This is a genomic window from Streptomyces sp. AA1529 (genome assembly GCF_000280905.1).
Taxonomy (GTDB): Bacteria; Actinomycetota; Actinomycetes; order Streptomycetales; family Streptomycetaceae; genus Streptomyces.
The window spans coordinates 115,343-212,128 of record NZ_ALAP01000018.1 but is presented as its reverse complement, the minus strand read 5'-3'; the positions used below and the strand labels follow the sequence as shown (position 1 = coordinate 212,128).

Annotated in this window: 102 protein-coding genes and 2 pseudogenes; 76 read left to right on the top strand and 28 right to left on the bottom strand. The window is 70.4% G+C overall.

What is annotated here, in order from left to right:
- Positions 1–216 precede the first annotated feature (216 nt).
- The 9 genes from rplJ (at position 217) to tuf (ending at position 14,918) form a co-directional block, all read left to right on the top strand.
- Complete coding sequence (gene rplJ / locus A949_RS0105390) at positions 217–789, top strand: 50S ribosomal protein L10 (protein WP_019354985.1); 573 nt, start codon at positions 217–219, stop codon at positions 787–789.
- Positions 790–939: 150 nt separating this feature from the next.
- The gene (gene rplL, locus A949_RS0105385) at positions 940–1,323 is read left to right on the top strand and encodes a 50S ribosomal protein L7/L12 (protein ID WP_019354984.1); all 384 of its coding nucleotides are present in this window, start codon (positions 940–942) and stop codon (positions 1,321–1,323) included.
- 529 nt (positions 1,324–1,852) lie between these two features.
- Positions 1,853–5,335 carry a DNA-directed RNA polymerase subunit beta gene (gene rpoB / locus A949_RS0105380; RefSeq protein ID WP_019354983.1) on the top strand — a complete coding sequence of 1,161 codons (3,483 nt, stop codon included), beginning with the start codon at positions 1,853–1,855 and terminating at the stop codon, positions 5,333–5,335.
- Positions 5,336–5,427: 92 nt separating this feature from the next.
- Positions 5,428–9,327 carry a DNA-directed RNA polymerase subunit beta' gene (locus tag A949_RS0105375; protein ID WP_019354982.1) on the top strand — a complete coding sequence of 1,300 codons (3,900 nt, stop codon included), beginning with the start codon at positions 5,428–5,430 and terminating at the stop codon, positions 9,325–9,327.
- Positions 9,328–9,640: 313 nt separating this feature from the next.
- The gene (locus tag A949_RS0105370) at positions 9,641–10,102 is read left to right on the top strand and encodes a DUF1707 and DUF4190 domain-containing protein (protein ID WP_019354981.1); all 462 of its coding nucleotides are present in this window, start codon (positions 9,641–9,643) and stop codon (positions 10,100–10,102) included.
- 366 nt (positions 10,103–10,468) lie between these two features.
- Positions 10,469–10,840 (top strand): 30S ribosomal protein S12, encoded by a 372-nt coding sequence (rpsL, locus tag A949_RS0105365; protein ID WP_003948652.1) that lies wholly within the window; start codon positions 10,469–10,471, stop codon positions 10,838–10,840.
- Positions 10,841–10,842: 2 nt separating this feature from the next.
- Positions 10,843–11,313 (top strand): 30S ribosomal protein S7, encoded by a 471-nt coding sequence (gene rpsG / locus A949_RS0105360; RefSeq protein ID WP_019354980.1) that lies wholly within the window; start codon positions 10,843–10,845, stop codon positions 11,311–11,313.
- A 39-nt stretch (positions 11,314–11,352) separates the two neighbouring features.
- Positions 11,353–13,476 (top strand): elongation factor G, encoded by a 2,124-nt coding sequence (gene fusA, locus A949_RS0105355; RefSeq protein WP_026004364.1) that lies wholly within the window; start codon positions 11,353–11,355, stop codon positions 13,474–13,476.
- Between the two features lie 248 nt (positions 13,477–13,724).
- The gene (gene tuf / locus A949_RS0105350; RefSeq protein ID WP_019354978.1) at positions 13,725–14,918 is read left to right on the top strand and encodes an elongation factor Tu; all 1,194 of its coding nucleotides are present in this window, start codon (positions 13,725–13,727) and stop codon (positions 14,916–14,918) included.
- Between the two features lie 195 nt (positions 14,919–15,113).
- On the opposite strand, the gene A949_RS0105345 is transcribed toward tuf, so the two are convergent.
- Positions 15,114–16,964 carry a hypothetical protein gene (locus tag A949_RS0105345; protein ID WP_019354977.1) on the bottom strand — a complete coding sequence of 617 codons (1,851 nt, stop codon included), beginning with the start codon at positions 16,962–16,964 and terminating at the stop codon, positions 15,114–15,116.
- A gap of 367 nt (positions 16,965–17,331) precedes the next feature.
- Between A949_RS0105345 and A949_RS0105340 the strand changes: the two genes are divergently transcribed.
- The 6 genes from A949_RS0105340 to A949_RS0105315 all read left to right on the top strand — a co-directional run bounded on the left by A949_RS0105340 (position 17,332) and on the right by A949_RS0105315 (position 23,936).
- Complete coding sequence (locus A949_RS0105340) at positions 17,332–18,339, top strand: DUF1996 domain-containing protein (RefSeq protein WP_019354976.1); 1,008 nt, start codon at positions 17,332–17,334, stop codon at positions 18,337–18,339.
- A complete protein-coding gene (locus A949_RS0105335; RefSeq protein WP_019354975.1) occupies positions 18,336–20,135 on the top strand; it encodes a discoidin domain-containing protein in 1,800 nt (599 codons plus the stop codon). Before A949_RS0105340 ends, A949_RS0105335 begins: the two co-directional genes overlap by 4 nt.
- Positions 20,136–20,331: 196 nt before the next feature.
- Positions 20,332–21,372 carry a LacI family DNA-binding transcriptional regulator gene (locus tag A949_RS0105330; RefSeq protein WP_026004363.1) on the top strand — a complete coding sequence of 347 codons (1,041 nt, stop codon included), beginning with the start codon at positions 20,332–20,334 and terminating at the stop codon, positions 21,370–21,372.
- A gap of 237 nt (positions 21,373–21,609) precedes the next feature.
- Entirely contained in the window at positions 21,610–22,032 is a 423-nt protein-coding gene (gene panD, locus A949_RS0105325; RefSeq protein ID WP_019354973.1) for an aspartate 1-decarboxylase, read from the top strand.
- Between the two features lie 174 nt (positions 22,033–22,206).
- Complete coding sequence (locus A949_RS0105320) at positions 22,207–22,902, top strand: hypothetical protein (RefSeq protein ID WP_019354972.1); 696 nt, start codon at positions 22,207–22,209, stop codon at positions 22,900–22,902.
- A gap of 257 nt (positions 22,903–23,159) precedes the next feature.
- The gene (locus tag A949_RS0105315; RefSeq protein WP_158687548.1) at positions 23,160–23,936 is read left to right on the top strand and encodes a hypothetical protein; all 777 of its coding nucleotides are present in this window, start codon (positions 23,160–23,162) and stop codon (positions 23,934–23,936) included.
- Positions 23,937–23,999: 63 nt separating this feature from the next.
- Here A949_RS0105315 and A949_RS0105310 read toward each other — a convergent pair whose 3' ends face one another.
- Complete coding sequence (locus A949_RS0105310) at positions 24,000–24,434, bottom strand: glutaredoxin domain-containing protein (RefSeq protein ID WP_019354970.1); 435 nt, start codon at positions 24,432–24,434, stop codon at positions 24,000–24,002.
- A gap of 79 nt (positions 24,435–24,513) precedes the next feature.
- Complete coding sequence (locus tag A949_RS0105300; RefSeq protein WP_019354968.1) at positions 24,514–25,143, bottom strand: helix-turn-helix domain-containing protein; 630 nt, start codon at positions 25,141–25,143, stop codon at positions 24,514–24,516.
- Positions 25,144–25,356: 213 nt separating this feature from the next.
- Between A949_RS0105300 and A949_RS0105295 the strand changes: the two genes are divergently transcribed.
- Complete coding sequence (locus A949_RS0105295; RefSeq protein ID WP_019354967.1) at positions 25,357–26,343, top strand: alpha/beta fold hydrolase; 987 nt, start codon at positions 25,357–25,359, stop codon at positions 26,341–26,343.
- 116 nt (positions 26,344–26,459) lie between these two features.
- Here the strand turns inward: A949_RS0105295 and A949_RS32565 are convergent, their stop codons facing one another.
- Positions 26,460–26,978 (bottom strand): VOC family protein, encoded by a 519-nt coding sequence (locus A949_RS32565; RefSeq protein WP_037705883.1) that lies wholly within the window; start codon positions 26,976–26,978, stop codon positions 26,460–26,462.
- A gap of 7 nt (positions 26,979–26,985) precedes the next feature.
- Positions 26,986–27,351: a hypothetical protein gene (locus tag A949_RS32560; RefSeq protein ID WP_019354965.1), complete on the bottom strand. Its 366-nt coding sequence runs from the start codon at positions 27,349–27,351 to the stop codon at positions 26,986–26,988.
- A gap of 409 nt (positions 27,352–27,760) precedes the next feature.
- Between A949_RS32560 and A949_RS38870 the strand changes: the two are divergent.
- Positions 27,761–27,951: pseudogene (locus A949_RS38870) on the top strand (MerR family transcriptional regulator); the annotation flags it as partial.
- Positions 27,952–28,004: 53 nt separating this feature from the next.
- Positions 28,005–28,571 (top strand): GNAT family N-acetyltransferase, encoded by a 567-nt coding sequence (locus A949_RS36180; RefSeq protein WP_078565342.1) that lies wholly within the window; start codon positions 28,005–28,007, stop codon positions 28,569–28,571.
- 521 nt (positions 28,572–29,092) lie between these two features.
- On the opposite strand, the gene A949_RS0105275 is transcribed toward A949_RS36180, so the two are convergent.
- Positions 29,093–29,548, bottom strand: a complete 456-nt coding sequence (locus tag A949_RS0105275) for a GNAT family N-acetyltransferase (protein ID WP_019354963.1) — start codon at positions 29,546–29,548, stop codon at positions 29,093–29,095.
- A 292-nt stretch (positions 29,549–29,840) separates the two neighbouring features.
- Here A949_RS0105275 and A949_RS37985 point away from each other — a divergent pair, with 292 nt between their 5' ends.
- Both A949_RS37985 and A949_RS37500 read left to right on the top strand, forming a co-directional pair.
- Complete coding sequence (locus A949_RS37985) at positions 29,841–30,302, top strand: hypothetical protein (protein ID WP_019354962.1); 462 nt, start codon at positions 29,841–29,843, stop codon at positions 30,300–30,302.
- 196 nt (positions 30,303–30,498) lie between these two features.
- Positions 30,499–30,666 (top strand): hypothetical protein, encoded by a 168-nt coding sequence (locus tag A949_RS37500; protein WP_019354961.1) that lies wholly within the window; start codon positions 30,499–30,501, stop codon positions 30,664–30,666.
- Positions 30,667–30,781: 115 nt separating this feature from the next.
- Here the strand turns inward: A949_RS37500 and A949_RS0105260 are convergent, their stop codons facing one another.
- Complete coding sequence (locus A949_RS0105260) at positions 30,782–31,105, bottom strand: DMT family transporter (RefSeq protein WP_019354960.1); 324 nt, start codon at positions 31,103–31,105, stop codon at positions 30,782–30,784.
- Positions 31,102–31,794, bottom strand: coding sequence for an FMN-dependent NADH-azoreductase (locus tag A949_RS0105255; protein ID WP_019354959.1), 693 nt, complete (start codon positions 31,792–31,794; stop codon positions 31,102–31,104). Before A949_RS0105255 ends, A949_RS0105260 begins: the two co-directional genes overlap by 4 nt.
- 112 nt (positions 31,795–31,906) lie before the next feature.
- Between A949_RS0105255 and A949_RS0105250 the strand changes: the two genes are divergently transcribed.
- Complete coding sequence (locus A949_RS0105250) at positions 31,907–32,536, top strand: TetR/AcrR family transcriptional regulator (RefSeq protein WP_019354958.1); 630 nt, start codon at positions 31,907–31,909, stop codon at positions 32,534–32,536.
- Positions 32,537–32,662: 126 nt separating this feature from the next.
- Here A949_RS0105250 and A949_RS38865 read toward each other — a convergent pair whose 3' ends face one another.
- From A949_RS38865 to A949_RS0105220, 8 genes and pseudogenes are all read right to left on the bottom strand, one after another.
- Entirely contained in the window at positions 32,663–32,884 is a 222-nt protein-coding gene (locus A949_RS38865) for an NADAR domain-containing protein (protein ID WP_237735752.1), read from the bottom strand.
- A 1,001-nt stretch (positions 32,885–33,885) separates the two neighbouring features.
- Positions 33,886–34,239: pseudogene (locus A949_RS37495) on the bottom strand (RHS repeat-associated core domain-containing protein); the annotation flags it as partial.
- A gap of 513 nt (positions 34,240–34,752) precedes the next feature.
- The gene (locus tag A949_RS36165) at positions 34,753–35,280 is read right to left on the bottom strand and encodes an NADAR family protein (protein ID WP_037705881.1); all 528 of its coding nucleotides are present in this window, start codon (positions 35,278–35,280) and stop codon (positions 34,753–34,755) included.
- A 95-nt stretch (positions 35,281–35,375) separates the two neighbouring features.
- Entirely contained in the window at positions 35,376–35,774 is a 399-nt protein-coding gene (locus A949_RS37980; RefSeq protein WP_158687547.1) for a hypothetical protein, read from the bottom strand.
- An 8-nt stretch (positions 35,775–35,782) separates the two neighbouring features.
- On the bottom strand, positions 35,783–40,309 hold the full coding sequence (locus A949_RS0105235; RefSeq protein WP_019354956.1) for a putative T7SS-secreted protein: 4,527 nt from the start codon (positions 40,307–40,309) through the stop codon (positions 35,783–35,785).
- Complete coding sequence (locus A949_RS0105230; RefSeq protein WP_019354955.1) at positions 40,309–40,989, bottom strand: hypothetical protein; 681 nt, start codon at positions 40,987–40,989, stop codon at positions 40,309–40,311. Before A949_RS0105230 ends, A949_RS0105235 begins: the two co-directional genes overlap by 1 nt.
- Complete coding sequence (locus A949_RS0105225) at positions 40,989–41,390, bottom strand: SseB family protein (RefSeq protein ID WP_019354954.1); 402 nt, start codon at positions 41,388–41,390, stop codon at positions 40,989–40,991. Before A949_RS0105225 ends, A949_RS0105230 begins: the two co-directional genes overlap by 1 nt.
- 274 nt (positions 41,391–41,664) lie before the next feature.
- Positions 41,665–42,174 carry an SRPBCC family protein gene (locus tag A949_RS0105220; protein WP_019354953.1) on the bottom strand — a complete coding sequence of 170 codons (510 nt, stop codon included), beginning with the start codon at positions 42,172–42,174 and terminating at the stop codon, positions 41,665–41,667.
- Between the two features lie 852 nt (positions 42,175–43,026).
- On the opposite strand from A949_RS0105220, the gene rpsJ reads away from it, so the two are divergent.
- From rpsJ to truA, 32 genes are all read left to right on the top strand, one after another.
- Positions 43,027–43,335, top strand: a complete 309-nt coding sequence (gene rpsJ / locus A949_RS0105215) for a 30S ribosomal protein S10 (RefSeq protein ID WP_016909683.1) — start codon at positions 43,027–43,029, stop codon at positions 43,333–43,335.
- Positions 43,336–43,349: 14 nt separating this feature from the next.
- The gene (gene rplC / locus A949_RS0105210; protein WP_019354952.1) at positions 43,350–43,994 is read left to right on the top strand and encodes a 50S ribosomal protein L3; all 645 of its coding nucleotides are present in this window, start codon (positions 43,350–43,352) and stop codon (positions 43,992–43,994) included.
- 7 nt (positions 43,995–44,001) lie between these two features.
- Positions 44,002–44,649: a 50S ribosomal protein L4 gene (gene rplD, locus A949_RS0105205; RefSeq protein ID WP_019354951.1), complete on the top strand. Its 648-nt coding sequence runs from the start codon at positions 44,002–44,004 to the stop codon at positions 44,647–44,649.
- A complete protein-coding gene (rplW, locus tag A949_RS0105200; protein WP_019354950.1) occupies positions 44,649–45,071 on the top strand; it encodes a 50S ribosomal protein L23 in 423 nt (140 codons plus the stop codon). Before rplD ends, rplW begins: the two co-directional genes overlap by 1 nt.
- 47 nt (positions 45,072–45,118) lie before the next feature.
- Positions 45,119–45,955: a 50S ribosomal protein L2 gene (gene rplB / locus A949_RS0105195; RefSeq protein ID WP_019354949.1), complete on the top strand. Its 837-nt coding sequence runs from the start codon at positions 45,119–45,121 to the stop codon at positions 45,953–45,955.
- Between the two features lie 13 nt (positions 45,956–45,968).
- On the top strand, positions 45,969–46,250 hold the full coding sequence (gene rpsS, locus A949_RS0105190; RefSeq protein WP_019354948.1) for a 30S ribosomal protein S19: 282 nt from the start codon (positions 45,969–45,971) through the stop codon (positions 46,248–46,250).
- Between the two features lie 43 nt (positions 46,251–46,293).
- Complete coding sequence (rplV, locus tag A949_RS0105185) at positions 46,294–46,641, top strand: 50S ribosomal protein L22 (RefSeq protein WP_026004360.1); 348 nt, start codon at positions 46,294–46,296, stop codon at positions 46,639–46,641.
- Positions 46,641–47,468: a 30S ribosomal protein S3 gene (gene rpsC, locus A949_RS0105180; RefSeq protein WP_019354946.1), complete on the top strand. Its 828-nt coding sequence runs from the start codon at positions 46,641–46,643 to the stop codon at positions 47,466–47,468. The genes rplV and rpsC overlap by 1 nt, the downstream gene beginning before the upstream one ends.
- A 3-nt stretch (positions 47,469–47,471) precedes the next feature.
- Positions 47,472–47,891, top strand: a complete 420-nt coding sequence (rplP, locus tag A949_RS0105175) for a 50S ribosomal protein L16 (RefSeq protein ID WP_019354945.1) — start codon at positions 47,472–47,474, stop codon at positions 47,889–47,891.
- Complete coding sequence (rpmC, locus tag A949_RS0105170) at positions 47,891–48,115, top strand: 50S ribosomal protein L29 (protein ID WP_019354944.1); 225 nt, start codon at positions 47,891–47,893, stop codon at positions 48,113–48,115. The genes rplP and rpmC overlap by 1 nt, the downstream gene beginning before the upstream one ends.
- A complete protein-coding gene (rpsQ, locus tag A949_RS0105165) occupies positions 48,115–48,399 on the top strand; it encodes a 30S ribosomal protein S17 (protein WP_019354943.1) in 285 nt (94 codons plus the stop codon). The genes rpmC and rpsQ overlap by 1 nt, the downstream gene beginning before the upstream one ends.
- A gap of 124 nt (positions 48,400–48,523) precedes the next feature.
- A complete protein-coding gene (gene rplN, locus A949_RS0105160; RefSeq protein WP_019354942.1) occupies positions 48,524–48,892 on the top strand; it encodes a 50S ribosomal protein L14 in 369 nt (122 codons plus the stop codon).
- A gap of 2 nt (positions 48,893–48,894) precedes the next feature.
- A complete protein-coding gene (rplX, locus tag A949_RS0105155; protein ID WP_026004359.1) occupies positions 48,895–49,218 on the top strand; it encodes a 50S ribosomal protein L24 in 324 nt (107 codons plus the stop codon).
- On the top strand, positions 49,218–49,781 hold the full coding sequence (gene rplE / locus A949_RS0105150) for a 50S ribosomal protein L5 (protein ID WP_019354940.1): 564 nt from the start codon (positions 49,218–49,220) through the stop codon (positions 49,779–49,781). The genes rplX and rplE overlap by 1 nt, the downstream gene beginning before the upstream one ends.
- A gap of 2 nt (positions 49,782–49,783) precedes the next feature.
- On the top strand, positions 49,784–49,969 hold the full coding sequence (locus A949_RS0105145; RefSeq protein WP_019354939.1) for a type Z 30S ribosomal protein S14: 186 nt from the start codon (positions 49,784–49,786) through the stop codon (positions 49,967–49,969).
- Between the two features lie 213 nt (positions 49,970–50,182).
- The gene (gene rpsH / locus A949_RS0105140; RefSeq protein WP_019354938.1) at positions 50,183–50,581 is read left to right on the top strand and encodes a 30S ribosomal protein S8; all 399 of its coding nucleotides are present in this window, start codon (positions 50,183–50,185) and stop codon (positions 50,579–50,581) included.
- A 23-nt stretch (positions 50,582–50,604) separates the two neighbouring features.
- Positions 50,605–51,144, top strand: coding sequence for a 50S ribosomal protein L6 (rplF, locus tag A949_RS0105135; protein ID WP_019354937.1), 540 nt, complete (start codon positions 50,605–50,607; stop codon positions 51,142–51,144).
- A 3-nt stretch (positions 51,145–51,147) separates the two neighbouring features.
- Positions 51,148–51,531: a 50S ribosomal protein L18 gene (gene rplR, locus A949_RS0105130; RefSeq protein WP_019354936.1), complete on the top strand. Its 384-nt coding sequence runs from the start codon at positions 51,148–51,150 to the stop codon at positions 51,529–51,531.
- 43 nt (positions 51,532–51,574) lie between these two features.
- Entirely contained in the window at positions 51,575–52,177 is a 603-nt protein-coding gene (gene rpsE, locus A949_RS0105125) for a 30S ribosomal protein S5 (protein ID WP_019354935.1), read from the top strand.
- Positions 52,177–52,359 carry a 50S ribosomal protein L30 gene (gene rpmD, locus A949_RS0105120; RefSeq protein WP_019354934.1) on the top strand — a complete coding sequence of 61 codons (183 nt, stop codon included), beginning with the start codon at positions 52,177–52,179 and terminating at the stop codon, positions 52,357–52,359. The genes rpsE and rpmD overlap by 1 nt, the downstream gene beginning before the upstream one ends.
- 1 nt (position 52,360) lies before the next feature.
- Positions 52,361–52,819, top strand: coding sequence for a 50S ribosomal protein L15 (rplO, locus tag A949_RS0105115; protein WP_019354933.1), 459 nt, complete (start codon positions 52,361–52,363; stop codon positions 52,817–52,819).
- A gap of 184 nt (positions 52,820–53,003) precedes the next feature.
- Entirely contained in the window at positions 53,004–54,317 is a 1,314-nt protein-coding gene (gene secY / locus A949_RS0105110) for a preprotein translocase subunit SecY (RefSeq protein WP_019354932.1), read from the top strand.
- Complete coding sequence (locus A949_RS0105105) at positions 54,317–54,967, top strand: adenylate kinase (protein ID WP_019354931.1); 651 nt, start codon at positions 54,317–54,319, stop codon at positions 54,965–54,967. Before secY ends, A949_RS0105105 begins: the two co-directional genes overlap by 1 nt.
- Before the next feature lie 399 nt (positions 54,968–55,366).
- A complete protein-coding gene (gene map, locus A949_RS0105100) occupies positions 55,367–56,203 on the top strand; it encodes a type I methionyl aminopeptidase (protein ID WP_019354930.1) in 837 nt (278 codons plus the stop codon).
- 287 nt (positions 56,204–56,490) lie between these two features.
- Entirely contained in the window at positions 56,491–56,712 is a 222-nt protein-coding gene (gene infA, locus A949_RS0105095) for a translation initiation factor IF-1 (protein ID WP_003948620.1), read from the top strand.
- Positions 56,713–56,778: 66 nt separating this feature from the next.
- Complete coding sequence (gene rpmJ / locus A949_RS36155) at positions 56,779–56,892, top strand: 50S ribosomal protein L36 (RefSeq protein ID WP_003956441.1); 114 nt, start codon at positions 56,779–56,781, stop codon at positions 56,890–56,892.
- A gap of 174 nt (positions 56,893–57,066) precedes the next feature.
- On the top strand, positions 57,067–57,447 hold the full coding sequence (gene rpsM / locus A949_RS0105085; RefSeq protein ID WP_019354929.1) for a 30S ribosomal protein S13: 381 nt from the start codon (positions 57,067–57,069) through the stop codon (positions 57,445–57,447).
- A 67-nt stretch (positions 57,448–57,514) separates the two neighbouring features.
- Positions 57,515–57,919: a 30S ribosomal protein S11 gene (gene rpsK / locus A949_RS0105080; RefSeq protein ID WP_016473404.1), complete on the top strand. Its 405-nt coding sequence runs from the start codon at positions 57,515–57,517 to the stop codon at positions 57,917–57,919.
- 25 nt (positions 57,920–57,944) lie between these two features.
- Positions 57,945–58,571, top strand: a complete 627-nt coding sequence (gene rpsD / locus A949_RS0105075; RefSeq protein WP_019354928.1) for a 30S ribosomal protein S4 — start codon at positions 57,945–57,947, stop codon at positions 58,569–58,571.
- A 149-nt stretch (positions 58,572–58,720) separates the two neighbouring features.
- Positions 58,721–59,743 (top strand): DNA-directed RNA polymerase subunit alpha, encoded by a 1,023-nt coding sequence (locus tag A949_RS0105070; RefSeq protein ID WP_019354927.1) that lies wholly within the window; start codon positions 58,721–58,723, stop codon positions 59,741–59,743.
- A gap of 124 nt (positions 59,744–59,867) precedes the next feature.
- Positions 59,868–60,359, top strand: coding sequence for a 50S ribosomal protein L17 (gene rplQ, locus A949_RS0105065; RefSeq protein WP_019354926.1), 492 nt, complete (start codon positions 59,868–59,870; stop codon positions 60,357–60,359).
- Between the two features lie 95 nt (positions 60,360–60,454).
- Entirely contained in the window at positions 60,455–61,315 is an 861-nt protein-coding gene (gene truA / locus A949_RS0105060; RefSeq protein WP_019354925.1) for a tRNA pseudouridine(38-40) synthase TruA, read from the top strand.
- Positions 61,316–61,499: 184 nt separating this feature from the next.
- On the opposite strand, the gene A949_RS0105055 is transcribed toward truA, so the two are convergent.
- On the bottom strand, positions 61,500–62,420 hold the full coding sequence (locus A949_RS0105055; RefSeq protein WP_019354924.1) for a hypothetical protein: 921 nt from the start codon (positions 62,418–62,420) through the stop codon (positions 61,500–61,502).
- 66 nt (positions 62,421–62,486) lie between these two features.
- Here A949_RS0105055 and A949_RS0105050 point away from each other — a divergent pair, with 66 nt between their 5' ends.
- The 4 genes from A949_RS0105050 (at position 62,487) to glmM (ending at position 67,093) form a co-directional block, all read left to right on the top strand.
- The gene (locus A949_RS0105050; RefSeq protein ID WP_026004357.1) at positions 62,487–64,106 is read left to right on the top strand and encodes an ABC-F family ATP-binding cassette domain-containing protein; all 1,620 of its coding nucleotides are present in this window, start codon (positions 62,487–62,489) and stop codon (positions 64,104–64,106) included.
- A gap of 347 nt (positions 64,107–64,453) precedes the next feature.
- Entirely contained in the window at positions 64,454–64,897 is a 444-nt protein-coding gene (gene rplM, locus A949_RS0105045) for a 50S ribosomal protein L13 (protein ID WP_019354922.1), read from the top strand.
- A gap of 42 nt (positions 64,898–64,939) precedes the next feature.
- Positions 64,940–65,443, top strand: a complete 504-nt coding sequence (gene rpsI / locus A949_RS0105040; protein ID WP_019354921.1) for a 30S ribosomal protein S9 — start codon at positions 64,940–64,942, stop codon at positions 65,441–65,443.
- A gap of 276 nt (positions 65,444–65,719) precedes the next feature.
- Entirely contained in the window at positions 65,720–67,093 is a 1,374-nt protein-coding gene (gene glmM / locus A949_RS0105035; RefSeq protein ID WP_019354920.1) for a phosphoglucosamine mutase, read from the top strand.
- A 131-nt stretch (positions 67,094–67,224) separates the two neighbouring features.
- On the opposite strand, the gene coaA is transcribed toward glmM, so the two are convergent.
- A complete protein-coding gene (gene coaA / locus A949_RS0105030; RefSeq protein WP_019354919.1) occupies positions 67,225–68,211 on the bottom strand; it encodes a type I pantothenate kinase in 987 nt (328 codons plus the stop codon).
- A 263-nt stretch (positions 68,212–68,474) separates the two neighbouring features.
- On the opposite strand from coaA, the gene A949_RS0105025 reads away from it, so the two are divergent.
- The 3 genes from A949_RS0105025 to A949_RS0105015 all read left to right on the top strand — a co-directional run bounded on the left by A949_RS0105025 (position 68,475) and on the right by A949_RS0105015 (position 70,775).
- Positions 68,475–68,717 carry a hypothetical protein gene (locus A949_RS0105025; RefSeq protein WP_019354918.1) on the top strand — a complete coding sequence of 81 codons (243 nt, stop codon included), beginning with the start codon at positions 68,475–68,477 and terminating at the stop codon, positions 68,715–68,717.
- A gap of 148 nt (positions 68,718–68,865) precedes the next feature.
- Positions 68,866–69,234, top strand: coding sequence for a holo-ACP synthase (locus A949_RS0105020; protein ID WP_019354917.1), 369 nt, complete (start codon positions 68,866–68,868; stop codon positions 69,232–69,234).
- Positions 69,235–69,284: 50 nt separating this feature from the next.
- On the top strand, positions 69,285–70,775 hold the full coding sequence (locus A949_RS0105015) for a bifunctional ADP-dependent NAD(P)H-hydrate dehydratase/NAD(P)H-hydrate epimerase (protein ID WP_026004355.1): 1,491 nt from the start codon (positions 69,285–69,287) through the stop codon (positions 70,773–70,775).
- Positions 70,776–70,854: 79 nt separating this feature from the next.
- Here A949_RS0105015 and A949_RS32550 read toward each other — a convergent pair whose 3' ends face one another.
- Complete coding sequence (locus tag A949_RS32550) at positions 70,855–71,382, bottom strand: GNAT family N-acetyltransferase (protein ID WP_037705880.1); 528 nt, start codon at positions 71,380–71,382, stop codon at positions 70,855–70,857.
- 158 nt (positions 71,383–71,540) lie between these two features.
- Here A949_RS32550 and A949_RS0105005 point away from each other — a divergent pair, with 158 nt between their 5' ends.
- The 5 genes from A949_RS0105005 to A949_RS0104985 all read left to right on the top strand — a co-directional run bounded on the left by A949_RS0105005 (position 71,541) and on the right by A949_RS0104985 (position 75,887).
- The gene (locus tag A949_RS0105005) at positions 71,541–72,098 is read left to right on the top strand and encodes a DinB family protein (protein ID WP_019354914.1); all 558 of its coding nucleotides are present in this window, start codon (positions 71,541–71,543) and stop codon (positions 72,096–72,098) included.
- 229 nt (positions 72,099–72,327) lie between these two features.
- On the top strand, positions 72,328–73,443 hold the full coding sequence (gene alr / locus A949_RS0105000) for an alanine racemase (protein WP_037705908.1): 1,116 nt from the start codon (positions 72,328–72,330) through the stop codon (positions 73,441–73,443).
- Between the two features lie 82 nt (positions 73,444–73,525).
- On the top strand, positions 73,526–74,923 hold the full coding sequence (locus tag A949_RS0104995; RefSeq protein ID WP_019354912.1) for an alpha/beta fold hydrolase: 1,398 nt from the start codon (positions 73,526–73,528) through the stop codon (positions 74,921–74,923).
- Positions 74,853–75,515, top strand: a complete 663-nt coding sequence (tsaE, locus tag A949_RS0104990; protein ID WP_019354911.1) for a tRNA (adenosine(37)-N6)-threonylcarbamoyltransferase complex ATPase subunit type 1 TsaE — start codon at positions 74,853–74,855, stop codon at positions 75,513–75,515. The genes A949_RS0104995 and tsaE overlap by 71 nt, the downstream gene beginning before the upstream one ends.
- Before the next feature lie 159 nt (positions 75,516–75,674).
- Positions 75,675–75,887, top strand: coding sequence for a hypothetical protein (locus A949_RS0104985; RefSeq protein WP_019354910.1), 213 nt, complete (start codon positions 75,675–75,677; stop codon positions 75,885–75,887).
- 134 nt (positions 75,888–76,021) lie between these two features.
- Here A949_RS0104985 and A949_RS0104980 read toward each other — a convergent pair whose 3' ends face one another.
- Positions 76,022–76,597: a hypothetical protein gene (locus A949_RS0104980; protein WP_019354909.1), complete on the bottom strand. Its 576-nt coding sequence runs from the start codon at positions 76,595–76,597 to the stop codon at positions 76,022–76,024.
- Between the two features lie 351 nt (positions 76,598–76,948).
- On the opposite strand from A949_RS0104980, the gene A949_RS0104975 reads away from it, so the two are divergent.
- The 6 genes from A949_RS0104975 to A949_RS37975 all read left to right on the top strand — a co-directional run bounded on the left by A949_RS0104975 (position 76,949) and on the right by A949_RS37975 (position 82,346).
- Complete coding sequence (locus A949_RS0104975; protein ID WP_237735748.1) at positions 76,949–78,490, top strand: LmeA family phospholipid-binding protein; 1,542 nt, start codon at positions 76,949–76,951, stop codon at positions 78,488–78,490.
- Positions 78,491–78,619: 129 nt separating this feature from the next.
- The gene (gene tsaB / locus A949_RS0104970; RefSeq protein ID WP_026004352.1) at positions 78,620–79,294 is read left to right on the top strand and encodes a tRNA (adenosine(37)-N6)-threonylcarbamoyltransferase complex dimerization subunit type 1 TsaB; all 675 of its coding nucleotides are present in this window, start codon (positions 78,620–78,622) and stop codon (positions 79,292–79,294) included.
- Between the two features lie 125 nt (positions 79,295–79,419).
- A complete protein-coding gene (rimI, locus tag A949_RS0104965; protein ID WP_051019390.1) occupies positions 79,420–79,986 on the top strand; it encodes a ribosomal protein S18-alanine N-acetyltransferase in 567 nt (188 codons plus the stop codon).
- Positions 79,979–81,094, top strand: coding sequence for a tRNA (adenosine(37)-N6)-threonylcarbamoyltransferase complex transferase subunit TsaD (gene tsaD, locus A949_RS0104960; protein WP_019354905.1), 1,116 nt, complete (start codon positions 79,979–79,981; stop codon positions 81,092–81,094). The genes rimI and tsaD overlap by 8 nt, the downstream gene beginning before the upstream one ends.
- Positions 81,094–81,351: a hypothetical protein gene (locus tag A949_RS0104955; protein WP_019354904.1), complete on the top strand. Its 258-nt coding sequence runs from the start codon at positions 81,094–81,096 to the stop codon at positions 81,349–81,351. The genes tsaD and A949_RS0104955 overlap by 1 nt, the downstream gene beginning before the upstream one ends.
- A 281-nt stretch (positions 81,352–81,632) precedes the next feature.
- Positions 81,633–82,346: a hypothetical protein gene (locus tag A949_RS37975; RefSeq protein ID WP_158687546.1), complete on the top strand. Its 714-nt coding sequence runs from the start codon at positions 81,633–81,635 to the stop codon at positions 82,344–82,346.
- Here the strand turns inward: A949_RS37975 and A949_RS0104945 are convergent.
- The 5 genes from A949_RS0104945 to A949_RS37970 form a co-directional block, all read right to left on the bottom strand.
- Complete coding sequence (locus A949_RS0104945) at positions 82,331–83,056, bottom strand: contact-dependent growth inhibition system immunity protein (protein WP_019354902.1); 726 nt, start codon at positions 83,054–83,056, stop codon at positions 82,331–82,333. The two genes, A949_RS37975 and A949_RS0104945, sit on opposite strands and share 16 nt — an antisense overlap.
- 12 nt (positions 83,057–83,068) lie before the next feature.
- Positions 83,069–83,374, bottom strand: coding sequence for an RNase A-like domain-containing protein (locus A949_RS0104940; protein WP_026004351.1), 306 nt, complete (start codon positions 83,372–83,374; stop codon positions 83,069–83,071).
- A 49-nt stretch (positions 83,375–83,423) separates the two neighbouring features.
- On the bottom strand, positions 83,424–85,355 hold the full coding sequence (locus tag A949_RS0104935) for an RNase A-like domain-containing protein (RefSeq protein WP_019354900.1): 1,932 nt from the start codon (positions 85,353–85,355) through the stop codon (positions 83,424–83,426).
- Positions 85,355–85,666 carry a WXG100 family type VII secretion target gene (locus tag A949_RS0104930; protein WP_019354899.1) on the bottom strand — a complete coding sequence of 104 codons (312 nt, stop codon included), beginning with the start codon at positions 85,664–85,666 and terminating at the stop codon, positions 85,355–85,357. The genes A949_RS0104935 and A949_RS0104930 overlap by 1 nt, the downstream gene beginning before the upstream one ends.
- Before the next feature lie 132 nt (positions 85,667–85,798).
- Positions 85,799–86,182 carry a WXG100 family type VII secretion target gene (locus tag A949_RS37970; RefSeq protein WP_019354898.1) on the bottom strand — a complete coding sequence of 128 codons (384 nt, stop codon included), beginning with the start codon at positions 86,180–86,182 and terminating at the stop codon, positions 85,799–85,801.
- A gap of 256 nt (positions 86,183–86,438) precedes the next feature.
- Here A949_RS37970 and A949_RS32540 point away from each other — a divergent pair, with 256 nt between their 5' ends.
- Both A949_RS32540 and A949_RS0104915 read left to right on the top strand, forming a co-directional pair.
- Positions 86,439–88,550 (top strand): hypothetical protein, encoded by a 2,112-nt coding sequence (locus A949_RS32540; RefSeq protein WP_158687545.1) that lies wholly within the window; start codon positions 86,439–86,441, stop codon positions 88,548–88,550.
- Positions 88,540–90,018: a hypothetical protein gene (locus A949_RS0104915; RefSeq protein WP_019354896.1), complete on the top strand. Its 1,479-nt coding sequence runs from the start codon at positions 88,540–88,542 to the stop codon at positions 90,016–90,018. Before A949_RS32540 ends, A949_RS0104915 begins: the two co-directional genes overlap by 11 nt.
- A gap of 12 nt (positions 90,019–90,030) precedes the next feature.
- On the opposite strand, the gene A949_RS0104910 is transcribed toward A949_RS0104915, so the two are convergent.
- A complete protein-coding gene (locus tag A949_RS0104910) occupies positions 90,031–91,218 on the bottom strand; it encodes a class I SAM-dependent methyltransferase (RefSeq protein ID WP_037705879.1) in 1,188 nt (395 codons plus the stop codon).
- Positions 91,219–91,609: 391 nt separating this feature from the next.
- Between A949_RS0104910 and groES the strand changes: the two genes are divergently transcribed.
- Both groES and groL read left to right on the top strand, forming a co-directional pair.
- Entirely contained in the window at positions 91,610–91,918 is a 309-nt protein-coding gene (gene groES / locus A949_RS0104905) for a co-chaperone GroES (protein ID WP_019354894.1), read from the top strand.
- Positions 91,919–92,098: 180 nt separating this feature from the next.
- Positions 92,099–93,727 (top strand): chaperonin GroEL, encoded by a 1,629-nt coding sequence (groL, locus tag A949_RS0104900; RefSeq protein WP_019354893.1) that lies wholly within the window; start codon positions 92,099–92,101, stop codon positions 93,725–93,727.
- Between the two features lie 164 nt (positions 93,728–93,891).
- Here the strand turns inward: groL and A949_RS0104895 are convergent, their stop codons facing one another.
- On the bottom strand, positions 93,892–94,665 hold the full coding sequence (locus A949_RS0104895) for an SDR family NAD(P)-dependent oxidoreductase (protein WP_019354892.1): 774 nt from the start codon (positions 94,663–94,665) through the stop codon (positions 93,892–93,894).
- 217 nt (positions 94,666–94,882) lie between these two features.
- Positions 94,883–95,551: an MOSC domain-containing protein gene (locus A949_RS0104890; protein ID WP_019354891.1), complete on the bottom strand. Its 669-nt coding sequence runs from the start codon at positions 95,549–95,551 to the stop codon at positions 94,883–94,885.
- Between the two features lie 90 nt (positions 95,552–95,641).
- Between A949_RS0104890 and A949_RS0104885 the strand changes: the two genes are divergently transcribed.
- Complete coding sequence (locus A949_RS0104885; RefSeq protein WP_026004350.1) at positions 95,642–96,553, top strand: LysR family transcriptional regulator; 912 nt, start codon at positions 95,642–95,644, stop codon at positions 96,551–96,553.
- Positions 96,554–96,786 lie beyond the last annotated feature (233 nt).

Here is a 96,786-nt window from a genome sequence, read left to right as displayed (position 1 = left end):
AAGCCAAAGACCGCTGGTCGTCGTCGTGCGCGCTCAGAGCGCCGTCGGCCGAAGGATCCGCTCGCTGCGGACGACCCGCGCAGGTGATTGAGGAAGAACTCCCGGTGCGCCGTGCGTGCTCCGGTCGAGGTGACGCCCCATGCGCCTGCGCTGGGGCGTTTGTCGTGTTCAGCCCCTTCCGAGCGGTCCTCATCACCCGGAAGGAGGCCGAGGCTCATGGCGAGGGAACAGGTCGCTCCCGACAAGATCGCAGCCGTCGACGAGATCACGAACAAGTTCCGTGACTCCAACGCCGCTGTGGTCACCGCGTACACCGGACTCTCCGTGGCCCAGCTCAGGCAGCTGCGCCGTGCACTCGGTGAAAACGCTCAGTACCGTGTGGTGAAGAACACGCTGACCAAGATCGCGGCCAACGAGGCCGGGATCAACGAGCTCGACGAGTTCCTGACGGGCTCCTCGGCCGTGGCCTTCGTGACCGGTGACCCGGTCACGGCGGCGAAGGGTCTTCGTGACTTCGCCAAGGAGAACCCCGCCCTCGTGATCAAGGGCGGAATCGTCGACGGCACGCTGTACGGTGCCGACGACCTCAAGAAGCTTGCGGACGTCGAGTCCCGCGAGGTGCTGCTCGCCAAGCTGGCCGGTGGCATGAAGGCGTCCATGGCCAAGGCCGCGGCGACCTTCCAGGCCCCGCTCTCGAAGTTCGTCCGCACCGCGGACGCGCTTCGCAGCAAGGTCGAAGAGCAGGGCGGTGCCGACACCACGGCTCCCGCCGAGACCGAGTCCGAGTAGTTCCGGGGCGCGGCGCACCCGGTGGTCCGCTCCGGCGGGGTACCGCGCACCGGTCGCCTCAGCTCACTCACCGTATTCGGTCACAGCGGGCCGTAAGCCCGCCGACATATTGATCCGGCACCAGCCGACTGAAGTGGAAGGACCACAACCATGGCGAAGCTCAGCCAGGACGAACTGCTTGCCCAGTTCGAAGAGATGACCCTCATCGAGCTGTCGGACTTCGTGAAGAAGTTCGAGGAGAAGTTCGACGTCGAGGCCGCCGCCCCGGCCGCCGCCGTCGTCGCGGCCCCGGGCGCCCCGGTTGCCGAGGCCGAGCCCGAGCAGGACGAGTTCGACGTCGTCCTGACCGGCGCCGGCGACAAGAAGATCCAGGTCATCAAGGTCGTGCGCGAGCTGACCTCGCTGGGTCTGAAGGAGGCCAAGGAGCTCGTGGACGGCACCCCGAAGCCGGTCCTCGAGAAGGTCGCCAAGGACGCCGCCGACAAGGCCAAGGAGTCCCTCGAGGGCGCCGGCGCGTCGGTCGAGGTCAAGTGACCCGTACTCGCTGAGCCGTCGGCTCACCGAGTCAGCACTGCGGACCGCGGGCTACTCCGCACGGGGTAGCCGTGCAGCGAAGGGCGATCACCCAGACGGGTGGTCGCCCTTCGCCTTTGCTCGACGGTCGCGTGCCGCGCGGGCCTCGGCGGGTATGGTGATCTTCGTTGTCCCTGAGGCCCTTGACGAACGGCACGCAGCGCGTAATTCTCGGGGCGCGTCGTCACATCGATCCGAACTCCGAGGCATGGATCGGCGGCGAAGCGGGAAGTGTTGCGGCAGGCACGACGAGCCGTGGCAGGCGCGTCCACCCTGGCGAATCGAGGCCGCCGGGGACCGGGCGGGACGGAGCAGAACAATCGCAGGAGGTGGAGACCGGGGCGTGAGCCGGTTTCCCGTCATCCTTACTGGACATCAGTGGGCCTTGTGGCTACACTGACCCTTTGCGCTGCCTATTAGCTGCCCCCTGCCCGTCACCAGGGGCACCGGTATGCGTGTAGAGAGTCCGAGCCCTCGGAAGGACCCCCTCTTGGCCGCCTCGCGCACTGCCTCGACTGCCAATTCGAACAACGGCGCCAGCACTGCCCCGCTGCGTATCTCTTTTGCGAAGATCAGGGAGCCCCTCGAGGTTCCGAACCTCCTCGCGCTCCAGACCGAGAGCTTTGACTGGCTGCTCGGCAACGACGCCTGGAAGGCTCGCGTCGAGGCCGCGCTGGACAGCGGACAGAACGTCCCCACCAAGTCCGGTCTGGAGGAGATCTTCGAGGAGATCTCGCCGATCGAGGACTTCTCCGGGTCGATGTCGCTGACCTTCCGCGACCACCGCTTCGAGCCCCCCAAGAACTCGATCGACGAGTGCAAGGAGCGCGACTTCACGTACGCGGCTCCGCTCTTCGTCACCGCGGAGTTCACCAACAACGAGACCGGCGAGATCAAGTCGCAGACGGTCTTCATGGGCGACTTCCCGCTCATGACCAACAAGGGCACCTTCGTGATCAACGGCACCGAGCGTGTCGTCGTCACCCAGCTCGTCCGGTCCCCGGGTGTCTACTTCGACTCCTCGATCGACAAGACCTCCGACAAGGACATCTACTCCGCCAAGGTCATCCCCTCCCGCGGTGCCTGGCTGGAGATGGAGGTCGACAAGCGCGACATGGTCGGTGTCCGCATCGACCGCAAGCGCAAGCAGTCCGTCACCGTCCTGCTCAAGGCGCTCGGCTGGACCACCGAGCAGATCCTGGAGGAGTTCGGCCAGTACGAGTCCATGCGCGCCACCCTGGAGAAGGACCACACCCAGGGCCAGGACGACGCGCTGCTCGACATCTACCGCAAGCTGCGCCCGGGTGAGCCGCCGACCCGCGAGGCCGCGCAGACGCTGCTGGAGAACCTCTACTTCAACCCGAAGCGCTACGACCTGGCCAAGGTCGGCCGGTACAAGATCAACAAGAAGCTCGGCGGTGACGAGCCGCTGGACTCCGGCGTGCTGACCACCGCCGACATCATCGCCACGATCAAGTACCTGGTGAAGCTGCACGCGGGCGAGACCGAGTCGCAGTCCGCCGAGGGCGACACGATCGTCATCGAGACCGACGACATCGACCACTTCGGCAACCGCCGGCTGCGCAACGTCGGCGAGCTGATCCAGAACCAGGTCCGTACGGGGCTCGCCCGTATGGAGCGCGTGGTGCGCGAGCGGATGACCACGCAGGACGTCGAGGCGATCACGCCGCAGACCCTGATCAACATCCGGCCGGTCGTCGCCTCCATCAAGGAGTTCTTCGGCACCAGCCAGCTCTCCCAGTTCATGGACCAGACGAACCCGATCTCCGGGCTCACCCACAAGCGGCGCCTCAACTCGCTGGGCCCGGGTGGTCTCAGCCGGGAGCGGGCCGGCTTCGAGGTCCGTGACGTGCACCCCTCGCACTACGGCCGGATGTGCCCGATCGAGACGCCGGAAGGCCCGAACATCGGCCTGATCGGCTCGCTCGCCTCCTACGGCCGGCTGAACCCCTTCGGTTTCGTCGAGACCCCGTACCGCCAGGTGGTCGAGGGCGTCGTCAGCGACGAGGTGCACTACCTCACCGCCGACGAGGAGGACCGCTTCGTGATCGCCCAGGCGAACGCGCCCCTCACCGAGGAGATGCGGTTCGCCGAGGACCGGGTGCTGGTCCGCCGCCGTGGCGGCGAGGTCGACCTGATCCCGGGCGACGACGTGGACTACATGGACGTCTCGCCGCGCCAGATGGTGTCGGTCGCGACCGCCATGATCCCGTTCCTGGAGCACGACGACGCCAACCGCGCTCTGATGGGGTCGAACATGATGCGGCAGGCCGTGCCGCTCATCAAGGCCGAGTCCCCGCTGGTCGGCACCGGCATGGAGTACCGCTGCGCGGTCGACGCCGGCGACGTCATCAAGGCCGAGAAGGACGGTGTCGTCCAGGAGGTCTCCGCCGACTACGTCACGGTGGCCAACGACGACGGCACGTACAACACCTACCGGGTCGCCAAGTTCACCCGCTCCAACCAGGGCACCTCCTTCAACCAGAAGGTGCTCGTGGACGAGGGCGCCCGCGTCATCGAGGGCCAGGTGCTGGCCGACGGCCCGTCCACCGACGAAGGTGAGATGGCGCTCGGCAAGAACCTGCTCGTGGCCTTCATGCCGTGGGAGGGCTACAACTACGAGGACGCGATCATCCTCAGCCAGCGGCTGGTGCAGGACGACGTCCTCTCCTCGATCCACATCGAGGAGCACGAGGTCGACGCCCGCGACACCAAGCTCGGCCCCGAGGAGATCACCCGGGACATCCCGAACGTCTCCGAGGAGGTCCTGGCCGACCTCGACGAGCGCGGCATCATCCGCATCGGCGCCGAGGTCGAGGCGGGCGACATCCTCGTCGGCAAGGTCACCCCCAAGGGCGAGACCGAGCTGACCCCCGAGGAGCGGCTGCTGCGCGCGATCTTCGGTGAGAAGGCGCGCGAGGTCCGCGACACCTCGCTGAAGGTGCCGCACGGCGAGACCGGCAAGGTCATCGGCGTCCGGGTCTTCGACCGCGAGGAGGGCGACGAGCTGCCGCCCGGCGTCAACCAGCTCGTGCGGGTCTACGTCGCCCAGAAGCGCAAGATCACCGATGGTGACAAGCTCGCCGGCCGACACGGCAACAAGGGCGTCATCTCGAAGATCCTGCCGGTCGAGGACATGCCGTTCCTGGAGGACGGCACCCCGGTCGACGTGATCCTCAACCCGCTGGGTGTCCCCTCCCGGATGAACCCGGGCCAGGTCCTGGAGATCCACCTGGGCTGGCTGGCCTCCCAGGGCTGGAAGGTCGAGGGCTCCGAGGAGTGGATGCAGCGCCTGCAGACCATCGGTGCCGACGAGGTCGCCCCGAAGACCAACGTGGCGACGCCGGTCTTCGACGGCGCCCGCGAGGACGAGATCGCCGGTCTGTTCCAGGCCACGCTGCCCAACCGGGACGGCGACCGGATGGTCCAGCCCTCCGGCAAGGCGCACCTCTTCGACGGCCGCTCCGGCGAGCCGTTCCCGGACCCGATCTCGGTCGGGTACATGTACATCCTCAAGCTGCACCACCTGGTCGACGACAAGCTGCACGCCCGCTCGACCGGTCCGTACTCCATGATCACCCAGCAGCCGCTGGGTGGTAAGGCCCAGTTCGGTGGCCAGCGCTTCGGTGAGATGGAGGTGTGGGCCCTGGAGGCGTACGGCGCCGCGTACGCGCTGCAGGAGCTGCTGACCATCAAGTCCGACGACGTCACCGGCCGCGTGAAGGTCTACGAGGCCATCGTCAAGGGCGAGAACATCCCCGAGCCGGGCATCCCCGAGTCCTTCAAGGTGCTCATCAAGGAGATGCAGTCGCTCTGCCTCAACGTCGAGGTGCTGTCCTCGGACGGCATGTCGATCGAGATGCGTGACACCGACGAGGACGTCTTCCGCGCGGCGGAGGAGCTCGGAATCGACCTGTCCCGGCGCGAGCCGAGCAGCGTCGAAGAGGTCTGACGGAGTCGGCCGGGGCGCGCTCCGCGTGTCCCGGCCCTCCCCGCGACCCCGTTCAGACCATTGACACACGACCCTGAGAGGGATTGACGAGAGTGCTCGACGTCAACTTCTTCGACGAACTGCGAATCGGCCTGGCCACCGCTGACGACATCCGTCAGTGGTCGCACGGCGAGGTCAAGAAGCCGGAGACCATCAACTACCGCACTCTCAAGCCCGAGAAGGACGGACTCTTCTGCGAGAAGATCTTCGGTCCGACCCGGGACTGGGAGTGCTACTGCGGCAAGTACAAGCGCGTCCGCTTCAAGGGCATCATCTGCGAGCGCTGCGGCGTCGAGGTGACCCGCGCCAAGGTGCGCCGTGAGCGGATGGGCCACATCGAACTGGCCGCGCCCGTGACCCACATCTGGTACTTCAAGGGTGTTCCCTCGCGGCTGGGCTACCTGCTCGACCTGGCCCCGAAGGACCTGGAGAAGGTCATCTACTTCGCGGCGTACATGATCACGTATGTCGACGAGGAGCGCCGCACCCGCGACCTGCCCTCCCTGGAGGCGCACGTCGGGGTGGAGCGCCAGCAGATCGAGCAGCGCCGCGACTCCGACCTGGAGGCCCGCGCCAAGAAGCAGGAAGGCGACCTGGCCGAGCTGGAGGCCGAGGGTGCCAAGGCCGACGTGCGCCGCAAGGTGCGCGAGGGCGCCGAGCGCGAGATGAAGCAGATCCGCGACCGCGCCCAGCGCGAGCTGGACCGGCTGGACGAGGTCTGGAACCGCTTCAAGAGCCTCAAGGTGCAGGACCTGGAGGGTGACGAGCTGCTCTACCGCGAGCTGCGCGACCGCTTCGGGACCTACTTCGACGGCTCCATGGGCGCCGCCGCGCTGCAGAAGCGCCTGGAGACCTTCGACCTGGACGAGGAAGCCGAGCGGCTCCGCGAGATCATCCGCACCGGCAAGGGCCAGAAGAAGACCCGTGCGCTGAAGCGGCTCAAGGTCGTCTCCGCGTTCCTGCAGACCAGCAACAGCCCCAAGGGCATGGTGCTGGACTGCGTGCCGGTCATCCCGCCGGACCTGCGTCCGATGGTGCAGCTGGACGGTGGCCGGTTCGCCACCTCCGACCTGAACGACCTGTACCGCCGGGTGATCAACCGGAACAACCGCCTGAAGCGGCTTCTCGACCTCGGCGCGCCCGAGATCATCGTCAACAACGAGAAGCGGATGCTCCAGGAGGCCGTCGACGCGCTGTTCGACAACGGCCGCCGCGGCCGTCCGGTCACCGGTCCGGGCAACCGCCCGCTCAAGTCGCTGTCCGACATGCTCAAGGGCAAGCAGGGCCGCTTCCGGCAGAACCTGCTGGGCAAGCGCGTCGACTACTCGGCCCGTTCGGTCATCGTCGTCGGCCCGCAGCTCAAGCTGCACCAGTGCGGGCTGCCCAAGGCGATGGCGCTGGAGCTGTTCAAGCCGTTCGTGATGAAGCGGCTGGTGGACCTCAACCACGCGCAGAACATCAAGAGCGCCAAGCGCATGGTCGAGCGCGGCCGCACGGTCGTCTACGACGTGCTGGAAGAGGTCATCGCGGAGCACCCGGTGCTGCTCAACCGGGCGCCGACCCTGCACCGCCTCGGCATCCAGGCGTTCGAGCCGCAGCTCGTCGAGGGCAAGGCCATTCAGATTCACCCGCTCGTGTGCACCGCGTTCAACGCGGACTTCGACGGTGACCAGATGGCCGTGCACCTGCCGCTGTCCGCGGAGGCGCAGGCCGAGGCCCGCATCCTGATGCTGTCCTCGAACAACATCCTCAAGCCGGCCGACGGCCGGCCGGTGACGATGCCGACGCAGGACATGGTCCTGGGGCTGTTCTTCCTCACCACCGACGAGGAGCAGCGCGTCACCAAGGGCGACGGCCGCTCGTTCAACTCCACCGCGGAAGCGATCATGGCGTTCGACGCCGGGGAGCTGTCGCTCCAGGCGAAGATCGACATCCGGTTCCCGGTCGGCACCACTCCGCCGCTGGGCTGGACCCCGCCGGCGCCGGAGGAGGGCGAGCAGGAGTGGCAGCCCGGTGACCCGTTCCGGCTGCACACCTCGCTGGGCCGGGCGCTCTTCAACGAGCTGCTGCCCGAGGAGTACCCGTTCGTCGACTACACCGTGGGCAAGAAGCAGCTCTCCCAGATCGTCAACGACCTGGCCGAGCGCTACCCCAAGGTCGTCGTCGCCGCTGCGCTGGACAACCTGAAGTCGGCCGGTTACTTCTGGGCGACCCGCTCGGGTGTCACCATCGCGATCACGGACGTCGTCGTCCCGGACGCCAAGCCGGAGATCATCGCCGGCTACGAGGCCCAGGACGAGAAGGTCCAGAAGCAGTACGAGCGCGGTCTGATCACCAAGGACGAGCGCACGCAGGAGCTCATCGCCATCTGGACCAAGGCGACCAACGAGGTCTCCGAGGCGATGAACGAGAACTTCCCGAAGACGAACCCGATCTTCATGATGGTGGACTCGGGCGCCCGAGGGAACATGATGCAGATGCGGCAGATCGCGGGTATGCGCGGTCTGGTGTCGAACGCCAAGAACGAGACCATCCCGCGTCCCATCAAGGCGTCCTTCCGCGAGGGCCTCTCCGTGCTGGAGTACTTCATCTCCACGCACGGTGCCCGTAAGGGTCTCGCCGACACGGCGCTGCGTACGGCCGACTCGGGTTACCTCACCCGGCGTCTGGTGGACGTCTCGCAGGACGTGATCATCCGCGAGGAGGACTGCGGGACCGACCGCGGCCTCAAGCTGTCCATCGCCTCCAAGGGTGAGGACGGCGTGCTGCGCAAGGCGGAGGACGTCGAGACCAGCGTGTACGCGCGCTGCCTCGCCGAGGACATCGTCGTCGACGGCATGGTGCTGGCCCCGGCCGGTACCGACCTGGGCGACGTGCTCATCGACGAGCTGGTCCGGCACGGCATCGAGACCGTCAAGACCCGGTCGATCCTCACCTGCGAGTCGCAGGTGGGCACCTGCGCCATGTGCTACGGCCGCTCGCTGGCCACCGGCAAGCTGGTCGACATCGGCGAGGCCGTCGGCATCATCGCGGCCCAGTCGATCGGTGAGCCCGGCACCCAGCTGACGATGCGTACCTTCCACACCGGTGGTGTGGCCGGTGACGACATCACCCAGGGTCTGCCGCGTGTGGTCGAGCTGTTCGAGGCCCGGACGCCCAAGGGTGTCGCGCCGATCTCCGAGTCGGCCGGCCGGGCGCGGATCGAGGAGACGGAGAAGACCAAGAAGGTCATCGTCACCCCGGACGACGGCTCGGACGAGACCTCCTACGCGGTCTCCAAGCGGGCCCGCCTCCTGGTGGGCGAGGGCGACCACGTCTCCGTCGGCCAGCGGCTGACCGTCGGTACGGAGAACCCGCACGACGTGCTCCGCATCCTCGGCCAGCGCGCGGTCCAGGTGCACCTGGTGGGCGAGGTCCAGAAGGTCTACAACTCGCAGGGTGTGTCGATCCACGACAAGCACATCGAGATCATCATCCGGCAGATGCTGCGCCGGGTGACGATCATCGAGTCCGGCGACGCCGAGCTGCTGCCCGGCGAGCTGGTGGAGCGCACCAAGTTCGAGGGCGAGAACCGGCGCGTGGTGCAGGAGGGCGGCCACCCGGCCTCCGGCCGTCCGCAGCTCATGGGTATCACCAAGGCGTCGCTGGCCACCGAGTCGTGGCTGTCGGCGGCGTCGTTCCAGGAGACGACCAGGGTCCTGACCGACGCGGCGATCAACGCCAAGTCGGACTCCCTGATCGGGCTCAAGGAGAACGTCATCATCGGTAAGCTCATCCCGGCCGGTACGGGCCTGTCCCGCTACCGCAACATCCGGGTCGAGCCCACCGAGGAGGCGAAGGCCGCGATGTACTCGGCCGTCGGATACGACGACATCGACTACTCGCCCTTCGGCACCGGCTCCGGCCAGGCGGTCCCGCTGGAGGACTACGACTACGGGCCGTACAACGCCTGAGGTCGCCTGCGCCCGAGTCGCCGCCGGATACGGCGGATGACGGAGGTATCCGCCGCGGGGCGGTCACCCGAGAGGGGTGGCCGCCCCGCGGTCGTTCTCCGGCCCGCGGTATCGGCACCGGCCGAACCGTCCGCGGACCGCCCGCGTCATGGATGATGGAGGGGACGGTAAGCGAGCTGGGAGGTGGGGGCCGGTGGCGTACGGACCGTGGAATACCCGGGGTGTCCCGGGCCAGGGGCAGCAGCCCGGTCTTGTCCCGAGTCAGGGCCACGGTCCGGGGGCGTTTCCGGCCCAGGGCCAGCAGGTGGCCCAGATGCGCGCCGCGCACACGGACCGGGAGCGGGCGATCGACGTGCTGAAGGCCGGCTTCACCGAGGGCCGGCTGGGGCAGGACGAGTACGAGCAGCGGCTGGCCCGCGCCGCGCACGCCCAGACGTACGGGGAGCTGAACATGCTCATCGCGGATCTGCCGCAGGGGCCGGTCCCGATGCCGTCGCAGCAGCCCGCCTATCCGGTGGTGCCGCGCACCTTCCTGCCGCCGCCCCCGCCGAGCACCAACGGTTCGGCGATCGGCGCGCTGGTCTGCGGCATCCTGACGCCGATGTACGGGCTGACGGCGATCCCCGCGGTGATCCTCGGGCACAAGGCGCGGGCCGAGATCCGCAGGACGGGGGAGCAGGGCGCGGGTCTGGCGATGGCGGGTCTGGTGCTCGGCTGGGTGGCCATCGGGGTGTTCCTGGCCGTCGTGTTCGGGGTGATCCTGGCGACAGCGTGACGGGTTCCGGAGCCGTCGGCGGGCCGGTGGGGGGCGCAGCGGTACGGCGCGTCGGCTCGGGGGGCGGCCCGGTGCCCTTCTTCTCGCAGGTCGGGGGCGCTATCGTGGCGGCCCCATTTGTTTTGACCCCAGCCCATGCGGTAGGTACCCTCAATTCCTGTGCCTGGGGTGTCCCCTGCGCTGTTGTCCCCCGCGAACGCGGTGACGGTGCGCGCAGCAGGTGATACCGGGATCTGCATGCTTCTCACCATGGAGAAGTCTTCCGCCCTCAGCGGGGATCTGCAGTCTTCGACACACCCGACCTCGTGGGTCGGGTATGGCCCAGGTTAGCTTTACCGAGACTGGCACACAGAAACCGGAGAAACGGTGCCTACGATCCAGCAGCTGGTCCGCAAGGGCCGGCAGGACAAGGTCGAGAAGAACAAGACGCCCGCACTGGAGGGTTCGCCCCAGCGCCGCGGCGTCTGCACGCGTGTTTTCACGACCACCCCGAAGAAGCCGAACTCGGCCCTGCGCAAGGTCGCCCGTGTGCGCCTGACCAGCGGGATCGAGGTGACCGCCTACATTCCGGGTGAGGGTCACAACCTGCAGGAGCACTCCATCGTGCTCGTGCGTGGTGGCCGTGTGAAGGACCTGCCGGGTGTTCGCTACAAGATCATCCGCGGCTCCCTCGACACGCAGGGCGTCAAGAACCGCAAGCAGGCTCGCAGCCGCTACGGCGCCAAGAAGGAGAAGTAAGAATGCCTCGTAAGGGCCCCGCCCCGAAGCGCCCGGTCATCATCGACCCGGTCTACGGCTCTCCTCTGGTGACCTCCCTCATCAACAAGGTGCTGCTGAACGGCAAGCGCTCCACCGCCGAGCGCATCGTCTACGGCGCCATGGAAGGGCTGCGCGAGAAGACCGGCAACGACCCGGTCATCACGCTGAAGCGCGCGCTGGAGAACGTCAAGCCGACCCTCGAGGTCCGCTCCCGCCGCGTCGGTGGCGCCACCTACCAGGTTCCGGTCGAGGTCCGCCCCGGCCGTTCCTCCACGCTCGCGCTGCGCTGGATCGTGGGTTACTCCCGCGCCCGCCGTGAGAAGACCATGACCGAGCGTCTGATGAACGAGCTGCTCGACGCCTCCAACGGGCTCGGCGCCGCCGTGAAGAAGCGCGAGGACACGCACAAGATGGCCGAGTCCAACAAGGCCTTCGCGCACTACCGCTGGTAGTCGCTACCCCCATCGAGACCGAGAGAAGACTGAAGCCTTATGGCTACCACTTCACTTGACCTTGCCAAGGTCCGCAACATCGGGATCATGGCGCACATCGACGCGGGCAAGACGACGACCACCGAGCGGATCCTCTTCTACACCGGTCGCAGCTACAAGATCGGCGAGGTCCACGACGGCGCTGCCACGATGGACTGGATGGAGCAGGAGCAGGAGCGCGGCATCACGATCACGTCGGCCGCGACGACCACTCACTGGCCGCTCAACGGCGTCGACTACACCATCAACATCATCGACACCCCGGGCCACGTCGACTTCACCGTCGAGGTGGAGCGTGCGCTGCGCGTGCTCGACGGTGCCGTGACGGTGTTCGACGGTGTCGCCGGTGTGGAGCCGCAGTCCGAGACGGTCTGGCGGCAGGCCGACCGCTACGGCGTTCCGCGTATCTGCTTCGTCAACAAGCTCGACCGCACCGGCGCCGAGTTCCACCGCTGCGTGGACATGATCGTGGACCGCCTGGGTGCGGTGCCGCTGGTCATGCAGCTGCCGATCGGCACCGAGGCGGACTTCAAGGGCGTCGTCGACCTGGTGTCGATGAAGGCCTTCGTCTGGTCGCCCGAGGCGAAGATGGGCGAGATGTACGACACCGTCGACATCCCGGACACCCACGTCGAGGCGGCCGAGGAGTGGCGCGGCAAGCTGCTCGAGGCCGTCGCGGAGAACGACGAGGAGATGATGGAGCTGTACCTGGAGGGCGAGGAGCCCACCCAGGACCAGCTCATGGCGGCGATCCGCCGGGTCACCCTCGCCTCCACCGGCGCCGAGGGCACCATCACCGTCACCCCGGTGTTCTGCGGTACCGCGTTCAAGAACAAGGGCGTCCAGCCCCTGCTCGACGCGATCGCCCGCTACCTGCCGGCCCCGATCGACGTCGAGGCCGTCGAGGGTCAGTCCCCCAAGGACGCCGACGAGGTCATCAAGCGTCGGCCCTCCGAGGAGGAGCCGATGTCGGCGCTGGCGTTCAAGATCGCCAGTGACCCGCACCTGGGCAAGCTGACCTTCCTGCGCGTCTACTCGGGCCGGCTGCACACCGGTACCCAGGTCCTGAACTCGGTGAAGGGCCGCAAGGAGCGCATCGGCAAGATCTACCGGATGCACGCGAACAAGCGTGAGGAGATCGAGTCGGTGGGTGCCGGCGACATCGTCGCCGTCATGGGTCTGAAGCAGACCACCACCGGTGAGACCCTCAGCGACGCGAGCAACCCGGTGATCCTGGAGTCGATGGACTTCCCGGCCCCGGTCATCGAGGTCGCCATCGAGCCCAAGTCGAAGGGCGACCAGGAGAAGCTGGGCGTCGCGATCCAGCGGCTGGCCGAGGAGGACCCGTCCTTCCAGGTCAAGACCAACGAGGACACCGGCCAGACGATCATCGCGGGTATGGGCGAACTGCACCTCGACGTGCTGGTCGACCGTATGAAGCGCGAGTTCAGGGTCGAGGCCAACGTCGGTAAGCCGCAGGTCGCCTACCGCGAGTCGCTCCGCAAGAAGGTCGAGAAGGTCGACTACACCCACAAGAAGCAGACCGGTGGTTCCGGTCAGTTCGCGAAGGTGCAGATCGCCGTCGAGCCGCTTGAGGGCGACGGGTACGAGTTCGTCAACCAGGTCACCGGTGGCCGTATCCCGCGGGAGTACATCCCGTCCGTGGACGCGGGCTGCCAGGAGGCCATGGAGTTCGGTGTGCTGGCCGGCTACCCGCTGACCGGTGTCCGTGTGACGCTGCTCGACGGTGCCTTCCACGACGTCGACTCCTCCGAGATGGCATTCAAGATCGCCGGTTCCATGGCGTTCAAGGAAGCCGCCCGGAAGGCGAGCCCGGCCCTGCTGGAGCCGCTGATGAAGGTCGAGGTGACGACGCCCGAGGACTACATGGGCGACGTGATCGGTGACATCAACTCGCGGCGCGGCCAGGTCCAGTCGATGGAGGAGCGGGGCAACGCGAAGCTCGTCACCGGCCTGGTACCGCTGTCGGAGATGTTCGGCTACGTCGGAGACCTGCGCAGCAAGACCTCCGGCCGTGCGACCTACTCCATGCAGTTCGACTCCTACGGCGAGGTTCCCAAGAACGTCGCCGAGGAGATCATCGCGAAGGCCAAGGGCGAGTAACCCACTCGTCCAGGGGCGGGGAGGACACCCGTCCTCACCCCTTAGGCTTGAGCAAAGGCATTCGGGGCACTCCGGTACAGATCGCTCGGTCGCCGAAGCGGACTGTGCCGGGGCGCCCCGGCCGCCGGCCCACCCAAGCGAACAGGTCAAGGGCATCCCCCTCGGGGTCCTGACCGGTTCGGTACGACCACCTGAACCCCTCCGCAAAATGTGGAGGGTGTACAGCACCAGTCCACAGGAGGACCCCAGTGGCGAAGGCGAAGTTCGAGCGGACTAAGCCGCACGTCAACATCGGCACCATCGGTCACATCGACCACGGCAAGACCACTCTTACCGCGGCGATCACCAAGGTGCTGCACGACGCGTACCCGGAACTGAACCAGGCTTCGGCCTTCGAGAACATCGACAAGGCGCCGGAAGAGCGCCAGCGCGGTATCACCATCTCCATCGCGCACGTCGAGTACCAGACGGAGAACCGTCACTACGCCCACGTCGACTGCCCGGGTCACGCGGACTACATCAAGAACATGATCACCGGTGCCGCCCAGATGGACGGCGCCATCCTCGTGGTCGCCGCCACCGACGGCCCGATGCCGCAGACCAAGGAGCACGTGCTCCTGGCCCGCCAGGTCGGCGTTCCGTACATCGTCGTCGCCCTGAACAAGGCCGACATGGTGGACGACGAGGAGATCATGGAGCTCGTCGAGCTCGAGGTCCGTGAGCTGCTCTCGGAGTACGAGTTCCCGGGTGACGAGGTTCCGGTCGTCAAGGTCTCCGCGCTCAAGGCGCTGGAGGGCGACAAGGAGTGGGGCGAGTCCGTCGTCAAGCTCATGTCGGCCGTCGACGAGGCCATCCCGGCCCCGGAGCGCGACACCGACAAGCCGTTCCTGATGCCGATCGAGGACGTCTTCACCATCACCGGCCGCGGCACGGTCGTCACCGGCCGTATCGAGCGCGGTGTGCTGAAGGTCAACGAGAACGTCGACATCATCGGCATCAAGGACACCAAGACCTCGACCACGGTCACCGGCATCGAGATGTTCCGGAAGCTGCTGGACGAGGGTCAGGCCGGTGAGAACGTCGGTCTGCTGCTCCGCGGCATCAAGCGCGAGGACGTCGAGCGCGGCCAGGTCATCATCAAGCCGGGCTCGGTCACCCCGCACACGGAGTTCGAGGCGCAGGCGTACATCCTGTCGAAGGACGAGGGCGGTCGCCACACCCCGTTCTTCAACAACTACCGCCCGCAGTTCTACTTCCGCACCACCGACGTGACCGGCGTGGTGACCCTCCCCGAGGGCACCGAGATGGTCATGCCGGGCGACAACACCGAGATGAGCGTCCAGCTCATCCAGCCCGTCGCCATGGAAGAGGGCCTCAAGTTCGCCATCCGTGAGGGTGGCCGCACCGTGGGCGCCGGCCAGGTCACCAAGATCTCCAAGTGACCTCGCCGCGCCGGGTCCGCCCGGCGCATCCCGGCTTCGGCTGACGGCCGGCTCCGGCCGGCGTAGCGGCTTCGGCTGATGAGAGGGCCCGTACGGCAGTACTGCCGTACGGGCCCTCTCGCATGCGCGGACCGCGGGACGGACGGTGCCGGCGGAGGGCCCGTGGGCAGCCGTCGACACGCCGTCCCGCCCGGATCAGGGGTAGGAGACCACCGTGGACGGCGTGGTCGAGGTCCCGGAGGTGGGCGAGCCGGTCTCGTTGATGACGCGCTCGTACTGTCCCTTGCCGCCCAGCGAGACCACCAGCACGTCGTGGAACTTCACCCCGGAGGTGTGCGGGGCGGCGAAGCCGTGGTGCTGGACGATCGTCGGATCGACGTTGTAGTAGCAGTAGCTGCCCAGGCCCCACGCCTCGTGCGAGGTGACCGAGTCGGCGACCTTGTAGGCGGCGTAGCCCTTGATCGAACCGTTCTGGATCGCGGCCTGGTTCGGCGCGTCGTACGCCTTCTCGTTCTGGAAGAAGATCGTGCGGCCGCGCTGGCCGTTCCACTGCACGTCGTACTTGTTGAAGTGCTCCACGAACAGCCCGGTCGCCAGCACGTCGTCGCCGTTGACGACGACGCCGTAGTCGGCCCGGTTCGTCTCCCAGCCGACGCCGGTGCCGTGGTCGGCCCGCCACACCCAGGTGTGGTCCACGATGGTGTGCCGGCTGTTGACGACGATGCTGGTGGTGGCCTTGCCCGCGCCGCTGCCGCCGATGCGCACGAACACGTCCTGCACCGTGATCGGATTCGCCGAATGGTCCGCCGAGGCGCCCCGCGGCCCGACCTCCACCAGCGTCTCGGAGTTGGTGGGCCCGGCGTCGACCAGGAACCCGGCCAGCCGCACCCCGTCGACGTCGGCGACCCGCACCGCGGTGGCACCCCCGTCCGGCACCAGCGTCGCGTAGCCCAGGCCCAGCACGACCGTCCCGGCCCGGTCGACCTTCAGCGGCTGGTCGAGGTGGTAGACGCCCGGCGTGAGCAGCAGGTGCAGTCCCTGGCCGAGCGCCTGGTTGAGGGTGGCCGCCGAGTCGCCGGGTCGTGCCACGTAGAACTGGGACAGCGGCAGCGAGGTGCCGCGCGGAGTGCCGTTGCCCCAGGTGACGCCGCGTGCCGCGGTCCGCTTCTCCGGCAGGAAGACCCGGTAGTCGGCGCCGTCGAGGTAGAGGAACGGCTTCTCGCGGGAGATCGGCGTCGTGTTCAGCGTGGTGTAGGGCGGGTCGGGGAAGCTCTGCCCCGGAGCGCCCTCGACACCGGAGAAGACCATGTTCCAGACGCCGTTGAGCCAGCCGCCCACCGCGCTGTCCCGGGTGTACCACTGCTGCTGGGAGTACGGTCCGACCTGGCCGTCGATCCGGCTGTCGGCGATGTAGCCGCCGCTGGCCCAGCCGTAGCCGGCCGGGGAGAGGTTGAGGCCGCCGCGGACGTGCATCCGGCGGAACGGCGCGGCCTGCGCGACGGCCCACCGGTTGGTGCCGCTGACCGGGACGAGGGCGAGGTTCTCGGCAGAGCGCCAGAAGTTCTGGGTGGCGTTCCCGTCGAACCATCCGGCGTCCACGGTCACATCGCCGTTGATGGTGGTGTCGTCGGGGGACAGGCCCAGACCGGCGATCGAGGTGTAGAAGCCGAGTTGCGCGTTGAGTCCGTGGTAGGTGCCGGGCTTGAACAGCAGCGCGTAGCGGCCGCTGCCGAACTGTGCGGACTCCTGCTGCCGGAAGATCTCGTCCAGCTTCGCCTGGATACCGGGCGTCGAGGGATCGAACACGATGACGTTGGGGCCGAGGTCGCCGCCGCCGGGCAGGTCCTGGGCGCCGTCGGCGCCCGTCGGCCGCGGACGGCGTGCCGGGGCGGCCGAGGCGGGTGCGGACATGCCGACGAGTGCCGTGGGGACGGCGGCCGCTGCGGCCCCGAGAACGGTACGGCGGCCGGGCACCGGGCCGGCGGAGGACGTGTCGGAGGAACGGGCGGCGGAACTCTCGGCGGAACCGTCGGAGGAAGGGGGCATGGGCGCTTCTCCTTGTTCATCAGATGAACGATGGGGGGTGAGGGAGCGCTCTCTCGCCGCTGAATGGTTCATCCGTGTGTACAGGACGTCAAGGGTTGTGACGGAATGCTGGCGCGTTCCGACGGGTGCCGGTCGCCGCCCATGTCGGCCCTGTGAGCCCGGATTTCGGTTCTGACCTGTAGCGATGTGTGAGACGGGCTGCCGCGCCGAAGTCCGCCGAGCGGGCAGGCTGCTGATCCTTTGGTTCACTTCCTTGACACCTCTGCCGCGTGCCTCAACACTCCGGAACGGGAGAGCGCTTTCCGATCCATCGGCGCGGCGACCCGCTCGCCGCGCCGCCCCCACCCCTCACCTCCAGGAGGGCTCCATGGCACGGAGATCGACATACCGCTCGGGAACGCTGCTCGTGGTCGCGTTACTGCTGGCGGCACTCGGCGCGACCGGAACCGCGACCGCTTCCGGCCCGCACGCCGCAGCCGCGACCGGCACCAGGGCCCAGACCGCCGCCGCGGCGCAGCCGCCGCACCGCTACTTCCACGAGTTCCAGGCCAACTGCGCGGTCAGCCACACCGGTCCGGACGATCCGATCGTCTTCCCCGGGCAGCCCGGCGCGTCCCACAACCACACCTTCATGGGCAACACCACCACCGACGCCGACAGCACCGCCGCCTCGCTCGACGCGGGCGGCACCACCTGCAAGGCGCCCGGCGACAAGTCGGCGTACTGGATGCCCACCCTCTTCGACGGCGACCGGCCGATCCTGCCCGTCGGCCCGCAGACCATCTACTACAAGGCCGGGGTCACCGACTACACCAGCGTCCGCCCCTTCCCCAAGGGGCTGCGGTTCGTCGTCGGCAGCCCGGCGCAGAGCCCGCAGGACTTCCGCGACCACCCCGGGTACGTCGAGGGCTGGGAGTGCGGGGACAGCTACTTCAACACCGAGTTCCCCACCGACTGCCCCGACCGCGCCGACGTGCAGCTCAACATCCGTCTCCAGGCCCCGAGCTGCTGGGACGGCTCCTCCCTCGACTCCGCCGACCACCGCAGCCACATGGCCTACCCGGTGGTCAAGGAGGGCACGAACGACAACGTCTGCCCCGCCGGCCATCCGGTCGCGCTGCCGATGATCGAGTTCAAGATGGCCTTCCCCGTCAACGGAGACCTCTCCGCCGCGCGGCTGGCCAGCGGCCCGAGCTACTCGTTCCACTACGACTTCTTCAACGCCTGGGACGACGCCACCCTCGACGCCCTGGTCGACCACTGCATCGTCGGCGGCCTCCAGTGCGACGCACGCGGCTACGACCAGACACATCCCGAGGAAGGCGCGGCGCTGAACGAGGACTACGAACTGCCCGCGGGGGTGGCCACACCATGACCGGACCCCGCACCCGCACCCGCCGCCGGGCGGCATCTCTCGTCCGCCGTCTCCACCCGGCGCCCCTCGTCCGCCGTCTCGCGGCGCCGCTCGTCGCCGGGGCGCTGGCCGCCGGAGCGCTCGCGCTGCCCGCGCAGCCGGCGCAGGCGGCGGGCAGCGTCGTCGAGGTGACCGGCAGCCAGGGCGACTGGCAGTTGACCGTGGACGGCAGCCCCTACCAGGTCAAGGGCCTCACCTGGGGGCCCGCCGCCTCCGACGCCGGGAAGTATCTGCCCGACCTGCGCTCCATGGGCGTCAACACGATCCGCACCTGGGGCACCGACGCCACCAGCAAGCCGCTGCTGGACGCGGCCGCGGCCAACGACATCAAGGTCGTCGCCGGATTCTGGCTCCAGCCCGGCGGCGGCCCCGGCAGCGGCGGCTGCGTGGACTACGTGACCGACGACGGCTACAAGAGCAGCATGCTGGAGGAGTTCACCAACTGGGTCGACGCGTACCGGGACCACCCCGGCGTGCTCATGTGGAACGTCGGCAACGAGTCCGTGCTCGGGCTGCAGAACTGCTACAGCGGCGAGGCGCTCGAAGAGCAGCGCGACGCCTACACCTCCTTCGTCAACGACGTCGCCGTGCGCATCCACGCCCGCGACCCGGACCACCCGGTCACCTCGACCGACGCGTGGACCGGCGCCTGGCCGTACTACAAGGAGAACGCCCCCGATCTGGACCTGTACGCCGTCAACGCCTACCAGGACGTGTGCGGCATCCGGTCCGCCTGGGAGCAGGGCGGCTACACCAAGCCCTACATCGTCACCGAGACCGGCCCGCCCGGCGAGTGGGAGGTCCCCGACGACGCCAACGGCGTCCCCGAGGAACCCACCGACCAGGCCAAGGCCGAGGGCTACACCGCTGCGTGGGACTGCGTGACCGGACACCGGGGCGTGGCGCTGGGCGCGACGATGTTCCACTACGGCACCGAGTACGACTTCGGCGGCATCTGGTTCAACCTGCTGCCGGCCGGTCAGAAGCGGCTCTCCTACTATGCCGTCAAACGGGCCTACGGCGCCGGCACCGACGCCGACAACACCCCACCGGTCATCTCCGCGATGTCCGTCGAGGGCGACCCCTCCCGGGTACCGGCGGGCGGCGAACTGACCCTGTCGGTGCGGGCGACCGACCCGGACGGCGATCCGCTCTCCTACGAGGTGCTCAGCAACAGCAAGTACCTCGACGAGAGCAACGAACTGACTCCGCTGCCCGCCACCGACCTCGGCGGCGGCCGGCTCAGGGTCACCGCACCCGACCGTCCGGGCGTGTGGAAGATGTACGTCAAGGCCACGGACGGCAAGGGCAACGTCGGTGTGGAGTCCCGCTCCGTGCGCATCGTCCCGCCGGACGTCGACGGCACCAACGCGGCCCTCGACGCCCCTGCGACGGCCTCCTCGGAGCAGCAGGGCGGCGGCGACTGCCCCTGCACGGCCGCCGGCGCCGTGGACGGCGACCTCACCACCCGCTGGGCGAGCGACTGGAGCGACCCGCAGTGGCTGAGCGTCGACCTCGGCACCCGCACCGCGTTCCGGCACGTGCAACTCGTCTGGGAGACCTCCTACGCGACGGAGTACACCGTCCAGACCTCCGACGACGGCCGGAACTGGCGCACCGTACGCGAGGTCACCGGAGGCGACGGCGGAGTCGACGACCTCGACGTCTCCGGCACCGGCCGCTACGTCCGCGTGCACGGCACGCAGCGCGGCACCGGCTGGGGCTACTCGCTCTACGAGTTCGGCGTCTACACCTGACGCGGGAGCCGGTGCGGGCCGCAGCCGCTGCGGGTAACCGGCTGCGGCCGGGACCGGGACCGGGACCGGGACCGGGACCTGGCCCGGGCGGGGCCGGTCGGTACTGGGCCCGGAACCGGGTAGCGGACCCGGGCCCGTCGTCCCCGCCCGGAGAGCGCTCTATACGGCGCGCGGCTCCGCCGCTAGGGTGCCGGGCATGAGCAGCCGGGCTCCGACTTTGGAGGACGTCGCACGGGAGGCGGGTGTCTCCCGTGCGACGGTCTCCCGTGTCGTCAACGGCGTCCGCAACGTGGACCCGGCCATCCAGGACCTCGTCCGGCGGGCCGTCGCACGGACCGGATACGCCCCCAACCGGGCCGCCCGCTCGCTGGTGACCCGGCGCACCGAAACGGTGGCCCTCGTCGTCTCCGGCGCCGGGGACGTCTCCGACGAGGCACAGGACGCCTTCGCCTCCCGGGTGTTCTCCGACCCGTTCTTCGGCCGCGTGGTGGCGGGCGTCACCGGCTATCTGCGCCCGCGCTCGATGTACCCGGTCCTGATGTTCGCGGAGACCCCCGAGGCCCGCCGGGACGTCGTGGCCTACCTGCGCCAGGGCCGCGCGGACGGCGCGCTGGTGGTCTCCACCCACGCCGAGGACGCGCTGCCGCCGCTGCTCGCCGAGGCGGAGCTGCCCGCGGTCCTCTTCGCCCGCCCGGCCCGGCCGCTCCCGCTCAGCTGCGTCGACCTCGCCCACCGGGACGGCGGACACCTGGCCGCCGAGCGGCTGCTGGCCCGCGGCTGCCGCCGCGGCGTCACGATCGCCGGGCCGCTGGCCGTCGCAGCGAGCCAGGAGCGGCTCTCCGGATTCCGCCGCACCATGGCCCGCCGCGGGCACCCCGGCGTCCCGGTGGCCGAGGGCGCCTTCACGCTCGACAGCGGCAGAACCGCCATGGCGGCCCTGCTGGACGAGCACCCCGACCTGGACGGGGTGTTCGCCGCGAACGACCTGATGGCCCAGGGCGCCTGCGAGGTGCTGCGGGAGCGGGACCGGCGTATCCCGCAGGACGTCGCGGTCGTCGGCCTCGACGACTCCAGCGCCGCCGTCACCTGCCGCCCCCCGCTGACCACCGTGCGCCAGCCCGTCGAGCAGATGGCTGCGGCGATGGCACGCCTGCTGGACGAGCACATCCGCGGCGACCGCACCGCGCCGGCCTCCGAGATCTTCGCCCCGGAACTGGTGGTCCGGGAGTCTGCGTAGCCGCCGCCGGGCCGCTGCCGCCGGGCGCTGCCGCCGGGCCGCTGCCGCCGGGCGCTGCCACAGGGCGCTGCCGCCGGGCGCTGCCGCCGGGCGCTGTGCGGCCCGGTGTTGTCGCTGCCGGGGCTCAGCGGCCGGGCACTCTGCCCCTACCGCGTAGTACCCTGAACCCGACTCGACCACGGAACGCCCTTGACCTGCGGTGCTGCGGGCAGGGAGCACACATCCTGGAGTGACGCCATGCTGCGCACGATGTTCAAGTCCAAGATCCACCGCGCCACCGTGACCCAGGCCGACCTGCACTACGTCGGCTCGGTCACGATCGACGCGGAGCTGATGTCCGCCGCCGACCTGCTCCCCGGAGAACTGGTCCACATCGTCGACATCACCAACGGCGCCCGGCTGGAGACCTACGTCATCGAGGGCGAGCCGGGCTCGGGCGTCATTGGCATCAACGGTGCCGCCGCCCACCTGGTACACCCTGGCGACCTGGTCATCCTGATCAGCTACGCACAGGTCGACGACGCCGAGGCCCGCACCCTGCAACCGCGTGTGGTGCACGTGGACGCGGACAACCGCATCGTGGCACTGGGAGCCGATGCCGGAGAGCCGTCGCCGGGCTCCTCCGCGGAACGCGCCCCGCACGCGGTGGCCCGGAGCTGACCCCCGCCGCCGACTGCCCGCGGGGCGCCTCGGCTGTGCGGTGGTGAGGGGGTTCGTCCCCTGGCTCGGGACTGTTGTGTTCCGGTTCCCGCTGGTGAAGTCGGTGGGTGGGGTGCGGGGTGCGCTGCTACCGTCAGGTGCACGACAGTTACCTGATGCTACCGGGAGTGTGTTGTGCGTCCGACCCGTTCCGCTGTTCCGCTGGCCGCTGTCGCGGCGGCCGTTGCGCTGCTCGTCTCCGGGTGCGGTGGGGGTGAGGACGGTGACGGGAAGAGCGGCAAGATCGACGGCGCCGAGGATGCGGGGAAGAAGTCGCCGAGTGCCGATTCGAGTTCGCCGGGCAAGGAGGATGCGCCGGGTGATTTCCGCACGTCCGACATCGAACTGCCGGACGATGTGAAGCTCGTCTTCGACTGGGACCAGCCCTCGAACCCGGACAAGGCCGCCGCGTTGGACGGGGCAGCGGACTATATGCGGGTGGTTCGGCACGGCATGGTGAAGGAGAGCACGAAAGATCCGCTGATCGCTCAACATACGGTGCCGCTGCAGAACGCGCAGGAGTACGCGAACACGTTGATGAAGCGGCAAGCCCAGAAGGATTACACCATCACCGGGTCGGAACGTTTCTACAAGGAGCAGGTCGGCGACCTGGTCGACGGGAAGCTCGTCGAGGTGACGTTCTGTTCCGATCAGCGCAAGATTTTCAGTAAGCGGATCAAGACCGGAAAGGTACTCCGGGACGCTGCGTCTGGAGATGAGAATTTCCTTCGTTTCAGCGTGGTCGTGCAGAAGCCTTCGCAAGTCGACGCATCGTGGAAGGCTCGAAGTGTTGACGTCACGGAGAAGGCGGTGAAGCAGTGCAAAAGCTAGCAGCCAGGGTGGCGGTGCTCTCCGGGGCCGCTGCCACGGTGCTGGGCCTGGGGGCTCCTGCCGCTCACGCCGGGTTTGGCGTCGACCAGAGCGCGGACAAAGAGGGGCAGAGCTACGGCGCGAAGGCGGGTGTCGTTCACTACTCCGGCAGTGGTGCGGGCGGCAGTGATAAGGGTGGGGGTGGGAATCTTTCGGTTCCGGGTGGGGATTGGTCGCCGCCGCCGTGTTGGTATGCGCCGAAGTATTCTCCTCGGGAGTTGAAGGAGAAGATTGATGGTTCGCCGTTTTCGGTGACGGGGCGGGATCCGGACAATGGTGGGCAGAAGCAGGATACGGATCTTGCGATTCGGGAGAAGTACGAGTCGCGGGATTATGACAACTATAATCTGGGCAAGGAGGGGGAGGGGCGGTTCTGGGCGGCGGTGCCGAATCCGGATGAGAAGGATGCGGCGAGGGCCCAGTCGTGTACGGAGTTGCCGTTCTGGGTGGAGAACGGCGAGGTGCCGGATGTGGAGAACGCGATCAGTCCGCAGATCCTCTCGAAGCTGGCGTATGCGCGGATCCGGGTGCCGGATACGCGGGTGGAGATGAATCCTGCGGGTCGGCAGACGGTGAATCTGCCGACGTGGGTGTGGCTGGACGAGGGCCGCTACAGGAGGTTGTCGGTGCGGGCGTCGGTGGATCTGGGCGGGGGCCGGGAGATCTGGGCGCGGACGACGGTGGAGCCGGAGGCGTTGCGGCTGGATCCGGGCACGGACAGTGCGAGGCTGCATCCGGGTTCGGGTGAGTGCAACGTCGAGGATGACGGCAGTATCGGTACGGAGTATGTGAAGGGCAGTGGGGAGAAGGCGCCGCCGTGCGGGGTGACGTATCTGAAGGCCACCCGGGGTGCGGGGAGTTATTCGTTGCGCTCGACGCTGACGTGGACGGCGTCGTGGGAGGGCAGCGGCGGCGCCGGTGCCGAGGATCTGCCGAACGGTGAGTTCGGCGGGCAGCAGGACGTCACCGTCCAGGAAATCCAAGCCATCAACTGAACCTGGGCTCTGGCCCCCGTGTGCTTGTGGCTTCGGGCGCCGCTCCGCAGGCGCGGATGCCGATCAGGCGGCAGGGAGCTGCTCGCGCACCCAGTCAGGACCGGGGTTGGTGTGCGGTCGGCCTGCCACCACGACGGTCGGCACGGTCTCGTTGCCGCCGTTGGCTGCTCTCACCGTTGCGGCTCCGGCCGGGTCGCGCCAGATGTTGACCCAGTGCAGCTGGCGGGCGCTGCGGCCCAGCCGGAAGCGCAGCCGTATGCAGTAGGCGCAGCCCGGCCGCCAGAAGACGACCGGTCGGCCGTCGTCCGCGCTGCGGCGTCGTGCTTCCGGCTCACCGATCGACCTCGGGAAGATCAGGGGCGAGTTCATACCGCCGAGCGCCAGGAAGACCAGCAGGATCGCGGCGGCGATGCCGGGGCTCCCCTCGAAGAACTCCGCCGTCGCGACGACTGAGCCGCTGAGCACGAACAGTACCGGCAGGATCCAAGAGCGCATCATGGTGACGCAGGCTACCGGCCGTTTCCGCGGCGCCGACGCCGTCGAGGACGACGATGAGGTCTCGGTTCCCGGCGGCCCGCTACCGTGCCCCTGAGCCGGAGCCGGGCCCCGGGGCGGGCGGGGTGCGTGGTCGCAGGCGTTCTCCCTGCGGGCCGAACATGATCAGGTACTCGACCGGGCCGCCGAGGCCGGCGTTCGCGACCCCGTGCGGGGTGCGGGTGTCGAACTCGGCGACGTCTCCGGAATTCAGGACGAGGTCCTGGTCGCCGAGTGCGAGCCACAACCGCCCGTACAGGACGCACAGCCACTCCCAGCCGTCGTGGGAGACCTGCCGGGGCCGTGCGGGCGGGTCCTGGGCGGCGGGCAGGACGTGTTTGTGTGCGTGCAGGCCCCCGACGTACCGGGTCAGCGGCAGCACCGCCTTCTCGTCACCGAATCGCCCGACCGCGGAGGCGCGGGGCTCCGGGGCGGGCGCGGAGACGGGTGCGGTGCCGGCCAGCTCGTCCAGGGAGACGCCGTACTCCTTCGCCAATTGCAGCACCACTTCCAGGGTGGGTTTGCGGCGACCGGTCTCGATCCGCGACAGCGTGCTCGCGGCGATGCCGGTCGCGCAGCCGACGCCGGTGAGCGTGGCGCCGCGGTGTTCGCGCGCGGCCCGCAGCCGGGGGCCCATCGCCGCCAGTGCGTCGGCCACGTCGTCGCCTGCCACCCTGTTTCACCCTTTCCGAATCTTTCTGAACCCTTCCGAATCCTTCTGAACCTTTTCGAACTCTTCCGGACCGTGCCGAGCCCTTCGGGACGCGCTGCTCCACCATCCTGTCCTGCGAGTTTGCCAGACTGGCAAAGGTGATCGCGTCGGCCGGTCGCGGTCCCGCATGATCGGTCGTACCGGCGTCCGACCGCGATCCGAGGAGAAGACCCGATGCCTTCCGAGCCGTCCGCAGCCCTCCGTCACCGCACCGTCGAGGCCCCTGCCGGGCGCCTGCACCTGGTCGAACAGGGCACCGGTCCGCTGGTCCTGCTCGTGCACGGATTTCCCGAGTCCTGGTACTCCTGGCGACGTCAGCTCCCGGCCCTCGCCGCGGCCGGCTACCGGGCGGTGGCGCTCGACGTGCGCGGCTACGGTCGCTCGTCCAAGCCCGCGGCGACCGACGCCTACCGGATGCTCGACCTGGTGGCGGACAACGTCGCCCTCGTGCACGCCCTCGGCGAGGAGAACGCGGTGGTCGTCGGCCACGACTGGGGCTCCAACATCGCCGCCACTTCCGCTCTGCTGCACCCCGGGATCTTCCGGGCCGTCGCTCTGCTGAGCGTCCCGTACGCGCCCCCCGGCGGCCCCCGCCCCACCGACATCTTCGGCCAGATCGGCGGCCCCGAGCAGGAGTTCTACGTCTCCTACTTCCAGGAGCCCGGCCGCGCCGAGGCGGAGATCGAGCCGGATGTCCGGGGCTGGCTCGCGGGCTTCTACGCAGCTCTGTCCGCCGACACCATGCCCGCCCAGGGCGAGCCCGACCCGCACTTCGTCGCCCACGGCGGCCGGCTGCGTGACCGCTTTCCCGTCGGCACCCTCCCGGCCTGGCTGACCGAGGACGACCTGGACGTCTACGCCGCGGAGTTCGAGCGGACGGGGCTGACCGGTGCGCTCAACCGCTACCGCAACGTGGACCGGGACTGGGAAGACCTCGCCCCCCACCGCGGAGCGCCGATCGAGCAGCCGTCCCTGTTCGTCGGGGGTGCCCTGGACGCCTCCACCACCTGGATGTCCGACGCTGTCGACGCCTTCCCCACCACCCTCCCCGGGCTGCGCGGCTCCCACCTCCTGGAGGGCTGCGGGCACTGGATCCAGCAGGAACGCCCAGCGGAGGTCAACCGGCTGCTGACCGGCTGGCTCGACACCCTCGCGGACTGAGCCGGACAGCCGGGCAGCCGGGCAGCCGGGCTGAGCCGGGTTGAACCGGGCTGAACCGGGCTGAGCCGGGTTCGAATCGGCAGGGGCGGTCGGGCCGAGGCGTCACGGCGGACCGGTCACGCCTGGTCCGTCTCCGCTGTCTCCATCTCCTCGCGGAGCGTGCGCTGGACGTAGGCCATGGCTTCCTGGGCGGCAGGATCCGCGAAGCGTTCGGCGAGCTCCTCGGGCGGGACGTCCTCCACCCGTTCGTGCAGCCACCACAGGTGCCCCTGGGCGTCGCGGACACGGGCGACGCGTTCACCGAAGGCGAGCAGGGTCGGCCGGGTCACCACCCGGGCACGGGCCTCGACGGCCCGTTCCACCGCCGCGCCGAGATCGCCGACGTAGACGCGCAGGTGTGCCGGGGCCGCCGGCCAGCCGGGCTTGGCGTCGAAGAGCATGATGACGCTCTCGCCGATCTCGACCTCGACATGGCCGATGTCCCCGTCGGGGTCGAGTATCCGGGAGCCCGGAGTCTCGACAGCCCCGAACGCCGACTCCAGAAAGCGCACTTCTGCGTCGGTGTCCTGGCTGATCACCCACGCGTTGACGCGTGCGTAGCGGGCCGGCACCTGAGTCTTCGGCTGTGAATGCATGGGGGGATCATGGCAGGGGCCTCCCTCGCCCGGTATCTGTTTCCCGCACCCGAGCGGGGCCGCGGGGCGGGGCCGGGAGCGCGGAAGGGCGCTCGCAGTCCGGGCACTCCTGGAACCCTGGAACGGGTCCGGGCGTGCGCTGCGGGGTGCGCGTCAGATAGCCATACGCCTCCAGCTCGCGCAGTGCGGCCGCTACCCGGGCCTCGCCTTCCGGGAACCGGGCGGTCAGCGACTTGATGTCGACGTGGGTGCCGTCCGGCACGGACTGGATGTGCACGCCCAGCCCGATCGCGAGGAGCGACAGCTCGCGGTGCTGGGCGAGATGGTTGCCGACGACGGTGAAGCGCTCGCGGTGCCGGTGCCGGACGTGCACGACCCCGGGACGTCCACGTCCTGGATGTGGTGCGGTCGCGGCGGTGCGGTCACCGGAGTGCGGCGGCGGGCACACGATCGTGACCCCCAGCGCCCGCCGGAGGGTCCCGGAAGGCCTTGGGAGAGCCCGGAAGGTCCTGGAGAGCCGACGGGGTGCTCGATCGCACGGCGGCCGACGGCCCGCAGCCAGGCCACGTTGGCGGCATAGGCCTCGATGGGTGACCGGAGGCCGGTGGCGCGGTGAAAGTGCTTCGCCGTCCCTCACGCCGCTGATGCCGCGGGGCACCGGAACGCGGCCGACGGCGACCCGGTGCCCGCGGTCCCGCCGCATCGGGCGCTCACGCTTCAGGACGGTACGAATCTGGCGTCCACAGGCGCACAGCTCGGGGCATTGTCGAGAACTGTGGAGTGGGCGGCCGTCGATAGACGCTCAGCCGCGCCGCCTGCTGCTGGCCCGGCTGGAGAGCGTGAGCGACCCTCGCCGGGACCGGTACCGGCCACTCCTCGCAGTGATCAACGGCTGGCCTGCCCTGCCCCGCAGAGCCTGGCGCCGGCGTTCGACTGGTCCGTCCAGGCCGTCCGCGCCCGAGTGGAGCGGTAGTGGGCCGGGATCGTCGGCGTGGGCAGGGGCCCCTGCCTCAATACAATCGGCCGGTGAACGACACCGTCATCCTGCATGCGGGCCCGACGCCGTCCGCTCCCGCACTCGTCCTTCGCCCCTGGCGCATAGGGGACGTTGCCGCACTCGTCGAAGTGTTCCGAGATCCCGAACTGCGCCACTGGACCAGCTCGGCTGTGGAGAACGAGGCCGATGCGATCCGGTGGGTGCAGGGCCAGGAGCCGGGCTGGGAAGCCGGGGATCGCTTCGGTTTCGCGGTTCTTGAAACGCAACCCGACCGCAGCCAAGGGCAGTTGGTGGGCAATGCGGTACTCAAGGAAGTGGCTTCCGGTAAACCGTCGGCCGAGGTGGGTTACTGGACCGCGGCGCATGCCCGCGGGCGGGGTGTGGCACCGCGCGCTTTGGAGGCTCTCACCGACTGGGCCTTCGACACCCTGGGCGCCGATGGACTGGAGCGTCTGGAACTCCTGCACCGGGTGGACAACTCGGCCTCCTGCCGCGTGGCGCACAAGAGCCGGTACGACCTCGACTCAGTCCTGCCCGCAGCGCTGCCCTCGTTTCCCCGCGAAGGCCATCTGCATGTACGGCGCAGGGATGCCTGAGATCCAGTCGTCTTCTTCCGGCCGGGTATGGCTGCCCATGCCGCGGGGGACTCGGGCGTTCGAGGAGATGGCCGTTCTCGAAGCGGGCTGCGGCGCGGACCAGGGCGACGAGGTGGGGTGCGGTGATCGCGCGCCAGTGGGCCTGGGCGGACTCGGCGAGCTTGAACAACCGACCTCGATTCGCTCGCCGCGGTGCTCCTGCTCGGCGGCAGACGCCGTGGCGCGGATCTGGCCTGCCTCATCATGGTGACCGATGTCGCCGCCAACTGGTATGCCGTCCACGGCATCCGGCACAGCGGGATTCTCACCGAGCCGGCCTCCAACGGCTCACGGCTTTCGCGCCGTACACAGTCGTCGTCACGCCCTTTCGCCGCAAGCACCGCTCCGCCTGAGACCGGGTTGTCCGAGAGGAGACGGACGGGACGACCGGGGCAACAGGCCGTGGCAGCACCATCGAGGCGGACGGTTGCGCTCGACGGGTGACCAGGGGAATCGACGCGACGCGTGAACGGCGTGCGCGGTCAAAGGACCCTGGTCATGAAGGTGCTGTTCGGGTCGGGCCGGTAGTCCGCGAAGGGTTCGCAGGGCTGGAAGCCGAACTTCTCGTAGAGCCTTCGGGCCGGCAGGAAGAACTCGGCGGAGCCGGTCTCCAGGCTCAGGCGTGTGAACCCCATGTCGGAGGCTTCGCGCAGGATGTGGGCCAGCAGCGTGGAGGCGACCCCGCTTCGCTGCCGCGTCGGCCGGGTGCGCATCGACTTCAACTCCGCGTGCCCCGCGTCCAGCCTCTTGAGCGCACCGCAGCCCACCAGGCTGCCGTCGTCCACGACCGACCAGAAGGTGACGTCGGGCTTCCGGAGACTGTCGAGGTCGAGGGCGTGCTTGCTCTCCAGGGGTGAGAGGGACCGCATCTGCTGGACGTGCTCGTCGAGGAACCCGGCGATGTCCGGCCCGGAGAGGTCATCCACCGAGATCTGCAACGCGTCACGTCCTCTCCATGCATCGTCGCCAGGCGGCGGACGGCCCGGAGCCGAGGACCGTGCTGTGTCCGACCCCGCGGCTACGTCGTATGGCCTGCGACGAGTTGTACGGCCTGCGACGAGAGGACGCCATGACCCGCACCACACCGCGCTGTCCCGCCGACGCCGAGGCGCTCTTCCCGGAGCTGGTCCACCACCGGCGTGCCGCCACACGGCTGCACCCCTGGCCGGGAAACCCCGGGGTCCGGGACAGCTCCGTCGGCGGTCCGCTGCTGTGGCCGGCCGGGGAACCGTGGCCGATGTGCACCGAGCCGCCCAAGCGGCGCAGCGGCGCAGCGGCGAGCGGGTGCGGGACGTCAGGCTCCGGCGGCGCATTCTGGCCGAGGCGAGGAGCCGCACTCCCGTCCCCGGGGAACGCCCGGGGCCGGACGGCGGCACCGGGAGCTGGACCCCGCTGGAGGACCGGCCGCCGGCAGCCGCCATGGACGCCAAAACCCCCAGCCATGTCACGGTCGGCCGCTGGGGACGCCTGGTCATCCTCACCTGCCCCGAAGACCCCGAGCATCCCCACCACCTGGTCATCCAGTGCCCCGGCCGCCCGAGGGCTGAGCGCTTCACGGGAGAAGCGGGTGCCGTGGCATCGGAGTTCTCGGCCGGGCAGAACCTGCCGCAGGGGGCTGTTCCCCGCATACGTGCGGGGCCGAAGAGCAGGCCTGATGGGCGCCAGGCCGATGCCGGCCCGCCGGTCGGATAGGTCCGGTGCCGCCGCTCGGGCCCTGCTGCCGACGACTCACCGAGCGGGTATGTGCAGTGGAGCCGATCTCCTTGCTGTCCTGACACCGACCAGTGATTCTGGGCCGGTGTCAGGACAGAGGAAACGAAGACGGCGACCAGAAGCCGAGAGACTCCGGCTCACTGCTCGCACCGCGCCGGACTCGGGGCGGTGGGAAGTGATCTTCGAAACGGAGGACGTGGTGGCGCTGCGTACACAGTTGCGGCGTCTTCGAGAAGCCCGCGTCGACGAGTCGATGGTCCGGGTCGACACACTGTGTGGTCGGCTCGAACTCCCGACCGTCTACCGGCTGAGCCGGTTCGTGACGAACCCTACGAGCGCGTGAGGGCACGAGCAGGCGGACCGTTGCTCCTCCGGCCGGTCGAGGGAGGTCGACGGATGCGTCGTGCGAGCGTCCGCCGTCCATGACCGGCATCATCGCTGATGCCGGTCATGGGGTGTCAGCCTTCCGGTGCGGTCGCGCGGGCCAGTGCGACGCCGCCCACGATCAGGGCGAGGGCGAGGATGCGACCGGTGGTCACCGGGTCCTTGTGCACGACGATGCCGAGGGTGATGGCGCCGAGCGCGCCGATTCCGGTGAACGCGGCGTAGGCCGTCCCGACCGGCAGCCCCTGCATCGCCAGGGAGAGCAGGTAGACCGCGACGGCGGCGAGCGCGAAGCACACCAGCGTGGGAAGCGGACGGGTGAAGCCGGCCGTGGGCTTGATGCTCTGCGACCAGGCGACCTCGACCAGCCCCGCAGCGACGAGCAGCAGCCAGCTCACAGCGCTGCTCCGACCGTCCGCGCCGCGGCCAGCGCGGCGGTCCGTGAGGCGTCGTGGGCCTCGCGGCGGGCGGCGAGTGCGGGATCGACGAGGGAGTTAACCAACTCGGTGCCGAGGAAGGTCATGTCCTCCTCGGGGACGGCGAAGTGGCCGGGGAGGAAGTCCCGCAGGTAGCGCTCCTGGTGGTCGTACGGCCGGCGCGGGGTGCCCGGCCCGTACGCGCCGCCGCGCGCGTAGGCGACGACGAAGCGCCGTCCGGCCAGCGACATCCTGGGGAACGTCACCTGGTCGATCCATGCCTTGAGCGAGGCGGGGACGGAGAAGTTGTACATGGGCGCGGCGACCAGTACGACGTCGGCGGCGACGAGTTCGCCGAGCAGCGGCTCGACGACCGCCCAGGCGTCGGCCTGGGCCGGGGTGCGCACGGCCTCGCGGTAGCGGGCGATGTCCGTGATCTGGTGCTCCAGTACGTAGTCGCACAGCTCGGTCCATGCCTCGCCTATCTGCGGAACGGGGGTGAGTGCGAGGTCGCGGTGGAGGTAGGTGCCGTCCGGGTGGGAGGACCGCCAGGCGTCGGCGACGGCGTCGCCGACCTCGCGGCTGAAGGAGCGGCGGCGGGCGCTGGCGTCGAGGTGCAGCAGGGTCTGCGCGGCGGGGGGCGTCGTCGGCCTGGTGCCGGTGGTGGGCATGGGAAGGCTCCTGCCTCGGAAGAGATAACCGGACACCGTGTCCGGTTCAACGTGGCCAGCATAACCGGACGCCTCGTCCGGTTATTTCGCCGAGCTGGCGTAGGCTGATGCCGTGGAGACGAAGGAGCCCGGGCAGTCCGGGGCCCCGGCGAGACCGGGGGAGCCGAAACGGCCCAGGGAGCGCGCGGACGCGGCGCGGAACCGGGCGAAAGTCCTCTCCGCGGCGGCCGAACTGTTCGCAGAGGGGGATCCGCGCGCGGTCACGATGGAGGACATCGCCCGCGCTGCGGGAATCGGTCGGGGCACGCTCTACCGGCGCTACCCGGACATCGCCTCCATCGCGGCGGCACTCCTGGACGAGCACGAGCACGCACTGCAGGGCGAACTGCTACAAGGCGCACCGCCACTGGGTCCCGGCGCAGCACCGGGGGAGCGGCTTGCGGCCTTCCTGACAGCCATGATCGACCTACTGGAGCAGCACAGCCATCTCGTCCTCGGAGCCGAGACCGGCGCCGAACGCTTCGCCGTCGGCGCCTACGGGTTCTGGCGCGCCCACGTCCTGGCGCTCCTGCGGGAGGCGGGCACGTCCGACCCCGAGGCGCTCGCGGACACGCTCCTGGCGTCGCTGGCCCCCGAGGTCTTCCTCCACCAGCGCGGCCGAGGCATCTCGACGGCCCGCTTGAAATCCGCCCTCACCCGGCTCGCCCACGGGGTCACTGCCGGCACGGTCGTCACGGCCTGAGCCGGCGCGGCCATTTAGCCGTTCTTGGGGAGTACGAAGCTTGGAGCGATCTGGGATCGGAAGAGGTCGGCCGACGAGGGATGCGCCGATGGACTCCTGGGACGACTCAGCATCGCTCTTTCTGTTTCAACGTGACAACAGTGTATTTCGAGTCTCCATCAGCGCGAACCCCAGCAGATTCAGACCTTTCCACAGCGATGGTGAAGAAGCTCGTTCGTCGTCCGCAGCCAAGCCAATGCCCCAGATGCGGTTTAAGAGGCTTGCTTCGACCAGTACGCGGTCCCGGGACTTCAGCAAGAAGTCGCGTATTTCTCTATCGGCGGAGAACTTTGCGAGGTTGCCGCGCAGAACGATTCCGTACCGGTGCTCGAGCCAAGTCTTCCTCGAAGCCTTCTACCTGACGGCCGAGTGTCTTCGCTGCACCGGGGTGGGCTGCAAGTGATCCGGGGTGGAAATTGGTTTTCTGGTGTTCACCACGCCAGGCTCGGTATCGCACGTCTGTGCACCCTGCTTCTCGCAGGGTGAAGTAAGCAGGCGTCGGCCATCATGCCGTACCCTTTTAGCTCCCGGAGGGTTATTGTTTTGTATTCAATTGTTCCCAGATGAGGGTGTGTAGAAGCTGATTCTTCTGTCTTCGTGAGAGTGTCTTCAGTTTTTCATAAGTGCGGGGTGCCACGTCCAGGCGATGGGGGATGCGGTAAAGGGTCGAGTGCTTCCTGCCCGCGACTGCTGGGTCATATGCCAGGAGAACGCAAATCCAGCTGTCGGTTGGGACACTCTCTGGGAGTACTGGCATGAGTAGATATCTGGTGTCTTCGCCTGTGCTTGTATCGATGCGTTTTCCGGTGCGACTGAAGCCGGCCTTCTCCGCTTCGGCGACTAGGCGCCGCAGCGTGCGAGTGTCAACGTGGCGGACTTCTCCCGGTACGGGCCAACCGAAAGGCGAGGCCACACGGTTTCGATCACGTACGCGCGGATGAAGTCTCCTCACGGGTTCCCTCCTCTTCCCAAGATCTGCACGATCGTCTCGGGGTGATATTCGGATTGGCGGGGTCTCTCATCCGAGACAACGCCTCAGCGATGCGATGGTTTCCCTGAACTACCGCGTTGTCATGGACCGTCACCACGTGGCCGATCCCGTCGGGATCGTTGATGGCACGAAGAAGAGTCTCGTCATCCAGGCTTCGCAGCATGCCTGTTTTGAGCGGATCGCCTAGGTCTGGTGTGTCAATTTCGTTCAGATCGCCGAGTCGTGTGGGTTGGCGCTGAGCACGCATAATCTGGTCGGTTCGACACCCCTGGGGGCGAAATTTATCTTTTACCCGCTCAACGAACCCTGGGCGGTCCGGATAGTCGGGCGCAAGGCTGAGTGAGTCGAGCCAAACGGTCGGATTCATGACGTATCCGACCGGATTGGGAGCTGCCTCAAGCCCCAGCGGGTCGGGCGCCGTGTACCGCGCGGTTTCCGGGTCGTAGTACCGGAAGTAGTTGTAGTGGAGGCTCGTTTCCGGGTCGTAGTACTGGCCGGGGAAGCGGAGGGGGGTGTAGGCGGTGCTGTCGGTGTGCCAGGTGGTGGTGCCCCAGAGGGGGGACTGGGTGCGCCAGGCGATGTCGCCCTGCTCGGAGACCAGCTCGGTCGGGGTGCCGACGAGGTCGGTGACGATGGCGTAGAAGCGGGAGTCGATTTCCTGCTGGGTGGACTCGTCGGTGCGGCGTTGCTCGATGAGGGTGGGGCCGGCCCCCCGTGAAGAGGACGGTTTCCGCCAGCTCATCGTCTGCCATGCGATATACGTGTGGGGGCCGATGCCCTCCGCGGAAGCGTCGGTCGCTGGCTGGCTGGCTTCCGTCTGGTCGCCCGCATCGAAGTGCGGTTGCGTGCCGCCTCGTGGGTGCTGGTGGCGACGGCGCCGGCCGGGATGGTGCGGCGCGAGCGGCGGCCCGGGGCGTCGTACGCGAAACTTCGCGCACTCCGCCCGGGCCCGTGCTGGCCTCCCAGCATGTCGAAGTGAGTGCACTCATAGCGTGGCAGGGCTCTCTCTGGTGCCGTATCACTGCGGTGCTGAGCGCTTCCTGACGGCGGGCTCTTCCCATCTTGTTCTTCACAGAACGACGAGAGAAGGGTTATCCGAAGTTCCGGATGAGAGGGCCTCGCAACTCCGAATCCGACCGCAGATTTGTGAATACCCCATCGCCCGGCGCTGCGATATTCATTCCGCTTATCCGGAGATTAGTGCGTTCCGGGTTTCCATGAGGGCGAATCCCAGCAGGTTGAGACCTCGCCACAAAGACGGTGAGTGAGCTCGTTCGTCGGTTGCGGCCAGGCCGACTCCCCAAACCTTGTCCAGTGGGCTCGCTTCGACCAGCACGCGATCTCGGGATTGCAGCAAGAAATTCCGCATTCCTGGGTCGGCTGAAAACTTGACGATGTTTCCGCGGACCACAATTCCGTACCGATGCTCGCGCCAGACTTTCTCTTCGAAGTCCCGGACCTGTCGGCCGAGTGCCTTGGCTTCACCGGGGTGGGAAGCTGCGAGAATACGCTCCGCTGTCTCGTTGTCCTCGAACAGCCATGCCTTATGAGCCATCATGTAATGCTCGGCGGACAGGAAAGTGTATCCCTCTGCGGAAAATGGCTGCTCCCACCACTGGCTGAGGCACCCGCGACCGATATTTCCGTCTCTTTCGCGCTGATTACCCCAGAAAAACAGGAAGCGCATACGATGGCCTGATCGCTCCATCTCCATCGCCTCTCCGGCTGATCGTGGGAGGAGAATCGATGGGGAGATGGGTCGTTCCGCTCTTGGGTCCCGCCCCCGCTCTCTGTCGGTCATCCACGCTCCTAATACTCATGGTGCCTATGCGTAGAAGAGTCGATCTCCTCACGGAGTGAGCGTAGCTCGACGTCACTAGGCGTGAACGGGGCGGCGCAGGTTGCCAAGAAATCAATCTTTTGCTCGTCGCTCCACTCATTCCAAATCGCGAGGTTGCTCACATAATCCCGAATCAAGGATCGCTCGTGTTCGCGCCCTTGCCAGCTTCGCCATTTTTCCCATCGTGCGACCCGACCAACGTCTCCTTCTGCCCTGCTTGCCTCGATCAGGGACTGCAAAATACGTCCATGAGCGGCGGCGAAATGTGGGCTGCCGAAGAACGGCTCTGGAGGTACATCGTCGAACTTCAGGCGAGTCAGTGCTGCAGAGAGCACTTCCAGCTCACTCAGGGAGAGCTCAACCTTCACTTTGCTCCTTAGCCAAACGGGTTGGGGCCTGCATAGAGTACCTGTTCGGGGCGGAAGCGCAGGGATCCTTGATGGATGAGCTCGTTTGGTTGCTCTCCGGTGCGGAAGATTGTCCCCTCGGGCGTTCTTATGGCGAGCAGGTAATCTCCCTTGCCCGCGTATGCTGGGTTGCCAGCGAACAGAACATTGCTTACATCTCCCGAGGAAACCATCTCTTGTGTCACATACGCTCTGCCTTTTGCGTCTGCTCTGATGGTTCCAGAATCCAATATTCCCTCGTGTCCTGCCCTGTTCGAGTAATGGAAGACCACGTCTTCATCGAGATTGTTGAGCAGGGAGTCGACGCTTCCCACGCCGGGCTCCCCGTCAGGAGGGCATCCGGCGGTAGGAGCCAGTCCCAGTGGGTCTGTCCAGATAAGCGGGGCATGCACGTATGTGAGGGGGTGCGGTGCCCCTGCGAGCCCCAGCGGGTCGGGCGCCGTGTACCGCGCGGTTTCCGGGTCGTAGTACCGGAAGTAGTTGTAGTGGAGGCCCGTTTCCGGGTCGTAGTACTGGCCGGGGAAGCGGAGGGGGGTGTAGGCGGTGCTGTCGGTGTGCCAGGTGGTGGTGCCCCAGAGGGTGGACTGGGTGCGCCAGGCGATGTCGCCCGATTCGGAGACCAGCTCGGTCGGGGTGCCGACGAGGTCGGTGACGATGGCGTAGAAGCGGGAGTCGATTTCCTGCTGGGTGGACTCGTCGGTGCGGCGTTCCGTCTGGGCGAGGGGGGTGAAGCCCTTGTGGTCCCAGGTGAGGGTGACCGGGTGGGGGAGGTCGGGCGCGGCGGTGGTCTGCTCGATGAGGGTGGGGCCGTCCCAGGTGAAGAGGACCGATTCGGCCTGCTCACCGTCCGCCGTCATACGGTGCTTGGCCGTGCGGCGGCCCAGGGGGTCGTAGGCGTACTGCCAGACCGTGCCGTCCGGGGTGACGACTTGGGTGAGCCGGTCCTCGGCGTCCCAGGTGTAGTGCCAGGTGTCCGGTTTCTTCGAGAGGCGGGTCTTCTGGCGGAGGGTGGTGCGGCCCGCTGCGTCGTGTTCGTAGCGGACCTTGCCCGCTGTCCGGATCGAGGTGCCCTCATACACACGCGGGCCGATGGCCTCGGGGGAGGCGTGGGTGGCGGGCCAGCTGGCCTCGGTCTGGTTGCCTGCCTCGTCGTAGGCGTAGCGCTCGGTCCAGCCGCGGGCGTGGACGGCGGTGACGCGGCCGGTCGCGTCCAGGTCGAAGGTGGCGCGGCCGGAGAGCAGGTCGTCCACGCCGGTCAGGTAGCCGTCCGCGCGGTACTCGTAGCCCTTGCGCTGGACGGTCGAGTCCGCCGTGTCCAGGGACAGGGCCTCCAGTCGACCCGCCGGGTCCCACACCTGGGAGAGGGTCAGGCCCTCGGTTCCGATGCGGCGCTGCGTCTCGCGGCCTGCCGCGTCGTGGGTGAAGTCCAGCGTGCGGCCCGAGGCGGTGAGCGAGGTGCGGTTGCCCGCCGCGTCGTAGGTGCTGGTGGAGACGGCGCCGGTCGGGGTGGTGCGGCGGGTGCGGCGGCCCAGGGCGTCGTAGGTGTGGGTGAGGGCTCGGCCGTTGACGAGTTCCGTCTTGACTCGGCCCAGTTTGTCGCGTTGGTAGCGCAGCTCCGCGTCCGGGCCGACGGCGTCCAGGAGGCGTCCCGCCGGGTCGTAGGCGTAGGTCGTCACCGCGCCCGCCGCGTCCTTGCGCAGCGTGCGGCCCAGGGCGTCCCGCTCGTAGGTGATGTCCTCGCCGAGCGGTGTCGTACGGCGGATCAGTTCGCCGGCCGCGTCCAGTTCGTACTGCTGCGTGCGGTCGTCGAAGTCCGTCTCCGCGACCAGGTGGCCCGCCGGATCGTAGGTGTAGTCCCAGGTCAGGCCCTGGGGGTTGGTCACCCGCGTCATGCGCAACTCGGCGTCGTACGCGAACTCGTAGCGCACGCCGTCCGGGCCCGTGCGGGCCTCCAGCATGTCGAAGTGGGTGTACTCGTACCGGGTCTCGCCGCCTGCGGCATCCACATGGCGGGTGCAGTTGCCCTCGCCGTCCCACTCCCACTGCTCCGTGGCGCCGTCGGGTGTCGTGCGGGAGGCCGGCCGGCCTTCGGTCGTCCAGCTCAGCGTGGTCCGGGCGCCCAGCGGGTCCACCACACGCACCGGGCGGCCGAACGCGTCGCGTTCGTAGCGGGTGGTCGCGCCCAGCGGGTCGGTGATCTCCAGCGGGAGGCCCGCCGCGTCGCAGCGGACCCGTGTCGTCGCGCCGAGGGCGTCCGTCACTGTCGCCAGCCGGCCCCGGTCGTCGTAGGTGTAGCGGGTGGTGTGGCCCGCCGGGTCGGTCACCGAGGTCCGGTTGCCGTACGCGTCCCACTCCTGGCGCCATACCGTGCCGTCGGGGCCGGTCGTGGTGACCGGCAGTCCCAGCGCGTCGCGGGCGATCGCGGTGCGCGTGCCGTCCGGGCGTGCGACCGCGGCGAGGTGGCCTGCCGCGTCGTATGTGAACGACGTCGTGCGGCCCAGCGCGTCCGTGTGGGTCAGCGGGCGGTTGTGGTCGTCCCGTTCGGTCCTGGTCCGGTGGCCCAGGGGGTCGATCTCGCCGACCGTCCGGCCCTGCTCGTCGAAGAGCGTGCGGGTCGCGTGCCCTGCCGCGCTGGTCAGCTTCGTGACGCGGTGGCCGGTGGCTTCGTCGACGCCGTCGTAGTCGATACGGACCTGCATGTGGCCCGCTGTGCCGCCCTCGGCGATGACGCGGTGCAGGTTGTCGTAGACGTAGTCGTAGCGGCGGTCGTTGGTGTCGGTCCAGGACACCACGCGCTGCTCGTCGTCGTACTCGAAGCGCAGCGGCAGCCCGGAGGAGCCCGTGACGTCGGTCAGGTTGCCGTCGGTGTAGGCGTAGCGCAGCACCGTCGTGTCGGTCTCGGAACCGGCCAGGGAGAGCGCGGTCACCCGGTCGTCCTCGACCGTCAGCCGCACCACGTAGCCGCCGCTGTGGACGAGGCGCAGGGGCGCGCCGGTCTGTTCGTCGTACTCGAAGGTGATGCTGTTGGCGTTGCGATCGATGACCTGCTCGATTCGCGCCTGCCCGTTCGCCTCCGATTCCGGACCGCCCGTCGGCGGAGCGAAGTGCCTCACCCACCCGGTGTCCGGGTCGGTGAGGGTGTAGCCGCCGTCCGGTGTGCGTTCCAGCGGCATACGGGAGGGGCCGGCCGAGGGGAGGGTGGGGACGCCGGGGGCCGGGTGGGGGTAGGACAACAGGCGGCCGTCCTCGGCGACGAAGACGACGCCCTCCTCGTCGATCTCCAGCCGCTGGTCGACCGTCGAGGCCCAGGAGGGGCCGAACCAGTGGCCGAGGCGGTAGCCGGACTCGACGTGGCGGGTGAACGCCAGTGGCAGTGCACCGGGCAGTTCCAGGTCCGTCTGTGGCAGGAACATCAGCCCGGTCGAGAGATCGACGGGGTCGGTGCCGTTGGCGCACCTCTTCTTCGGCGGTGTGCTCGACTGGCCCTTGCCCTTCCGCTTGAGCGCGTCCCGTACGCGGGACATCGTCTTCCCCGCACGCCCAACCTTCGTCGCCGCGCCCACTCCCTTGGTGCCGAGGAGTTCGGGGATGAGGCGGCCGACCCCTTCGGCGGGGTCCTTCTTGAAGCTCTCCCACATCTGCTTGCCGGTGCCGACGGGGTCGTTGGCGGTGCGCATGATGCCGGTGACGGTCGAGTTGAGCTGGGTGACGTACTCGGCAGGGTGGGTGATGTTGTAGGGATCGGTGGGATTGACACTGCGGACGAAACTGACCACGCCGGCGGTGCCCTTGACGATGCCGCCGGATACGTGGACAGCGTCCAGCCTGAGGCCCTCCAGGCCGTCTCCGGCCTGGTCCCAGTAGTCGGGCTTGGGCGGGGCCGCGTCGCGTGCCGCTTTGACGGCAGTTCGAGCGTGGGAGGCGGCAGTATCGCGCTGCGAGCGGGCTCGGTCGAGCTTTTCCTGGGCTTCGTCCTTCTTGTCGTCCTTGTACTCGGCGACTGCTTCGCGTGCCTGGGACTGGGCGCGCTCCACGGTGTGGGCGAAGTCCTCCAAGGCGCCTGCGGCCTTCTCACAGGCGTCGGCTGCCTTGATCCACTTGGCCGGTTCCAGGCCGACCTGCTCCCGGAACGCTTCGGCGGCCTTGCCTTTGAGGTTTCCCTTTTTCAGGCCCTTGAGACCTTTGGCCACGTTGTCGAAGGCGGTCTGCAAGTCCTTGAGGTGCTTGGCGGTGGAGCGGATCTTGCTGGGGCTGCCGAAGACCAGCTTCTTGGGGTCGTCGGTCTCGTCCAGCTGGAACTCGGCGGTCTCGGCGCCCATCGCGTTCGCCGCCGAGCGGGACTTGTCCCGCACCCAGTCGCCGCCGCTCTCCCAGCCGACGTCGTCCAGCCGGTCGCCGGTCCAGTTCCCGGCGCCCTCGACGAAGTCCCCGGCGCCCTCTGCGAGGTCCTCGGCCTTGTCCTCGACCGAGTCCGGTACGAAATCCCGCCAGCCCATCAGCCGTTGCCCCCGCCGGTTCCGTCGCCGTCAGCACCCTGCCCGCGCTGCTGCTGGGCCGCGCGCTCCTCGGGGGAGGGGCCGAACCACTCGTCCTGCTCGGCCTCGACCTGCTCGTCGCTGATGCCGGTGGCCTGCTGGGCGAGGTCCATGTACATCCCGCCGCGTCCCTTGGAGGACAGCTCGCGCCCGGTGTCCTGCCAGTCCTGCTTGATGTCCTGACCGGCCTTGTCCCAGGACTCCGAGCTGTAGTCCGGCGCGTCCGGCTTCACAATGTCGCCCCAGCCTTGCTTGACGACCTCTTCCTCGCTCGCGTGCGGGTTGCCCACCAGCGAGTTCAGGCCGACCTTCAGCGACCCCGCCGCGTACTGGTCCTCCTCGTAGGCCATCCCCGCCGAGAGGCCGAGCTTCTTGGCGAGCGCGTTGGCGTTCTGCACCAAGGCGCGCACGCCCCACTCCCACCTCTCGCAGAAGTCCTCGAAGTCGACCGAGAGGCCGTGATGGCCCATCTCCATACCGGTCAGTGACAGTTCCTCGAAGCCGGCGCCCTGCAGCGCCGACGTCGCAGAGCTGCCCGACTCCTTCAGTTCACCGATGGCGCCGTTGAGCCCCTTCTCGACCAGATCGAGGGACTCCTTGTTCCAGTGGACGCCGTCGCTGCTCTTGCCGCCGTCCCCCATCAGACGTCCCCTCCGTCGTCCGGCGCGGGCACGGCCACCGCGTCCGGCACGATCCCCGGCGCGGGCGGGAAGAGCATCGAGCCGTCCTCGTCGGCGGCGTTCACCGCGACACCGGCCGGGCCGTCCTGCGCCGGCACGACGACGTCGAGCAGCCGGGCCCCCAGGATCGCCGCATAGTCCCACGGCCGGTCGGTGGCCTCGCCGCGGGCGAGCGCGAAGCGTGCCAGGGCCGCCTCGTCGGTGAAGGCGAAGATCCAGCGGACGCCGCCGTGCACCCCGGACATCACCTGGTCCTCGCCCACGGTCGGGACCAGCACGGCGGTGCGCCGGAACTCTCCCACCAGTGCCTCGGGGTCCCCGGTTCCGGCGCGCCGTGCCGCGATCTCCTCGGACAGTTCCATCCCGCCCCCTCCTGCTTCCCCTCATGTCGCCCGCCGCCCCCCCGGCGACTGCCCCGCCCCGCGGCAAGCCCGGCAAGCCCGGCCGGCCCGGCCGGTTCCGTGGGTGAGGCCCCGTACCACGGGCGTCCCGGCGATCCTGCAACCGTGTGAACAGACGCTCACGCACCGTTCTCCGGTTGCATACCCGCAGGCCGGGGCGGGGAAGCTGTGCCGCATTCCACAGTGCGCCCGGCGTGTTCACACCTCCGCCGGACGCGTTCCGGTGGGCCCGGTGTCACGCCTCGGGCCGCTGCTCCAGCTCCCGCTTGAGGTTGCGCAGTGTCCGGTCGATGTTGCGGATCTGGAAGGCGGCGAACGTGCTGCCGCCGGTGGCGATCCGGTCGAAGACCCCGGCGACCGCGTCCGGCCAGGAGCGCCGGTCGTCGGTCCAGGTCTCGGTGACCTTCGTGCCGCCCTCCGTGCTGTGGAAGCGGTACTCCCAGGTCGCGATGGGGGACTTCAGCTTCGGGTGCCGCAGGCCGATGGCGTGCACGCGGAAGGCGAAGCGGCGGCCCGGGTCGGCCTCGGTCACGGTGCAGCGGGTGGTCCAGCGGAAGACGCCGCGCTTGTTGCGGCCCTCGAAGACGGTGCCCACCTCGGCGGGTCCGTCCCCGCCGGGCACGGTCGCCCCCAGGTTCTCCGGGCTCCAGCGGCCCATCCGGGCGGGCCGGCTGATCTGCTCGTACACGGCCTGGGGTGCCGCGTCGATCCGGATGCTGCGGGACACGGTGAATTCGCGGGGCATGGGCACTCCGTTCCTCGGCGGATGCCGGGGGCGCGGACCCGGTGCGGGCCGCGTCGTCGGTCCGGGTCGCGTCGGACCGACCGGTTCGGCCACCTCTCCGCCGGCCCGACCGGATCGCGTCGGGCCGAGGGGTGCGCGGCGGCCCGGAGCACGGTGGCGCGGACCGGGCCGCGGACGGGGCTCCCGGCCCGCGTGACCCTACTTGTCGGTAGTCGTGCTGTCAGGGGTTCGCGGGAGTGCGGGCTGCCCATGAGGGTGCGGGCCGCCCCGGTGAGTGCGGGCGCACCGGAGGGCAGACGGATGCAGAGGGGGCGTCCCGAAGTGCGGGCAGGTGGTGGAGTGCTGGGGCGCACGCCGGGCAGCCGGTACGATCGAAGCGGCGCTCCGGATCCTGCGCAGGTCCCGGTACTCCGGATGTGCGGCACACCACTTGTGAGCTGCCCCTCATTCCGCAGCTCGGGGCCGGATGTGCTAGTGGCCCGATTGGCTACGGCTCTGGCCTCTGTGGCACACTGTCCAGGTTGCTCGGTTGAGTGCCGATGCTGCGCGCCTCCCGCCGGGAGGACCGGAAGCGAGTCCCAGGTATTCGTCGCCCCTCGTCAGGGGCGGAAGTACGGGAATCTTCCGGGAAGCGTAGGAGGGGCTTCCAGCCAGGCACCCGGTGGGATTCCTCCCCCGGCTCCTTCCTCATGTGGATCGCGGACGGATCGCGTATGCGTCCGCGGAACCTCGGCGGAGTACTGCTGAGCAGAACTGCGAGAAGGATGCCGACACGCCCGACCGCGTGGGTCGAGCGAGGGCGGGAGCCCATGGGTTCCGGAGCGTTACGAGAGACAGGACTACGAAGTAGCCATGGCGGGACAGAAGATCCGCATCAGGCTCAAGGCCTACGACCACGAGGTCATCGACAACTCGGCGAAGAAGATCGTCGAGACGGTGACGCGTACTGGCGCGTCGGTCGCCGGCCCGGTGCCGCTGCCCACAGAGAAGAACGTGTACTGCGTCATCAAGTCGCCGCACAAGTACAAGGATGCGCGCGAGCACTTCGAGATGCGTACCCACAAGCGTCTGATCGACATCCTCGACCCGACCCCCAAGACCGTTGACTCGCTGATGCGCCTGGACCTCCCGGCCGGCGTCGACATCGAGATCAAGCTCTGAGGGGTGTCGTAGAGATGGCTAAGCAGATCAAGGGCGTCCTGGGCGAGAAGCTCGGCATGACCCAGGTCTGGGACGACAACAACCGCGTTGTCCCCGTGACCGTCGTCAAGGCCGGGCCGAACGTCGTGACCCAGGTCCGTACCGCAGACAGGGACGGCTACGAGGCCGTCCAGATCGCCTTCGGCGAGATCGACCCGCGCAAGGTGAACAAGCCCCTCAAGGGCCACTTCGCCAAGGCCGACGTCACCCCCCGCCGCCACCTGGTGGAACTCCGCACCTCCGACGCGTCCGAGTACACGCTCGGCCAGGAGCTGACCGCGGACACCTTCGAGGCCGGCCTCAAGGTCGACGTCACCGGCAACTCCAAGGGCAAGGGCTTCGCCGGCGGCATGAAGCGCCATGGCTTCCGCGGCGGCAAGGCGTCCCACGGTGCGCACCGCATCCACCGCAAGCCGGGCGCCATCGGTGGCTGCGCCACCCCGGGCCGTGTCTTCAAGGGCACCCGCATGGCCGGCCGGATGGGCAACGAGCGGGTCACCACCCAGAACCTGACCGTCCACGCCGTTGACGCGGAGAAGGGCCTGCTGCTCATCAAGGGCGCAGTCCCCGGTCCGAACGGCGGCCTCGTCCTGGTCCGTACCGCGGCCAAGGGGGCTTGAGGAACCGATGAGCACCATTGACATCCTTTCGCCGGCCGGCGACAAGACCGGGACCGTCGAGCTCCCCGCGGAGATCTTCGACGTGCAGGTCAGCGTTCCGCTGATCCACCAGGTCGTCGTCGCCCAGCTGGCAGCGGCCCGCCAGGGCACGCACAAGACCAAGACGCGCGGCGAGGTCCGCGGCGGCGGCAAGAAGCCGTACCGCCAGAAGGGCACCGGCCGCGCCCGCCAGGGCTCGACCCGCGCTCCGCAGTTCGCCGGCGGTGGCGTCGTGCACGGCCCCGTGCCGCGCGACTACTCGCAGCGGACCCCGAAGAAGATGAAGGCCGCCGCGCTGCGTGGCGCCCTCTCGGACCGGGCCCGCCACGGCCGCGTCCACGCCGTCTCCGGCGTGGTCGAGGGCGAGATCTCGACGAAGGCCGCGAAGAACCTGTTCGGCCGGATCAGCGAGCGGAAGAACCTGCTGCTGGTCGCCGAGCGCTCCGACGAGGCCGCCTGGCTGTCCGCCCGCAACCTGCCCCAGGTGCACATCCTGGAGCCGGGCCAGCTCAACACCTACGACGTGCTCGTCTCGGACGACGTGGTCTTCACCCGGGCCGCGCTCGAGTCCTTCGTTGCTGGCCCGCAGGCCCACACCGAAGGGAGCGACGCCTGATGGCTACGCGACACCCGAGCATTGCCTCCAAGGCAGCGAAGGCCGCGAAGGCCGCCCGCGTCGCCAAGGCCGCCCGCCGGGCCGCCGACGGTCCGGGCCCGATCGCGCCGGCCGACCCGAGCAAGGTCTTCACCGACCCGCGCGACCTGCTGGTCAAGCCGGTCGTCTCGGAGAAGAGCTACGCGCTGCTGGACGAGAACAAGTACACGTTCATCGTCGACCCGCGTGCGAACAAGACCCAGATCAAGCAGGCCGTCGAAGAGGTCTTCTCGGTCAAGGTCGCCGGGGTCAACACGATCAACCGCCAGGGCAAGCGCAAGCGCACCCGCACCGGTTACGGCAAGCGCGCGGACACCAAGCGCGCCATCGTGACCCTTGTCGAGGGCGACCGAATCGACATCTTCGGCGGCCCGGCCTCCTGACGGGGGCCAGGTCGTTCTGAAGTCCGGAATCTTCCGAGGACTGAGAAATGGGTATCCGCAAGTACAAGCCGACGACTCCGGGCCGTCGCGGCTCATCCGTCGCCGACTTCGTCGAGATCACGCGGTCCACGCCGGAGAAGTCGCTGGTCCGCCCGCTGCACAGCAAGGGCGGCCGTAACAACGCCGGTCGTGTGACTGCGCGCCACCAGGGCGGTGGCCACAAGCGCGCCTACCGCGTGATCGACTTCCGTCGGCACGACAAGGACGGCGTGCCGGCGAAGGTCGCGCACATCGAGTACGACCCGAACCGCACCGCGCGCATCGCGCTGCTGCACTACGCGGACGGCGAGAAGCGCTACATCCTCGCCCCCCGCGGCGTCCAGCAGGGCGACCGCATCGAGAACGGCCAGGGCGCCGACATCAAGCCGGGCAACAACCTGCCGCTGCGCTTCATCCCCGTGGGTACGACGATCCACGCGATCGAGCTGAAGCCGGGCGGCGGCGCCAAGTTCGCCCGCTCGGCCGGTGCCTCGGTGCAGCTGCTGGCGAAGGAGGGCCGGATGGCCCACCTGCGTATGCCGTCCGGTGAGATCCGGCTGGTCGACGTCCGCTGCCGCGCCACCGTCGGCGAGGTCGGCAACGCCGAGCAGTCGAACATCAACTGGGGCAAGGCCGGCCGTATGCGCTGGAAGGGCGTCCGCCCGACCGTCCGCGGTGTGGTCATGAACCCGATCGACCACCCGCACGGTGGTGGTGAGGGTCGTACCTCCGGTGGCCGCCACCCGGTTTCGCCGTGGGGTCAGAAGGAGGGGCGTACGCGCTCGCCGAAGAAGGCCAGCAACAAGTACATCGTCCGCCGCCGCAAGACGAACAAGAAGCGCTAGGAGGCGGGTTTAGATGCCGCGCAGTCTCAAGAAGGGGCCCTTCGTCGACGACCACCTCGCCAAGAAGGTGGACGGCCAGAACGACGCGGGCACCAAGAACGTCATCAAGACCTGGTCTCGCCGCTCGATGATCGTCCCGGCCATGCTGGGCCACACGATCGCGGTGCACGACGGCCGCAAGCACGTCCCGGTGTTCGTCACCGAGTCGATGGTCGGCCACAAGCTCGGCGAGTTCGCGCCGACCCGCACCTTCCGCGGCCACGTGAAGGACGACCGCAAGTCGCGTCGTCGCTGAACGGCTGGGTGCGAAGACTATGACTGACACCGAAGGGACAACCATGGAAGCCAGGGCCTCAGCGCGCTACGTGCGCGTCACGCCCATGAAGGCCCGCCGGGTGGTGGACCTTGTTCGTGGCATGAATGCCACGGAGGCTCAGGCGGTCCTGCGTTTCGCCCCGCAGGCCGCGAGCATGCCGGTCGGCAAGGTGCTGGACAGCGCCATCGCCAACGCCGCGCACAACTACGACCACACCGACGCCGACAGCCTCTACATCTCCGAGGCATACGTCGACGAGGGCCCGACCCTGAAGCGGTTCCGGCCGCGTGCCCAGGGCCGCGCCTACCGGATCCGTAAGCGGACGAGCCACATCACCGTGGTCGTGAGCAGCAAGGAAGGAACCCGGTAATGGGCCAGAAGGTAAACCCGCACGGGTTCCGGCTCGGCGTCACCACCGACTTCAAGTCGCGCTGGTATGCCGACAAGCTCTACAAGGACTACGTCAAGGAAGACGTCTCGATCCGCCGCATGCTCACTCAGGGCATGGAGCGGGCGGGCATCTCCAAGGTGGAGATCGAGCGCACGCGGGACCGCGTCCGCGTCGACGTCCACACCGCCCGTCCGGGCATCGTCATCGGCCGCCGCGGCGCCGAGGCGGACCGGCTGCGCGGCAACCTGGAGAAGCTCACCGGCAAGCAGATCCAGTTCAACATCCTCGAGGTGAAGAACCCCGAGACGGACGCGCAGCTCGTCGCCCAGGCGGTCGCCGAGCAGCTCTCCTCCCGGGTCTCCTTCCGCCGCGCCATGCGCAAGAGCATGCAGACGGCGATGAAGGCCGGTGCCAAGGGCATCAAGATCCAGTGCGGCGGCCGTCTCGGCGGTGCCGAGATGTCGCGCTCGGAGTTCTACCGCGAGGGCCGGGTCCCGCTGCACACGCTGCGCGCCAACGTCGACTACGGCTTCTTCGAGGCCCGTACGACCTTCGGCCGCATCGGTGTGAAGGTGTGGATCTACAAGGGCGATGTCAAGAACATCTCCGAGGTGCGCGCCGAGAACGCCGCGGCCCGCGCGGGTAACCGCCCGTCGCGCGGCGGTGGCAACGACCGTCCCCGTGGTCGGGGCGGCGAGCGTCGCGGCCGCAAGCCGCAGGGCCAGGGTTCGGCCGAGGCTCCCAAGACGGAGTCCGCGCCGGCCGGTGCCGCTGCCGAGCCGAGCGCTTCAGGAAAGGAGAGCTGACCCATGCTGATCCCGCGCAGGGTCAAGCACCGCAAGCAGCACCACCCGAAGCGCACGGGTATGGCCAAGGGCGGTACCGAGGTCGCGTTCGGTGAGTACGGCATCCAGGCTGTGACCGGTGCCTACGTGACGAACCGGCAGATCGAGGCCGCTCGTATCTCCATGACTCGTCACATCAAGCGTGGCGGCAAGGTGTGGATCAACATCTACCCCGACCGCCCGCTGACCAAGAAGCCCGCCGAGACCCGCATGGGTTCCGGTAAGGGTTCGCCCGAGTGGTGGATCGCGAACGTCAAGCCGGGGCGCGTGATGTTCGAACTGTCCTACCCGAACGAGAAGATTGCTCGTGAGGCGCTCACCCGCGCTGCTCACAAGCTTCCGATGAAGTGCCGCATCGTGCGGCGCGAGGCAGGTGACGCGTGATGGCGGCCGGAACCAAGGCGTCCGAGCTGCGCGAGCTGGGCGACGAGGAGCTTGGCTCCAAGCTCCGCGAAGCCAAGGACGAGCTGTTCAAGCTCCGCTTCCAGGCGGCGACCGGGCAGCTCGAGAACCACGGGCGGCTCAAGGCCGTCCGCAAGGACATCGCCCGGATCTACACCCTGATGCGTGAGCGCGAGCTGGGCATCGAGACGGTGGAGAGCGCCTGATGAGCGAGACGAATGTGACTGAGACACAGCAGGAGCGCGGCTTCCGCAAGACCCGGCAGGGTCTTGTCGTCAGCGACAAGATGGACAAGACCGTCGTCGTCGCCGTCGAGGACCGCGTCACGCACGCCCTGTACGGCAAGGTCATCCGCCGTACCAACAAGCTCAAGGCGCACGATGAGCAGAACGCTGCCGGTGTCGGCGACCGCGTCCTCCTGATGGAGACCCGGCCGCTGTCCGCCACCAAGCGCTGGCGCATCGTCGAGATCCTCGAGAAGGCCAAGTAGGACCTCCCCGCTGGGGAGTCCCGGAGAAGCTGCCTGAGGGGGTACCCCCGCAGGTTCGTTCCGCCAGGCTCGGCAGGGATCGCGAGATCCCTGCCGGGAACCGGCAGACATACAGGAGATAGACGTGATCCAGCAGGAGTCCCGGCTTCGCGTCGCCGACAACACGGGTGCGAAGGAGATTCTCACCATCCGTGTGCTCGGCGGTTCGGGCCGGCGCTACGCGGGCATCGGTGACGTCGTCGTCGCTACCGTCAAGGACGCGATCCCGGGCGGGAACGTGAAGAAGGGCGACATCGTCAAGGCTGTCATCGTGCGCACCGTCAAGGAGCGCCGCCGTCCCGACGGCTCGTACATCCGGTTCGACGAGAACGCCGCCGTCATCCTCAAGAACGACGGCGACCCTCGCGGTACCCGCATCTTCGGCCCGGTCGGTCGTGAGCTGCGCGAGAAGAAGTTCATGAAGATCATCTCGCTCGCGCCGGAGGTGCTGTGACCATGAGGATCAAGAAGGGCGACCTGGTTCAGGTCATCACCGGCAAGGACAAGGGCAAGCAGGGCAAGGTCATCGTGGCCTACCCCCGCGAGGACCGCGTCCTGGTCGAGGGTGTCAACCGGGTCAAGAAGCACACCAAGGCCGGTCAGACGGCCCGCGGTTCGAAGACCGGCGGCATCGTGACGACCGAGGCCCCGATCCACGTCAGCAACGTTCAGCTGATCGTGGAAGCGGACGGCAAGAAGGTCGTGACCCGCGTCGGGTACCGCTTCGACGACGAAGGCAACAAGATCCGCGTTGCCAAGCGGACCGGTGAGGACATCTGATGACTGCCACCACCTCTGAGGCCCCCCGCCTCAAGCAGCGCTACCGCGCCGAGATCCAGGGCAAGCTGCAGGACGAGTTCGCCTACGACAACGTCATGCGGATCCCCGGGCTGACCAAGATCGTGGTCAACATGGGTGTGGGCGACGCCGCCCGCGACTCCAAGCTGATCGAGGGTGCCATCAAGGACCTCGCCACGATCACCGGCCAGAAGCCCGCCGTCACCAAGGCCCGCAAGTCCATCGCGCAGTTCAAGCTGCGTGAGGGGCAGCCGATCGGCGCCCACGTGACGCTGCGCGGCGACCGGATGTGGGAGTTCCTGGACCGCCTGCTGTCTCTCGCGCTGCCGCGCATCCGCGACTTCCGCGGACTGTCGCCCAAGCAGTTCGACGGCAGGGGCAACTACACCTTCGGTCTCACGGAGCAGGTCATGTTCCACGAGATCGACCAGGACAAGATCGACCGGGTCCGGGGCATGGACATCACCGTGGTCACCACGGCGACCACCGACGACGAGGGCCGTGCCCTGCTTCGTCACCTCGGCTTCCCGTTCAAGGAGAACTGACCATGGCGAAGAAGGCCCTGATCTCCAAGGCCGGCCGCAAGCCCAAGTTCGCGGTGCGTGCCTACACGCGCTGCCAGCGTTGCGGCCGTCCGCACTCCGTCTACCGCAAGTTCGGCCTGTGCCGCGTGTGCCTTCGCCAGATGGCGCACCGTGGCGAGCTGCCGGGCGTGACCAAGAGCTCCTGGTAATCCTCCGTATTCTGTCGTCCGAAGGGCGCCCCGCAGGGGCGGCGGCCGGGCGACGGGTGGGAGGACCAGGACTCTCGGTAAGCTGAAAAGTCGCTTACTACGCCGTAGGTCCCCCGCGACGCACCCGTCCCGTCGTCGGCCGCAAGGCCGGCGGACGGGGAGAAGGACGACGCAGACAGGGAAACCCCGGCGAGAGAGGCCGAAGGCCATCACATGACCATGACCGATCCCATCGCAGACATGCTGACGCGTCTGCGGAACGCGAACTCGGCGTACCACGACGCCGTCGAGATGCCGCACAGCAAGATCAAGTCGCACATCGCGGAGATCCTCCAGCAGGAGGGTTACATCACCGGCTGGAAGACCGAGGACGCCAAGGTCGGCAAGAACCTCGTTCTCGAGCTGAAGTTCGGCCCGAACCGCGAGCGCTCGATCGCCGGTATCAAGCGGATCTCCAAGCCGGGTCTGCGGGTCTACGCAAAGTCCACCAACCTGCCGAAGGTGCTCGGCGGCCTGGGCGTGGCGATCATCTCCACGTCGCACGGTCTGCTGACCGACAAGCAGGCTCAGAAGAAGGGCGTGGGTGGGGAAGTCCTCGCCTACGTCTGGTAACGGAAGGGAACGGAGGTAAAGCAATGTCGCGTATCGGCAAGCTCCCCATCCAGGTTCCCGCCGGTGTGGACGTCACCATCGATGGCCAGACGGTCGCGGTGAAGGGCCCCAAGGGCTCCCTCTCGCACACCGTTGCCGCGCCCATCGAGATCGCCAAGGGCGAGGACGGCGCGCTCGTCGTCACCCGTCCGAACGACGAGAGCCGGAACAGGGCCCTGCATGGCCTGTCCCGCACGCTGGTGGCGAACATGATCACTGGCGTGACCAACGGGTTCAGCAAGGACCTCGAGATCAGCGGTGTCGGCTACCGGGTCCAGGCCAAGGGCTCCGACCTGGAGTTCTCGCTGGGCTACAGCCACCCGATCCTGGTGGAGGCCCCCGAGGGGATCTCCTTCAAGGTCGAGTCCCCGACCAAGTTCACGGTCGAGGGCATCGACAAGCAGCGGGTCGGCGAGGTCTCCGCGAAGATCCGCAAGCTGCGCAAGCCCGACCCCTACAAGGCCAAGGGCGTGAAGTACGCGGGCGAGGTCATCCGCCGCAAGGTCGGAAAGGCTGGTAAGTAAGCCATGGCATACGGCGTGAAGATCGCCAAGGGCGACGCCTACAAGCGCTCCGCTGCCAAGCGCCGGCACATCCGCATCCGGAAGAAGGTCTCGGGCACGCCCGAGCGCCCCCGTCTGGTGGTGACCCGCACCAACCGCGGGATCACCGCGCAGGTGATCGACGACCTCGCGGGCCACACGCTGGCCTCGGCGTCGCACCTGGACGGTTCGGTCCGCGGTGGCGAGGGCGGCAAGAGCGCCCAGGCCCAGCAGGTCGGCGCACTGGTCGCCGAGCGTGCGAAGGCCGCGGGTGTCGAGGCTGTCGTGTTCGACCGCGGTGGCAACAAGTACGCAGGGCGGATTGCCGCTCTGGCCGACGCCGCCCGCGAGGCCGGGCTCAAGTTCTGAGCACGGTCCTGCAAGCGGACGTTAATCGAGAGAGGTAATTCCAATGGCTGGACCCCAGCGCCGCGGTGGCGGCGCCGGTGGCGGCGACCGGCGGGACCGTAAGGGCCGGGACGGCGGCGCCGCCGCCGAGAAGACTGCGTACGTTGAGCGCGTCGTCGCGATCAACCGTGTCGCCAAGGTTGTGAAGGGTGGTCGTCGCTTCAGCTTCACCGCGCTGGTCGTGGTGGGCGACGGTGACGGCACCGTGGGTGTCGGATACGGCAAGGCCAAGGAGGTGCCGGCCGCCATCGCCAAGGGTGTGGAGGAGGCCAAGAAGCACTTCTTCAAGGTCCCCCGCATCCAGGGCACCATTCCGCACCCGATCCAGGGTGAGGAAGCCGCGGGTGTCGTGCTGCTCAAGCCGGCCTCGCCCGGTACCGGTGTGATCGCCGGTGGCCCGGTGCGTGCCGTGCTGGAGTGCGCGGGCATCCACGACGTGCTGAGCAAGTCGCTCGGCTCGTCGAACCCGATCAACATCGTGCATGCCACTCGGGCGGCTCTGCAGGGGCTCCAGCGCCCCGAGGAGATCGCGGCCCGTCGTGGCCTGCCGCTGGAGGACGTGGCACCCGCCGCTCTGCTGCGGGCGCGTGCAGGGGTGAGCGCGTAATGGCTCGCCTGAAGATCACGCAGACGCGTTCCGTCATCGGGACCAAGCAGAACCACCGTGACACGCTGCGGACCCTGGGTCTCAAGCGCGTCAACGATGTGGCCGTCCGCGAGGCCAGCGACGTCGTTCGCGGGCAGGTGCACACCGTGCGCCACCTCGTGACGGTCGAGGAGGTCGACTGAGATGGCTGACTCCGAGAACCCGCTGAAGGTGCACAACCTCCGTCCGGCCCCGGGCGCCAAGACCGCCAAGACCCGCGTGGGTCGTGGTGAGGCGTCCAAGGGCAAGACCGCGGGCCGTGGCACCAAGGGCACCAAGGCCCGGTACCAGGTTCCGGAGCGCTTCGAGGGTGGGCAGATGCCGCTGATCATGCGGCTGCCCAAGCTCAAGGGCTTCAACAACCCCGCCCACAAGCAGTTCCAGGTGGTGAACCTGGAGAAGCTGGCCGCGCTCTACCCGCAGGGTGGCGAGGTCACGGTGGCCGATCTGGTCGCCAAGGGCGCTGTGCGCAAGAACGAGCTGGTCAAGGTGCTCGGTGACGGCGACATCTCGGTGGCGCTGACGGTGACCGTCGACAAGGTCTCCGGCTCCGCCAAGGAGAAGATCACCGCCGCCGGCGGCACCGTCACCGAACTCCTCTGAGTTCGTTGACCAGGTGAACGACAGGCCGGGGATGTCCCAACGGGACATCCCCGGCTGGTTGTTTGCGTAGCTGGTCGTTTCTCGGTGGTGCACCGGCCGGTAAGGTGGCACCACGTTGATAACTGTCGATCCTCAAGACCGTCACCTCTCGCGCCAGTAGATCGCGGGGGGCGCAGGAGGCACCGTGCTCACCGCGTTCGCCCGGGCGTTCCAGACGCCCGACCTGCGCAAGAAGCTGCTCTTCACGCTCGGCATCATGGTGCTCTTCCGAATCGGAGCGCACGTTCCGGTGCCGGGCGTCAGCTACGAGAACGTCCAAGCCTGTATGGACGAGGCCAAGGGCGCGCAGGGCCTCTTCGGCCTGGTCAACATGTTCAGCGGTGGCGCGCTGCTGCAGATCACCATCTTCGCGCTCGGGATCATGCCGTACATCACGGCGAGCATCATCCTGCAGCTGCTGGTGGTGGTCATCCCCCGGCTGGAGGCCCTGAAGAAGGAGGGGCAGGCCGGACAGGCGAAGATCACGCAGTACACCCGTTATCTGACCGTCGCGCTCGCCATCCTCCAGGCCACCGGTCTGGTCGCCACCGCGCGCAGCGGCAGCCTCTTCCAGAGCTGCAGCGTCGCCAGTCAGATCATCCCCGACCAGTCGATCTTCAGCACCATTGTGATGGTCATCACGATGACCGCGGGTACCGGCCTGATCATGTGGCTGGGCGAGCTGATCACCGACCGCGGTATCGGCAACGGCATGTCGATCCTGATGTTCGTCTCCATCGCGGCCGGTTTCCCCGGCGCGCTGTGGGCCATCAAGAAGCAGGGCAAGCTCGCGGACGGCTGGATCGAGTTCGGTGCGGTCATCCTGTGCGGCCTGGCGATGGTCGCCCTGGTGGTCTTCGTCGAGCAGGCCCAGCGCCGTATTCCGGTGCAGTACGCGAAGCGCATGATCGGCCGACGGAGTTACGGCGGCACCTCGACCTATATTCCGCTGAAGGTCAACCAGGCCGGTGTGATTCCCGTCATCTTCGGCTCGTCGCTGCTCTACATCCCCGCGCTGATCGTGCAGTTCAGCGGATCCCAGGCGGGCTGGGCGCAGTGGATCCAGTCGCACTTCGTAAAGGGTGACCACCCGCTTTACATCGCGACCTACTTCCTGCTGATCGTCTTCTTCGCCTTCTTCTACGTCGCCATCTCCTTCAACCCCGAAGAAGTTGCCGACAACATGAAGAAGTATGGTGGCTTCATCCCGGGTATCCGGGCTGGTCGTCCCACCGCGGAGTACCTGAGCTACGTGCTGAACCGGATCACGTGGCCCGGCTCTCTGTACCTGGGTCTGATCGCACTGGTGCCGACCGTCGCGCTGATCATGTTCAACGCCAACCAGAACTTCCCGTTCGGCGGAACGAGCATCCTGATCATCGTGGGCGTCGGTCTCGAGACCGTGAAGCAGATCGAGAGCCAGCTTCAGCAGCGCCATTACGAAGGGTTCCTCCGCTGATGCGTATCGTCCTGGTCGGGCCGCCTGGTGCAGGCAAGGGGACGCAGGCCGCGTTCCTCGCCAAGAACCTCGCGATCCCGCACATCGCCACCGGCGACCTCTTTCGCGCCAACATCAGCCAGGGCACTCCGCTCGGGCAGAAAGCGCAGGAGTACATGCGGGCCGGCCAGCTGGTCCCCGACGAGGTCACCATCGGGATGGCCAAGGGGCGCATGGAGGAGCAGGACGCCGCGGGCGGCTTCCTGCTCGACGGCTTTCCCCGGAACATCGCCCAGGCCCAGGCGCTGGACGGCTACCTGAACGAGACCGGTCTGAAGCTGGACGCGGTGCTCGACCTGGAGGTCCCCGAGGACGAGGTCGTCAAGCGGATCGCCGGTCGGCGGATCTGCCGCAACGACAGCAGCCACGTCTTCCACGTCGAGTACAGCCCCGCCAAGACCGAGGGCGTCTGCGACACCTGCGGCGGCGAGCTCTACCAGCGTGAGGACGACCGCGAGGAGACCGTGCGCAAGCGGCTCGAGGTCTACCACAGCGAGACCGAGCCGATCATCGACCACTACAAGGCGCAGGGGCTCGTGACCACGATCTCCGCGCTGGGTGCGGTCAGCGAGGTGACGGAGCGCGCGATGCAGGCGATCTCCGCGGAGTAGCAGGGACCGGGCGCGCGAGAGCGGCGCCCGGGAGCCCGGGGCGTGCACGCCGCGCCGGGCATCGGCCGTTGCGACGGGGCCGGACCAGGGGTCCGGCCCCGTCGGCTGTTCCGGCTGCCTTCCGGACCGCGGGCGTCGCCCGGACCGGGAGGGGAGACGGCGCCCGTGCGACCGCGGCCCGCGACGGGCCCGGCCGGGCGGCGGCCCCCGCGCCCGCGGGCCGGGACCGGCGGCAGGTGGCCGCGCCGGGGACCGGCGGGGCAGGTTGGCTGCGCCGGGGAACGGTGGCCGGGACGGCGTTCCCGCCTCCGGAGCGGGGCTGGCAGACTTGTGGGGGCAGTTTTCGTACAGGGAGCAGTCGGCGGCGGGAGCCGTCGGCCAGGGAAGGCGGACGTCGGCATGGTCGAGATCAAGACCCCGGAGCAGATCGCGAAGATGCGCGAGGCGGGGCTGGTCGTCGCGGCCATGCACCGGGCGTGCGCCGAGGCCGCGGTGCCCGGCGCGACCACGAAGGATCTGGACGAGGTCGCGGCGAAGGTGCTGGCCGACCACGGTGCGAAGCCGAACTTCCTCGGGTACGGCGGCTTCCCCGGGAACATCTGCACCTCGGTGAACGAGGTCGTGGTGCACGGCATCCCCAGCAAGGAGACCGTCCTCAAGGCCGGTGACCTGCTGTCCATCGACGCGGGCGCGATCATCGACGGCTGGCACGGGGATGCCGCGCTGACCGTCTTCGTCGGCGAGGGGCACTCGGCGGAGCTGCGCGAGCTCAGCCGGGTGACGGAGGAGTCGATGTGGGCCGGGATCGCCGCGATGCGCAAGGGCAACCGGCTGGTGGACATCTCCAAGGCGATCGAGAGCTACATCCGGCGGCAGCCGCGCCCGGCGGGCGGCAAGTACGGGATCATCGAGGACTACGGCGGCCACGGCATCGGCTCGCAGATGCACATGGACCCGCATCTGCTGAACTACGTCGAGCGGCGCCGCGGCCGGGGCCCGAAGCTGGTGCCGGGGATGTGCCTGGCCATCGAGCCGATGGTGAGCCTGGGCACGGCCCGTACGCATGTGCTGTCGGACGACTGGACGGTCAAGACGAACGACGGCACCTGGTCCTCCCACTGGGAGCACTCGATCGCCCTCACCGAGCAGGGGCCGCTGGTGCTGACCGCGCCGGACGCCGGTCGCGCCAAGCTGGCCGAGCTCGGTGTCCAGGCCGCGCCGGACCCGCTGGGCTGAGCGCGCGGCCGTCGCCGAGCGGTCCGGCCGCCGCCGGCGCGCGCCCGGTCCTCCGTCCGGGCCCCGGGGATTCCTGCCCCGGAGCCACTCCGGAGCACCCGCCCGGGTGAATCGGGCCGGATCGCGGCTCGGCGGATTAAGCAGCGCGCGCCGCGGGGAGACTCCCCCGATTCGTCTATTCGGGGAGCGGTGTCGTAGACTGGCTCGTCGGCCCAGGTGTACCCGTTTGCCAACCGGAGAGCCAGGGCCTCCCAGGTAGCCGATCCCGGAAGGTGAAGCGCTCAAGCATGGCCAAAAAACAAGGGGCCATCGAGATCGAGGGCACCGTCGTCGAGTCTCTCCCGAACGCGATGTTCAAGGTTGAGCTCCAGAACGGGCACCAGGTCCTCGCGCACATCAGCGGCAAGATGCGGATGCACTACATCCGTATCCTTCCCGACGACCGGGTCGTGGTGGAGCTGTCTCCCTACGACCTGACGCGCGGACGGATCGTCTACCGCTACAAGTAGATCGACAGATCGTGCCGGCTTCCCCGCTCCCGTGGGGAGAAGGCCAGACCCGGAGAACCTCACACCATGAAGGTCAAGCCGAGCGTCAAGAAGATCTGCGACAAGTGCAAGGTGATCCGCCGCCACGGCCGGGTCATGGTCATTTGTGACAACCTGCGCCACAAGCAGCGCCAGGGCTGACTAGACGACCTGCCTTTCGCAGTTCCTTCGCGCGACGCGAGCAACAGTTGCATAAGCAGGACCCGGCGCCGTACACGGTGTCGACACCCCCGGTCGGAGGCCGGGGACCCGCCCTCCAGGGGACGGGAGCGGGACTGCTTCAGACCTCCGACGAAATCATCAGGAGCCACATCCATGGCACGCCTCGCTGGCGTCGACCTCCCGCGCGAGAAGCGCGTCGAGGTCGCCCTCACCTACGTCTTCGGCATCGGCCGCACCCTTGCCCAGCAGACCCTGCGCGAGACCGGGGTCAGCCCGGACACCCGCGTCCGGGACCTGGACGAGGAGGAGATGGTCAAGCTCCGCGAATACGTGGACAACAACCTCCAGGTCGAGGGTGACCTCCGCCGTGAGATCCAGGCCGACATCCGCCGCAAGGTGGAGATCGGCTGCTACGAGGGCCTGCGTCACCGGCGCGGTCTCCCGGTCCACGGCCAGCGCACGAAGACCAACGCCCGCACCCGTAAGGGCCCGCGTCGCGCCATCGCCGGCAAGAAGAAGCCGGGCAAGAAGTAGTCCACACCGGACACGCTGCAAGCGGTCCGCGTTGTAGGACCGACCACCTCACGGGAGTTATCTCTATATGCCTCCGAAGGGCCGTACGGCCGGCGCCAAGAAGGTGCGCCGCAAGGAGAAGAAGAACGTTGCCCACGGGCACGCTCACATCAAGAGCACGTTCAACAACACCATCGTTTCGATCACCGACCCGACCGGCAACGTGATCTCCTGGGCTTCCGCCGGCCACGTCGGCTTCAAGGGCTCGCGCAAGTCGACGCCGTTCGCCGCGCAGATGGCCGCCGAGAACGCGGCGCGCCGCGCGCAGGAGCACGGCATGCGGAAGGTCGACGTCTTCGTCAAGGGTCCCGGCTCCGGCCGTGAGACCGCGATCCGCTCGCTCCAGGCCACCGGCCTCGAGGTCGGCTCCATCCAGGACGTCACCCCCACCCCGCACAACGGCTGCCGCCCGCCGAAGCGTCGCCGGGTCTGAGAACTGAAGTAGGAGATCACCACACATGGCGCGTTACACCGGGGCCGACTGCAAGCGTTGCCGTCGGGAGAAGCAGAAGCTCTTCCTCAAGGGAGCTAAGTGCGAGAGCGCGAAGTGCCCGATCGAGATCCGTCCTTACCCCCCGGGTGAGCACGGGCGCGGGCGCACCAAGGACTCCGAGTACCTGCTGCAGAAGCGCGAGAAGCAGAAGGCCGCCCGTATCTACGGCGTGCTGGAGAAGCAGTTCCGCGGGTACTTCAACGAGGCCAACCGACAGCAGGGCAAGACGGGTGAGAACCTGCTGCGGATTCTGGAGACCCGTCTGGACAACGTCGTGTACCGGGCCGGCTTCGCCAAGTCCCGGGACCACGCCCGCCAGCTCGTCAAGCACGGTCACATCGCGCTGAACGGTCGCAAGACCGACATCCCCTCGGCGCGGGTCTCCGTCAACGACATCGTCGAGGTCCGTCCGTCCTCCCGTAACCTGACCCCCTTCCAGGTGGCGGCTGCGGAGGCCGGCGAGAAGACCGTTCCGGCGTGGCTGGAGTCCATTCCGGCGAAGATGCGGATCCTCGTCCACTCGATGCCCGAGCGCCAGGTGATCGACACCCAGGTGCAGGAGCAGCTCATCGTCGAGCTGTACTCGAAGTAGCCGAGGCGGCTGATCGTCGAGCGTGCCCGGGTCCGCCGGGTCCGCTCACTCGGGTGCGGGGCGGTTCCGGCCGGTTTCGGCCGGACCGCCCGTACCCTTGCAGTACCGGCATCAAATAGCGGTTGCCGAAAACTGGAGGAAAACATCTCATGCTGATCGCTCAGCGCCCTTCCCTGACCGAAGAGGTCGTCGACGAGTTCCGCTCCCGGTTCGTGATCGAGCCGCTGGAGCCGGGCTTCGGCTACACCCTCGGTAACTCCCTGCGTCGTACGCTCCTCTCCTCGATCCCCGGTGCTGCCGTGACCAGCATCCGGATCGACGGTGTCCTGCACGAGTTCTCCACCGTGCCGGGCGTCAAGGAGGACGTCACCGACCTCATCCTCAACATCAAGTCCCTCGTCGTCTCCTCCGAGCACGACGAGCCGGTCGTGATGTACCTGCGCAAGCAGGGCCCGGGCCTGGTCACCGCCGCGGACATCGCGCCGCCGGCCGGTGTCGAGGTGCACAACCCGGACCTGGTCCTCGCCACGCTGAACGGCAAGGGCAAGCTGGAGATGGAGCTGACCGTCGAGCGCGGTCGCGGCTACGTCTCCGCCGTGCAGAACAAGCAGGTGGGCCAGGAGATCGGCCGGATCCCGGTCGACTCCATCTACTCGCCCGTCCTCAAGGTCACCTACAAGGTCGAGGCGACCCGAGTCGAGCAGCGCACCGACTTCGACAAGCTGATCGTCGACGTCGAGACCAAGCAGGCCATGCGGCCCCGCGACGCCATGGCGTCCGCGGGCAAGACGCTGGTCGAGCTGTTCGGCCTGGCCCGCGAGCTGAACGTCGACGCCGAGGGCATCGACATGGGCCCGTCGCCGACGGACGCCGCCCTCGCGGCCGACCTTGCGCTGCCGATCGAGGAGCTGGAGCTGACGGTCCGCTCCTACAACTGCCTCAAGCGCGAGGGCATCCACTCGGTGGGCGAGCTGGTGGCCCGCTCCGAGGCCGACCTGCTGGACATCCGCAACTTCGGTGCGAAGTCCATCGACGAGGTCAAGGCGAAGCTGGCCGGGATGGGTCTGGCCCTCAAGGACAGCCCGCCCGGATTCGACCCGACCGCCGCCGCCGACGCCTTCGGCGCCGACGACGACGCGGACGCCGGGTTCGTCGAGACCGAGCAGTACTGAGCGACTGCCGACCGGCGGGGGCTCCGCCCGGAGCCCCCGCGAACCCCTCCCCGGTACCTCGCACGGCCGGGACTGCCTCCGGTGCCTGACACGGCCGGTGCAGTGACAACGAAGGAGAGACACCATGCCGAAGCCCTCCAAGGGTCCCCGTCTGGGCGGCAGCGCCGCACACCAGAAGGCGATGCTGGGCAACCTGGCGACCGCGCTGTTCGAGCACGGCCGCATCACGACGACCGAGGCGAAGGCCCGCCGCCTGCGTCCGGTCGCCGAGCGTCTGATCACCAAGGCGAAGAAGGGCGACCTGCACAACCGTCGCCAGGTCATGCGCACCGTCCTGGACAAGAGCGTCGTCCACACGCTCTTCACCGAGATCGGTCCCCGGTACGAGAACCGTCCCGGTGGCTACACCCGCATCACCAAGATCGGCCCCCGTCGCGGCGACAACGCCCCGATGGCGGTCATCGAGCTGGTGGAGCCGCTGACCGTGCAGCAGGCCGCGGTCGGCGAGGCCGAGGCCGCGACCAAGCGCTCCGCCAAGGACGCCGCCGGTGACGAGGCCGTCGCCGACATGAAGAAGGAGTCGGCCGACGCCGAGGGCGAGTCCAAGGACGCCTGAGCACCGCACGGCTGACATACGAGTGGGCCCGTTCCCCTGCCGGGGGGCGGGCCCACTCGTCGTATCCGGCCCGGGCCGGATGAGAGGATCGGGCCGTGACGAACGACCTGGTGCGAGTGCGGCTGGATGTGTCCTACGACGGACGCGAGTTCTCCGGATGGGCCCGGCAGCACGGCCGGCGCACGGTCCAGGGCGAGATCGAGGACGCGCTGCGGGTCGTCCTGCGGCGGGAGGAGACCCCGGAGCTGACCGTCGCCGGGCGCACCGACGCGGGAGTGCACGCCAGAGGGCAGGTCGCACACGTCGACCTGCCCGCCGCGGTGTGGGCCGAGCACGGCACGCAGCTGCTGCGCCGGCTGGCGGGCCGGCTCCCGATGGACGTCCGGGTGCGCCGCGTCGGCGAGGCGCCGCCGCACTTCGACGCGCGCTTCTCGGCCGTCTGGCGGCGCTACGCCTACCGGGTCACCGACCATCCCGGGGGCGCCGATCCGCTGCTGCGCGGCCATGTGCTCTGGCACAACTGGCCGCTGGACCTGGACGCCATGAACGAGGCGGCCCGCGGGCTGCTGGGGGAGCACGACTTCGCGGCGTACTGCAAGAAGCGCGAGGGCGCGACGACCATCCGCACGCTGCAGGAGCTGGCCTGGGTCCGCCGTCCGGACGGGGTGCTGGAGGCGACCGTGCGGGCCGACGCGTTCTGCCACAACATGGTGCGCGCCCTGGTGGGCGCCATGCTCTTCGTGGGCGACGGCCACCGCCCCCCGGAGTGGCCCGCGCGGGTGCTGGCCGCGGGCGTGCGGGACTCCGCCGTCCATGTGGTGCGCCCGCACGGCCTCACCCTGGAGGAGGTGGGCTACCCGGCGGACTCGGAGCTGGCGGCCCGCAACCTGGCCTCCCGCAACAAGCGCACCCTTCCCCCGCTGCCCGGCCGGGGCGCCGCCGCGGGCTGCTGCTGACGGTGCGACGGGGTGCCGCGCGGCGGCGCGGTCGAGTGCCGCGGTGCCCGCGGTCGAGTGCCGCGGTGCGCGGTCGCCCCGCCCGGCGCATGGTCGCCCTGCCGAGCGTGTGGTCGCCCGGCCGGGCGCGGGTGGCTCTCGGGCGGGGCGAGCCCCATGGGTACCCGCCGGGACGCTCCGCCGGTCAGTCCGACTCGGAGGACTTCTCCGGTTCCGGGGACTTCGCCGCCGCCTCCGACTGGTCCTTGCCGCGCTTGAGGACCCGCGCGTAGGCGTAGTTGGAGCCGTCGAGGGCGGCCTGCTGGGCCTTCTTGTCGCCCGCTCCGGAAGGCTGTCCGTCGGTGCGTCCGGCGATGGTGAAGTACGCGTACCGGCCCAGCGAGTTGGCCGTGGTGCGGCAGGTGACCGTACGGCAGAAGTCGGGGACGCCGCCGCCGGGGAGCGCGACCAGGTTGGGCTGGTACTGCTTCTTGACCTTCTCGGCGGTGGCGGCGTCCTTGAAGACGGCTATCCCCACGGTGACGGCGATGCCGTCGTGGGTGTAGGTGGCACGGAAGAGGGCGGTGCAGTTGTTGCGGGTCAGCACCGGGCCCAGCCCCGCGTGCGCGGCCGCCGCGCAGTTCTTGCTGGAGTCGGTCTCCGCCAGCTTGTAGGGGCGGTCGTTGATGGTGACGCGGCGGGTGGGGTAGAGCGTCTTGGCGCTCAGCGGGGCCTTGTCCCGGGAGGCGTCCGAGATGAAGTCCCGCGGCGGCGCCGGGGGCGGCGGCTCGTTCTTGAAGGTCGGTTCCGGGTCCTTCTCGCCCGGCGGGACGCTGGAGGAGGGCGGCAGGCTCTCCGAGGGCTTGTCGGAGGCCTGCGAACCGTTCTCGTTGACGACGGCCACCGCGACGATGCCCGCCACGGCGGCGGTCGCCAGGGCTCCGCCGCCCGCCATCAGCCAGCGCCGCCGCCGGGCGCGGCTGCGCTCGGCCTGCTCGGCGAGTGCCGCCCAGTCGGGGGCCGGTCCGCCGAGGTGTCCGGAGTCGTGCTGGCCGGGGCCGTCGCCCCAGTGCCCGTCGGGTCCGCCTTGGGAACCCCACGGAGGTCCCCCCTGACCAAAGCTCATGACCGCATCCTATTGCGCGTGATATTCGCTTGGATCGGGCGTCGTCGGACCGTGACAATCGGCTTCATGGGACATGTCGAAGTCGCGCACCTGGATTTCCTGCTGCCCGATGGGAGAGCGCTCTTCGACGATGCGTCGCTACGTGTGGGCGAGGGCTCCTCGGTGGCGCTGGTGGGGGCGAACGGCGCGGGCAAGACGACGCTGCTGCGGCTGATCGCCGGGGAGATCACCCCGGACGCCGGCACGGTGACCGTCAGCGGCGGTCTGGGGGTGATGCCGCAGTTCGTGGGCAGCGTCCGGGACGAGAGCACGGTCCGCGACCTGCTGGTCTCCGTGGCGCACCCGCGGATCAGGGCGGCGGCCCGGGCGCTGGACGACGCCGAGTACGCGGTGATGACCGTCGACGACGAGGCGGCGCAGATGCAGTACGCGCAGGCGCTCGCCGACTGGGCGGAGGCGCGCGGGTACGAGGCGGAGACGCTGTGGGACGTGTGCACGGTCGCCGCGCTGGGCGCCCCCTACGACAAGGCGCAGTGGCGGCAGGTGCGCACCCTCTCCGGCGGCGAGCAGAAGCGGCTCGTCCTGGAGTCGCTGCTGCGCGGCACGGACGAGGTGCTGCTGCTGGACGAGCCGGACAACTATCTGGACGTCCCCGGCAAGCGGTGGCTGGAGGACCGGCTCCGCGAGACGGCCAAGACGGTGCTGTTCATCTCCCACGACCGGGAGCTGCTGGCCCGGGCCGCCGACCGCATCGTCAGCGTGGAGCCGGGGGCCGCGGGCAGCGACGTGTGGGTGCACGGAGGCGGCTTCGAGACGTACCACGCGGCGCGCCGGGAGCGGTTCGCGCGGTTCGAGGAGTTGCGGCGGCGCTGGGACGAGGAGCACGCGAAGCTCAAACGGCTGGTGGTCATGTACAAGCAGAAGGCCGCCTTCAACTCCGACATGGCCTCGCGGCTGCAGGCGGCCCGCACCAGGCTGCAGAAGTTCGAGGAGGCGGGGCCGCCGCTGGAGCCGCCGCGTGAGCAGGACATCCGGATGCGGCTGCGGGGCGGCCGTACCGGGGTGCGGGCGGTCACCTGTGCGGGCCTGGAGCTGACCGGCCTGATGCACCCCTTCGATCTGGAGGTCTTCTACGGGGAGCGGGTCGCCGTGCTGGGCTCCAACGGCTCGGGCAAGTCGCACTTCCTGCGGCTGCTGGCGGGTGGGGAGGTGGCGCACACGGGTGTCTGGAAGCTGGGCGCCCGCGTGGTGCCGGGCCACTTCGCGCAGACCCATGCCCATCCCGAACTGGAAGGCCGCACCCTGCTGGACATCCTGTGGAAGGAGCATGCCCGGGACCGCGGCGCCGCGATGTCCGTGCTGCGCCGGTACGAGCTGACGCGGCAGGCCCAGCTGTCCTTCGAGCGGCTGTCCGGCGGGCAGCAGGCGCGCTTCCAGATCCTGCTGCTGGAGCTGGCCGGGGCCACGGCCCTGCTGCTGGACGAGCCGACGGACAACCTGGACCTGGAGTCGGCGGAGGCGTTGCAGGAGGGGCTGGAAGCATTCGAGGGGACGGTGGTGGCGGTGACGCACGACCGCTGGTTCTCGCGCTCCTTCGACCGCTATCTCGTCTTCGGTGCCGACGGCCGGGTCCGGGAGTCCGCGGAGCCGGTGTGGGACGAGGCCCGGGTGGCGCGGAAGCGGTGAGGCCGTGGGGCGGTGTGCCGTCCCCCGGAGGCTGTACGGTGCGGCGGCGGGGGTGGCCGGGGCGGTGCCGGGTCGGCCGGCGGGTCCGGCGCCGGGTCCCGGTCCCGGGGCTGGCCGGGGAGGCCGTCCGGGGGGCTGTTTTGACCCTTGCGGGGGAGGGTCGGTATCCTGCTGGTTCGTTGTGTGTATTGGCTTGCCTGTTCTCACGTGGGGGGTCTATACACCGGCCTACCGGTCGATGACCAGCGATCGCATGCGGATGCGTCACCGCATGCGATCTCGCCTGTCGTGATCTGCCTGGTTGGCCCTGTCAGGACCCAATCACTGAAGAAGCGAAGGCTACGACCGTGCGTACGTACAGCCCCAAGCCTGGCGACATTCAGCGCCAGTGGCACGTCATCGACGCCCAGGACGTCGTCCTCGGCCGGCTGGCCTCCCAGGCCGCCACTCTCCTGCGGGGTAAGCACAAGCCCGTGTACGCGCCCCACGTCGACACCGGTGACTTCGTCATCATCGTCAACGCCGACAAGGTGCACCTCTCCGGCAACAAGCGCACCCAGAAGATGGCCTACCGCCACTCCGGGTACCCGGGTGGTCTGCGTTCCGTCCGCTACGACGAGCTGCTGGAGAAGACCCCGGAGAAGGCGGTGGAGAAGGCCGTCAAGGGCATGCTCCCCAAGAACTCCCTGGGCCGTCAGATGCTCTCGAAGCTGAAGGTCTACGCGGGCGACCAGCACCCCCACGGTGCCCAGCAGCCCGTGCCGTTCGAGATCAGCCAGGTCGCGCAGTAAGTCCGGCCACCCCCTAAGACAGAAGAGAAGCTGAGGAGAATCGTGGCCGAGACCACCGCCGAGACCCCTGTCGAGGGCGTCGAGGAGTACACGACCGAGACCCCCGAGGCGCCGGAGGAGTACACCTCCGAGTCCCTCGCCTCCCGCTTCGGCGACCCGCAGCCGGCCGCCGGCACCGGTCGTCGCAAGAACGCCATCGCCCGTGTCCGGATCATCCCGGGCTCCGGCCGGTGGAAGATCAACGGTCGCACCCTGGAGGGCTACTTCCCCAACAAGGTGCACCAGCAGGAAGTCAACGAGCCGTTCAAGGTGCTGGAGCTGGACGACCGCTACGACGTGGTCGCCCGCATCTCCGGCGGCGGCATCTCCGGCCAGGCCGGTGCGCTGCGCCTGGGCGTGGCCCGTGCGCTGAACGAGGCGGACGTGGACAACAACCGCGGCCCGCTGAAGAAGGCCGGCTTCCTCACGCGTGACGACCGCGCGGTCGAGCGCAAGAAGGCCGGTCTCAAGAAGGCCCGCAAGGGCACGCAGTACAGCAAGCGCTGACCCGGCGCTCGCTGCTGCGAGCTTTCCGGATGCCCCGTCGGCACCTCTCTTCGGTGCCGACGGGGCATCGGTCGTTCGGGCCCGGCGCCGATCCCCGGTCCGGCATCCGGCCGGGCTCCGGCACGACATCCACCGCCGCGTACGGCGGCGCCCGCGCGGCCACGCCGGCCACGCCGACAACGGGGCGTATACCTGGTGTGCCGGGCCTTCCGGGATCCGCCCGGTGAACAATCCGCACCATCCCGCACAACGCCCCCAGAACTCGGAGGAACGACTGTGGCACGACTCTTCGGAACCGACGGCGTACGCGGCGTCGCCAATGAGGGGCTGACGGCCGAACTGGCGCTCGGGCTGTCCGTCGCGGCGGCCCATGTGCTCACCGAGGCGCAGCCCGGCGCCGATGCGGAGCGGGAGGGCTCGCGGCCGGTCGCCGTGGTGGGCCGGGACCCGCGGGCCTCGGGCGAGTTCCTGGAGGCCGCCGTCGTGGCCGGGCTGGCCAGCGCGGGGGTCGACGTGCTGCGGGTCGGTGTGCTGCCGACGCCCGCCGTGGCCTACCTGACCGGCTCCCTCGGCGCCGACCTGGGCGTGATGCTCTCGGCCAGCCACAACCCGATGCCGGACAACGGCATCAAGTTCTTCGCCCGCGGCGGCCACAAGCTGGCCGACGAGCTGGAGGACCGGATCGAGGCCCTGCACCGCGAGCACGCGGCCGGCGAGCCGTGGGCACGTCCCACCGGTGCCGGGGTGGGCCGGGTCAAGGACTACGACGAGGGCTTCGACAACTACGTCGCCCACCTGGTCGGCGTGCTGCCGAACCGGCTCGACGGGCTGAAGGTCGTCATCGACGGGGCGCACGGCGCCGCGGCGCGTGTCTCGCCGGAGGCGTTCGCGCGGGCGGGGGCCGACGTGGTCACCATCGGCACGGACCCCGACGGCCTCAACATCAACGACGCCTGCGGCTCGACCCACCTCGACGGGCTGCGCGAGGCCGTCGTACGGCACGGTGCGGACCTCGGTGTGGCGCACGACGGCGACGCCGACCGCTGCCTGGCCGTCGACGGGGCCGGGCACGAGGTGGACGGCGACCAGATCCTCGCCGTTCTCGCGCTCGCCATGAAGGAGGCCGGGCAGCTCCGCAAGGACACCGTCGTCGCGACGGTGATGTCGAATCTCGGCTTCAAGCTCGCCATGGAGCGTGCGGGTGTCGAGCTGCTGCAGACGGCGGTCGGCGACCGCTATGTGCTGGAGGAGATGAAGCGCGGCGGGTTCTCGCTCGGCGGCGAGCAGTCGGGGCATGTGATCGTGCTCGACCACGCCACCACCGGCGACGGCACGCTGACCGGTCTGATGCTGGCCGCGCGCGTCGCCGCCACCGGCAGGCCGCTGGCGGAGCTGGCCGGGGTGATGGAGCGGCTGCCGCAGGTGCTGGTGAACGTACCGGACGTGGACAAGGCGCGGGTGGCGACAGCGCCCGAGCTGCTCTCGGCCGTCGCGGAGGCGGAGCGGGAGCTGGGGGAGACGGGCCGGGTGCTGCTGCGGCCCTCCGGGACCGAGCCGCTGGTGCGGGTGATGGTGGAGGCCGCGGACATCGAGCACGCGCGCGCGGTCGCGGGGCGGCTCGCCGACGTGGTCAAGCGCACGCTGGGCTGACCGGCACCGCGGTGACCGGCACTGCGGCGACCGGGGGCGGGGCGCGGCGCGTCCCGCCGGCCCTCCGGTGCCGTCGGCTGTGCCCGGTCACCGCCCGGCGCTGCGCAGGCTCCACGCCCGCCCCGCCGCGGTCACAGCTTGCGCAGGGACAGCCGCTGCACCGTGTGGTCGGCCGCCTTGTGGAGCTGGAGGGTGGCCCGGCCCCGGGTGGGGGCGATGTTCTGCCGCAGGTTGTGCTCGTTGACGGTGCGCCAGGTGGTGCGCGCGTAGTCGAGGGCCTCCGCCTCGGAGACGGCCGTGAACCGGTGGAAGTAGGAGCGCGGGTCCTGGAACGCGGTGGCGCGCAGCGCCCGGAAGCGCTCCAGGTACCAGCGCTCGATGTCGGAGGTGCGCGCGTCCACGTAGACGGAGAAGTCGAAGTGGTCGGCGACGGCCAGCCGGGTGCGGCCGTCCTTGCCGGGCAGCGCCGGCTGGAGGACGTTGAGGCCCTCGACGATGAGGATGTCGGGCCGCCGCACGGTCAGCCGCCGGCCGGGGACGATGTCGTAGTGCAGATGCGAGTAGACCGGGGCCGTCACCTCGGGCTTTCCCGCCTTGACGTCGGCGACGAACCGGGTGAGGGCGCGCCGGTCGTAGGACTCGGGGAAGCCCTTGCGGGACATCAGCCCGCGCCGCTCCAGTTCGGCGGTGGGCAGCAGGAAGCCGTCCGTGGTGACCCGCTCGACGCGGGGGTGCGTCGGCAGCGGGGACTCCTCGCCCGGCGGCCGGGGCCGGGAGAGCAGCGCCTGCAGCAGCCGGGAGACGGTGGACTTGCCGACCGCGACACTGCCCGCGACGCCGATCACGAACGGTGTGCCGCGCTGCGGAGCGGGCCGCTCGGGGCGTCGCGGGTCGTCGAGGAAGGCGTTGAGGGACCTGCGCAGCTCGTGGGTGGCCGCGACGTACAGGTTGATCAGCCGGGACAGCGGCAGATAGATGTCCCGCACCTCGTCCAGGTCGATGACGTCGCCGAGGCCGCGCAGGGCCTCGACCTCGGTGGCGGTCAGCGGGAGCGGGGTGCGCTCGTGCAGGGCGCTCCACTCCGGGCGGCCGAGGTCTACGTAGGGCTTCGTGGGCACGGTGCCATTCTGCGCGGGCAGTGCGGGGTGCCTGCGGCCGGGGCTGCGGACCTCCGGTAACCCCGGTCCGCCGTTGTCCGTCGTCTTGTCCGCCCTCTTGTCCGTCGTCTTGTCCGCCGCCGTTGTCCGCCGTCTGCGGGGGTCCGGTGGGCGCGCCGTCGCGGGCGGTCGGCGTGCTGTGCGGGCGGCTGCCGGTCGTATCGGTCGGACAATCTGCGGACAAACGGTGTACGTGGTGTGCCGAGGGGGGCTATGTTCCGCCCATGTCGCACCCCTTGAGCCGCATACGTCGCCCCCGCCTCCGCCGCACCTCCGATGCCGCACTGACCGGCCACGCCGGACATGTCTACAGCGACCTGGCCGACGGACTCCCCGACGAGGATCTGACCGAGGACCTGACGGATTCGCTGGAGCTGTACGTGATGGGCAGCAAGCCGCGCTGCGAGGAGTCGGAGTACCTGGAGCTGATGGAGGACGCCATAGAGCGCATGGCACGCGGCGAGTGACCCGGCGGGGGAGAGCCCGTTCCGCGCCCTCGCGGCGCGTACCCTCACCCCGTCGGTGATCCGCGGCGCGGCCGCGGCAGGACCGCGGCAGAGCGGTACGACGGCAGGACGGCAGGGCCGGGACGGGGCGTGCGGAAGTGGGACAGCAATGATCATCGGAGTGGGGATCGACGTCGCGGAGATCGACCGCTTCGCCGCCTCGCTGGCGCGGACCCCCGGTATGGCGGACCGGATCTTCGTCGACCGCGAGCTGTGGCTGCCCAGCGGCGAACGCCGCGGCACCGCCTCGCTGGCCGCCCGGTTCGCGGCGAAGGAGGCGCTGGCCAAGGCACTGGGCGCGCCCGGCGGACTGCGCTGGACCGACGCCGAGGTGTGCACCGCCGACTCGGGACGGCCCTATCTGCGGGTCCGGGGCACGGTCGCGGCCTGCGCCGCCGAGCTGGGGGTGCGGGGCTGGCACGTCTCCCTCTCGCACGACGCCGGGGTCGCCTCGGCCGTCGTCGTCGCGGAGGGCTGAGCCCGGCCCCCCGGGGCGCGACCGGGTGAGACGGACGCCACACTGGGGGCATGAGGACTGGTTACGGGGTGCAGACCGTGCGTGCCGCCGAGGCGTCGCTCATGGCCCGGCTGCCGGAGGGCGCGCTGATGCAGCGGGCCGCCGCCGGGCTGGCGGCGGCGTGCAGCGGCCTGCTGGGGCGGACCTACGGGGCCCGGGTGGTGCTCCTCGTCGGCAGCGGCGACAACGGCGGGGACGCCCTCTACGCGGGTGCCCGGCTCGCCCGGCGCGGCGCGGGGGTGACGGCGGTGCTGCTGGCACCCGAACGCGTGCACGAGGGCGGGCTGGCCGCGCTGCGGGCCGCCGGGGGACGGGCGCTGCCCGCGCCGGGTGCGGTGCTGGAGGGCGTCGCCGCGCCGGTGGCTCCCGTGCTGGCCCGCGCCGATCTGGTGCTGGACGGGATCGTCGGGATCGGCGGCACGGGCGGGCTGCGGCCCGCCGCCGTCGAACTGGCCGACCTGGTGCGGGAGGCGGGGGTGCCGGTCGTCGCCGTCGACCTGCCCAGCGGGGTGGCCGCCGACACCGGCGAGGTGCCGGGCCCGGTGCTGCCCGCCGGGGCGACGGTCACCTTCGGCGCGTACAAGCCCGGTCTGCTGGTCGACCCCGCCCGGGAGCTGGCCGGCGCCGTCCGGCTGATCGACATCGGTCTGGAGCCGCACCTGCCCGCCGTCCCGGATGTGGAGGCGCTGCAGCACGCCGACGTGGCCCGCCTGCTGCCGAGGCCGCAGGCGGAGAGCGACAAGTACCGGCGCGGCGTCGTCGGCGTCGTCGCGGGCTCAGGCCGCTATCCGGGGGCCGCCGTGCTGGCCGTCTCCGGGGCGCTGCGCAGTGGCGCGGGCGCGGTGCGGTACGTGGGGCCGGGCACGGAGGCGGTGGTCTCCCGCTATCCGGAGACCCTGGTCTCCGAGGGGCCGCCCGGGCACGCCGGGCGGGTGCAGGCGTGGGCCGTCGGCCCCGGGCTGGGCGACGAACCGGCCGCCCGGCAGGCCGTCGACGAGGTGCTGGCCGGGGATGTCCCCGTGCTCGTGGACGCGGACGGGCTGCGGCTGATGGACCCGGACGCGGTGCGCGCCCGCACCGCCCCCACCCTGCTGACGCCACACGCCGGGGAGGCCGCGGCGCTGCTCGGCACGGCCCGCGAGGAGGTCGAGGCGGGCCGGCTGGCCGCGGTCCGCGAGCTGGCCCGGCGCACCGGGGCCACCGTGCTGCTCAAGGGCTCCACGACGCTGGTCGCCGAACCGCCCGGCACCGACGACGCCCCGATGTCCCCCGTGCGGGTGAATGCGACCGGTACGGGGTGGCTGGCGACGGCCGGCAGCGGCGATGTGCTCACCGGGCTGGCCGGGGGACTGCTGGCGGCCGGACTCCCCGCCCTCGACGCCGCCTCCGCCGCCGCCTATCTGCACGGCCTCGCCGGCCGGCTGGCCACCGACCCGCCCGCCGCGACGGACCTCGCCGAGGCACTGGCCCCCGCGTGGCAGGACGTCCTGCGGGGGACGTGAGCCGCCTGCCGCGCCGCGGTGCCGGGCGGCACCGGGCACGGCGCCGCGGCCCGTTCGGGGGCGTCTGGGGCCGGTGGGCCTACTCCGGGACGGCCGTCCGCTCCTGCGGCGGTACGGGAGCCGGGGTGAGCTGTTTGCCGAACCAGTGGTCCGCGTAGGGCGAGTCGTTGAACGGGGCGATCTCCTCGTACCCGAGCCGCGCGTACAGCCGCCTGGCCTCCACCAGGTCGTGCCGGGTGTCCAGCCGCACCGTGGCGGCACCCATCCGCAGCGCGGTGCGCTCGGCGGTGTCGACCAGCAGCTTGCCCAGGCCCCCCTTGCGGGCGTGCGGGGCGACCCAGACGCGGCGCAGTTCGGCCGTCGTGGGCGTCATCATCAGGACGGCCGCACAGCCGGCGACGGCGCCGTCCGCGTGCCCGCGGGCCAGCAGGAAGACTCCCGCGGGCGGGGTGAGCGCGTCGTCCGGCTCCGCGGCCAGCGCCGCGTCGATCTCCTGCTCGGTCGCGGGGCGGCCGTAGTACCGGCCCGCGATCTCGCCGATGTAGGTGCGCACTGTGGCGACCGCGGCCGGGCTCTGCACGGGTTCGGGTTCAATGGTCCACGTCACGGGGCCATTGTCCGAACCCGTGCACAGCCCGGCAACGCCTTTTCGCTGCCCCGTGGGTGCCTGCGCCGGCGCTCCGGCGGGGCGGTTCCGCCGGTCCCCGGCAGGCGCCGCCGGGGACGCCGGCCCGCACTGTCGGTGGGCGGTGCCACACTCCGCAGATGAGCGAACAGAGCGCCGCGGGCGCGATGCCGACCGCCTTCTCCGTGCCGTGGGCGGACGGCACACGGGAACCGCTGCCGCTGGTGGGCGACGAGCGGGAGCTGCTGACCCGCTGTCTCGACCACTACCGGGAGACACTGCTGCTCAAGTGCACAGGCGTGCCTGCCGAGGCGCTCTCGGAGCGTGCGGTACCGCCCTCGGGGCTGACCCTGCACGGGCTGCTGCGGCACCTGGCCGGGGTGGAGCGCTGGTGGTTCCGCATCCAGCTCGCCGGGGAGGAGGTGCCGCTGCTGTACTACTCGGACGACGACCCCGACCAGGACTTCGACTCCCTGGCGGGCGACCCGGCCGAGGCGCTGGCGGTGTGGCGTGCGGAGTGCGAGCGCTCCCGCGAGATCGTCGCTGCCAGGGACCTGGACGCGACCGGGACGCACGCGCGCACGGGCGACCCCGTCTCGGTCCGCCGCGTGCTCCTCCACCAGATCGCCGAGTACGCGCGCCACTGCGGCCACGCCGACCTGCTGCGCGAACGCATCGACGGTGCGACCGGCTACTGAGGGCCCCGCCGATCCGGGCACCTGCGACACTGAACCCGTGAACGACGTGCCACAGGTGTCCCACCCCACCCACCTGCCCGTCCCCGGCGCGGACGCCGCCGAAGACGCCGCCGCCGGACGCGGAGCTGCCGAGCGCGGCGGGAGCGGACCCCCGCCCCACCCGGGCGCGTCGGCCTCCGCCCCCCGTCCCGGCGGGGCCCCCGCCGCACCCGGCCGGGCGTGCGCCGAGATCGATCTCGGCGCCGTGCGGGACAACGTGCGGGCCCTGCGCGGCTACGCGCCGCGGGCCGAGCTGATGGCCGTGGTCAAGTCGGACGGCTACGGGCACGGTGCGGTGCGCTGTGCCCGGGCCGCACGGCAGGCCGGGGCCGGCTGGCTGGGGGCCGCCACCCCGCAGGAGGCCTTCGCGCTGCGGGACGCCGGGGACACCGGCCGGCTGATGTGCTGGCTGTGGACGCCGGGCGGGCCGTGGCAGGAGGCCGTCGAACGGGACATCGACGTCTCGGCGAGCAGCCACTGGGCGCTGGAGGAGATCGTGGCGGCGGCCCGCGCGGCCGGACGCACCGCGCGGGTGCAGCTGAAGGTGGACACCGGGCTCGGGCGCAACGGCTGCCAGCCCGCCGACTGGCCGCGGTTGGTGGCGGCGGCGCGGGCGGCCGAGGCGGAGGGCGCGCTGCGGGTGACCGGGGTGTGGGCGCACTTCGCCTGCGCCGACGAACCGGGCCACCCCGCCAACGCCGCGCAGCTCGACGCCTTCCGGGAGGCCGTCGCGGTCGCGGAGCGCGCCGGGCTCGACCCCGAGGTGCGGCACCACGCGAACTCCCCCGCGACCCTCACCCTGCCCGAGTCCCACTTCGACCTCGTCCGTACCGGGGTCTCGGTCTACGGCCTCTCGCCGTCGCCGGAGGTCGGTACGGCCGACAGCCTCGGGCTGCGCCCGGCGATGACGCTCAGCGCCTCGCTGGCGCTGGTCAAGCAGGTGCCCGGCGGCCACGGGGTCGGCTACGGGCACGCCTACACCACCCCGGGCGAGACGACCCTGGGGCTGGTTCCGCTCGGCTACGGCGACGGCCTGCCGCGGCACGCGTCCGGGGCCGGTCCGGTGCTGGTCGCCGGGAAGTGGCGCACGGTCGCCGGCACGGTGGCCATGGACCAGTTCGTCGTCGACCTGGGCGGCGACGCGGCGGCGGCGGGCGACCGCGCCGTCCTCTTCGGCCCCGGCGACGGGGGCGAGCCGACCGCCGAGGACTGGGCCCGCGCCGCGGGCACCATCTCCTACGAGATCGTCACCCGGATCAGCGCACGGGTACCCCGGGTATACGCCAATGAGCAGGCCGAGGGCTGAGCCGGGCAGCGGCACGGCGGTCGGCCGCGGACACCGGTGACGGACGGGACGGAACCGCGCGTACGGGACGGACGGGGGCGGCATGAGCGACGGCAGCAGCACACGGGACGCGGTCGGGGCGGTCGACGGCAGCGCGTCCGGCGCCTCCGGGGGCGCGGGCTGGCCCCGCCGGGCGGGAGTCGCGGGCGCCGCCCTCGGCGCCGTCGCGGCCGGGGTCGCGCTCGAACGCCTCACCGTGCACCGTTCCGTACGCCGCAAGGCGCGGCTGGCGCTCGATGCCGCGGGGCCGTACGGCACGCTGCGGGGGACCCCCGGCCGGGTCCGGGCCGCGGACGGCACGGAGCTGTACTACGAGGTCGACGAGCCCGCCGACTTCCCGCTCCCGCGCACGGGCCCCGCGGCGCCCGCCCCCGGGTCCGGCGACGGGCTGGGCGGCCCCGCGGTCAGCCCGGTCCCGCTGCCCGGGGCGGAGTCGGCAGCGCGGCCCGGCCGGGACGCGGCCGAGGGCGCTGCCGGGCCGGTGGCCGGGTACTGGTCGCGGCTGGTGGAGCTGGTGCGGGGCCGGGGCGGCACCGGCAGCGCGCCGCTGACCGTGGTGTTCTCGCACGGCTACTGCCTCAGCCAGGACGTGTGGCACTTCCAGCGGGCCGCGCTGCGCGGCGCCGTCCGATGCGTCTACTGGGACCAGCGCAGCCACGGCCGCTCGGCGCGGGCCGCGGCCGGCGAGCCGGTCTCCATCGATCTGCTGGGACGCGATCTGAAGGCCGTCCTCGACGCCGCCGCACCCGAGGGGCCGGTGGTGCTGGTGGGGCATTCGATGGGCGGGATGACGCTGATGGCCCTGGCCGAGCAGTACCCGGAGTACGTCGAAGAGCGCGTCGCGGGCGTGGCGCTGCTGGGCACCAGCGCGGGCGGGCTCGGCGAGGTGACCTACGGGCTGCCGGCCGCCGGGGTGCGCACCGTGCGCCGGGTGGTGCCGGGGGTGCTCCGCGCGCTGGCGGCCCAGTCCGAACTGGTCGAGCGCGGCCGCCGGGTCACCGCCGACCTGTTCGCCGGGGTGGTCAAGCGGTACTCGTTCGGCAGCCCCCGCGAGGTGGACCCGGGGGTGGCGCGGTTCGCGGAGCGGCTGATCGAATCCGTGCCGGTGGATGTCGTCGCGGAGTTCTATCCCGCCTTCGCCGAGCACGAGAAGACCGCCGCGCTGGCCGCGTTCGCCGACCGCCCGGCGCTGGTGCTGGCCGGGGACCGCGACCTGATGACGCCGAGCGAGCACAGCGAGCGGATCGTGGTGGCACTGCCGGGCGCCGCGTACGTGCTCCTGGAGGCGACCGGGCACCTGGCCATGCTGGAGCGTCCGGAGCCGGTGAACGAGCAGCTGGCCGAGTTGCTGGCGCGTACCATCCGGACCCATGGAAGCACCGCACGACCAGCATCCCGCTCCGCCTCCGCAGGCTCCTCCCGGCGACCGCACCGGCGCTGACGGCACCGGCAGCACCGGCAGCACCGGCGGGGCGGCGGGCGCCCCGCGCAACGAGACCACCTTCACCGTGCCCACGGCCGACGCCATGCGGGCGCTCGGCCTGCGGCTGGCCGGACTGCTGCGCGCCGGTGACCTCGTCCTCCTGACGGGTGAACTCGGCGCCGGGAAGACCACCTTGACGCGCGGCCTGGGCGAGGGCCTGGGGGTGCGCGGCGCCGTGACCTCGCCCACCTTCGTCATCGCCCGGGTGCACCCGCCGCTGGCGGACGGCCCGCCGCTGGTGCATGTGGACGCCTACCGGCTGGGCGGCGGACTGGAGGAGATGGAGGACCTGGATCTGGACGTCTCGCTGCCGGATTCGGTGGTCGTCGTGGAGTGGGGCGAGGGCAAGGTCGAGGAGCTCACCGAGCAGCGGCTGCACGTCGTCCTCACCCGTGCGACGGGCCAGGACGCCCCGCCCGGCGAGGGTGCCGCGCCCTCCGGCGAAGGCGTCGGCGACACCGGGCCGGAGGCGGCCGAGGACGTGCGGACGGTCACCCTCGTGGGGGTCGGACCGCGCTGGGCCGCCGAGGACCTCGGAGCTCTCGGGTAGCCGCCCGGCGCCCGGTCCGGGCGCCCCGGCGTGCCGACACGGTGTCGGCAAGATGTTGCGCGGTCGGCGCGGACCGTGGTCCCATGGGAGGTGAGAGCACGGTTAGGTATGCCTAAGTGTAGGCCTCGCGGCCACCGTGCCGACGCCCCTGGAGGAGCCATGACCGCACAGCAGTCTCAGCAGCGGGCGCCGCACGCGCCTGCGCGGGACGAGTCGGCGTCCGCCGGTGGACACCCGCACGGCACGCCGCCCATGAGCGAACTGCTCGCGTCCTGCGCCGCCGCGGCCGCCGTCTCCAGCCCGCCCTCGGACGCCGGCACTCCCGACGAGGAGACCGGCCCGGCCGAGCGGGCGCCGTCCGCGGACCGCTGAGGGCTGTGTCCGCAAGCGGCCGCCGTGTCCGTACGTGACCGGGGGCCGCACTCCGCGGGTGCGAATGGTCCCGCGGCGGCCCGTGTCCCGGCACTCCAGGACACCGCGACGGGGCGAACGGCGAACGGGGCCGGCTAGCGCACCACCACGACGCGGGTCCCGATGGGCGCGTGCAACCACAGCGCCTCACCGTCGGTGCGCTTCTCGCGGATGCCGCCCGTCCTGCGGGAGGCGTCCGGCTCCGGCGTCGAGCCGTCGAGCGCCGCGCTGAAGCCGACCGTGACACCGTCCACGTCGGCGAACCGCACCACGTTCTCGACCGGGACGCCGTCCGAGCCGGTCACATGGGAGGCGCGCGAGGTGACCTTGTAGGCGCCCGGCTCGGGGTCGACGGTGCTGGGGAAGACCTCGAAGGTCCTGCCGGCCTTGCCGTTCTTGCCGACCAGCCACACCCGCTGCCGCTTCAGCGCGTAGACGACGCGATGGCCCCGGCCGGAGTCGCCGGGCAGCGCGGTGTCCGGCTCGGCGGGGGTGCGGTTCTTCCCGTCCGAGGCGCCGGGGGAGGGCTTGGCCGACTTCGCCGCTGACGGTTTCTCGGAGCGGTCCTGGGCGGCCGACGCCTGGTATGCGAAGAAGCCGACCACGGCGAGTGCCGCCGCCGTCAGCCCGGCCACGATCACCCCGGCGCTGCTGCCGCTGCTGCGTGCCACCGTGCGCTGCCACCTCTCCTGCCCGCGGGCTCCTGCGGCGGACTGCCGTCCGTCCCGTCCGGGAGCCGACCTCGGGTCGACGGTAGCAGCAGGCGTGCCGCGCCCGGTTCGGGGCGGAGCACAGGGCCGGTGGGCGGTGGGGGAGGAGGAACGCCGGGGCGACGGTGGCGGGGAGGACCGGGCGGTGGGGGGAGGAGCTTGGAGTAACGTCCGCGCTTGTGTTCGCATAAGCCGATGACCCCCCACGGTTCATCGACAAACTCCACAACCCCCATACCGAAAGTTCCCGAACCCCAGGACCAGCAGGGCCAGTTCCGGGTGCACCGGGAGCGGTCCCCGGCCGGCCGGCGCGTGGACGGCCCCCAGGGGCGGGGCGCCGGGCCGGAGCACCCCCACGCCCCGGCCAACCCCTACGACGAACTGGCGTCGCCGGCCCCGCCGGACACGGCTCCGTCCGGCACCCCCGCCCCCAACCCGTACGAGGCGCTCGGGGACGGCGCGGGGAGCGCGGACGGCGGGTACGGCGGGTACGGCGGATACCCGGGGTACACGGGGTATGGCGTGGCCGGGTCCGGGGCTGCCTCCGGTGCCGAGGAGCCGTACGAGGGCGGATTGCGGGGCCTCGGTCTGCGCTCCGACCACGACGAGCCCGCCTACGAGGACCGGATGCCGTATCTGCGGGCCGTCCGCAGGCGTCGCCGCTCCCGGCTGTCCCGCACCGTCAAGCTCGGCGTCGTCTGCTGCGCACTGCTGGCGTTCCTCGGCGTCGCCGACCGGTGGGCCGCGCTCTACGCCGAGGGCAAGGCCGCCGACCAGGTCCAGAGCGCGCTGAAGCTGCACGCCCGCCCCGAAGTGCACATCGACGGCTTCCCCTTCCTCACCCAGGTGGCGCGGAACCGGCTGGACGATGTGGAGGTGGCGATTCCCGATGTGCCCGCGGGCCGGGTCTCGGTGGCCCAGGTCAGCGGCCGGGTCAAGGACGTGCGGATCATCGGCGACGCGCCCTCCTCCGTCCGCGGTGCGGTGCTGGGCCGGATGAAGGGCGACGTGCTGCTCGACTTCGACGACCTCGACCGGGAACTGGGCACCTCGCAGGTGACGTTCACCCCGGGCGGTACGCACACCGTGCTGGCGGCGGGCGCGCTGCCCGTCGCGGACACCGAGGTCAAGGTGCGGGCGCGCGCCCACCTCGCCCGTACCGGTGATCACGGCGTGGGCACCACGGTGGACGACATGCGGCTGGTCGTGCCCGAGCTGTTCAGCTTCACCCCGGGCACCGGCGAGGAGGCCGGGCTGCGGCTCGCCCGTCCGCTGGCCGAGCGCATCCGGCAGGACCGCGACAAGGCTCGCGCCCTGTTCGGGGTGCGGTCCATCGCGCGGCGGTTCGGCATGACGCCGGAGCAGGCCCGGCAGGCCCGGCACAGCGACCGGGAGCTGAGCCGGGTGACGGGCACACCGGACTTCGTGGACAAGGTGATGCGTCTCAATCTGCTCGATGTCGCCGTGCGGCATCCGAAGCTGCTGGAGAAGGCGGGGATCGATCCGGCCCTGGTGGCGGCCCTGGAGAAGCTCGAGGAGCCGAAGCTCGCGGACAAGCTCGCCCTCCGCGTCAGGCTGCCCGACCTCCCCGGTGACGTGCGGCTGCGCGGCATCTCGGTGGCCGAGGAGGGCATCCGCGCCGAGCTGACCGGCACCGATGTCCCGTTCGGCGAGGGAGCCACGAACGGGGGAAACGCCACGGCAGACACCGACGGCAGCAGCGACCGGAAGAACGCGCGGCGGGAAGCCCCCGGCCACCGGCGGGAGGCCGGGGCGCACGGGGGCACCGACGGGCGCGGCAATGGCGCCGACGGGCGCGGGAACGCGGCGATGCACCCGGTGCCGCACCGCTGACCTACCGCTGCCGCATCACCGACGCACCGGGTGGAGCTCTGTGGTGTACGGCACGTCCCGGCCGCCCGGCAGGGGGCGGCGGGCCCGCGCGGGTGAGAGCGGGCCGTGCGGGCGCCGTAGGCTGGTCGGGTGTTGATGCTCGCGCTGGATACCGCCACACCCGCCGTCACCGTCGCACTCCACGACGCGGACGGCGACCGCACGCTCGCCGCCGCCCACCAGGTCGACGCCCGCCGCCACGGCGAACTGCTGCTGCCCTGCGTGGACGCGGTGCTGGCGGAGGCGGGCCGGAAGCTGGCGGAGGTCACCGACGTGGTGGTCGGCGTCGGACCGGGCCCCTACACCGGACTGCGGGTCGGTCTGGCGACCGCGGAGGCGTTCGCGGCGGCGCTGGGCCAGCGGGTGCACGGCGTGTGCACGCTCGACGGCATCGCGTACGCCTCGGGCCTGGCCGAGCCGTTCGTCGTCGCCACCGACGCGCGCCGCAAGGAGGTCTACTGGGCCCGGTACGCCGACGCGCGCACCCGCAGCACCGACCCGGCCGTGGACCGGCCCGCGGAGATCGAGGCCGGCGAGGAGGGGATCGGCGCACTGCCCGCGGTCGGCGCGGGCGCGGTGCTGTACGAGTCGGTCTTCCGGGGCGTGCGCCACGACCTGCCCGCCGACCAGTCGGCCGCGGCCCTCGCCCGGCTCGCGGCCGAGCGGCTGGCCCGGGGCGAGGAGCTGCTGCCGCCGCGTCCGCTGTATCTGCGGCGCCCCGACGCGCAGGTGCCCGCCAACTACAAGGTGGTCACCCCGCGGTGAGCGCCGCCGACCGAGCCGCCGGCCACGCTCCGGACGACGTGGCCGGCGCCGCCGTCGGCCGCGGTTCCGGCCCCGCGCGCGCGGGCGGCGCGGAGGGCGGGGAGAGCCGCGTCGGACTGCGCGAGATGCGCTGGTGGGACATCGAGCCCGTGCTCGCGCTGGAGCAGCGGCTCTTTCCCGAGGACGCCTGGTCGGCCGGGATGTTCTGGTCCGAGCTGGCGCACGCACGGGGAGCGGACGCCACCCGGCGGTACCTGGTCGCCGAGGAGGCGGCCCCGGCCGCGGCGGCGGAACCGGCGGGCCGCCTCGTCGGCTACGGCGGTCTGGCGGCTGTCGGCGGCACGGGGGACATCCAGACCATCGGCGTGCTGCCCGGCCATCGGGGCACCGGCCTCGGCGCGCGGCTGCTGCGGGCGCTGCTGCGGGCCGCCACGGACTTCGAGTGCGCCGAGGTGCTGCTGGAGGTGCGGGTGGACAACGCGCCCGCGCAGCGCCTGTACGAGCGCTTCGGTTTCGTCCCCATCGGCATCCGGCGCGGCTACTACCAGCCCACCGGCACCGACGCGCTCGTGATGCGGCTGGCCGACCCCGCCGGGTACGCGGCTGCCGCCGACACCTCGGGGGACGCCCCCGCGAACACCCTTCCGCACCCGCACCCGCACCCGCACCAAGGAACGAAGAGCCATGGCTGACGAACCGCTCGTTCTCGGCATCGAGACCTCCTGCGACGAGACCGGCGTCGGAATCGTGCGCGGCCACACGCTGCTGGCCGACGCCGTCGCCTCCAGCGTGGACACCCACGCCCGGTTCGGCGGCGTCGTCCCCGAGATCGCCAGCCGGGCGCATCTGGAGGCGATGGTGCCGACGATCGACCGCGCGCTGGAGCAGGCCGGGGTCGCCGCCACCGACCTGGACGGCGTCGCGGTGACGGCGGGCCCGGGGCTCGCCGGGGCGCTGCTGGTCGGCGTCTCGGCGGCGAAGGCGTACGCGTACGCGCTGGGCAAGCCGCTCTACGGCGTCAACCACCTGGCCTCGCACATCTGCGTCGACCAGCTCGAACACGGTGCGCTGCCCGAGCCCACGATGGCGCTGCTGGTCTCCGGCGGCCACTCGTCGCTGCTGCTGGCGCCCGACATCACCGCCGACGTCCGGCCGCTGGGCTCCACCATCGACGACGCGGCGGGCGAGGCGTTCGACAAGGTCGCCCGGGTGCTCAACCTCGGCTTCCCCGGCGGCCCGGTGATCGACAAGTACGCGAAGGAGGGCGACCCGGCGGCCATCGCCTTCCCGCGCGGGCTGACCGGACCGCGCGACGCGCCCTACGACTTCTCCTTCTCCGGCCTCAAGACGGCCGTCGCCCGTTGGATCGAGGCGAAGCGGAACGCGGGCGAGGAGGTGCCCGTCGCGCATGTCGCCGCCTCCTTCCAGGAGGCCGTCACCGATGTGCTGACCCGCAAGGCCCTGCGCGCCTGCCGGGACGAGGGCGTCGACCATCTGATGATCGGCGGCGGGGTCGCGGCCAACTCCCGGCTGCGGGCCATGGCCCAGGAGCGGTGCGCCGACGCGGGCATCACCCTGCGGGTCCCCCGGCCCAAGCTGTGCACCGACAACGGCGCCATGGTGGCGGCGCTCGGCGCCGAGATGGTGGCACGCAACCGTGCCGCCTCCGCCTGGGACCTGCCCGCGGACTCCTCGCTCCCGGTGACGGAACCGCATGTCCCGGATCCGTCGGCGGCCCCGGACCACGACCACGACCACGACCACGTGCACGAGCTGAGCAGGAAGAACCTCTACGCCTGATGCCGACCGTCGCCCTCATGTGGGAGGCCAAGGCCGCCCCCGGCCGCGGGCCCGAACTGCTCTCCTGGGCCCGCAACCGGGAACTGCCCGCGGACCTCCGCTGCGAACGCCGCGAACACTTCACGGCCCCGGGCGACCGGGTCCTGGTCGTCACCTGCTGGGCGGGCGGATACGACGCGGACGTCCCCGAGCTGCCCGACCCCCCACCGGAGCTGTCCGCCCGCCCGGTGCACCGGTGGCGGTTCGAGCGCGTGTGAGCCAGCGTGACCGGAGGCAGGGGGTGGATATGAACGGAGGCATCGGAGCCATGGTCGCCGAGTGCTGGGAACCTCGGGACGCAGATGAGGTACTCGACGCTCTGGGGCCCGGCGATTCCTGGCCTGTTCGAAGTGCACGCGCCGTCCTGCGGCCGGATCGGACACTCGCTCCCGGCTGGACGCGCCGCTCCCGGGTGCTGCGTGACCGTGCGAGGGGCACCGTTGTGGGGCTGGTGGGCGTGTACGCCGAGGATGCGGATTCACTGAGATGCGAGGGCCTCGTGGAGATCGTGCCCGAGTCGCGTCGTTGCGGTTACGGCGGCGAGGCGCTGACCGTGCTGCGAGAGCTGGCCGCAGCCGGGGGATTCGAGCGGCTGCGCGTATCCGTTCCGAATGGTGGGGGAGGCCAGCGGTTCTTGCGAGCACATGGTTTCGATCAGGTGGGGTGGGTGAAGCAGTTCTCCTTGCCGGCGCTGCGACCGCGTCCGAGCGCCTTCGCGTTGCCGACTCGTCGGACACGCACCTGTGGGACTTTGACGGCCGAGTATTACGCCGATGTACGTGAGGCGCCCGGCGCAGTGCTGACTGCCTGGCAGGACGCGGTGTCCGACGCCGACGACGGGCACCGCATGAGTGCCGAGGAACTCCGCGAGACGGTGTTCTTCGCCGAGGAATGGAACGAGGAAGAACAGCAGCCGCTGCTGGCCGTCTTGCGCCAGGACGGCGGCGTCGCCGGTGTCCTGCGGCTCGATGAGCCCTTCCACAACGACGAGCTGGAGCTTGAGGGCGGCCCGTGTGGTTTCGGGAGTCCCTCCGAGGCGGCTGATGTCGCACGCGTTCTTCTGCGCACGGTGCGGGAGCTGCTGCCCTACCACTCCTTCAGCTGCGAGCTGACCGAGCAGCAGAACGGCATGGCTGCCGCCTTGGCGGAACAGCAGGCGCGGCTGGTCTGGGATGTGGTGCGGCTGGAGGAGGCTGTTCACTCCATGGGCTGAGTCTCTTGGGCCTGCTGCACCCGCTCGGCTGGAGTCTGGGTCCCGTACCGGGTCGACGGCTGGGAAACCCGCTCCGCGACGCGGACGAGCCACGCCGCTGGCGTGTACGGAGCCGGAGGATCTACCTCCATGCCGAGTTCGGTGACGGCCGTGGAGTACTCGATCTCCTCCAGATCCGATGCCAGCAGCTCCCGTAGCTCACCGCACAGCCGGGCGACGAGTCCGGGATCGGTGGTGCCGAGGTAGTCGGCGAGTGCCTCATCGTGCTCGCCGAATTCGTCCGGCATTTCCTGTGAGAACCATCCGCCCAGAAGCTGTCCCAGTTCGGGGAAGCGCGCATGCCACTCCCAATGAGTCTGCGGCGGTCCGGGCGGCGGAGCGTCGCCGCTCTCGACGCTCGCCCGGATGTGCTGCGCGAGTTGCTGCAGCCACTCCTGGACGTTGCTCTCAGGGATTCCCACATCCGGTACCGGGTAGAACTCGCCCAGCTTGTGCCGCAGCCGTCCCGGCGGGTTCTGCGCGTACTCACGCAGTTGTTGCTCCGCCGTGCCCAGCGCCCACGGCCGGTTCTGCCAGGTGTGGCGGAGGTAGGCGGTGAGCGCTTCACTGCGCTCGTCGGCGGTGTCGTCCGCCGTCCGGCCCAGGTACGCGGTCAGGACCTGATCCAGTTCGCCGTACTTGCGGTCGTGGACGAGGGGCTTCATGGACATCCGGGAAAGCTCCTAGAGGTAGACCGGGAACGAGGCGTGTACCGAGAAGCCGTTTTCCTGGGAGGGGTCTCTTCTCAGCACGACGCGAGCGGCTCGCACCTCGATCGCCCCGCGCCCCGCCAGCATCATCGCCTGCAGCAGCACACGTCCTACCGGTTCCTGTCGCGAGGGCCACGCCGCCTCGATGGTCAGCCGTTGCCGCGTGCCCTGCGCCAACCACCGGTGGATTCGCTGCTCGTTCCGGGTGACGACTTGCTGCGTGCACCATTGCGCGGTCGCACGGTCGGGATAGGTGGCAGCTCTGGTGGGGGAGGTCACGTGAGCACCTTAGTGTGAGGTGGCTGAGGGAACCGAGGTTTCTGAAGGCTCATCCGGACACGTCTTTCGGCATGGACGTGAGCACCGTGAACGGTGGGTCGAGAGAGGCGTCGTAGACGAGTTTGGCCTGCACGCCGTGTACATCCTCAGCTCTGTCGACGGGATAGGGGTTGTTTTTCAACTCGTGTCGGTCGATGCTCCGGCCGGAAACTCCGTACGGTGTCTTGTCCGTTTCGATGACCAGCGGACCGGACGGCGATTTGAGCCAGTCTTTGATCTCTTTTGAGTTCTTGTCGATCGTGTACTGGGTCATCTTCTGTGCCGACTCCATGTCCTTGAACGTGGAGGCGTTGCCGATCTGCGGCTGTCCATGCGGCCATTCGGTTCCGGGGCGTGGAGGCTTCTTCAGGTCGTCGCGAAGCCGCTGAGCCAACTGATCGTCTGTGAGTCCCACATGCTTGTTGGCGGTGTGCGAATTATTCAGCCACTCACTGCCGGCCAGGTCGACCGTGTATTTTCCTTTGTCGGTATCGTTTTTCTTCGTCCAGCGATGTCGGTTTCTGAACTCGTCGAGCGAACGGGCCCCGAATGCCTGAGCCCTGGCCACCTCGGATGCGTAGGTGGGTGCACTGTGCTGGGCTTCTTCCAGTTCAGGAAGGAGCTTGCGCAGTTCGGCGGCACCGGAGTGAAAGGCCTCCTGATACGCGTCGACCGCACGGTTGACGGCTTCCTTGTCCATGTGCGACCGGAACGTCGAAACGATCTCGGCGAAGACCAGCGTTCCGGCAAGCCGGGTGAGTTCTCCCAGGTCGAGGCCCATTGTGAGGTCCTTCACCGTGGCCTTCGCCGCTTCGGCGCCCAGCCGTGAGGTGGTGTCCCGGGTGGTGTCGGCAATGCGTGCGACGTGGTCGAGTTCCTTCTTCACGGCGTCTGCCGTCTTCTCCAGGATTTCAATGATCGGCCTCCGGTCAGTCGGTTTGACCTTCGGATTGGTACGCCACTCGCGGTCATCGGGCTGCTGCTGCCCTTTGGGGACGCGCTCTCCATCCCGGGTACGAGGCGCGCCCCAGGGAGTGGTACCCCAGATCTGCTGGCAGAAGCCGTGCATGGCGGCTCGCCAATCGTCGTTGCGTTCATTGGTCAGATAGCCCATGTGGCCGTTGAGCTTGCCGGCCACACCTTTGGCCGCGACGCCTGCAGAGTGCCACGCGCTGCCAACCTTACGCAGGTCCCCCGTATCGGCGCCCGGCGTGATGTCGTGTGTCCTGCCGAGCCGCAACCCCTCCTTGATGGCGGGCTCGATCACCACGGAGAGCCAGTCCGGAATGTCACCGAGGCCGGCAACCAGGGGAATGTCCGTGCCATCTCCGGTGCCCGTCCACTGGATGTCGGCCAGGGGCCCGTATTTTGCCTTTCCGACCCCGATGGGGGGTGACTGCCGCGGCGGTGGACCGTACATGCCGCGGGAGAACCATTCTGCTGCACAATAATTGTTCGCCGTCTCGGTCAGCCCCAGGGAGACACCCCCTACGGACTGAATACTCCGGGACCAGACGGCGAGGAACTTCGCGGCGACTTTCGCGTAGGCCTCCGCGAAATCGTCAGGGCCGCTGCCCTTTCCGGCAGCCTGTCGGCAGTGGGCGTCCTCGACCATCGTGTTGAGCGCCTTGTGCAGCGCGAACTGCTCGTCCCTGACAAGCGACGAGACGTAGTAGACGTGGCTCGGCTTGATGTCGAAACCGCCGCTGTCATCCGGTGGAGCAGGGCGCAGCTGCTTGCGTTCCCAGGCTCGTCGCTCGTCGCTGGGTCTGCCGTCGTGGCCCGTGCGCCGTGGCTCGGGCTCGTAGTCAGGATCCGGCGGATGCCCGGGAGAGGGTGAGGGCTCGGGCCGATCCGCGTCGGCGTCGCCCTTTTCCTTGCCGTCGACGTCCTGTGCGGAGGGCGACTGGGACGGGGTGGGCTCCGGTGTGGGGGTCGCCATCAGCCGTCACCCCAGCCGCGCAGGACGGCGCGGTGCGCGGACACGTAGTTGACGTGCCCGTTGGTGACGACATCGTGCAGCCAGCGTTGAGCACCTTCGAGGTCCTGCATCGAGCGGTCCCAGCGGTCCAGGACGTCGACGCACACTTCACGCGCCTCGCCCTCCCAATGGCTCACGACCTTCTCGGATCGGGTCCACAGCGTTTCGAGCTTCTCTGTGAGGTCGGCGAGGATGTCCTCCATCTCGCTCGAAAGTCGCTTCAGTGTCGCAAAGTCGACAGCGAGGTCGTCGTCGTTGTGAGCGCCGGACATTCGTGTCCCCTCCCGTCTCACCGCACTGTCGTGCGATGCCCCTTCCCTTCCCGCTGCCCGGCGGCAGCGGGCCGGACCGGCATCTCTCCTGGCGTTCGAGCCGGTCCTGTGCCAGCGGCCCGCGTCTTCGGCCTACAGATCGGCCAATTTGCTCTTCGGGAGTCCGGCCACAGGGTTGGCGTCCGCCATGCCGAGCAGCTTCTCCTGTCCCTCGGTGGTGACCCGAAGCTTGCTCATGGCCGTGAGTACGTCGAGCTCTTGCGCGGTGAAACCGTCCTTGCTCGCCTTGACCGCTTCTTCGATGAGGATCAGTGACTCCCGCACGGTGCGTGCGTCCTCGGTAAGTCCTGCCTGCAATTCCTTGTAGGCAGCGGCAGTCGGGCCGCGCCAACGCCGGCCCACGAGGTCCAGCAGGCCGTCCATCCGTGCGATCTTCGCCTCGAGATAGCGCTCCATCTCGTCCAGGTCCGAGATGAGCTGTGCGAGGTCGACTCCATCGACTCTGAGTCGCTCCATGCTCCCCCCTGTTCGGCGCACCGACATGCAACGTCCCGAGACCGGTTGGTCGGCGCTCCTGAGCGCACGGTCGCAGGATGTCCCCCGAGACACGGTAGACGAATCGGTGCGACTCAGACTCCCGGCGCTCCTTCGCTGGACCCGGAGGAATGCTGAACCCGGTGTCCCGTCCGGGCCCCGATCCTGGAAGGATGAAGATTCGGTCCAGGGCGACAGGCGCAGGTGGAACGGCGACGGCTGACTTCGGGGGAGCCACATGCGGGGATGGAGTGCGCGGGGACGTGCGCTGCTGTTGGCCGCCCTGCTGAGCCTGCTGGAAGCAGGTGGGTTGGTGTGCACGACCGGGACGGCGGCGGCCGCGGACGGAACGGCGACGCCCGCCGCCTACCTGGCCGAGCAGTTGCGCGAGAATCCCGTCCACCTTTCCGACCAGCTTCCGCGGACCAACCCGCTCTCCGCACGGTCCGCCTTCGCCGAGGCGGCGAAGCGCACCGGCGTGCCCACGTATGTGCTGGTGCTCCCCGGCTCGGGGGCCGCGCGCGGCAAGGGGCTGCTGGCGGCCGTGCACGACCGGCTCGGCGAGGACGGGCTCTATGTCCTGCTCGGCGAGGACGGCGGGAGCCCGCGTATCGAGACGTTCGGGGTGGACGTACCGGCCCGGGACGCGGCCACCGCGACCCTCTTCGAACTGCCCTACGACGCGGGCACCCTGGAGGTGTTCCGGCACTTCGTGGACGTGCTGCGGTCCGGTGACGCGGCGCGGCGCGCCGCGCGCGGACTGGAGGCGAGCCGGGCCGGTGAGGAGCCGGACAAGCTCCACACCGGGCGCACCGACCGCGAGAACCAGAGCTTCCTCACCGGCCTCCTCCTCAGCGGGGTACCGGTGTTCCTGGTCGCCACCGGCTGGTACATCCGGCGCCGGCGGGGCGGGAAGGGGCCGCGGCTCCGGCTGCTGGTGCCCGCCGCCGCCGGGGCGGCCGTGGTGATCGGCGCCGGTGCGCCGCTCGTCTTCGACGACACCCGCTCCGACGCCGACCGGCCGCCCACCGCCGCGGACCTGCGGGCCAGGACGGTGCGGGTCGCCCAGGGGCTGCGCGCCGACCCCGTCTACGTCGACCCGCTCGGGGCCGGACTGCTGAGCCCGGCTCAGCTGGAGCGGCTGCGGGGGCGGGTGGCGCGTCTGGACGTTCCGGTCCGGGTCGCCGTCGTCCCCCTCGTCACCGCGGACGAGTCGGCCGGGGACGGCGCGCGCCTCGCCAAGCGGCTGCACGACCGGCTGCACGACCGGCTGGGGAAGGACGGCGACGGCCTCTACGTGGTCGCGGACGCCTCCGAGCGCGGCGAGCTGGAACTCGTCAACTACGGTGCCCGGCTGGACAGCGCGGCGCTCCGGGAGGCCACGGAGGACCTCCGCTTCGGCGGGGACGGTACGCAGGACTCCCAGGACTCCGAGGACGCAGGGCTCTACCGGCGGCTGGACGGCGCGCTCCGGGCCGTCGGCCGCGCCCCGCAGGCTCCGCCCGGGCGCCCCTACCTGGAACCGTCGGCCGCGGACGACGCGGTGACCGAGGACGTGCTGCCCTCCCTCTACGCGGGCGACTTCGCGCCCGGGCTGCTGATGGGGGTGGTGGGTGCGGCCGCGGCCTTCGGGGTGACGGCCGCCGGTCTCGCCGCCGCCGGGCGGATACGTACCGCGATCCGGCCCGCTCCGGCCGTCCGCGGGAGCGGCGCGGGCGGTACCCCGTCGCAGCTCCCGGCGCGTCTTCCGGCCGGACGGCTGCGCCGGACGGCGCGGCAGGAACTCGGCGAGCTGAACGACGCGTTCGAGGCGGCCCCGGACAGGCTGCCCGACGCGGTGCGGGCCCGGGTCTGGGACTGCCTCGACGCCGCGACCCTCCTCCTCGACCAGGAGGGCGACAACCGGGTGGACGCCGACGCCGACGCGCCGACCCTCGCCGCCGGTCTCGCGCTGGTCCGGGCCGGCCGCGCCCTGCTGGAGCGCGGCGCCGGACCTGCGGCCCGCGGCACCGGGAAGCTCCGGCTGTGCATCCTCGACCCGCTGCACGGACCCGCGTCCGCGACCGGGCGGCTGAAGCTCCCCGGTGAGACCGGCGCCGCACGGCCCCGCCCGCTCTGCGCCGAGTGCCGTGCCGCGCTGCCGACGGGCGGCTCGCGGCCCGCACGGGCCGCCGAGACCGTGGCGGCGCGGCTGCTCTGCCTGCCCGTACCCGGCGCGGGACGGTCCGCACCGTACGAGCCGTATCACCGCCTCCCCGGGCCGCTCGCCGCCCGGGGCACCGGCGGCAGCGCGGAGCTGACCGCCGACCTGATCGTCCGCCGAGTCCGGGAGCAACTGGGTGTCCACTGAACGACCCGCCGCGCGCGGTGCACGGTCCGCGTCCGCGGCGGGCCCGGCCCGGTTCCTCGCCGCCGCCCTGGTGTCCGTCCTCGCCGCACTGGCGCCGGCGCTCGCCGCCGGGGCGCCGGCCCGGGCCGACGACGCTCCGGCCGCGGCCTCCGACGCCGGTTCCGCGGGGCAGCGGATAGCCGACGCGCTGCGCACCTCACCCGTGTACGTCGACCCCGCCTACCGGTCGGCGTTCCCGGCCGAGGAGCAGCGCCGGCTGGCCACGAAGATCGAAAAATCGGGTCTGCCCGTCCGGGTCGTCGTCGTCCCGCTCATCTCCGGCGACGCGTGGGGCGGCGACCCGGAGAAGATGGTCGACGTGGTGCGCTACCGGATGGCGGAGGGCGCGCGGAAGAAGGCCGTCTACATGACCCTCAGCACCAACGAGGGCTTCCTGGACGGCTACGAGTTCCCCCGCGACGGCCGGTACGAGGCGTTCTGGGGCGTCGCCGCGGTCGGCCACCAGGACGACATGAAGGACCGGAGCCTCTACGCCAAGTTCTCCCGCGCGCTGGAGATCGTGCGGTCCGGCGACGGCAGGAAGCAGTACGAGAAGGCCACCGCTGACCTGCACGACGACGATCCGGCGGAGCGCGACGGCGGTACGGACGACGGCGGCGCGGACGGCGGTACGGACGGCGGCGCGGACGGCGAGGGTGCGGACGGCGGCCCCTCCCCGCTGCTGCTCGGGGTGCTGGCCGGGTCGGCGGTGGCGGTGCTCGCCGCCGTTGCGCTGGTCCTCCGCACCGTACGGCGGCGTGCGCGGACCTCGGCGCGGGCGCCGTTCACCTCGCCGCGGTCCGTCTTCGCCACCGCGCGTGCGGCGGGCGTGCGCGACCTGCGCAAGCGCGCCCAGCGTGAACTCCTCGCGTACAACGAGAAGCTGCTCGCCCACGAGCCGGGCGAGCACGCCGACGCCGACCTGCTCCAGCTCGCCCTGGACGCCTACGCCGCGGCGTGCACCGTGCTGGACGAGGCCCGCGACACTCCCGACCTCGCGGGTGTCCTCGCGCTCCTGCACGAGGGCCGGGACGCGCTGGAGCGCTCCGAACCGGCTCCGCGCCGCCGCCGCAAGGCCCGGGCAGCGGATCCGACGCTGCCGCTGTGCTTCTTCGACCCGCTGCACGGCGCCGCCGCCGAGCGGATCCGCTGGCGCCCGCTGGGCCGCCGCGAGGCCCTGCGCGTCGCCGCGTGCCGGGAGTGCTCCGCGGCGGTCTCCGCGCGCCGCGCGCCGGAAGTCCTCACCCACAGGCACGACGGCCACCGGGTCCCGTACTTCGAGGTCCCGCCCGAGCACAGCCTGTGGGCCGCCACCGGCTACGGCTCGCTGACCGAGGAGACGCTCACCGCGCGCGTCCTGCGCGGCGACTTCACCCGCAGCCGCGCCGGCCGCAGCACCCGCGCCTCCCGTGCCCGCCGCGGGCGCTGAGGTCCGCGCGGGTCAGGCCAGCGGATGCCCGAGCAGCATGCTGGGCGCGCCCGCGATCCGGGTGAGGAAGACGGTGCAGGAGCCGGGCGCCGCCTTCGGGTCCAGCTTCAGCTTCCGGCGCAGCTCCTCCGGTTCGACGGCCGAGCCGCGCTTCTTGACGGTGACGACACCCACGCCGCGCTCCCGCAGCAGGGCGCGCAGCTTCTTGACGTTGAACGGCAGCGCGTCGGTGATCTCGTACCCGGTCGCGAACGGCGTCGGGTGCACCGCGTCGGTGGTCACATACGCGATCGTCGGGTCGATCAGCCGCCCCGCCACCCGCTGGGCCAGCTCGGCGACCAGGTGGGCGCGGACCACCGCGCCGTCCGGCTCGTAGAGATACCGGCCGACCGGACCCGCCTCCGGGTCGGGCAGCCCCTCCCCGGCGAGGGTCTCCCCGGCGGGCAGCAGCGTCGCGCGCACGCCGCCGGTGCCCGTGCGGCCGTCGCCGAACCACAGCACCGCCTCCTTGACGTCGCCGCCGCAGGAGACCCACTCCGCCTCGGCCTCCGCCGGCACCGCCTCGTGCGGGATGCCGGGCGCCACCTTCAGCGCGGCCAGCGGCGCGGTACGGGCCGTCCGCACGGCCCAGCTCAGCGGCGGCGAGTAGCCCTCCGGATCGAAGACGCGGCCCCGTCCGGTGCGGCGGGCCGGGTCGGCGAAGAGCGCGTCCCAGCCGCCGGTGTCCACCTCGGTGACGTCGGCGCACCGCACCTCGACCAGCTCCGCGAGCCCCAGCGCCGCGGCGTTGGCGCGGGCCACCGCGCAGGTGAGCGGCGAGCGGTCGACGGCCAGCACCCGGATGCCCTCCCGGGCCAGCGCCAGCGCGTCGGCGCCGATGCCGCAGCACAGGTCGACGGCGCTGCGTACCCCGAGGCGGCGCATCCGCCGCGCGCGATGCCCGGCCACTTCGGTGCGGGTGGCCTGTTCGAGTCCGTCCGGGGTGAAGTGGAGGGCCTGCGCGTCGGCGGGGCCGAACTTCGCCTCGGCGCGGGCGCGCAGCCGGCTCTGGGCCAGGGCCGCGGACACCAGCGCGGGTTCGTGCCGCTGCCGCAGCCGCGTCGCGACGGCGAGCTCCTGCGCGGGCTCGACCCCTCGTACCTCCCGCAGCAGCGCCTGCCCCTCGTCGGAGAGCAGCTCCGCGAACACCTCACGATCCACCTGCCCATTCTCCCGTGCGGCTCCCGAGCACCGTGCGCCGGGCCCTGGGGAAGGCCGGGCACCTCCTGGGCGCCCCGCAGGGGCGCGGGGAGCCGGGTGCGGGACCGGGACGGCGCCGCGCCCGGCGGGCAGCCGCAGACCCGCGGCGAATCCCCGCAAAGAGCGAGTGAGGGGGCGCCCTCTCACGACGGCGCGAGCCGGTGCGGCTAGCACTCCGCTTGACCGAGTGCTAAGCCAGGCATAATCTCGACCTTGGCACTCTCCCCGTGTGAGTGCCAGCAGTACGCGACGGGCAGATCCGGCACCCGCGACGACGGATCTACCAGGTCGCCACTCCAGACATAAGCCCTCAGTTTGACGTATTGAGATCTCCGAAGGGGGAGGTCGGATCGTGACGACCGCCAGCTCCAAGGTTGCCATCAAGCCGCTCGAGGACCGCATCGTGGTCCAGCCGCTCGACGCCGAAGAGACCACGGCCTCGGGCCTGGTCATCCCGGACACCGCCAAGGAGAAGCCCCAGGAGGGCACCGTCCTGGCCGTCGGTCCGGGCCGCTTCGAGGACGGCAACCGCCTGCCGCTCGACGTGTCCGTCGGCGACATCGTGCTCTACAGCAAGTACGGCGGCACCGAGGTGAAGTACAGCGGCGAGGACTACCTCGTCCTCTCGGCCCGCGACGTTCTCGCGATCGTCGAGAAGTAATACGGCGAGAAGCAGTACGGACTACGGACGCGGCAGCTTCCCGAAGCCGCAGCGTGCAGTCGATACGCGCCCTGGTGCCCGCTCCTCGCGCGAGGTAGCAGGGGCCAGGGCGCGGCTCGTACGGGCCGACACGGGCGTGTACGAGACGTGCGAGACGTGTGAGAGGACACAACAGCTTCCATGGCGAAGATCCTGAAGTTCGACGAGGACGCCCGTCGCGCCCTCGAGCGGGGCGTCAACAACCTCGCCGACACCGTGAAGGTGACCATCGGCCCGCGCGGCCGCAATGTCGTCATCGACAAGAAGTTCGGCGCCCCCACCATCACCAACGACGGCGTCACCATCGCCCGCGAGGTCGAGGTCGAGGACCCGTACGAGAACCTGGGCGCCCAGCTCCTCAAGGAGGTGGCGACCAAGACCAACGACATCGCGGGTGACGGCACCACCACCGCCACGGTGCTGGCCCAGGCGCTGGTCCGCGAGGGCCTGCGGAACGTCGCCGCCGGTGCCTCCCCGGCCGCCCTGAAGAAGGGCATCGACGCCGCGGTCGCCGCCGTCTCGGACGAGCTGGTCAAGACCGCGCGCCCGATCGACTCCAAGGAGGACATCGCCTCCGTCGCCGCCCTGTCCGCGCAGGACAAGCAGGTGGGCGAACTGATCGCCGAGGCGATGGACAAGGTCGGCAAGGACGGCGTCATCACCGTCGAGGAGTCCCAGACCTTCGGTCTGGAGCTGGACTTCACCGAGGGCATGGCCTTCGACAAGGGCTACCTCTCGCCCTACTTCGTCACCGACCAGGAGCGTATGGAGGCCGTCCTCGACGACCCGTACATCCTGATCCACCAGGGCAAGATCAGCTCCATCCAGGACCTGCTGCCGCTGCTGGAGAAGGTCATGCAGGCCGGCTCCAGCAAGCCGCTGCTGATCATCGCCGAGGACGTGGAGGGCGAGGCCCTCTCCACCCTCGTCGTCAACAAGATCCGCGGCACCTTCAACGCCGTCGCCGTCAAGGCGCCCGGCTTCGGCGACCGCCGCAAGGCGATGCTCGGCGACATGGCGACGCTCACCGGCGCGACGGTCATCGCCGAGGAGGTCGGCCTCAAGCTCGACCAGGCCGGTCTCGACGTGCTGGGTTCCGCGCGCCGCGTCACCGTCACCAAGGACGACACCACGATCGTCGACGGCGCGGGCAAGGCCGAGGACGTGCAGGGCCGCGTCGCCCAGATCAAGGGCGAGATCGAGGCGACCGACTCCGACTGGGACCGCGAGAAGCTCCAGGAGCGCCTCGCCAAGCTGGCCGGCGGCGTGTGCGTGATCCGCGTCGGCGCGGCCACCGAGGTGGAGCTGAAGGAGAAGAAGCACCGCCTGGAGGACGCGATCTCCGCGACCCGTGCGGCGGTCGAGGAGGGCATCGTCTCCGGCGGCGGCTCCTCGCTCGTGCACGCGGTCAAGGTGCTGGAGGGCAACCTCGGCAAGGAGGGCGACGAGGCGACCGGTGTCGCCACCGTCCGCCGCGCCGCGGTCGAGCCGCTGCGCTGGATCGCCGAGAACGCGGGCCTGGAGGGCTACGTCATCACCGCCAAGGTCGCGGAGCTGGAGGCCGGTCAGGGCTTCAACGCCGCCACCAGCGAGTACGGCGACCTGGTCAAGGCCGGTGTCATCGACCCGGTGAAGGTGACGCGCTCCGCGCTGGAGAACGCCGCCTCGATCGCCTCGCTGCTGCTGACGACCGAGACGCTGGTCGTCGAGAAGCCGGCCGAGGAGGACGAGTCCGCGGGCGCGGGCCACGGCCACGGGCACGCCCACTGAGGCACCCCGCCGTCCGGTGAGGGCGCACCCCGTCGCGGGGTGCGCCCTCGCTGCTTTCCCCGGCTCCCGTGCCGCCTTCCGCTGTGCTCCGCCGTGTTCCTCGGATCCCCCGGCTTCGGCGGCGGCCCGGACCGGGGCCGCGGCCGTTCCGGCGCCGCCCGGCCCTACTTGGGGCCGTACTTGCGTCCCGTGCTCGAGGACGCCTTGGCCAGCACGCCGCGCGGGATGAGCCGGGAGGCGCCCAGCAGGGCCTTGTACCGGGGGTCGGGGACCGAGACCACCTTGCCGCGCGCGAGGTCCCGCAGCGCCGTCTCGACCACCTGGTCCGCGTCCAGCCACATCCACCGCGGAATGTCGGCGGAGTCCATCCCGGCCCGGTCGTGGAACTCCGTGCGGACGAACCCGGGGCACAGGGCCATCAGCCGCACGCCCTGACCGGCCAGATCCTTGGCGGCGCCCTGGGTGAACTGGGTGACCCACGCCTTGGAGGCGCCGTAGGTGCCGCGGGGGAAGAAGGCGGCCACGGAGGCGACGTTGATCACCCCGCCGCGCCCCCGCTCGCACATGGAGGCGGTCGCCGCCGACGTCAGCCGCAGCACGGCTTCGCAGTGCACCTTGAGCATCGTCAGCTCGTCGGCGACGGACACCTCCAGGTAGCGGCCCTTGTTGCCGAACCCCGCGTTGTTGACCAGCAGGTCGACGGGGTGCTCCCGGGAGTTCAGCCGGTTCTCGACCGCGGCGATGCCCTCTTCCGTCGCCAGGTCGGCGGTGACGACGTCGGCCTCCACCCCGTGCCGGTCGTGCAGTTCGGTCGCCTCCCGCCAGAGCCGGTCGGTGTTCCGCGCGGCGAGCACGAGGTGGTAGCCGCGGCCGGCCAGCCGCCGGGCGAAGGCGGCGCCGATACCGGCGGTGGCTCCCGTAATCAGTGCAGTCGTCATGCCGCCACGCTATCGGCCCCGCACCGCTGCTGATTCCCCGTCCGGCCGCCTCGGCGACGGTAGGGCACCCGTACGAACCCGCCGCCCCGGCCGGCGGGCGGACGGACTCCCGCCCGCACACCGCGTCCTGGCGGGGCGTCAGCCGGGAACGACGGGGAGGACGCGGATGACGGCCCCTCAGCCGGGGACGGTCGGCCCCGGCCGGGACGGCGGGTCGTCAGCCGGGGATGCGGCGCAGCGCGTGCTCCCGCGCCTGCGGGTCCAGTGCCTCGCCCGCCGCCAGCACGCGCGGCAGCAGCTCGGATTCCCGGGTCAGGGCGCGGAACACGAAGCTGACCGAGACCTCGTGGTCGGGGCGGTGGACGACGGTGACGGGATCGCCCGCGCGCACCTCGCCCGGCTCGACGACGCGCAGATAGGCGCCGGGCATCCGGCGGTTCGTGAACCGCTTGACCCAGCCCTGTTCGCTCAGCCAGCCGGCGAAGGTGCGGCAGGGCACCCGCATGGAGCACACCTCCAGCAGCGGTCCGGTGCCGGCTGCGCCGAGCTGCCAGCGCTCCCCGATGCGCGCGTCGTCGACGGGGACGCCGCGGGTGGTGAGGTTCTCGCCGAAGACGCCGTTGGGCAGCGCCCGGCCCAGCTCGCCCTCCCAGAAGTCCAGCTCTTCGCGGGCGAAGGCGTAGACCGCCTGCTCCTCGCCGCCGTGGTGGCGCAGATCGCCGATGGTGTCGCCGGCCAGCCCGCTGCCCCCGGTGCCGCGCGGGCCGGGGGCGGTGACGGTGACGGCGCCTTCGACGGGCCGCTTGTCGATGCCGGTCAGACCGCCTTCGGCGGCGGTGTGCTCCGAGCGGTGGGGCTCGGCGAGGTTCACGGAAAGCAGCTCCATGCGCCGAGGCTACCGAGGAGCGCCCAAAGCCGCGAGCCGATTCCGGCGGTGCTGTCCAAGGCTGCCTTATGCTCGCCTATGCTCGGGCGCATGATCGAGGCCCGCCATCTGCGCGTCCTGCGCGCGGTCACCCGAACCGGATCCTTCTCCGCGGCGGCCCGCGAGCTGGGCTGTACGCAGCCTGCGGTCAGCCAGCAGATGAAGGCGCTGGAGGCCGCCGCGGGCACCCCGCTGCTGGTGCGGACGGGACGTGAGATGCGGCCGACCGAGGCGGGCGAGGCGCTGGTACGGCACGCCACCGGGATCCTGGCGGGGCTGACGGCCGCCGAGGAGGAGGTGGCGGCGCTGGCCGGGCTGCGGGCCGGGCGGGTGCGGCTGGTCTCCTTCCCCAGCGGCAGCTCCACGCTGGTGCCCACCGCCGTCGCGGCGATGCGGGCCGCTCACCCGGGCACCCGGGTCTCGCTGGTGGAGGCGGAGCCGCCGCGCTCGGTGGAGATGCTGCGGGCGGGGGAGTGCGAGATCGCGCTGGCCTTCCGCTACGACCCCGTGCCCGGAGAGCACGTTCCGGCCGAGGACTGGGAGGCGGACGACCTGGTGGTCCGGCCGCTGCTGACCGACCGGCTGGTGGGGCTGGTGCCGGAGGGGCACCCGTTCGCGGACGCGGCGGAGGTCGGCATCGGCACCCTCGCCGAGGAGCCCTGGATCGCGGGCTGCCCCCGCTGCCGCCGGCACCTCGTCCAGGTGTGCGAGGCGGCGGGGTTCACGCCGCGGATCGACTTCGCGACCGACGACTATCCGGCGGTGGTGGGCCTGGTCGGCGCGGGGCTGGGGGTCGCGGTGCTGCCGGAGCTGGCCGTGGAGTCGGTGCGCCCGCGGGGGACGCGGGCGGTCCGGGTGGCGCCGGCCGTGCAGCGCGAGGTGGTCGCGCTGACGCTGCCCGACCTGGCGCGGGTGCCCGCCGTCGCCGCGATGCTGGACCGGCTCGCGGCGGCCCGCGGCTGACCGCCGCCCGGCCGGGCCCGGTGGGCGGCCGGCCCGGGCGGCGTGTCCGCCGCGTGAGGGAACGTTTCCGCACGGCGTCCGGGGATTCGTCGGTGCCGTGCGGTGCCCGGCCTGCGGTCGGCGTGCGGCCGGCCGGGCGGAATCCGCTCACATCTCGCCGACCGGCTCCGCGGCGTGCCCGGCCGCACCTCCGTGCCCGGGCCCGCCGTCCGCAGCTTCCGCGCCGCCCGGAG

Coding starts and splice junctions, on each gene's coding strand:
- rplR (WP_019354936.1), top strand. CDS start 51,148: ATGGCATACGGCGTGAAGATCGCCAAGGGCGACGCCTACAAGCGCTCC.
- rimI (WP_051019390.1), top strand. CDS start 79,420: ATGCGCTGGTGGGACATCGAGCCCGTGCTCGCGCTGGAGCAGCGGCTC.
- A949_RS36165 (WP_037705881.1), bottom strand. CDS start 35,280: ATGGAGATGGAGCGATCAGGCCATCGTATGCGCTTCCTGTTTTTCTGG.
- A949_RS0104895 (WP_019354892.1), bottom strand. CDS start 94,665: ATGACGACTGCACTGATTACGGGAGCCACCGCCGGTATCGGCGCCGCC.
- rpmJ (WP_003956441.1), top strand. CDS start 56,779: ATGAAGGTCAAGCCGAGCGTCAAGAAGATCTGCGACAAGTGCAAGGTG.
- rpsE (WP_019354935.1), top strand. CDS start 51,575: ATGGCTGGACCCCAGCGCCGCGGTGGCGGCGCCGGTGGCGGCGACCGG.
- A949_RS0105295 (WP_019354967.1), top strand. CDS start 25,357: ATGCCTTCCGAGCCGTCCGCAGCCCTCCGTCACCGCACCGTCGAGGCC.
- A949_RS0105145 (WP_019354939.1), top strand. CDS start 49,784: ATGGCGAAGAAGGCCCTGATCTCCAAGGCCGGCCGCAAGCCCAAGTTC.
- fusA (WP_026004364.1), top strand. CDS start 11,353: ATGGCTACCACTTCACTTGACCTTGCCAAGGTCCGCAACATCGGGATC.
- map (WP_019354930.1), top strand. CDS start 55,367: ATGGTCGAGATCAAGACCCCGGAGCAGATCGCGAAGATGCGCGAGGCG.
- A949_RS0105015 (WP_026004355.1), top strand. CDS start 69,285: ATGAGGACTGGTTACGGGGTGCAGACCGTGCGTGCCGCCGAGGCGTCG.
- A949_RS0105220 (WP_019354953.1), bottom strand. CDS start 42,174: ATGCCCCGCGAATTCACCGTGTCCCGCAGCATCCGGATCGACGCGGCA.
- A949_RS0104985 (WP_019354910.1), top strand. CDS start 75,675: ATGACCGCACAGCAGTCTCAGCAGCGGGCGCCGCACGCGCCTGCGCGG.
- A949_RS32565 (WP_037705883.1), bottom strand. CDS start 26,978: ATGCATTCACAGCCGAAGACTCAGGTGCCGGCCCGCTACGCACGCGTC.
- rplL (WP_019354984.1), top strand. CDS start 940: ATGGCGAAGCTCAGCCAGGACGAACTGCTTGCCCAGTTCGAAGAGATG.
- A949_RS0105105 (WP_019354931.1), top strand. CDS start 54,317: ATGCGTATCGTCCTGGTCGGGCCGCCTGGTGCAGGCAAGGGGACGCAG.
- groL (WP_019354893.1), top strand. CDS start 92,099: ATGGCGAAGATCCTGAAGTTCGACGAGGACGCCCGTCGCGCCCTCGAG.
- rpsD (WP_019354928.1), top strand. CDS start 57,945: ATGGCGCGTTACACCGGGGCCGACTGCAAGCGTTGCCGTCGGGAGAAG.
- rpmD (WP_019354934.1), top strand. CDS start 52,177: ATGGCTCGCCTGAAGATCACGCAGACGCGTTCCGTCATCGGGACCAAG.
- rpsC (WP_019354946.1), top strand. CDS start 46,641: ATGGGCCAGAAGGTAAACCCGCACGGGTTCCGGCTCGGCGTCACCACC.
- infA (WP_003948620.1), top strand. CDS start 56,491: ATGGCCAAAAAACAAGGGGCCATCGAGATCGAGGGCACCGTCGTCGAG.
- A949_RS0104930 (WP_019354899.1), bottom strand. CDS start 85,666: ATGTCCGGCGCTCACAACGACGACGACCTCGCTGTCGACTTTGCGACA.
- rpsJ (WP_016909683.1), top strand. CDS start 43,027: ATGGCGGGACAGAAGATCCGCATCAGGCTCAAGGCCTACGACCACGAG.
- A949_RS0105340 (WP_019354976.1), top strand. CDS start 17,332: ATGGCACGGAGATCGACATACCGCTCGGGAACGCTGCTCGTGGTCGCG.
- A949_RS0105310 (WP_019354970.1), bottom strand. CDS start 24,434: ATGATGCGCTCTTGGATCCTGCCGGTACTGTTCGTGCTCAGCGGCTCA.
- rplF (WP_019354937.1), top strand. CDS start 50,605: ATGTCGCGTATCGGCAAGCTCCCCATCCAGGTTCCCGCCGGTGTGGAC.
- rplW (WP_019354950.1), top strand. CDS start 44,649: ATGGCTACGCGACACCCGAGCATTGCCTCCAAGGCAGCGAAGGCCGCG.
- A949_RS0105055 (WP_019354924.1), bottom strand. CDS start 62,420: ATGAGCTTTGGTCAGGGGGGACCTCCGTGGGGTTCCCAAGGCGGACCC.
- A949_RS0105345 (WP_019354977.1), bottom strand. CDS start 16,964: ATGCCCCCTTCCTCCGACGGTTCCGCCGAGAGTTCCGCCGCCCGTTCC.
- A949_RS0105230 (WP_019354955.1), bottom strand. CDS start 40,989: ATGGGGGACGGCGGCAAGAGCAGCGACGGCGTCCACTGGAACAAGGAG.
- A949_RS0105050 (WP_026004357.1), top strand. CDS start 62,487: ATGGGACATGTCGAAGTCGCGCACCTGGATTTCCTGCTGCCCGATGGG.
- rpsM (WP_019354929.1), top strand. CDS start 57,067: ATGGCACGCCTCGCTGGCGTCGACCTCCCGCGCGAGAAGCGCGTCGAG.
- A949_RS37970 (WP_019354898.1), bottom strand. CDS start 86,182: ATGGAGCGACTCAGAGTCGATGGAGTCGACCTCGCACAGCTCATCTCG.
- rplX (WP_026004359.1), top strand. CDS start 48,895: ATGAGGATCAAGAAGGGCGACCTGGTTCAGGTCATCACCGGCAAGGAC.
- A949_RS0105255 (WP_019354959.1), bottom strand. CDS start 31,794: ATGCCCACCACCGGCACCAGGCCGACGACGCCCCCCGCCGCGCAGACC.
- rpsS (WP_019354948.1), top strand. CDS start 45,969: ATGCCGCGCAGTCTCAAGAAGGGGCCCTTCGTCGACGACCACCTCGCC.
- rpsG (WP_019354980.1), top strand. CDS start 10,843: ATGCCTCGTAAGGGCCCCGCCCCGAAGCGCCCGGTCATCATCGACCCG.
- A949_RS0105005 (WP_019354914.1), top strand. CDS start 71,541: ATGAGCGAACAGAGCGCCGCGGGCGCGATGCCGACCGCCTTCTCCGTG.
- A949_RS0104885 (WP_026004350.1), top strand. CDS start 95,642: ATGATCGAGGCCCGCCATCTGCGCGTCCTGCGCGCGGTCACCCGAACC.
- A949_RS0105070 (WP_019354927.1), top strand. CDS start 58,721: ATGCTGATCGCTCAGCGCCCTTCCCTGACCGAAGAGGTCGTCGACGAG.
- rpsQ (WP_019354943.1), top strand. CDS start 48,115: ATGAGCGAGACGAATGTGACTGAGACACAGCAGGAGCGCGGCTTCCGC.
- tsaE (WP_019354911.1), top strand. CDS start 74,853: ATGGAAGCACCGCACGACCAGCATCCCGCTCCGCCTCCGCAGGCTCCT.
- A949_RS32540 (WP_158687545.1), top strand. CDS start 86,439: ATGCGGGGATGGAGTGCGCGGGGACGTGCGCTGCTGTTGGCCGCCCTG.
- A949_RS0105370 (WP_019354981.1), top strand. CDS start 9,641: ATGCGCGCCGCGCACACGGACCGGGAGCGGGCGATCGACGTGCTGAAG.
- A949_RS0105020 (WP_019354917.1), top strand. CDS start 68,866: ATGATCATCGGAGTGGGGATCGACGTCGCGGAGATCGACCGCTTCGCC.
- A949_RS0105235 (WP_019354956.1), bottom strand. CDS start 40,309: ATGGGCTGGCGGGATTTCGTACCGGACTCGGTCGAGGACAAGGCCGAG.
- rpsK (WP_016473404.1), top strand. CDS start 57,515: ATGCCTCCGAAGGGCCGTACGGCCGGCGCCAAGAAGGTGCGCCGCAAG.
- A949_RS0104995 (WP_019354912.1), top strand. CDS start 73,526: ATGAGCGACGGCAGCAGCACACGGGACGCGGTCGGGGCGGTCGACGGC.
- A949_RS0104945 (WP_019354902.1), bottom strand. CDS start 83,056: ATGTCCATGAAGCCCCTCGTCCACGACCGCAAGTACGGCGAACTGGAT.
- rplD (WP_019354951.1), top strand. CDS start 44,002: ATGAGCACCATTGACATCCTTTCGCCGGCCGGCGACAAGACCGGGACC.
- rplQ (WP_019354926.1), top strand. CDS start 59,868: ATGCCGAAGCCCTCCAAGGGTCCCCGTCTGGGCGGCAGCGCCGCACAC.
- A949_RS0104890 (WP_019354891.1), bottom strand. CDS start 95,551: ATGGAGCTGCTTTCCGTGAACCTCGCCGAGCCCCACCGCTCGGAGCAC.
- tsaD (WP_019354905.1), top strand. CDS start 79,979: ATGGCTGACGAACCGCTCGTTCTCGGCATCGAGACCTCCTGCGACGAG.
- rplC (WP_019354952.1), top strand. CDS start 43,350: ATGGCTAAGCAGATCAAGGGCGTCCTGGGCGAGAAGCTCGGCATGACC.
- A949_RS0104955 (WP_019354904.1), top strand. CDS start 81,094: ATGCCGACCGTCGCCCTCATGTGGGAGGCCAAGGCCGCCCCCGGCCGC.
- A949_RS0105335 (WP_019354975.1), top strand. CDS start 18,336: ATGACCGGACCCCGCACCCGCACCCGCCGCCGGGCGGCATCTCTCGTC.
- panD (WP_019354973.1), top strand. CDS start 21,610: ATGCTGCGCACGATGTTCAAGTCCAAGATCCACCGCGCCACCGTGACC.
- rplB (WP_019354949.1), top strand. CDS start 45,119: ATGGGTATCCGCAAGTACAAGCCGACGACTCCGGGCCGTCGCGGCTCA.
- rplO (WP_019354933.1), top strand. CDS start 52,361: ATGGCTGACTCCGAGAACCCGCTGAAGGTGCACAACCTCCGTCCGGCC.
- rpmC (WP_019354944.1), top strand. CDS start 47,891: ATGGCGGCCGGAACCAAGGCGTCCGAGCTGCGCGAGCTGGGCGACGAG.
- A949_RS0105330 (WP_026004363.1), top strand. CDS start 20,332: ATGAGCAGCCGGGCTCCGACTTTGGAGGACGTCGCACGGGAGGCGGGT.
- rplE (WP_019354940.1), top strand. CDS start 49,218: ATGACTGCCACCACCTCTGAGGCCCCCCGCCTCAAGCAGCGCTACCGC.
- rpsH (WP_019354938.1), top strand. CDS start 50,183: ATGACCATGACCGATCCCATCGCAGACATGCTGACGCGTCTGCGGAAC.
- rplP (WP_019354945.1), top strand. CDS start 47,472: ATGCTGATCCCGCGCAGGGTCAAGCACCGCAAGCAGCACCACCCGAAG.
- A949_RS0105225 (WP_019354954.1), bottom strand. CDS start 41,390: ATGGAACTGTCCGAGGAGATCGCGGCACGGCGCGCCGGAACCGGGGAC.
- A949_RS0105025 (WP_019354918.1), top strand. CDS start 68,475: ATGTCGCACCCCTTGAGCCGCATACGTCGCCCCCGCCTCCGCCGCACC.
- rplV (WP_026004360.1), top strand. CDS start 46,294: ATGGAAGCCAGGGCCTCAGCGCGCTACGTGCGCGTCACGCCCATGAAG.
- rplJ (WP_019354985.1), top strand. CDS start 217: ATGGCGAGGGAACAGGTCGCTCCCGACAAGATCGCAGCCGTCGACGAG.
- A949_RS0104935 (WP_019354900.1), bottom strand. CDS start 85,355: ATGGCGACCCCCACACCGGAGCCCACCCCGTCCCAGTCGCCCTCCGCA.